This is a genomic window from Litorilinea aerophila, from assembly GCF_006569185.2.
Classification (GTDB): Bacteria; Chloroflexota; Anaerolineae; order Caldilineales; family Caldilineaceae; genus Litorilinea; species Litorilinea aerophila.
The window spans coordinates 1-101,432 of the sequence record NZ_VIGC02000025.1; the positions used below are offsets into that span (position 1 = coordinate 1).

The window sequence follows — 101,432 nt, forward strand, 5'->3', positions numbered from 1 at the left end:
GTCAAGAGCCGTCGGGACAAGAGCTACTTTCGCATCGGTTGGGACTGGATCGAACGTTGTATCAGGCTCGGACAACCCGTCCCTATTCGTTTCACGACTTACTTCCCAAAGTGATGTGTGGCTAGATATCCAGTTATAGGGACGGCCCTTTACCATACTGCAGAAAGGATCTTCGTATGAGGCCTGCGCTGGGATTGCATGAGATTACAGAGGAGAGCTTGCAGTTCGCCAAGCAGATCGGCGTGACCGATATTGTGGCCATCCGTCCCACCGGATTGGTAGCTGCGGATGGCCCATATTATGATTATGCGCGTCTTGTTCAGCTGCGTTCGCAGATCGAAGCTGCTGGGCTGCGCTTGTCTGCCATCCAAAATATTCCCACTGAGTGGTACAACAAGATCGTCTGGAACTTGCCTGGTCGTGATGAGCAAATTGATTATTACTGTCGGACTATTGCCAATGTAGGTCGGGCGGGCATTCCGATTCTTCATTACAATTTTCATGCTCTACGGGTATGGCGAACCAGCCGCCATACCCGAGATCGGGGAGGCGCCCTGGTTACTAGCTATGATCATTCACTCATGACGAATGCCCCGATAATTGGACCACGAGAACTAAGCGAGGATGAACTGTGGGACAACTTTGAATATTTTCTCAGACGAGTTATTCCTGTAGCAGAAGATGTAGGCCTTAAAATGGCCTTACATCCAGATGATCCTCCGGTTAGTCCGATCGGTGGTGCAGCATGTTTGTTTGTCACCATGGAATCGTTCCAGCGTGTACTTGACCTGGTGCCTAGTCCCTCTAACGGGTTGCTTTTTTGTAATGGCTGCTTCGCTGAAATGCTCGGTCAAGGGCTATTTGAAGCCATTAAGCATTTTGGCAAGCAAGGCAAGATCTTCTATGTGCATTTTCGCAATATAGCAGGGAGTCCTACCAATTTCCGTGAAACCTTTATTGACACGGGCGATATAGACATGTTGTCAGCAATGAAAGCCTATTATGAAGTTGGTTTTGACGGTCCTATGATTCCTGACCATTTGCCGGACATTATTGGCGATACACCGTTCCGTCACATTGCTAACGCATATACCATCGGTTATATGAGGGCTTTGATGAAAGCGGTTGGGGTATCGACTGTCTAACCTGAGGGATTGTCTCGAGTTATAGTGTGGCTCGCGTTTTTGAGATTGGTTTTGCCGAAGGAGGTCCCATGGACCAGATCGCGGAAGCGTCGGTTCAGACGACACCACAGCCGGTGCGTAAAGGAGTAGGTGGACGCTGGTTGGGGGCGGCGTTGCTGCTCGTGGTGGCAGGCGTGGCTGCTGTGGCCTTCCGGCTGCTGGGCTGGATGCCAGGGGAGCCGCCTGCCGTCTCCCTCCAGATTCAGGATCCGGCGGCGTTGGCCGAGTCGTTACCCCCGGCGGACACCGTGGCCGACGCCGCCGCCAATCTGGCCGCCACCCTCCGGATACCGCCGGAAGCCATCCTGGTTCAGTTGCAGGAAGGCTGTGCCTGCAGCGTGCAGGAAGGTGGCGAGGGTCCCACCCTGGAGACCCTCTCGGTGGCCGAGGCGACCGAGAGGCTGGGCAGCCGGGGTAAGTTCTGGCTGCGGGTGCAGAATCTCAGTTGTTTCTACATGTCCACCGGGGAGCAGTATCGGGCTTACGTCTGCCAGCTGGTGCCAGAGTAATCGACCTGGTGATCCCCTCATCTTTTCCAGTTGTCTACCGGGAGGGAGGCCTTGTATGAAAGTTGGCGTTTTCGCCGTGGTGTTTAGCCGCCTGCCCTTCGAGCAGGCACTCGACTACATCCGCTCCGTGGGCGTGGAAGCCGTAGAAATTGGCTGCGGCGGATACGTAGGAGACGCCCACTGCAAGCCGGCCGAACTGCTGGCGGACGAAGGGGCCCTGGCGGCCTTCCGGCAGGCTGTTCAGCAGCGGGGGCTCACCATCAGCGCCTTGAGTGTCCACGCCAATCCCCTTCACCCCAATCCCGAAATCGGCGAGGTCCACAAGGCCTATGTGGAGAACGCCATTCGCCTGGCCGCCCGGCTGGAGGTGGACACCGTGGTGACCTTTTCCGGGTGCCCTGGTGGCGGCCCTGGGGATCGGCACCCCAACTGGGTCACCTGCCCCTGGCCACCGGACTTCAGCGAGACGGTCCAATGGCAGTGGGAGGCGGTTATGATCTCCTATTGGCAGGAGGTGGCCCAGATGGCCGCCCGGGAGGGAGTACGCATCGCCATTGAGATGCACCCGGGCTTCTGTGTCTACAACGTGGAGACCGCCCTGGCCCTGCGAGAGACGGTGGGGCCCACCATCGGTGTCAACTTCGATCCCAGCCACCTCTTCTGGCAGGGAGTGGATCCGGGACACGCCATCCGGGCCCTGGGGGAGGCCATTTTTCACTTCCATGCCAAGGATACGCGCATCGACCCCATCAATACCCGGGTCAACGGCGTGCTGGATGTGAAGTCGTATCGGCAATTTGCCCAACGAAGCTGGATCTTCCGGACGGTGGGCTACGGCCACGGCGAGGAGGTGTGGCGGGACATGGTCAGCAATCTGCGCCTGGTGGGCTACGATGGCGCCCTCTCCATCGAACATGAGGATGGGCTCATGTCCGGCCGGGAAGGCTTCGAAAAGGCGGTGCGTTTTCTGCAGGGGCTGGTCATCCGGGAGCAAGCGGGCGAGACGTATTGGGCTTGAGGTCAATGCATGCGCGAGCCTACCTGGGACAGTGCTGGACGTTCACTCCATTGAGCATGATTGAAGATGATGGAAGGACAGTTTATGTGATCGTTACAACATGTGGGTATTTCACGATCTTTTCATCCTGGGTAACCAAAGGACAGTTGAATAGCCGTGCCGTGGCAACGATGATTTGATCGGCTGGGTCACGATGGAATTTCCCTGGTAGCCGGGTTGATTCGATGGCTATAGCCGGTGTTAGAGGAAGTAGACGAATACCTGGATAAGCCAGTGCCTGTTCAAACCATTCGGCCAATGGGCAAGGAAGTTCTAAACGACCATATTCAACCAGTTTGGCAATTTCCCAGCACGAAATGGCATTGACCCCGATAATGTCCCCTTCGTGCGCGGAGATTGCATCCATTTGAGGTTGAGAAAGGTGTGGATCTCCATGCACCCACCAGATCCAAATATGGGTGTCGAGCACGATCATTGTAGGATTTCCCACTCGTTCTCGGCTACACTTTCAAATGGCTTCAGATATCGAATCGGCTTGCCTCGCAAGGGATAGGGACTCTCTCCCGAAGGTTGTTGGGAACGTTCGTGGATAATGACCTCTACTTTCGTCCCTGCCGGAAAGGGAAGCCCCTTGACGACGAGGGTACCCTCTGAGGTGACCGTGGTTTCAAACCGATACTCTTCTCCTTTTCTATTCATTTCACTCTCCCCCTCTATCTTGCTGACGAGCCGAATCAAAACCATTTCGGGACGATTGATTCGCCCAACGCCTCACAGCCGAAGCCGATAGCGGCACTTCTGACGTTCGCCCTGCATGTACATGTCGATATCCGGTGGCAGGTCCACGATTTCCACCAGTTCGGCGCCGACCAGTTCGCATGTGCGCCGGGACGCCCAGTTGTCCGGGTTGCACGTGATCCAGAGCTCCTGCAGGCCGTGGCGACGGGCCAGGGGCAGCAGCAGGCGACAGGCCCGGGCCGCATAGCGATGGCCCCGGTAGGGCGGATATACCTGGTAGCCGATGTGGCCCCCGTACATGCGCAGGTAGTGGGTATCGCCGATGCGCAGTTCGATGTAGCCCATGAGCTGGTAGGAACCGGCCTGGCGCATCTCGAACCGATAGGCCGGCACATGGCCCAAGGAGGCAGAACCGGGGTACCGGTTGGCCAGCAGCAATTTCAGATCCCCATCCTGCAGCGGGCCCGGCTCATAAAACTGGAAAGACGCCACCTTCGCCTCCTGATTGGTTTTCAGCTGGTTTGTTTGCACCTGGTTTGTTTGCACCTGGGACGAATCTTTCTCCCCCGACATACCGCCAACCTCCTGACCCTCCATCGAGTCACCAACCGCCACGATCCAGGATAACATAACCCCCCAGGGGCAGCAATTTTATCTCCAGATCCCAGGCAGCTCCGTCCCCTCACCGCTGCTGAAGCCAGGCCAGCATCTGACGGATCTGGGCCGCGTGGCCGGCGGTGCGGTAACTTTCCGGCACCTGCGCCCACGCCGGCCCCTCGGGGACGGCATCTCCAAAGGGCAGGCCCACCCACCGGATCAGCCCGGCATCGTCCAACCCGTCGGGCGGCGTCCCCCGGGCCAGGACCACGCGACAGGCCTCCTCCAGCCGGTCGAAGTAGGCGATGTTGTCCTGGAGCAGCCGCGGGCCGGCCTCCACCGGCCCATGGCAGTAGAGCACAGTGCGGGCGTTCAGGGCGGCCAGGCGCTCCAGGGAACGGCGCATGTGGGGCAGGTCCGCCACCCGTTCCGCCATGGGGAAGGGCAGCTCGGCTGCGTCCCCGGCCAGCAGGGTCTCTATCTCCGGCAGGTAAATGGAAATATGGTCCGGGGTATGTCCTGGTGTGGCCATCAACTCCAGGGTCAGGTCACCGCCGTCGATGGTCAGCCTCTCGTCAAAGAGGAGGTTGGGCGGCGTCAACTGCACGTCGGCGAAGATGTCGGGCTCCTCCGCCTGCAGCCGCTGGAGCAGCTGCCGGGACTCCACCCCGGTGCAGCGGACCGGGGCTTCTCGCTGGCCGATGATGGGCGTGCCCAGGTCGGCGAAGACCTGGTTGCCCCAGCAGTGGTCATAGTCGGCGTGGGTGTTCACCACCAGCAGGCTGCGGCCCTGGGTCAGGTATGGCCGGGCCAGGGCGAGCAACCGGGCGCCGGTGGCCGGGTTGATCAGGGTGTCCACCACCACCAGGTAGCGGCGGGTGACCACCAGATAGGTATCCACCAGGGCGTCGTTCCGGCAGACGAGGATCCGTGCATCCCAGCCGGCATTGTCCACCAGCTGGACGTGGTTGCTGTGGGGCATGGGGTCTCCTTCGAGCTTCTTCTCGGGGGCTGGCGCGGTGAAGGGCACTTTACGTCACGGCCAGTTCCTGGAGGCGGGGCAGGTACTTCTCCAGGGAGCGGAGGAAGGCACGGGTGACCGGGCTGAGGTGGGCGTGGCGGTTCCACACCAGCTTCAGGGTACGCCAGAGGGGCCTGCCTTCCACGGCCAGGGCAGCCAGCGTCCCGGCTTCCACTTCCCGCCGCACCACGTAGTGGGGCAGAATGGTGATGTCGTCTCCATGGGCCACTGCCCGTTTGATGGACTCCATGTTGTCGAACTCTGCCACCACCTGAACCTGGACGTGGGCCGTCCGCAGGGCCTCCTCCAGCCAGATGCGGGTCTGGCTGTGGCGCTGGCGCATGACAAAACGCTGGCCAGTCAGCTCTTCCATGGCCACGGTGGACCGGCCCCACCAGGGGTGTTCGGGTCCTACGATGACGAACTGCTCCACATCCTCCAACGCCAGCACGCCGATTTCGTCGTTGTCCAATTCCTCCAGCTCCCCTTCAATCAGGCCAATGTCCATTTCCCCCCGGAGCAGCCCTTCCATGATCTGGGGGGTGGTTCGGGTTTGGATGGCCACGGTGAGATTGGGGTAGCGACGGCGAAAAGCCTGGGCCCAATCGGGCAGCAGATACACGCCAATGCCGGGCGTGGCGGCCACGGTCACCTGGCCACCGGACAGGTGACGGATGTCGGCCACCGCATTTTCGGCCTCGGCCACCAGGCGCAGGATCTCCTGGGCGTAGCGGTACAGGGTTTCGCCGGCCGGGGTAAGGGAGACGCCCCGCCGCCCCCGACGAAAGAGGCGCGTGCCCAGGCTGGCTTCCAGATCCTGGATGTGTTGGCTCACCGCGGGCTGGCTCATCAACAGGCGTTCGGCCGCGGCGCTAAAGCTGCCGGTGCGGACCACCAGGGCAAAGATTTCAAGCTTGTAGAGATTTAGCATAAGTCCTCACTTATGCTAAGTATAAGCAAGTCGGCAGCGCTGGACAAGTTCCACTGGGTGTACACTAATCACCATGAACCGTTTGGGAAGCTGTCGCCCCGTCCCGGCGGATGAAGGGGCGGCGACGGATGCGCCGCTGCGAGCGGCGCCTACAACGAGGCGGCATGTCCGGTAGGGGCTTGCCCCGCCCGATGTCGCCAGCCCCGAAGGTGCGGCCGATTCCCGTAGGGGCGGGCCCCCGTGCCCGCCCGCTGTCGCCACACCCGGGCGGGTGAAGGGAGGGCGACGGGTGCGCCGCTGCGAGCGGCGTCTACAACGAGGCAGCATGTCCGGTAGGGGCGTGCCCCGCCCGCTGTCGCCCCGTCCCGGCGGATGAAGGCACAGCGACGAATGCCAACATCAGAACATCAATATCATGATGCCGACAAAAGGAGAACGAGGATGAACTTGTTGAATCGCCTGTTTGGTGTGAGCCAGCGCCAGACCATCAGCCCGACAGAGTATCAGGCCCGCTATGTAGATGCCCAGGTGCCCCATACCCTGGTGGATGTGCGCACCCCAGCTGAATTCCAGGAGGGGTTTATCCCCGGGGCCATCCAGATCAGCCTGCAGGAGTTGCAGCAGAAAATGGCGCGCATTCCCAAGGACCGGCCGGTCATCGTCTACTGTCGCAGCGGCAACCGCAGCGCCTTCGCTGCCAACCTGTTGATGCAGGCCGGGTACGAAGAGGTGTACGACCTGGGCGGCATCGTGGACTGGGCACGCGCGGGCCTGCCGGTGAAGCGGTAGGACACAGCGGCGTATCTGCGGGTGGGTGCGTCATCGGTCAAGCGGAACCGGTCGATGGACACGCGCATCCCCCACGACGCACCACGCCCCGAGCCTGTGTGGAAAATGAAAGGAGATTAGCATGCTACTGCGCTATTTTTACGACGAACGGCTGGCCCAGGCCAGCTACCTGGTGGGCTGTGTGGCCACCGGCGAGGCCCTGGTGGTGGATCCCGCCCGGGAGATCACGCCCTACCTGCGGGCCGCCGAGAAGGAGGGCCTGCGCATCACCCATGTGACCGAAACCCACATCCACGCCGATTTTGTCAGCGGCAGCCGGGAACTGGCCGCAGCCACCGGTGCCACCATCTACTTGAGCGACATGGGCGATGCCAGCTGGAAGTACGGCTATGCCGATGAGCCCAACGTCATCCTGGTGCGGGATGGCGACTCGTGGATGGTGGGCAACGTCCGGGTGGAGGTGCTCCACACGCCTGGCCACACGCCCGAGCATATTTCCTTCATGATCACCGATACCGCCGGCGCCGACCGGCCCATGGGGATCTTCACCGGCGATTTCCTCTTCGTGGGCGATGTGGGCCGTCCCGACCTTCTGGAGGAGGCCGCCGGCCTCAAGGGCACCAAGGAGGCGGGCGCCCGGCAGCAGTTCCAGACGGTGCAGCGCTTCAAAGAGCTGCCCGACTACCTGCAGATCTGGCCGGGCCACGGCGCGGGCAGCGCCTGTGGCAAGGCCCTGGGCGCCGTGCCATCCACCACCCTGGGCTACGAGAAGCTCTTCAACCCCGCCTTTCAATTCCAGGAGGAAGAGGCCTTTGTGACCTGGCTTCTGGAAGGACAGCCGGAGGCGCCCCGCTATTTTGCCCAGATGAAAAAGGTCAACAAAGAGGGGCCTGCCCTGCTGGCCAGCCTCACGTCGCCGACCCGCCTGGACCGGGCCGCGCTGGACCGGGTCCTCGCGGCCGGGGGACAGGTCTTCGACCTGCGCAATCGGGGGGACTTCGCCGCGGCCCACGTGCCCGGCACCATCAACGTGCCCGCCGACAACAACAGCTTCGTCACTTACCTGGGCTGGCTGGTGGACTATACCCGGCCCGTCTACCTGGTGCTGCCATCGGTGGACAGGGCGGCCGAGATCCTGGTTGCGCTGCGTTCCATCGGCATCGACCAGGTGGCCGGCTACGTGGGGCCCGATGCCCTGGCCCATGGCACCCAGGCCCTTCCCGTCATCACCGTGCGCCAGCTGGCCCGACGGCTCTCTGACAGCGGCTCGGAGGAGGACGTCATCATCCTGGACGTGCGGGGTCGGGGCGAATATGCCGAGCGGCACATTGTGGGGGCCTGGCACATTCCCCTGGGGCACCTGCCCCAGCGGCTGGCCGAGTTGCCCCGCAACCGGACCATTGTCACCCAGTGTGCCAGCGGCTACCGTTCTCAGATTGCTGCCAGTCTGTTGACGGCAGCCGGTTTTGACGATGTGATGGCCCTCAACGAGGGGACCGACTGTTGGAGCCGCTACCTGCCCACGGAAACGGGGCAGGCCATGGAGGCCATCAAGGCGAATTGACGTGATGGAACAGTTGGCGATTGATCTTGCATTGGGCTTTGCCATCGGTGTGTCGTTGGGGTTGTTGGGCGGCGGCGGTTCCATCCTGACCGTGCCGGCCCTGGTCTACGTGGTGGGGCAGACGCCCCAGGCCGCGGTGACGGCCTCGCTGATGATTGTGGGCGCCAACAGCGCGCTGGGCGCGATGATGCATCGGGCCCAGGGGACGCTGAACTGGCGGGTTGCAATTGTCTTTGGGGGTGTGGGCATGGCGGCTGCCTACCTCTCGGCAGGCTGGTCCCACTGGGTCTCGCCCACCACCCTGATGATCCTCTTTGCCTTGCTGATGCTGGTCGTGGGGTTGTTCATGATCTTGAAGCCGCAGCCCGCCAACGAGGAGGGCCAGGGGCGGGGCTGGGTCGCGACGATGCTGAGCGGGGCCGTGGTCGGGGTGTTGACCGGCTTTCTGGGCGTGGGTGGGGGCTTCTTGATTGTGCCGGCCCTGGTGATGCTGGTGGGGCTGCCCATTCGTCAGGCCGTGGGCACCTCCCTGGTGGTGATCGCCATGAACAGCCTGGCCGGCTTCCTGGGCCATCTGTCCGGCGCGGCCATTGACCTCCAGGTGGTCACCATCTTCGTCGGCGCCGGCCTGACGGGTGCGCTGGTGGGTGCACGACTGGCCCGGGTCGTGCACCCCGATCACCTGCGCAAGGTCTTCGCCCTGTTCGTCATCGGCCTGGCCCTCTTCCTCCTGGCGGACAACCTGCGGGGGGCCTGAGGCCAGGCTGTGCTGGCCTCCCCTTAGTTCTGCCACCAGGGGACCATGCGGGGGGCCACCACGGCCGGCACCCCAAACATCTTCTCCACTTCGTCCTGGGGGCGTACCTCCAGGGCGTTGATGACCGCGATGACGCCGGGCTGGTTGGAAGCAATTTCTTCAGCCGCCCGGCGAGCTTCTTCACTGTTCACGGTACCGCTCAGGGTGATCACCCGCCGGTCGTTGATGACCTCGATCACCTCGTCGCTGGTGCGGGGATCGCTCTGCAGCGCGGCCACCACCCGGGCCTGGATGGCGGCATCCGTGTCCAGGCGGTTCTCCACGTCGATGACGCCCTGGATGGAGCGACCCAACTGTTCCGCCTCGCGCTTGGCCTGGGCGTCGGCCACCACGCCCCGCAGCCGCAGGATGCCGTCCTCGATGGTGGCGGTGACGTGGCTGAAGTCCGAGACCGCGGCGTTGAAGCGATCCTGGAGCTCGGCCAGGATGTCAGCGGCCGGTCGCTCGGTGTAGCGGGGCAACTGGCGCAGGTCCTCGTTGTCGCCCCGAATGAAGACGCCGCTTTCGTCCACGTATTCGATCCAGTCGACGGGGATGACCACCCGATAGGGTAGTACGCCCCGGCGGACCACCAGGTGGGTGATCTCCCAGGTCTTCTGGTCTACCAGCAGGTGGTGGATCCGCCCCACCATGCCGTCCAGGTTTTTCACCGGCGTGTCCCGGCCAATGGCCTCCAGATCCGAGCGGATCCCCTGGGGTACCCGATGGCGGATCATGGGCACCACAGGATCTGGATGATCGGGGATGCCGTAATAGGTGAGCCAGTGCACCACATGTTCAGAGCGGTAACCCTGCCGGGAGCGCCAGTCGGGCGCAGGGAGCTGGAATTCCACTTCCCGATATTCGGGGTACCGGCTCAACTCGCTGCTTTCGATGGAAAGATAGATTGCGTCCTCTTCGACCTTCTCCACAATGGTGACGGGCAGGACCCGATCCTGCTTTTGCAAAAACCCCTTTTCTACGATCAGGTCGGTCACCCGGTGGGTGTAGGGGTCGACCACCACTTTGCGCAACGTGCCGCAACGGCCATCTCGACAGTGCACCGCTGCCCCGATGGTAAATGAATACTGATGCATGGTGTCCTCCTTTCCATGTCAGGTGCGTGATCTTTTGCCCCGCCTGTTGCTTGGTATCCCTCGCTTCTGCCAAAAACTGAATACTTCCCACTTCCATTCATCGCGCCCTTCCATCAGAAGAAAACAAGCGCGACGCTAGATGATTGCAAGCGGATTGTCAGCAAATGATTAGCGGGGAAGGGTTCCTGGGGAGCGACATGGTATACTGGAGATGATATACTAGAAGGGCCTGGCGGAGTTTCCGGCAGGCCGTCGATGCTGTATGCCCGGATGGGCTGGATGGCCGGCGCAGGAGCGTGCACGGCCAGGAGGGTTTCTACGACGGCCCGTTGCAGGTGTGGTCCACGTGGAGATGGGCCCTTGGCTATACCGAGAAGGGAATGGTATGTTAACACCGTACATTGTGCTTTGTGATGGAAAGTGGTATCTGTTCATCGGCTGCGCCATCGACTCGATCCACGAGACGAAACAGGCCGCGCAGCATGTGAAACAGGAGTGGCTGCGGAAGTATCAGGAAAACTGGGAGACCGCAACCCGTGAACGCCAGAATGCCCGTGCCTTTTCCCACAGCAACGGCAGCGGCCCAGCGCCCAGCCCGGCCGTGGATTCGGTGGACGAATAATCGTCGGGGCAGCCAGCGGGAGCCTGCCGCCATAGAAGCCACAGAGGCTGGTTGTTCTCCATGTCTGCAATCTGGTTGATTTTATTGTCGGTATCATCCAGCGTGGCCGGGCAAACAGCTTTGAAACTGGGGGTCAGTCGGCCCGACGCTGCAGCCGCCAGCAGCAACCTGCTCTCCCTGGTGGCCTACATCCTGACGACGCCCCTGATCTGGCTGGGGCTGTTTCTGTATGGGGTGGGGGCCCTGGCCTGGATCGCAGTCCTGGCCCAGTTGGACCTCAGCCTGGCCTATCCGTTCCTGGCCCTGAACTTTGTCCTGGTGGCGCTGGTCTCCCGGCTTGGCCTGCGGGAGGAGATCCCGCCGGCCCGGTGGATCGGGATCCTCGTCATCTGCGCGGGCATCCTGCTGGTGGCCCACAGCAGCCGCTCCTAGCGCCAGGAGGCGTCCATGCGTCCAGGAATCCGACGGTGCATGATTGAACGGACCTTTGCTTGAAGGGCGTTGGAAAGAGCATGAGTGTTAAAGTTCTTGTGGTGGAAGATGAACCTGCCCTGGTGGACACCCTGGAGTACAACCTCCAGCGCCAGGGCTACCAGGTCTCCGTGGCCACCGATGGGACCCAGGCCCTGCGAGTGGCCCGGGAAACCCAGCCCGACCTGATCCTGCTGGATGTCATGTTGCCGGGGCTGGACGGCTTTGAGGTGTGCCGCATCCTGCGGCAAGAGATGAACGTGCCCATCCTCATGTTGACAGCCCGCACCGAAGAAGTAGACAAGGTGGTGGGCCTGGAGGTGGGCGCAGACGACTACCTCACCAAACCCTTCAGCATGCGGGAGCTCCTGGCCCGCATCAAGGCCCTGTTGCGCCGGGTGCGCCTGGTGCGGGAGGAGATGGCCGGCGCCGAGCGGGAAGAGGGCGGCGAGCCGGTGCAGACGGAGCGTTTCGTCTTTGGCGACCTGGTGATCGACCTGGGACGACACGAAATGTCCTGCGGCGGCCGCACCTTTCACCTCAAACCCAAGGAGTTCGAGCTCCTGGTCTTCCTGGCCCGCAACCGGGGCATCGTCCTCAGCCGGGATCTCATCCTGGAACGGGTTTGGGGCTGGGACTATGACGGCGGCAGCCGCACCGTGGACGTTCACGTCCGCTGGCTGCGGGAGAAGATTGAAGAGGAGCCCTCAAAGCCCAAACGCATCGTCACGGTGCGCGGAATCGGCTACCGCTTTGAGGGCTGAGCGTGCCACTGACGAGGAGAGGACGTGGGACTGTTGAGCCCCCGTGGGCAGGAGGATGCGGAGAGGATGGATATCCGGCATTGGGAACGCTGGCGCCCGGTGCTGGTGGATGGGCTTTTGATCCTGGCCCTGACAGTCGGCCTGGCCTTGTATCTTTCCCTGGCCATCCACAGCCGGGTGCAGGAAGGCCTGGTCGCCCAGGAGATGGCCCGGCTGCAGCGGCTGGCCACCCTGCCCCAGCTGGTGACCGCCTGGCGCGACGGCAGCGATGAACTCCAGACTCTGTTATCCCAGGAAGCTGCCGTCCTGGGCGGGCGCCTGGCCGCGGTGTCCAACGCCGGCCAGCTCCGGGCCGTTTCCCATCCGGCCGCGGGGGATGGCATCCCCTGGGCCAGCCTGCCGGAAGTGCGACAGGCCATCAGCCAGGGGGTGGCCCATGCTCTGCGCCCGGATCCCCTGACCGAGGAGCCGGCGCTGCTGGCTGCTGCGGTGGTGATGGAGAACGGCCGGCCCCTGGGGGTGTTGCACTGGACCCTGCCCCAGGCCGAGCTGGAGGCCGGCATCCCTGCCCTGTGGCGGCCCATCGGCCGGGCCGCCGTGATTGCCCTGGCGCTCCTGGTGGCCCTGCTCACCGGGCGGGCGATCCAGACCTCCCGGCGCATTCGGCGTCTGACCGAGGTGGTGGAGCGAGTGACCCAGGGGGACCTGGATGCCCGCATCCATTCCCTGGGCAGCGGTGAGATCGGCCAGTTGGCTCAGGCCTTCAACCGCATGGCCGACAAATTGCAGAAGCAGATCAAAAAGCGAGGGCGGGAGAAGGACCGGCTCAACACGGTGCTCCACGTCATGACCGACGGTGTGCTCATCCTCAACCGCCATGGCCGGGTTCGTCTCCTCAACCCGGCTGCCGCTCGCCTGCTGCGGGTCGAGCCGGAACGGGCCCTGCGGCGCTCTTTCATCCAGGTGGCCCGGGACCACCGCATCGCCGAGGTCTGGACCCGCTGCCGGGAGAGCGGCCAGGAAGAGGTGGCGACCATGGAGCTGACGCCCACCCAGTTCCTCCGGGTGATCGTGACCCCCTTCCTCAAGGGCAAGGATCGGGGGTACCTGGTCCTGCTCCAGGACTTGACCCAACTCCGCCGCCTCCAGATGGTCCGCCAGGATTTCATCAGCAACATCTCCCACGAACTGCGCACCCCCCTGGCTTCGCTCCAGGCTTTGGTGGAGACCCTCCAGGACGGCGCGCTGGAGGATCCGCCGGCTGCCCGCCGCTTCCTGGGCCGGATGGAAGTAGAGGTGGACGCCCTGACCCAGATGGTGGAAGAGTTGTTGGAGCTGTCCCGCATCGAATCAGGGCAGGTGCCCCTGCGCCTGCGGTCCACGCCCGTCCTTGAAGCCGTGTTGCCCGGGGTGGAGCGGCTGCGTCCCCAGGCGGAGCGGGCCCAGCTGGAGCTGGCCATCCACCTGCCGCCGGATCTGCCCCCCGTGTTGGCGGATGCGGTGCGGGTGCAGCAGGTGATCACCAACCTGGTGCACAACGCCATCAAGTTCACCCCGGCGGGCGGCCGGGTGGAGGTCTCCGCCCAGGCCGGCGAGGGGGAACTCACCGTGATGGTGGCGGACACCGGCATCGGCATCCCGCCCCAGGATCTGCCCCGCATCTTCGAGCGTTTCTACAAGACGGACCGCTCCCGCGCGGCCGGCGGCACCGGGCTGGGGCTGGCCATCGCCAAGCATGTGGTCCAGGCCCACGGGGGGCGCATCTGGGCCGAGTCTGTCCTGGGGGAAGGCAGCCGTTTCTACTTTACCCTGCCCCTGGCTGAATCCATGCCGGACGATTCCGCGCCCCCGACAGACACGGCCCTGGCCCGCTCGACCTCTTCCTGAGCGCCTTTTCCCCCTATCCTGCCTGCCGCGTCATCCCCATCTGTTAACACAATTTTTACATCTCCTTAACCGATTCGTTGTCAAATGTGCTTCGGCCATTAACCGACGCCCTTTACTATGGGGGCGTCTGGCAGTGGATCCTGGAGTGTGGCCCGCCGTTGAGCCCCGTTCAGATGGGGAGCGCAGAGGGTAGCGAATCCCTGCTAGGAACGGACACATTGAAAAACCAGTCATGAACCGTTATCGAAGGAGTTCACAAATGCGAAAATTGGTGGGATTGGCGCTTCTGCTTGGCGTATTGGTGATGGCCGCATGCTCGGCCCCGGCAGCGACACCGTCGGATACCGGCGCAGCATCTGGTGAAGCGGCGGCCAGCGAGGGCGCCGCCCAGGAGAGTGCGCCGGATGCCCAGGGCGACACCATCATCATCGACGGCTCCAGCACCGTGGCGCCCATTTCCGCGGCCGTGGCCGAAGAGTTCCAGCGGGCGAATCCCGGCGTCCGGGTGCCGGTGGGCATCTCCGGGACGGGCGGCGGTTTTAAGAAGTTCTGCGCCGGTGAAACCGACATCTCCGACGCCTCCCGGCCCATCAAGGAGAGCGAAGTCGAACAGTGTGCCCAGAATGGCATCGAGTACATCGAGCTGCCGGTGGCCTTCGACGGCCTAGCCGTGATGGTGAACCCGGCCAACGACTGGGCTGAGTGCCTGACCGTGGACGAGCTGAAGACCATCTGGGAGCCGGCCGCCGAGGATGTCATCACCAACTGGAACCAGGTGCGGGCCGACTTCCCGGATCGCCCCCTCAACCTCTACGGTCCCGGCGTGGACTCGGGTACCTACGATTACTTCACCGAGGCTATCGTGGGGGAGGAAGGGGCCAGCCGGGGAGACTTCCTGCCCAGCGAGGACGACAACGTCCTGGTCCAGGGGGTTGCCGGTGACGAGAATGCCCTGGGCTTCTTCGGCCTGGCCTACTACGAACAGAACCAGGACAAGCTGAAGCTGGTGGCGGTGGATGGCGGCAACGGCTGCGTGTTGCCCAGCGCCGAGACGGTGATCGACGGCACCTACCAGCCCCTGGCCCGGCCCATTTTCATCTACGTCAACCGGGCCCGGGTGGACGAGAAACCCATCCTGAACGACTTCATCACCTTCTACCTGGAAAATGCGGCTGCCCTGTCTGCCGAGGTGGGCTACGTGCCCCTGAGCGACGAGATCTATCAGCTGGCCCAACAGCGCTTTGAAGAGCGCATCACCGGCTCCATCTTCGAGGGGCTGGGCTCCACGGTGGGCGTCTCCCTGACGGATCTGCTGACCCGGGAGAAGGGGGAATAACGGAGGCCGGTATCCCTGGTCGAGGTTTGAACGGCACCCAAGGCACACATCTGCCAACCAATGGGTACGTGGGAGAGGTCGCGAGGGCTCCTCGGCGGCCTCTCCCGGCTGTTTTGTCGGCGGCCCGAAATCTGGGGACCATGGTAGAATTTAGAAACATGCGAAGGAACCAATCCATGGCTATCTCGAAGCTGGAAGAAACATTGCCTGCTGCCCGGCAGCAGGAGGTGCGCCCGCCCTACGGAAGGCGCCGGCGGTGGAACGAGCTGATCATCCAGGCGTTCCTGTTTGTGTGTGCGGCCGTTTCCATCCTGACCACCCTGGGGATCATCCTGGTCCTCCTCCAGGAGACGGTGCTCTTTTTCCGGCAGGTTTCGCCGCTGGAATTTTTCACCGGTACCCGCTGGACGCCCCTCTTCGCCTCCAAGCGCTTCGGCGTCTTGCCCCTGGTCAACGGCACCATCCTGGTGGCGGCGGGGGCCATGGTGGTGGCCCTGCCCCTGGGAGTCCTGGCCGCGATCTACATGAGTGAATATGCTGCCGAGCGAACCCGCCGCATCCTGAAGCCCATCCTGGAGGTGCTGGCCGGCATTCCCACAGTGGTCTACGGCTACTTCGCCCTGACCTTTGTCACGCCGATCTTGAAGACCCTCTTCCCCCAGACCCAGGCCTTCAACGCCGCCAGCGCTTCCCTGGTGATGGGTTTCATGATCCTGCCCATGGTGGCCTCCATTTCCGAGGATGCCCTGTCGGCGGTGCCCCGCTCCCTGCGGGAAGCGGCCTATGGGCTGGGGGCTACCAAGTTCGAGGTAGCCACCCAGGTTGTGGTGCCGGCGGCCCTCTCGGGCATCTCGGCGGCCTTCATCCTGGCCATCTCCCGGGCCATCGGCGAGACCATGATCGTGGCCATTGCCGCGGGCCAGCAGCCCAAGCTGACCCTCAACCCGCTGCAGTCCATCGAGACCATGACCGCCTACATCGTCCAGGTGAGCCTGGGCGACACGCCCCATGGCACCATCGAATATCAGACCATCTTCGCGGTGGGTTCCCTGTTGTTTGTGATGACGTTGGTATTGAACCTGGTGAGCCACTGGATCACCAGGCGCTATCGGGAGGTGTACGAATGATGGAGGCGACCCCCATGGCCGCACCGTCGGCCACGGTTCGACAGCTGGAGGCGCGCCGGCGCCGGGGCCAGCTCTTTGAGAAGCTCTGCCTGGCTGCCGTGCTGGTGGCCATCCTGGTGCTGCTCTCCCTGCTGGTAGACGTGGTGCTGGACGGCTTGCCCTGGCTGCGTCCCCAGCTTTTTACCGAGTTTCCGTCCCGTTTCCCCGAGCGGGCGGGCTTGCGTTCGGCCTTGCAGGGGACCCTGTGGATGATCGGCCTGACGGCGCTCATGTCCTTTCCCATCGGCGTGGGCGCGGCCATCTACCTGGAAGAGTATGCCCGGCGCAACAGCTTCATCACCCAATTCATCGAGATTAACATCGCCAACCTGGCCGGCGTGCCCTCCATCATCTACGGCCTGTTGGGCCTGGGCCTCTTTGTCCGGGGGCTGGAGCTGGGGCGGAGTGTGTTGGCCGGCTCCATGACCATGGCGCTCCTGGTGCTGCCCATCATCATCGTCTCTTCCCGCGAGGCCATCCGGGCGGTGCCTCCGTCCTTGCGCCAGGCGGCCTTTGCCCTGGGCGCGACCCAGTGGCAGGTGGTGCGTCACCATGTGTTGCCCAATGCCATGGGCGGCATCCTGACGGGCACCATCCTGGCCATGTCCCGGGCCATCGGCGAGACGGCCCCCCTGATCACCATCGGTGCCCTGACCTTCATCGCCTTTGACCTGCGGGGTCCCCTGGACATCTTCACGGTGTTGCCCATCCAGATCTTCAACTGGATCTCCCTCCCCCAGCAGGAGTTCCACAATCTGGCAGCGGCAGGGATCCTGGTCTTGCTGGCCGTCCTGTTGACCATGAACGGATTGGCCATCTATTTGCGAAATCGCTTACAGCAGCGCTGGTAGCCAGGTTGGTATAGTGAGTACGACCCTGAAACAAGAGGAAAATGGTATGACCACAAACGTGTTGACCCGACGCCCTGAGATCCACGCCGGGCCCCAGGTGGCCGCGCCTGAGCCCACGGAGACGGCCATCGAGACCCGAGGGTTGAACGTCTACTACGACAAGTTTCATGCAGTGCGGGATGTGAACCTGCGTATCGCCGCGCGCAAGATCACCGCCATGATCGGCCCGTCGGGCTGTGGCAAGAGCACCGTGCTCCGCTGCTTCAACCGCATGAACGATCTCATCCCCACGGCCCGGGTAGAGGGCGAAGTCCTCTTCCACGGCCACAACATCTACGCGCCGGGGGTAGACCCGGTGGAGGTGCGTCGGCGCATCGGCATGGTCTTCCAGAAGCCCAATCCCTTCCCCAAGTCCATTTACGAGAACGTGGCCTGGGGCGCGCGCATCAACGGCTTCCAGGGGGATATGGACGAGCTGGTGGAGGAGTCCCTGCGGGGGGCCGCGCTGTGGGATGAGGTGAAGGACAAGTTGCACCAGAACGCCCTGGGCCTCTCCGGCGGCCAGCAGCAGCGCCTCTGCATTGCCCGGGCCATTGCCGTCAAGCCCGAGATCATCCTGATGGATGAGCCCTGCTCGGCCCTGGATCCCATCGCGACCCTGGCCATCGAAGATTTGATGAAGGAGTTGGTGGCTTCCTACACCATCATCATCGTCACCCACAACATGCAGCAGGCGGCCCGGGTCTCCGATTTCACCGCCTTCTTCATGGTGGACGAGCGGCGCACCGGTCATCTGGCCGAGTATGGCCCGACGGACCAGATTTTCACCCGGCCCAAAAACAAGGCGACGGAAGATTACATCACCGGCCGCTTCGGTTGAGTCCGGCTGTGATGGGCATGCCTGGCCTCGGGGCCTTTGGGATGCTGTTTGTCGTATCTACGCCACCGTGTACTAGGGAGGAGCCGTCATGGCGCGGATGTTTTTTACCCAAGAACTACAAAAATTGCAGGACGAACTGCTGCTCATGGGCAGCCATGTCATCCAGGCCATCCGAGAGGCCGTGGCCGCGCTCCAGCAGGGTGACTTGGAAGCTGCCCGGCGCCTGATCGCCGGGGACCGGGAGATCAACCGCCAGAAGTACCACATCGAGGAGCGCTGCCTGACCCTGATCGCCACCCAGCAGCCCATGGCCCGGGATCTCCGCCTGCTGGCGGCCATTCTGGAAATCTCCACCGAGCTGGAGCGCATGGGGGATTACGCCAAGGGGATCAGCAAGATCGTGCTCTTCCTGAACGGGCGGCCGACGTTGGAGGTTCGGCCGGAATTCCAGGAGATGTGCGAGAAGGTCCTGGAGATGTTGCAGCGGGCCCTGGATGCCTTTGTGGGCCAGGACCTGGAGGCGGCCCAGACCATTCCCCAGGACGACGATGAGGTGGACGCCTGTTACAACCGGCTGAACCGCTGGTTGATCGACACCATCCTGGCCCACCCGGAGCGCATCGATCAGGCCAACTACCTCTCCTGGGCTGCCCATAACCTGGAGCGGGCCGGCGATCGGGTCACCAACATCTGCGAGCGCACCATCTACACCTTGACCGGTGAATTTGTGGAGTTTGACGCGGAAGAGCCTGCCTTCAACGGGCGAAGCTAAAGCCTGGACAGGCCCTCAGGAGGCGTCGCCCTGCAGCGCCTGCAGGGCTTCCACCAGGAGACGATTCTCCTCCGGCCGCTGGGTGGCAATGCGGATGTAGTTGGGCAGGCCAAAGGAGGTGCAGTCCCGTACCAGGATGCGCTGCTGGACCAGCGCCTGTCGCACCTGGGTGGCATCCTCCACCGGCAGCAGGAAGAAATTGGTGCTGGTGGGCAGGGGGGCCATCCCGGCCGCCTGAAGGGCCTGGCGCAGGGCCTCCGTCTCCTGGCGGAGGCGGGCGGTGGTTTCCGCACGCCAGGCCAGGTTGTCCAGGGCCGTTGTGCCGGCGATCTGGGCCAGGGTATTCACGTTCCAGGGCGGCTGGGCCACTTGCATGGCCTGGATCAAATGGGGGCTGCCCACGGCGTAGCCTACCCGCAGCCCGGCCAGGGAGAAATCCTTGGTCATGGAGCGCAGGATGATCCAGTCGCCCTGGTCAATCCACCGGGAGGCCGACCAGGGCGTGGGGGTGAACTCGGCGTAGGCCTCATCCACCACCCAGATGCTCTCGGGCGCGAAGCTGTGGAGCCGCTCCAGCTCGTCGGGGCTCAGGTGATGGCCGGTGGGGTTGTTGGGGTTGCAGAGGAAGATCAGGCGGGGCGTTTGCTCGGCCAGCGCTTCGCCCAACTCGTCCAGGGTGGTGGCGCCCGGCGTGTAGCGGCCATCCTCCCGCCGTTCCCAGCCGGGATGACAGGGCTGGATCACCTGGGCATCCACCAGGGATGCCACATTTTCGTATTCGCCAAAGGTGGGCGAGACAATGGCCACCCGGGCGTCCGGGGCAAAGAGCAGGGCGATGAGCCACATGATGTCCGCCGTGCCGTTGCCGGCCAGGACGGCTTCCTCGGGCACCTGATGCAACCGGGCCACGGCCCGGCGCAGCTCCATGGCCAGCCGGTCGGGATAGCGAGAAATGGTGGTCGGCTTGACAGCCGCCTGCACAGCCTGGACCACCGCGGGCGGGGGGCCGTAGGGGTTGATGTTGGATGAAAAGACATGAACCTCATCTGGACTCAGGCCCAGCGATGCCAGCTCGGCGTAGTCCAGGGTGCCGTGTGCCACGATCTGGGGCATGGGCTCCATCTCCGATAAATTAAGTTAAATAACGACAGACATCCTGCCTGTTGGCCATGTGGCGATGGTTGGCCGTTTGTGGCGTGTGCATCTGCAGATCCGGTGTGATATCGATTCTCTCCGGTTGAATGTGTTCCTACCCCGTCACTCATTCCAGCGCATAACCGCATTATAGCACTTCCGGCCGCTTTTTGCGTTTGACAGGGACCGATGGAGTTTCCTCCCTTCTTCTCCGCTCTTCTCCGCAAAACGGTTGGGGTGAATGGCCGTCCGGCAACAGGCTATGAACCGGATGTTAACAGAGCCATAACATCCCTCTTTCAAACTATTAATTGTGTGGCGTTAGAGTAGCAGTGGAAGTTCAAACAAGCCAGAACTTCGCCACTCTCCTCATACGCCCTGGCAAGTTGGCCACCCTGCATGTGAAGGTTGTGGGGTGGCCAACTTGCCGCCGGGAGAGGAATCTATTTGAGGGAAGCGATGGGGATTTTTTTTCAATTGACGACTATGGGGAGGCGTGATAGAATGGGATACCTCCCACATCCCCAAACCAACTCTGGAGAGTTTATCCATGGTGCGTTCACGGCGGCGGATCACGGCCACCGAGCGGAATGAATACCTGCTTTTCCTGTTGCTGGTCGGGCCGAACCTGCTCCTTTTCGGGGTTTTCACCTACTGGCCCCTCTTCTACAATGGATACCTGAGTTTCGTACGCTGGGACATGCTGGCGCCCATCAAGATCTGGGTGGGCCTGGACAATTACCGCTACCTCTTCACATCGCCCGAGTTTGGCACCATCCTGTGGAACACGGTGGTGTTTACCGTGTCTGCAGTGCTCTTGACCTGTGGCATCGGGCTGCTGATGGCTCTGCTGTTGAATCAGCCTCTGCGGGGGCGGGTTGCGGTCCGCGGCATCGTCTTCAGCCCGGTCATGCTCAGCGGTGCCGCCATCGGCATTGTCTGGATCTACATCTTTGATCCCCGCTACGGCCTCCTGGACTTTTTCATCCGGGGGGTGGGCCTGCGCTCGCCCAACTGGCTGCTGGATACTTCCTGGGCCATGACCGCGGTGATCATCGTCCATGTGTGGAAGACCTTGGGCTATGCCGTGGTCATCTACCTGGCCGGCCTGCAGGCCATTCCCCGAGAGCTCTACGAGGCGGCCCTGGTAGATGGCGCAGGCACCTGGGCGCGCTTCCGCCATGTCACCCTGCCGGGCCTGTCGCCGGTCACCTTTTTCCTGGTGATCACCACCGTGCTGGCTGCCTTCCAGTCCTTCGACATCATCAAGGTGATGACCGACGGCGGTCCGGTGAACGCCACGACCACCCTGATCTATTACCTGTATGAAGAGGGCTTCGTTGGCTTCAATGCCGGCCGGGCCGGCGTGGCCGCGGTGGTCCTGTTCCTGGCCATGTTTGTCTTCACCCTGGTGCAGATGCGCTATAGCGAACGCTCTGTCCACTATGCGTGAGGTCCATGTATAGAGCTCCATCCCATGAAATCATGCATGCTTAAAGTAAGCCATGCATCCAGAAACCGGGGAGGGCACACCTCACTGTCACCATCGTCCTTGTGACCATCGTCCTTGTGACCATCGTCTGGGGTTGCCCGTCGCCGACTCGTCCTATCCGTCCTATCAGAACGAATGACATCGAATCGACCATGGCACAAGTAGATTTCGTGGATGAATTGACCCCTGGTCCGGCAGTCACCCAGGCCCCGGTGCAGACCAGTTGGGTGGGCCATCGCCAGAGCTGGCTAAGCCTCGCCTTGGGCTATCTGGGGCTGGCGGCCTGCGTGGCCTTGATCGGTCTGCCCCTGTACTGGATGGTGATCGGCGCCTTCAAAACCACGGCCGAAGTTTATCGCATGCCGCCCACCTGGCTGCCGGCCACGCCCACCTGGACCAACTTTGTCAAGGCCTGGGAGTCGGCTCCCTTTGGGCGTTACTACATCAACACCCTCATTGTAACCCTCTTCGGCAGCGGCTTCGAGATCTTCTTCGCCATCACCTCGGCCTATGCCTTCGTCTTCCTGCGCTTTCCCAAGCGGGAGTGGCTCTTCCTGCTCCTGCTGGCCGCCCTGATGGTGCCCAACCAGGTGACCATTTTGCCCAACTACCTGACCATTGCCCGTCTGGGCTGGATCAACACCTACCAGGGGATCGTGGTGCCCGGCGCGTCGGTGGCCTATGGCACATTTCTGCTGCGTCAATACTACAAAACGCTTCCCCTGGATATTTTGGACGCAGCCCGGGTAGATGGCGCCGGCCACCTGCGGGTGCTCTGGTCCATCGTGCTTCCCCTGGCCCGGCCGGCCATCATCTCCTTTGGCCTGCTGAGTGTGGTGGCCAAGTGGAATGATTTCCTCTGGCCGTTGATCGTCACCAACACCAAGGACATGCGGGTCCTCTCCATCGGCATCTACTGGCTCATGGTGGAAGAAGGCACCATCGACTGGGGCGTGGTGATGGCGGGCACCCTCTTCGTGGTGTTGCCGGTAGCCCTGATTTTCCTCTATGCCCAGCGATACATCGTGGAAGGGATCGCCGCGGGTGCCGTGAAAGGCTGATTCGGGTTCCCCCTATCGCGCAGGTGCTCCGTCCCCGTCCTATGGTGGGATGGGACCGGCGTGTGATAGTTTGATTCATCAGATGATGACCGTTTGGAATGTTCACACAGATCAGGAGTGACCATGTCTACCTTCCGTATGAACCGGCGACAGCTTTTGAAGAACCTGGCCATCGGCACCGGCGCCGTGGCCCTGGCAGCCTGTGCCCCGGCGGCAGCTCCCGCCGGCAATACCGGCAGCGCAGCCAGCTCGAGCGGGTCGGCAGCCCCGGCCGCGGAGCCCGTCACCATCACCCTCTGGAGTAGCTACTCGGGCAAGAACGGCGAAGCAGAGGCCGCGCTGGTCCAGAAGTTCAACGAAAGCCAGAGTGATGTGGTGGTGGACTACCAGTTCCAGGGCAACTACGAGGAAACGGCCCAGAAGGTGACCGCCGCGCTCCAGGCCCGCACCGCTCCCGACGTCTCCCTGCTGAGCGACGTGTGGTGGTTTAAGTTCTACCTGAACCAGGCCCTGGTCCCCCTGGATGATTTGCTGGCGGCCGCCAACGTGGACGTGAACGACTACCAGGACTCCCTGATCAATGAAGGCGTACGCCAGGGCAAGCACTACTGGATCCCCTTCGCCCGCAGCACCCCCCTCTTCTACTACAACAAGGAGAAGTGGGCCGAGGTAGGCCTGCCGGACCGGGGCCCCGAGACCTGGGACGAGTTCATGGAATGGGCGCCGGAGCTGGTGCGCATGGAGGGCGACGAGATGAAGGTCTCGGCCTTTGCCCACCCGGATGGCGCCAGCTACATCGCCTGGCTCTTCCAGGGCGTGACCTGGCAGTTCGGCGGCAAATACAGTGACCCGGACTTCACCATGCACATGACCGATGAGAACACCATCCGGGCCGGCCAGTTCTACTACGACACGGTGCACACCTGGAAGTGGGCCGTGCCCAGCAAGGACCTGGCCACCGACTTCATCAACGGTCTGACCGCGGCCGCCATGATGTCCACCGGTTCCATGGGCGGTATCAAGGCCAACGCCCAGTTCGAGTTCGGCACCGCCTTCCTGCCCAAGAAGGATTACTTCGGCTGCTGCACTGGCGGCGCCGGCCTCGCCATCCTTTCCACCACACCGCCGGAGAAGCGGGACGCGGCCATGGCCTACATCGCCTTCGCCTCCAGCCCCGAGCAGACGGTCTTCTGGGCCCAGAACACCGGCTACATGCCCGTGCGCAAGAGCGCGCTGGAGAGCGCCGAGATGCAGGCCTACTTCGAGGAGTTCCCCCAATTCAAGACCGCGGTGGAACAGCTGCCCCTGACCCGTCCCCAGGATGCGGCCCGGGTTTGGGTCCCCAACGGCGACCAGATCATCGGCAAGGGGCTGGAACGCATCACCGTCCAGTCCGAGGATGTGGCTACGGTCTTCGGCGAACTGCAGGACACCCTGACCCGAGAGGCGGAGCCCATCGTCACCCAGCTGCGGGCCATTGAAGGCTAGGCAGGATCCACCGCTCATGGCCATCGCGGCATCGAGCCGGAAGACAACCGGGGGCCAGGCTGCCCCCGGTTGGGACCTGCACCTGGCCTACTGGATCTCCCAGGTCGGCAGCCCGCCCATCACCGCCCTGGCCGCGGCCTGCACCCTGGCGCTGGCCACCCGGGCGGCCTGGCAGTGGGCTGCCCTCTACACGGCCGGCGTCGTGGCCTTCCCCCTGCTCTTCATCGTGTGGCTGGTGGCTCGAGGCTCCATCCGGGACATCCACATCCCTGTACGACGCCAGCGGGTGGGCCCCCTGTTGGTTTCCCTGGGCGCCGGGCTGCTCACCTGGCTGGTCATGCGGTTGTACGCGGCTCCCCGCCCCTTTCTGCTGCTGGCCCTCCTGAGCAGCGTCCAGACGGCGTGTGTTCTCTTCATCACCCTGCGCTGGAAGATCAGCATGCACGCGGTCTCCATGGCCGGCCTGGCCAGCCTGGCGCTTCTGCTCTGGGGGGAGGCCGCCACGCCAGCCCTGCTGGGCATCCCGCTGGTTGCCTGGTCCCGGGTTCGGCTGCGTCGCCACACCCTGGCCCAGACCGTGGCCGGCGCGCTGTTAGGGGCATCGGTGACCCTGGCCATCATGACGGCCGGGTGATCCTGCATTCAGCAGGGGCAGGCAGGGGCGTGAAGAGGGGTGGCCGGCGTCTCGTGCAGGCGTGCTTCATTTCGAGGGTCATCAGTTATCAGTGAGGACGGCTCAGGGCGGTTGGCATCCACGTGGGGTATACGTCTGTAAAACGTGCTTGCAAATTTGCCCGGATGCTTGTAAGATAGAATCCCGTCCAAATATTTCTCATTGTTGGAGAAAAGGAGACCGATAGATGTTCTACCGAAAGCAGTTGATGGTGTTGGTTGCTTTAGTCCTGCTTGTTTTCTCCCTCAGCGCGTGTACGGTTGGCGCTGGCGTCCAGGTGCCGGATCGGGATGTCTCCATTAGCCTGGAAGATGCGCTGGAAGCCCAGAACATGGCGGTCACCGGCATGATGATGGGCGGTGTTGAGCTGACCGAGACCCAGTTCAGCAGCCTGCTGACCGAGCTCCTCAAGGCCAACAGCGGCGAGAACAATCCCGTCACCAGCATCAAGGCCTGGTTCGAACCCGACACGATTTACCTCCAGGTGAACCTGAAGGAGGGCGTCCTGCCTGCTGCCTTCGGCACCACCCTGAACCTGGTCGGTTCCGTGGATGTGGTGGACAACCACCTGGCCATCACCGTGCGGGAAGCTTCGGCCGGCCCGTATGCCGTGTCGGGCGCCATGCTGGCCCCGGTCAACGCGCAGCTCAACGCGGCCCTGGCCAACTATCAGCTCCTGATGCCGGTAGACGTCTCCCTGGATACGGGCGTGCTGTCGGTGAGCATGGGCCAGTAAACCGGTCCAACCAATGTCTCAAGCCAGGAGGGGCCTGCATCATGATGCAGGCCCCTCTCCTTTTGGTCGATTGCTGTAACGACCCCGGAGAAGGCTACAGGCGGGCCAGGGCGATGGCCAGCCGGCGGCGGTTCTCCGGCCGAATGAAGTGGCGGAAGTGCCCGGGGAATTCCTGGACCATCCCAGCGATCTCCCCCATCTCCCCCTCAATCCAGGCATCCAGTGGGCCGGACCCATCCTGTCGGGCCTGCCATTTCTGGAGCCGCTTGCATGCCACCACCCGATCGTTCAAGTGGCCCAGGTAGTCCTGTAGACCCTTGAGCTGTCGGATCAGGGCTTCCCCTTCCTCCCCCAACAGATGACGACTGAACTCCAGTCCATAGCGCAGGTACTTGCACTCCACCCGCAGCCCATGGAGTGTTTCGGCAGAGAGCTCCACCCCCTGATCCAGGAGCGCTTCTGCGCTGCGGATCAGGGAAAAGTGGTGCCAGAGGGTGTTGGGAAAGACATGGCGCACTTGGTAGGGATGCAGGGCTTCACCAGGTGCCCGATCCCTTTTGGGTGTGCCGGCGCCAGGAGTGCGGCAGAAGCGGTCCAGCTCCTGGATGAACTGGCGCCACTCCTCCCGGTCCAGAAAGGCCACCAGCGCGGCATGCTCCTGCTGACGCTGCTGGCGCCACGCCCGCCGCAACTGCCGCAGCACCTGGCCATCCATGCCCGGCCAGGATTTACGCCCTCGAGCCAGCCCAGCCAGCCCCACATCCAGGTCCCGCACCCGGCCCAGGGCCCGGCCCGCCTGTTTCATCCGCTTGAGGAAAGGGCGCACCCGTTTCCGCCGCCAGTGGTCGACAAACAGGCGCTGGACTGTGCGGGCCCGGCGAATGGCCACCCGCATGTCGTGGATGTACTCCGGGTCCCTGCCGGAACGGGCGCCGTGTTCGTTGAGCACCAGCTGCATCAGCTGCACGCGCCAGATCAGCCGGCACGCCTCGGCTACGGGCATCTCCGGCTGGATACCGGCCACCGGGCCGGCTGGCGTCGGTTCCAACTGGCTCAGCGCGCGGAGGGCTGTCTCCAGCTTGTTTTCCCGGGCCACTTTGAGGCCCAGGGCCTTGCGTAGCTGGCGCACCAGGGGGCGGAGGGCGTCGGCTTCCGAATCCGCCAGCAACTCCAGCTCAAGCTCGTCAAACTGGTGCCAGGGTTGGGCGCCGGGCTGGGCGTGGGTGGCCCCGGTGGTGGCCTCCGGCGGGTAGACGCTCACCCGGTCCAGGCTCAGCTCGGCCAGCGGACCCGCCTGGCCGTCCAGCTCGGGGACCCCCACCTGGGGCCAGAGGAGGCCCTTGCTCCGCCGCTGCTGCAGCAGGCAGAGCAGGCGCAGGGGCGTTTCCTCGACCCCCAGGCCGCCCAATACCTCCTGGATGGCCGGCGGCCAGGCGGGCGGGGGCAGGGGAGTGTCCGCGGGCAGAGGGACTTCCACCTCCAGGCGTTCCACCACCGCGCCCCGGCGCAAGGGTATGCCCTTGAGGCCGGCCAGGATCTGGCCGTCCACCCGGCGCAGGCGCAGAACATAGCCATGGCGGATCAGGTCGTAGGCATCCGTGTCGAAGTAGCCATCCCAGAGCTCCACTTCCCGCTGCGGTTGAAAGCGGTAGCCGTCCAGCGCCTGGGCGGCTTGTTGGACCTCTTCCGGTGCCATCGACTTGTGGCGTGGGCGAAGTTTGGCTTCAATTTCTCGGGGCATTTGGGACTCGTCTGCACAAAGGATATTCTTTTTTGAACGCAACGGCGCAAAGACGCAGTGTCAGAGTGCTATCTTTGCACTTCTTGGGTGCCACTGGTACGTAGGGTGGGTCTCCGGCCCGCCGGGGGTGGCTGGATCAACAGGGACAGCGGGCGGGCACGGGGGGCCGTCCCTACCGGGCGTGGTGATGGACATCTACCTGGGGCTGTTCGCCCCTTCCCGGGGGCTGAATCGGCAGGCTGATGGAGACCGTGGTGCCCACATCCACCGTGCTGTCGATGTGGATCTGGCCGTGGTGGAGGTCCAGGATCTCTTTCACAATGGAGAGCCCCAGCCCGGTGCCGGGTATGTTCTCCACCGACCGATGGGTGCCCCGGTAGAAGCGATCAAAGATGTGAGGGAGATCCTCCGGCGCGATGCCCAGGCCCGTGTCCTGGATGCGACAGTGCACCAGGCCATGCTCCCGGTCGGCGGCGGTGGTGATGGTCACGCCGCCTGCGGCCGTGTAGTTGAGCGCGTTGACGACCAGGTTGGTCATCATCTGGGAAAGCTGGTTGTAGTCCCCCAGGATCAGGGGCAGGTCTGGCTCCGGGTGGAAGGTCAGCTCCAGGCCGGCCGCTTCTGCCTTGGGGCGGTACATCTCCACCACCTGGCGAATGACGCCGTTGAGGTCGGTGGGCTCCATCTCCCGGGGCTTGTGTTGGGCCATCTCCAGCCGGGAGAGGCTGAGGATGTCATCCACCAGCTGGCTCAGGCGGTCGATGCTCACGCTGAGCATGGCCTCATAGTGGGCTCGCTTTTCGGGCTTGCCCCTGTTCAACAGGGACATGTAGAGTTTCAGGCTGCTGATGGGCGTGCGCAGCTCGTGGGAGACGTCGGAGACGAACTTGGATTTCAGGGCGTCCAGCTCCTGGAGCCGCTCCACCGCCTCGGCCAGCTCCCGGGTGCGCTCCGCCACCCGCTCCTCCAGCGCCGCGGCGTGCCGTTGAATTTCCTCGTACAGTTCCGCCCGATAGAGGGCGTTGGCGGCGATATCGCCGATGGCGACCAGTTGCCGTATCTCCTCGGGCGAAAAGGGGCGCTCCCGGCCGATCCAGAGCGCGCCCATGGCTTTGCCCTGGGCGATGAGGGGAACGCCGGCCAGGGCCTGCACATCTTCCCACATCTGCACCGCCCACGGGCGTGTCTCCGGGGTCAGGTGGTTCAGCACCAGGGGCTGGCCGCTCTCCAGGATTTGCCCGCTGAGGGAATGGTGCATGGGAATGGCCAGGCCGACGGTATCTTTGTGGGTGCCTTCCACATACTCCACCACAAAGGCATTCTGGGCCGGATCTTCCCGGAGGAGGGCTGCATTGGATGCCTCCAGCAGGAGCTGCAACTGCTGCAGGATGATGGGAGCCATCTCGGCCCGGGTGACGGCCTCGCGCAGGGCGGCGGCCACCGCGGCAATGGCCTGTTGTTCCCGTTCGGCCCGCCGGCGAGCCGTCACATCCCGCTGGATCAGCGCGTGATTGATGACCCGCTCCTGGGCGTCGCGGATGGGGAAGATGGAGAGCTCCACCTCGTAGATGGTGCCATCCCGGTGTCGGGCCTGGGCCAGCCCCATCCACTCCACAGCCTGCTGGACCGCAGCCGCCAGGTGACTCCGGCAGCTTGCCTGGGGATAGGGCGCCTCCAGATCCTGGATCGTCTGGCCCTGCACTTCCTCCAGGGTATAGCCGGTCATGCGGGTGAAGGCCCGGTTCACATAGATCAGGTGCCCGGCCTGGTTGAGGATGGCCGCGCCGTCGGCCATCTGTTCCACCACCGCAGCCAGCCCCGCCAGCTTTTCCTCCACCTGCACCCGCTCGGTCAGGTCCCGCACCACGCCCAGCACAGAGACAGGACGGCCCTGGGGATCCAGCTCCGGGGTCAGCCGTGCCTCGAAGTGGCGCGGGCCGTCCGGCGTGGGGTACTCGAAGGTCAGGCGCACCTCCTGGCCTGCCAGCGCCTGGCGGATATGTTCTTCCCACACCGCGACGTGCTCCGGATCCAGGCCCACTTCCGTGCTGGTCCGGCCGATGAAGGCTTCCGGCGGCATACCGGTCACCTGTTCGATGGCCGGGTTGGCATATCGGTAGCGGCATTCCCGGTCGAACCGGATGATGACGTCCGGCGTGTGCTCTACCAGCGCGCGCAGCTCCTGTTCCCGCTGGTGGAGCCGCGCCTCCATCTCTTTCTGGACAGTCACATCCCGGGTGATGGTACCCAACATGGATGCGCCATCGGCGCGGACAGGGAAGGTGATGGACTGGACCACCCGCCGGGTGCCGTCGGGCCGTCGAATGGTCCGTTCTTCAGCCTGGCCCGGGATTTCCTGCCCGGCCCGCAGGGCAGCCAACGCCGTCCGATAGGGATCGCCCTCGCCAGTCGGTTGGCCGTCGGGGGAAAGGAGGGCCTGGATTTCCCAGATGGGACGCCCCACCACGGCTGGCCGGCTCAGGCCGGTGATGGCTTCCTGCCCGCGATTCCACTCCACGATGGCGCCGGTCTCGTCCACCAGCATGATGCCGTCGATGGAGGAGGAGACCAGTTGGCGAAACTTTACTTCGCTGGCCTGGAGCGCCAGCTGTGCCTGGAGGAGGCGAGCCGCCACCTGGATGCGGGCCAGCAGCTCCCGCTGGTTGACCGGCTTGACCAGGTAATCGTCGGCACCTGCCTCCAGCCCGCTGATCCGGTCGTCATCGCTGGTTCTCAGCGCGGAGATCATGATGACATACGGGGAGGCAAAGGCCGCATCCGCCTTCAGCTGGCGACAGATCTCATCCCCTTCCAGGTCGGGAAGAACCCGATCCAGCAGCACGATGGGGGGACGATGGCGGCGGGCCAGCGCCAGGGCCTCCTGGCCGTTGGTGGCTTCCAGCACGGCATAGCCGGCCCGGCGCAGGATGGTACTGTAGAGGCGCAGGAGAGTCAACGTGTCTTCGACGATGAGAACGGTCAATGGGACACTCATCCTTGCTAGTACAGTTCGATGAAAGGTCGCATGGTCAAGGTCGGGTTTGAGCTACGGAGGTGCCATTTGGGCCAGGCGCCGGGCGATGCTTTCCACCAGGCTATTGGGATCGACGGGTTTCTGCACGATTTGGAAACGGCGCGCTCCGGACTTTGGGCCTGCGCCCGCCTGGCTCACCAGGAGGACAGGCACCGAAAAGTCCGGCTGGGCCACTCGTTGCAGCAGGCCCTCCTGGCCCATGGGCGTGGTCGAAAGGTCCGCCACCAGCAGGGCTACCTGGCCGGCCCATTCCTGGAGCAGGGCCAGGGCCTCGTAGCCGGTGGCCGCCGCCAGGATCCGATAATCCTGCGGGTCGATGGCCTCTGCCAGCGCCGTCCGGGTGGGCAGATCGCCAGCCAGGACCAACACTGCCGGCCGCGCGACGTCTGCCGGACCAGGGGTCTCCCCCTCGTCGGGGGGGGCCTCCGGGGCGGGGAAGTAGATGGTGAAGGTGGTGCCCTGGCCGGGCGTGCTCTGGCAGACGATCTGCCCCTCGTGTTGTCGCACAATGCCGTAGACCTGGGAAAGCCCCAGGCCAGAACCCCGCCCGGGCGGCTTGGTGGTGAAAAACGGCTCGAAGATCCGTTCCCGGACATGGGCCGGCATGCCCACACCGGTGTCCCGTACCACCAGACGGACCCAGCGTCCCGGGGGGAGGAGGGGGTCCGGCGGCGGTGTCTCCTCTGTCACCATCAGGGTTGAGAGTCCCAGGTACAGAGTGCCCCCGTGGGGCATGGCCTCCCTGGCGTTGAGGGCCAGGTTAGCCAGCATCTGGCCCAGGCGCTCGTCGTCTCCCAGGACGGTCAGGGGGCCTGGCGGCAGCTCCACCGCCAGGCGGATGGAGTCGGGCAGTTGGGCCCGCAGGCGGGCGGCCTGGTTGGCCAGGAGGGCCGCCAGGTCCACGGGTACCCGTTCGGGGGGCGTCCGCAGGCTGAAATCCAGGACCTGTTGGATCAGGCGGGCGCCCCGGTTGGCGTGGTTGCTGATGGTCTCCAGTTGGGCTCGGAGTTTGGCAGGGAGTCCGGGCGTCCGCAGGGCCCACTGGGCGTGGAGGAGGATGACCGACAGAATATTGTTAAAGTCGTGGGCCATGCCGCCGGCCAGGGTACCCAGGGTCTCCAACCGCTGGGCCTGGCGCAGGGCATCCTCCAGCTGCTTTCGGTCGGTAATGTCCCGGAAGATGGCCACCAGGATACCCTGGCCGGAGGTCGACGTTGGAGAGCGGACCGAATGGCTGCTCACCTGGGGCGGTTCGCTGCCGGGCAGGCTGAAGATGTGGAATTCATACCAGCCGGCCCGCACCGCGTCCTGGTAGAAAAGCTCTATGTGTTCTTCCCGGCCCGGATGCTGCCACACCTCCTGGAAGAGGGCTAACAGGCCGGTGGATGGCGCCTGGGGCAGGATCTCGGTGAGCATCTTGTGGCTGGCCTGGGCGCGGCGCAGGGAGAGGGCCTGTTCCGCGGCCTGGTTCAGATCCAGGAGCAAAAAGTTGGCCCCCTGGTCGACGCCCTGGCAGATGAGGACGCCGTTGGGCATGTGGTCGAAGAGGCTGCGGAAACGGGCTTCGCTCTGTTGGAGCTCCAACGCCAGTTGTTGGCGCTCTTCCAGGGCCTGCCATTCCCGCAGGACACGCTGCACCAGCCGGGGCATCTCCAGCAGGGTCTCCGGGCTCTTCACCACGTAGTCTCGGGCGCCAGCCTTCAAAGCGGCGACGGCGCTGGTCTCGTCCCCCTGGCCGGTCATGATCAGGACGGGACAGGGGGGCAGCCCGGCCTGGGGCGTCAACAGCTCTGTGGCCAGGCCGTCGGGCAGATGGAGATCGGCCACCACCAGGTCCGGCCTGTCCTTCTGGCAGAGGGTTTTGGCCGCGGTCAGGGTATCCACCACAGAGAGACGCGCCCAGGGGTATTCTTTCTGGAAGCCGCGACGGATCAGCTCCTGGTGGGCACGTTCATCCTCGACGATGACGACATGTCTGGGTGGCTCTTCCGGATGTCCTGGCAGTTGTTGCACCGTCGTTGCATCGGTCATGATTATGGCCACGGAAAGTAGTTGACCGAGGACCAGTAGTGGCCCACGGCCTGCAACAGCTCCCGCAGTTGGGCAAATTCCACCGGCTTGACCAGGTAACTGTTGGCGTGGCGGTCGTAGGCCTGGGCCACATCCCGCTCTGCGCTGGAGGTGGTCAGGATGACCACCGGGATCCGGCGCAGTTCGGTGCTCTGTTTGATGTGCTGCAGCACCTCCAGCCCATCCAGGCGGGGCAGACGCAGGTCCAACAGGATGAGATGGGGCCGGGGGCTGTTCGGGTCCTGGCTGTACGGCCCACGCCTGAACAGGTAGTCTAGCGCAGCTTCGCCATTGGTCAAATGCTGCAGATTATAACCGTGGATCTGGGGCTCCAGGCCTCGCCGCAACAATTCAGCGTGGGCCGGATCGTCTTCCACCAGCAAAATCCGGAACGCCTGTTCAGGCTTCTGACGGGTCGGCATGGCCGTCTTCCTCCTTCCAGAGGGGCAACGTGAGTTTGAAGGTTGCCCCCATCCCCTGCCCGGCGGACTCAACCCAGATCTGGCCGCCGTGGACTTCCACAATCCGCTTGACCAGTGCCAGGCCGATGCCTGTCCCCTGGCTTTCCCGATCTAGCTGCTCAAACAATTCGAAAATCCGCTCATGATGGCGAGGATCGATGCCCATGCCGTTGTCCCGCACCCAGAAGAGCGCCTGCTCCCCCTGGATCTCACTGCCGATGTCAATGTGGGGGTGGGGCTGGGTGCCCATGTACTTCACCGCGTTGTCCACCAGGTTCAGGAAGACCTCCTGGAGGCGAGCCCGCTCTCCGGCCACGGTGGGCAGATCGGGCGCCACCTGGACGGTGACACCCCGATCGTCAAGCACCCCGGCCAGCATCTCCAGCACGTCCTGGACCAGTTGGGCCATGGAGACGGGCTGGGGCTGGATCTTTTTGCGGCCAGCCCGGGAAAGCCGCAGCAGCTCCTCCAGCAGCCGTTGCATCCGCTCTGCCGCCTCGCGGATGAAGTGGACGTCCGACGCGATCCCGTCCCGATCTTCGGCGGCCAGATCCCGCTCCAGGAGGCTGAGGAAGCCACGGATGGTGACCAGGGGGCTTTTGAGGTCGTGGGAGACGGTGTAGGTGAAGCGCTCCATTTCCGCGTTCCGGGCTTCCAGCTCCTGGATCAGTTCTTTCATCTGGGCTTCGGCCAGCCGCTCTTCGGTGACATCCAGGGCCATGGTGAGGATGAGCCACTGTCCGTCCATCTGCCGGCCCAGGGAGGCGACCCGAAAGTGCCAGATGCGCTGTTCCCCCTGGCTGGTTCGGATGGCCAGCTCCCGTTCCACCACCCGGTCCAAAGGCGGGGGAGATTGGTAGAGGGTGGCCGCGTCGGCCGCTCCTTCCTGGCCCAGGGCCAGCTCCAGCCAGCGGTCCAGGGTGGGGAGATCGGCCTGGGTGTAGCCGGTGATCTGGCACCAGATGCGGTTGACCTGGACCACCTGGCCGTCGCTGGCGTGGATCATGATGGGGATAGGGGCGTGGAGGACGGCGCGGCGGAATTTTTCTTCGCTGAGCTGGAGGGCCTGCTGCGCCTGGATCTGTTCGGTGATGTTCCGGGCGATGCCGTCCACGGCCTGGAGGTTGCCGTCGGCGTCCAGGATGGGCGCGTGGCGATGTTCTGTCCAGATGAGGTTGCCATCCCGGCCTTGCCAGCGCACCACCAGGCGGGGCGTGGCCAGGCTGCCCGGCTGGAGAAGGCGACGGCGGTCCTCGGGATGGAGGCGCTGCAGGAGAGAATCGGGATCGGCATAGACCGTTTCCGGGGAGATGCCGGCCAGCGCGGCGATGTTGGGGCTGATGTATTCGAAATGGTAGGTGGGTTGCAGGGCCAGGTGATAGATGATGTCGGGCGCGTTGTCCGCCAGACGGCGGAAGCGCTCCTCGCTGGCCTGGAGGGCCCGTTCTGCGTGGTGGCGCTCCAGGTACAGCAGCGCGCCAGTCACCAGGACGAAGAACCACCCCTTGTAGGTTTGCATGGCCGTGAGGGTAGCCGGATCCTGGGTAAGCCAGGAGAGCAGGCGATCGGAGACGCCGATCCAGATGCTGGCTACCAATATGTAGCCCACGGCCACCCGCAGCGGTCCGCTCATGGAAGGAGGGATGATAGGTTTCATGGCTGAATGACCGAAGACCGATTGGCTACCGGGCCAGACATCGGCTGCAGAGATGCACCCACGAGGCAGGTAAAAACGAGATGGACAAAGGCATCCGGCGTCACGTGTTGAACAGCCACCTCGCGTGGAGACAGTAGGCGTACAGCTCTGGCCAACCCCGGCCGAGGAAATGGACAGACTGGTGTCACTTCCTACCCAGTTTAGCACAGGGAGGCAAGCCCAGGCAAAGGGATTACCTGGGCCAGACGGGGCTACTCGTGGGGTTGGCCACCGGCAGGGGGCAGCAGCGCGCGCTCATCAAATGGGGGGTGGCCATTCCGGCAGGCTGTCCGAAATGCTCGAGGGGAGTGTCCAGTCACCTGTTTAAAGAGACGAGAAAAGTAATGGGCATCCCGGTAGCCCAGGAAGTGGCCAATCTCACTCACCTTCATGTCGGTGTTGGCCAACAGCTCGCAGGCACGTTGTATTTTCAGGCGGATAAAATAGTCGATGGGGGCCCGGCCGGTGGCTGCCCGGAAGACCCGGTGGAAGTGGGATGGAGACAGGCCGCTCCACAGCGCCAGGTCCTCCAGCCGCAAGGTCTCTGTGATGTTGGCCTGCATGAATTGGACGGCTTTCTGGACCGGGCGGCCCGAAGGCGCGGGTTCGGGCACGGTGGCCGCCACCAGGATCAGGGTGCTCAAAATCTGGCGCAGCAGTACACTCGCGTGGAGCAGATAGGGGAAGGATAGATCCACATTCAGAAGGGCATGAATCGCCTGGAACGCCTGGACCAGGGAAGATCGGCCATAGTTCGGCAGGTGGATGACGGGACGTTGGGGCGATAGGCCGGCCGCCTCGAGGAACGGGGGCACCTGGGATCCGTCAAAGTGGGCCCAGTGGATGGTCCAGGGGTCGGCATCGTCGGATCCATAGCCGTGGGCCGTCCGGGCGAACACAACGGCCACATCCCCCACCTGGACGCCATGGGCCTGGTCCCCTGAACGGATCCATCCCCGCCCTTCCACACAGTAGAGGAGGATGTACTCGTCGATGGAATGGCGCTCGTAGTGGTGCCCCAGGCCGCGCACAATGTGGCCCACGCTGCCCACGAAGAGGGTGGTGAGCAGCGGGTGTTGCCGGCACTGTTGACGTATGCCGGCGGGGAGATGTCTGGCCTTACGGTTGAGCCGCCAGTCCGTAAATTCAACCCGCGACATGGCCCTACTGACCTGTCCTGGTGGAGATGGGAGGGAGATGTTCCCGGGATGCAACAGCTGAATGGCGAGCCGGGGTTGATAAAATCGTACACCTTTTTGGCGAGATAGTCCATTTTCCCCAAGGCCTCCCCATGCTACACTGAAGCTGTTTTCTCGCCAGCGCCAACTGAATCTATCCCGGGCGATCACGGCCTGTCAGCAAGCTTCACGGCTGCCTGTACCGTTGTCGCCCTTTGCCTGCCGTTTTCTGTTCTTCCAACTTGGGTCGTTTGCGGTTTACCTCTCCATCTTTCATCGTATCGCTCTTCAACCTTTCTCAACCCTGGAGTATCTGTCAGGAGGGCTCAGAGGAACCATGGCTACCGCTTCCACGCCAGAACGCATCTACGACTACGGCACAGCGGCGGAATATCCGCCCGACCTGTATCGCTACGACGGCATCGCCGAGGGGGTGGATGGATTCGACAGCATCCGCGACGAGCACATCGCCCAGTTTCATGAAGAAGGCTACCTGGTGATCCACAACGCCTTTTCTCCCCAGGAGGTACGCGCGGCGTTGGATGGGCTGCTCCACCTGCTTTCGGGCCAGGTGCCCGGTTTCAAAGGGGTGATGTACGAGCGGGTAGCCGCCGAAGTCCCTGTGGAGGAAATGCCGCCGGAGCAGAAGCAGGACTACGTCCGCAAGTTCATGTGGTTCGTCAACTATGAACCGCGGCTGGCCGACCTGGCCCACCATCCCAGGCTGCTGGCCGTGCTGGAGCAGATCATGGGAGAGCCGCCGGTCCTCTTCCAGGACATGGCCCTGCTCAAGCCGCCCCGCTTTGGCCGCGAGAAGCCCTGGCATCAAGATCACGCCTATTTCGAGCTGCCCCTGGAGGCCAAGGTGGTCGGCTGCTGGATTGCCCTGGATGAAGCCACCCCGGAGAACGGCTGCATGATCATCATCCCGGGGACGCACCGCCAGGGGCCGGTGGTTCACTTCAAACGCCGGGACTGGCAGATCTGCGACACCCACGTGAAAAACCAGGGCGCGCTGGCCGTGCCCTTGAGTCCAGGGGGGTGCCTGCTCTTCAGCAGCCTGATTCACCACGGAACGCCCACGAACACCTCGGAGAAGCGCCGCCGGGCCGTCCAGTTCCACTATCGGCCCCAGAGTGCACCCAGGACCAGCGTCGAAGAGCGGCTGGCCATCTTCGGCGAAGAAGGCAAAGACGTGACTTGCTGAGTTCAGGATGGGAGGACACAAGATGCCTGCATACGAACCGCGGAGAAGGCGTACGGTCAGTCGTCGGCAATTTCTGGGGATTTCAGCCTGGGTCACTGCGGGGCTGGCGATCTCGGCGTGTGGAACTGGGGGCACCGGGCCTGTGGAACCCTCGGCTCCATCCGATGCTGGAGCCGAGGCACCCGCTGCCCCTGCTGCCCCGGCCAGCCAGCAGCAGACATCCAGCAAGTATAAAGAGGCGCCTCAACTGGCCGAAAAGGTGAGTCGGGGGGAGCTGCCGCCGGTGGACGAGCGGCTGCCCGTCGAACCGGTGGTGATTGAGCCCGTGGAAAGCATCGGCATGTACGGCGGTACCTGGCGCTCTGGGCTCCTGGGCCTCAGCGATCGGCCTTGGGTTAGCCGCACCATGGCCTATGAGCCCATGCTCCGTTGGGCCCCGGATTTGACCCATGTGGTGCCGAACGTGGCCGCCAGTTGGGAGGTCTCCCCGGATGGCAAAGAGTTCACTTTCCATCTTCGTGAAGGGATGCGATGGTCCGATGGCGCTCCTTTGACAGCCGATGACTTTGTCTTTTGGTACGAGCACGTTTTGCTCAATGACGAGTTGACGCCCGTCAAATTTAGCTGGATGCGCCCGGGAGGTCCATTAGGCCGGGTGGAAAAGGTCGACGACACGACGGTCAAGTTCATCTTCGAACATCCCCACGGTCTCTTCATCACCCAGTTGGGCAACCAGACGCCCTTCGTGCCAGCCCACTACGCACGGCAATGGCATATCGCCTTCGACCGCGAGGCCGTCGAAAAGGCGGTGGAAGAGGAGCAATTGGACAGTTGGGTGGCGCTTTATCAGAACAAGCTGGATTTCCTGATCACGGCCGAATGCCCCACTCAGTTCCCCTGGCAGGTGACGATCCCAATTAGCTCGACGGGGTCAACCAACCAGTTGGTAGCCGAGCGTAACCCCTACTACTGGAAGGTCGATCCCCAGGGACAACAACTGCCCTATATCGACCGCATGGAGTACCCCATCGTAGAGAACGTGGACGTGCTGGTGCTCAAGGCCGTCTCGGGCGAGATCGACATGATGGATCGTCACATTGCCACACCCGGGAACAAGGCCCTGTTTGTCGACAATCAGGAAGCAGGGGGATACGGTTTCTTCACCGTCAAATACGCCTTTGAATCGCCCTGCGTAATTGCGCTGAACCTCAATCACAAGGATCCGGAGTTGAAGCGGATTTTCCAGGAAAAGAACTTCCGGGTCGCCCTATCCCACGCCATCAACCGCCAGGAAATCATTGACGTGATCTACGTGGGTTCCGGTGAACCTCGCCAGCCGGCCCCGCTTGACGAATCCCCCTACTACAATGAGCGGATGGCCAAGCAGTACACGGAGTACGACCCTGATCTGGCCAATCGCCTGCTGGATGAACTGGGCTTGCAGCGGGGGCCCGACGGCATGCGTCTGCGCTTTGATGGCCAGCCCCTCTTCATTAACGTGGAGGTGGCCGCTGCCTTTGAGCCGTGGGGCGAGATCATGGAGATGGTGACCAACTACTGGAAAGCGGTCGGTGTGGATTCAGATGTGAAGGTGATCGATCGTTCCCTGTTCTACGTCCGCAAGGCGGCCTACGACCACGATTGCGGCGTGTGGACCGGTGCCGATGGGATCGCCGTGGTCATGGATCCGCGTTGGTACATGCCTTTCAGCAACGAGTCCATCTTCGGCATCGCCTGGGCTGATTGGTGGCGGAGTGGCGGTACCCAGGGTGAGGAGCCCCCAGAGCCCGCGAAAAAGCAGCAGGCCATCTATGATCAGATTCAGGTGACTGTGGATCCAGATGAACGGGATGCCCTGGTGCGACAGATGCTGGAGATTGGCGCCGAGCAGTTTTGGGCCATCGGTATCACCAAGTATTACGAGGGCTATGGCATTGTGAAGAACAACTTCAAGAATGTGCCACCGGTTCTCTGGCAGTGGCACATTTCGTCCTCGCCGGCCCAGACCCATCCGGAGCAGTATTACATCGAGTCATAGGGTCATAGGATTGGCCGGCACGCGGGCTATTCCCGATAGTGGCACCCCATGCTGCGGCGATTTTGCCAGGCCGCGGTGGCCACTACCAGGGCAGCCCGCACCGCGTTGCGCAGGCCGATGAGCGCGTCGTTGATACGGCTGGTCCGGTAGAACTGCTCGATCTCGATGTCCAGCTGGCGCAGATCCCGCAGGGCCCGGGCCAGCCGGGGCGTGGTGCGCACCAGCCCCACGTAGTTCCACATGATGTGCTTGATCGCGCTCATGTCCTGGCTGATCAGCGCCGGATCGGCCGGCTCGGTGCCGTCATCCCGCCAGGGGGGGATGTCCGCCGGGTCGTGGAGGCGGGATCCGGGTAGCTCGCCCAGAATGTGGCGGGCTGCCCGCTCGCCCCACACCAGCCCCTCCAGCAGGGAGGTGCTGGCCAGCCGGTTGGCGCCGTGAACGCCGGTGCAGGCCACTTCGCCCACGGCATACAGGTGGCGACAGGTGGTCAACCCCCATTCATCCACCCAGATTCCTCCACAGAAGTAGTGGGCCGCGGGCACCACCGGCACCAGGTCCCGGGTGATGTCCACCCCGTACTCCAGACAGCGGGCGTGGATGGTCGGGAAATGGGCCAAAATCTCCTCCCGGGGGATGTAGGAGCGCAAATCTAAGAAGACATTGGGGACGTCGTTCTCCAGCATCTCCCGATGGATGCTGCGGGCCACCACATCCCGCGGGGCCAGATCCTTCCACGCCGGGTCGTACTTCTCCATGAACGGCCGACCCTGGCCATCCACCAGGCGCGCGCCGGCCCCCCGCACCGCTTCCGAGATGAGGAAGCGGGCTGCGTTCTGGCGATAGAAGGCCGTCGGATGGAACTGGACGAACTCCGCATTGATGATGCGCACGCCGGCCCGGTAGGCCATGGCCAGGCCATCGCCCCGCGCACCGGGTGGATTGGTGGTGCGCAGGAAGATCTGGCCCAGCCCACCGCTGGCCAGCACCGTCTTTTTGGCCAGGATGCGCAGGATGCGGCCCTGTTCCTGGTTCAGCACATAGGCGCCCACACAGGAGCGGGGCTCGTAGACGGCCAGGCGGTTGAGGCCATGGTGGGAAGGCGTCAGCAGGTCCACTGCCGTGTGGCCGGTGAGCAAGGTCACGTTGGGGTGGCGATCCACCGCGTGGAGCAGGGCCAGCTCAATGGCCTTGCCTGTGGCGTCGGTGGCGTGGATGATGCGGGGGAGGCTGTGACCGCCCTCCAGGGCCAGAGAGAGCGCTCCGTCCGCCTCCTGGTCAAATTGAACGCCGACCCGCTCCAGCAGGATGCGGCGCACCGCGCCGGCGCCCTCTTGGGCCAGGATCTGGACAGCCCGGGGATTGCAGTGGCCGGCCCCGGCCCGCAGGATGTCCTCAGCCAGCAGGTCGGGCGAGTCCTGGAAGCCCTGGTAGATGATGCCGCCCTGGGCGTAGTAGGTGTTGCTCTCCTCGGGCCGGCGGGCGCGGGTGATGACGGTCACCGGGACGCCGGCATCGGCCAGGGTCAGCGCGGCGGTGCAGCCGGCGATGCCACAGCCGATGATCAGGACGTCGGTCGTCAGGAAGTCGTTCATGGCTTTACCTGGGTTGCGATGGGCTGGCCCCCGGCACCCGCTGGCGATGCTCCGTTTTGGATGCACCGCAGGGGATGCCGGGGGCCCGGGGCAAAGGGCTGGACGCCGGTTGCGCCGGTGGGCTTCTCGGGCCTCAGCCGATGGCGATCATCCGTTCCACCGAGCGGGCAGCCCGCACCCGGATCTCCTCCGGGACGTCCACCTCGTACTGGTTGTAGCGCAGGGCGTCCAGGGTATCTTCCAGGGTGATCTGGTTCATGTGGGGGCAGCGGACACTGCATAGCCGCAGCATTTCCTTGTGGGGATTGGCGGCGACGATGTTGTCACCCATGGCGCACTCGGTCAGCAGCAGGTAGCGGGGCGCGTCGGTCTCCTCCACGTAGCGGATCATGGCCGTGGTGCTGCCGGAAAAGTCTGCCGCGGCCACCACCTCTGGGCTGCACTCAGGATGGGCCAGGATGGTCACATCGGGGAACTGGGCGCGTACGGCCTGGATGTCCTCCACGGTGAACTTCTCGTGCACTTCGCAGCGGCCGTGCCAGCCGATGAAGTCGTAGTGGCCGTTCAGCTCTTCCAGCTCGATGTTGGAGCGGGTGGGGATGATGATCCGCTTCCCCGTCTCCCGGGCTACGTTGCGGGCCAGGTACTCGTCGGGGATGAAGATCACCGTGTCTGCGTCCAGGGATTCCACCACCTTGACCGCGTTGCTAGAGGTGCAGCAGACGTCGCACTCGGCCTTGACTTCGGCGTAGGTGTTGACGTAGGTGACCACCGGCACGCCGGGGAAGCGGGCCTTCAGGTTGCGCACATCTTCAGCGGTGATGCTGGCTGCCAGGGAGCAGCCGGCGTGGTCTGAGGGGATGAGCACTGTCTTTTCCGGGTTGAGGATTTTGGCCGTCTCGGCCATGAATTCTACGCCACAGAAGACAATGATGTCTTTGTCGGTCTGGGCGGCCTGGCGGCTCAGGGCCAGGGAATCGCCCACAAAGTCCGGGATGGAGTGGAACAGGGCCGGCTCCATGTAGTTATGGCCCAGGATGACCGCGTTCTTCTCCTCCTTCAGCCGGTTGATTGCGTAGGCAATCTCGGCCTTGATACGCAACTCCACGTCGGGCACCACGTCCTGCAGCAGCGCCTTCATCTTCTCGTACATTTCTCGTTCATTGGCCGCTTGAATCGCCATGGTTCTCTCCTCTTTCTGAGTGGTGGCGCCTAAGCTGTGGCGCCTAAGTTATGGGGCGTGGCACGGGTTACGCCCCACGCATTACACTCGATAGCGCCCTATTGGCTACCCCTACAACAGAAAACTGATGTCCAGTGCCTCCACCGAGTGGGTCAACTTGCCAACGGAGATATAGTCGACGCCGGTGGCTGCCACGGCCGCCACCGTCTCCAGCGAAACGTTGCCTGAGGCTTCCAGGGGCACGGCACCGTTGACCAGGGCCACGGCTGCCCGCATCTCCTCCAGGGTCATGTTGTCCAGCATGATCTGATCCACCTCCAGGGCCAGGGCCTCCCGCAGCTCGTCCAGATTCTTGACCTCCACTTCGATGGGGCGCTGCCGCGGATCGCCAGCCCGCACCTTTTCCACTGCGGCCCGGATGCCACCCGCTGCCAGGATGTGGTTCTCTTTGATCAGGACCATGTCGTAGAGGCCGATGCGATGGTTTTTGCCGCCCCCCAGGGCCACGGCCCACTTATCCAGCAGGCGCAGACCCGGCGCAGTCTTCCGGGTGTCCAGGATCTGGGCTCGGGTGCCCTGCACCGCGGCCACGTAGCGCCGGGTCAGGGTGGCGATGCCCGACATGCGCTGGAGGAAGTTCAGGGCCACCCGCTCGCCGCTCAACAGGGCCCGGCCGGGGCCATGGACGGTGGCAATGACGGTGCCGGGCTCCACCCCGGCGCCGTCCTCCACCCGAGCGTCAAAGCGGATGCCGGGGTCCAGGGTCTGGAAGGTGCGCCGGGCCACTTCCAGGCCAGCGATTACGCCGGCCGCCTTGGCGATGAACCGGCCTTCATACACCGTGTCCGCCGGGACGGTGCAATCGGTGGTCACGTCGCCGTCGCCGATGTCTTCCTCCAGGGCCCGGCGGATGATGGCCTGCAGGGTTTCCTCCATGGCGGGGCCGTATGCTTCTTTCCAGTCGATCATGGGGTCTGCTTTCTGCTGCGCTTGCGGGGCCAGGAGTTCCTGCCCACGAGTAAATCCCGGCAGAAATTCGCCGATTGTATCCACCAGAGGTCGTGCGCCCAGAGGGCACCCGGAATTTCTGCTGGTGAAAACGTCACAGGCCCGCCGGATTCGCCCGGTGGCCCTTTTTCCCCCTCCTGTTTGGCCCTTGGCAACACCTGGGGGCAACCTGGGAGCACAATGGGGCGCAGTCAGGGCACTTTCACAGGGGGGGTTAATGTATTTTTGACACTAGTCCAATATTCTAGCACCGTTGGGGAGGCCGTCCAATTTGGCGAACCTGTGGGGAACAATTTGGGGAGGGGCGCCGACCCGGGCACACAAAAGAGGCGCCGGGGGAACAATTCCCCCGGCGGCACGACCTCTGGTGGAAACGAGTGGCGAATTTCTGCCGTGGTATTTACGCCAGATTGTACTAGACGTTGATGGGGTCATCAACCCGTTTCGTTTTCTCGGCGGGCTTCTTCGATGAGCCGTTGTTTTAGCTCCCACAGCTCCTGGGTGAGGGAGACGTGGTAGACGTGGGGGTTGACCAGGCGGCGCACGCCGTCATCCAGCCGTTCCACGTCAGCCTGGCGCTGGCGGCGAAGCTCCTCCAGGGGAGGCAGTTCATAGACCTGCTTTCCCCGGTCCAGGATGGTCACCAGCAGGGGTTCCATGGCACTAATCTCCTGGCGCCGCAGGGTACGCCATTTGGTGTGGTCCATGGGATGGCGCAGGAGCAACACGTCGGCCTGGCGGGGGTCTTCATGCTCTAGGCTGAGGAGATCTGCCGTGGCCTTACCCCGCCGGTCGTAGATGCGCCAGATGCGCTTCAGCCCCGGGTTGGGTGTCTTGGCCGGCGACTCGGAAATCTTGATGGCGGAATTCCAGCTATCTCCTTCCCGGACGGCCACCAGCTTGTAGACGCCGCCCAGGGCCGGTTCGCCCCAGGAGGTGATCAGCCGGGTGCCCACGCCGAAGACCAGCCGGCCGATGAGCTGGTCCGGGTCGACGCCATAGCGGGGCGCCTCGGCAGCGATCTGGGTGAGAATCTGCCAGATCACCAGCTCGTCCAGGTCGCTGGAGAGGACGATGGAGGTGTCCGGGAAGCCCGCGTCGTTGAGCATCTTGGCTGCCTGGATGCTCAGGTACGCCAGGTCTCCCGAGTCCAGGCGGATGCCCACGGGCTTGTGGCCCTTGCGCCGAAGTTCCTCGAACACCTGGATGGCGTGGGGAACGCCGCTCTGCAGGGTGTCCACCGTATCCACCAGCAGCAGACAGTCGTCCGGGTAGATCTCCGCGTAGGCCCGAAACGCGGCCAGCTCGCCCAGCCCCTTGGACATGAAGAGCTGGACCATGCTGTGGGCGTGGGTGCCCTTGGGCGGCAACCCCAGGGCGTAGGAGACCCCCACGTTGGAGGTGAAGACCGCGCCGCCGATCAGGGCAGCCCGGGCGCCGGCGTTGGCGCCCCGCTCCTGGGCCCGGCGCAGGCCGAATTCCAGCACCGGGCGGCCCCGGCCTGCCTCCACCATGCGGGAAGCCTTGGTGGCCACCAGGATGGGATAGTTCAGGTGGTTCAGGAGGGGCGTCTCCAGGATCTGGGCCATGGCCAGGGGGCCCCGCACCACGGTCAGGGGCTCGTTGGGGTGGATGACCCGGCCTTCGGGGATGGCCTCCAGGGTGATGTGGCCGAAGTGGCCTTCCCGGCCCAGCCACTCCAGAAAGTCGTCAGCGAAGAGGGGCTGTCCAGCGCTGTTGCGTTGTGCCCGCAGGAACTCAATCTCCTCCTGGCCAAAGCGGGCCTCTTTCATCCAGTCCAGGAGCCAGGCCAGGCCCGCGTTGATGCAGTAGCCCGCCTGGTGGCTGTCATAGTCGGGATACCGGCGGAAAAAATGGTCAAACTGGACCTCGGCCTCGTGCATCCCCATGCGGAAGTAGAGCTGGGCCATGGTCAACTGGTACATGTCCGTCAGCAGGATGCCTTCGGCGAGGCGTGGGTCAGGGCGTTTCATGGGTTACTCTCCTCTTGGCCGCGTGGCTGGTCATCTGTGATCCCTATAATGCTAAACCCGGCAGCGGTCTATCGTCTAATCTGGCCGGGTGCGCGCCACATTTGGGGGCCCATCGTCGTAGGGCATCGTCGTAGGGCGGGCTGGAAGCCCGCCGAACGTGGCGGGTTGAGCACCCGCCCACAAAATGGGGGCGGGTGCCCGGCATCCGTCCGGGGCTGGCGGAATCGGGCGGGCACGGGGGCCCGCCGGACTGGCACTGCCGACGTCACCAGGCCACCCGGGAATCGGGCGGGCACGGGGGCCCGCCCCTACGAAGGAACGTCACCCCTTCGTAGGCGCAGCTTGTAGCTGCGCATCGTCGCCATCCCTTCATCCGTCCGGGCCTGGTGAAACCGTGCGGCCAGAGGCCGCACCTACGGTGCACCGGCGCCTCTTCGCCACGGGTTCATGGTGGGGATTTGGGGGATGTGGCGGTATAATGGGAGCTGTCGATTTGGGATGACGCTGGGGTGGGGCCCAGCGGAATCCGTCAATGGGTCCAAGGAGAGTTCCCATGGCCAAGGAAAATCCGACCTGTCCCGTCTGTGAAAGCCCACTGACCACCGACGCCCTTCGCGCGGGCAAGTGTCAATGTTGTGGCAGCCAGCTACCCAAAGAAATGGTCGAGCAGGCTGGAAAATCGTCTTGAAGCGGGTTATCTTTCTCTTTCTGGACGGCGTGGGCCTGGGGGAGGATGATCCCGCGATCAACCCCCTGGCCGCCGGCACCTACCCCCATCTGGCCGAGCTGTTGGAGGGCCGCCCTCTGACCGCCTCTACCGGCCGTTTCTCTGCCCGTCAGGCCGAGCTGATTCCGGTCGATGCCCGGCTGGGCGTGCCGGGCCGTCCCCAAAGCGCGACCGGCCAGGCGGCCATCCTCACCGGGATCAATGCGCCTGGCCGGCTGGGGGAGCATTTTGGCCCTCGACCGGATGCCCGGGTGCGGGCCATCCTGGATGCGGGAAGCATTTTCCGCCGTCTGCGTCAGGCGGGGCTGGCCGCCTTCTTCTGCAATGCCTATCCCCACGGCTACTTCGAGGCGGTCAACCGGGGCAAGCGGCTGCTGAGCGCGGTGCCCTATGCCGCCACAGTGGGCGGGCTCTCCCTCCAGAATCACGGCGATCTGGTGGCGGGCCGGGCGCTGGCTGCCGATTTCACCAACCAGGGTTGGCGGGAGCACCTGGGCTACACCGATGTCCCGGTCTTTACCCCTGGGGAGGCAGGCCGCCACCTCTGGCAGATCGCCCAGCCCTATCACTTTGTCTTCTTTGAACACTGGCAGACGGATCTGCTGGGCCACCGTCGGCACCTGGAGGAGGCGGTGGCCGATCTGGCGCTGTTTGACGCGTTCCTGGGTGGGTTGATGGAGGCGGCCGACCTGGCCCAGACCCTGATCATCGTGGCCAGCGATCATGGCAATGTGGAGGATTGCAGCCACAGGAACCATACCCGCAACCCCGCCTTGACCCTGCTCCTGGGCGCGTCCCGGGAGCGTTACGCGGCTGCCCTGCAGGATCTGACCGACTTCGTGGCCGTCATCGAGGATTTCCTGGGCGTGCGTCAGTCCGCGGCCCGGTAGCCCCGGAAGGGATGCCGGGCTGGCGGGGCTTCGCCGGGCGCGGGCAGGGTGAACGCGATGCAAGTCCCCTGGCCTGGGCGACTTTCCGCCCAGATTTTGCCGCCGTGATTTTCCACAAACCCCCGGGCAATGGCCAGCCCCATTCCCGCGCCCCCGGTGTGGCGGCTGCGGGATTTTTCACCCCGATAGAATTGATCGAAGATGTGGGGTAGATCCTCCGGGGCGATGCCTGGGCCGGTATCCCGGACCGTCACCTGCACTGCCCCGGAAAGCTTGCGGGCCTGGATGGTGACGGTGCCGCCTGGGGGAGTGTAGCGCAGGCCGTTGTTGACCAGGTTGGCCAGGACACGGCCGATCTGGCGTGCGTCCATCATCACCGGATCCACGCCCTCTTCTGCCGCCCCCTCCAGATGGATTCCCCGCGCGTGGGCCAGCTCCCGAAAACTTTCCAGCGTGTCCGAGATCAGGTCGGTCAAGGAGTGGAGCTGACGATTTTGGGGGAAGCCACCCGCGTCCAGCTGGGCCATGGCAAAGAGGTCATCGATGAGCAGGGCCAGCTCGTGGATGGAGCGCCGGGCCGTGTCCAAATAGCGCGCCCGGGTTTCCGGGTCTTCCACCATGCCGTCGGCCAGCGCTTCCACGATGGCTCGCACCGAGGCCAGGGGGGTGCGCAGGTCGTGGCCCACCCACGCGATCAAGTCCCGGCGCAGGGTCTCCGCTTCCTGCTGTTTGCGGGCGGCCACCTCCAGCTGTGCTGCCATCTTGTTGAAGGAACGGGCCAGGCCGGCCATCTCGTCATGGCCCGGCAGGTGGACCCGGGTGTCCAGATGTCCCTGGGCGATCCGGTTGGCGCCCTGGTGCAGAGCCCGGATGTTGTCGGTGAGGGTGGCAGAGAAGAAATAACCCAGCACCATGGCGATGCCGGCGGCAAAGGTGAGCAACAGCGTGGCCAGGGCGAGGTCATGCCGGTTGATGAACATCAGCCGGGCCGTTACCCATACGTTGAGGAAGGTGAGCACGCTGGAGAGGGCATAGCTGCCAAAGAGGGTCCAGTACAGCCCGGGGGATCGATTGAGCCAGCCCAGCCGATAGACGCCGTAGCCCAGGCCCAGGGAGAGCAGCGCTGTGGCCGACAGGAACCAGGTCATGGCCCAGAACTCTCCCTCCGGCGGCTGCATCAGCCAGTCGAAGATGGCCAGGGTCACCGCCACCACCAGGATGATCCCGGTCAGCAGGCGCAGGGGCAACCCGAGTGACCGGCGCCTGGCTTCAATTTTCATGGACATTTCCCCCATCTGTGGCCCTCCACAATATCGCGCGAGCAACTATTCACCCGGGCCGGACTCCGGATCGAACCGGTATCCCACCCCCCAGACCGTTTGGATGTAACGGGGATTGGCCGGGTCGGGCTCGATCTTTTCCCGGAGCCGCCGCACGTGCACCGTCACCGTGCTGGGATCCAGGTAATCCCGTTCGCCCCACACCCGGTCCAGCAACTGGCTGCGGCTGAAGACCTGTCGCGGGTGGCTGGCCAGAAGCCAGAGGAGGTCAAACTCCCGGGCGGTCAGCTCTACTTCGCCGTGGGGCACGGTGACCAGGCGGCTCCGGGGGTCGATGCGCAGGTTGGGGAAGACCAGGGGGCGGGCCTTCTGAAGGGCGTTCGCCTGTTGGGTCCGGCGCAGCACGGCCCGGACCCGGCTCACCAGCTCCTGGGGGCTGAAGGGTTTGACCACGTAGTCGTCGGCGCCCATTTCCAGGCCCAGGATGCGGTCGCTCTCTTCGCCCCGGGCGGTGAGCATGATGATGGGCGTGTTGCCCTCGGCCCGCAGGCGTCGGGTGATCTCCAGGCCGTCGACCTGGGGCAACATCAGGTCCAGGATCACCAGATCCGGCGGGGAGAGGGTCAGGGCGCGCAGGGCTGTCTGGCCGTCATGGGCAATCTCCACCTGGAAGCCGGCCCGCCGCAGGTAGAGGGTCACCACCTCCACGATGCTTTCTTCGTCATCGACCACCAGAATCTTCGAACTGGACACGCTCTCCATCCTCGAAAACCCGGCCGCCCGGACAGGCGGGCATAAACAGCGGGCATAAATAAACACTGTGTTGCCGTCACTCTCTTTGCAGATGGTTCATCTGCGAAATCTGCGGTTTCTTCCGTAGAGTGTACCCTGTGGATGGGATCCAGGGCAAGGCGGTTTGTCGGTGCGCCATGGTGTCACGGGCTGGTTTCCCGTACCAGGGTCAGGTGAAGTACCAGGGCGCCGCAGGCGGCCAGGGCCGAGACGGCAGCCAGGCCGGCCACGCCGTGGGCCGTGTAGATCCAGGGGCCGCTGGCCGAAGCCAGGGTGGCCCCCACCAGGGAGATGGCCGTGTTCAGGGTCATCACCCGGGCACGGCGGTCCGGCGCCTGCTCACTGAGAAGGGGGAAGCTGCTCACCAGCGCGAACTCAAAAGCGCCCCGGGCGACTGCGATGCCCAGGATGGCGGGGACCAGCCCCACGTTGAGCCACGGCAGGGCCAGATAGCCGAGCAGGGTGCCGCTGGTGCCCAGGATGACGCTACGGCGCTTGCCGATGGCATCGGTGAAAAGGCTGACCGAGACGCTGGCTGTCAGGTCAAAAAAGCCCAACAGCAGGGCTACCGTTCCCAGCTGTGCCGGCCCCAGGCCATATTCCAGGTTCAACCAGGTGCCGTGGGTGATCATCACCTGCAGCGCGCCGTAGTAGGTCAGGGCAGTGGCCAGGATGGCGGCATAGGCGGATCGGGCATTTCCTCCCAGGTCGAAAAAGGCACGTATCCGTTGCCCGATCCCTACCCTGGCGGGGACCGCTGCTCCTCGCCCGCCTCCATGACCATGGCTTCCAGTCGTCTCGGGCAGGGTGGTGAATACCGTCCACATGGCCAGCATGCCCACGCCCAACAGCCAGAAGGGCGCACGCCAGCCCCACTCCTGGATGAGCCAGCCGATGAGCGACAGGCTGACGATGCCGGTAAGGGCCCATGAATACTCTAGCATGCCCATGCCCCGGGCCCGCCGGGCGTAGGGCAGGCGGGCGCTCAAATAGGCCTGCAGGGTGGGGATAAAGCCGGCAATGCCCAGGCCGCTCAACACCATGCCCACCACGGCCATGCTCAGGTGGTAGCTGCCGGCGATGAGGAAGGAACCGGCCGCACCCAGAAGTAATGACAGTCGCAGGACGCGGCGGTAACCCTGGCGATCGGCCAGGACGCCCAGGAATGGCGCACAGAGCCCCATGAGATTGCGCAGACTGACCAGCTGCCCCATGGTGACCACATCCGTCCCCAGGCCGGCTGCGAAGAGGGAAAGGAAAGGGTTGAAAATCTGGCTGTGGGTGTCTACCAGCAGACGAGCCGCAATGCTGGTTCCCATCAGGCGGCCGAAGGAAATCTCCCCCCGCGCCTGTTGTGTCGCCGATTTGGCCATGGCATACCTCAGTATGGACGTTGGAATGGTGATGGGTGACCTTACGGCTGGGGCTGCACCCGGTGTACGGTGGCCCCTGGAGGCGGCACGAAGTCGAAGACCAGGGGATCGATCTCCTGGTTGAAAATGGCCAGGGTGAACTGGATCTGCCGGCCGCTGCTATCCCGCAGGGCAAGGGGATAGCCGAACTCCCGGTCCAGCCAGAGCTCTAAAGGCCCGGGCGGAAAGGCGCCATCGTCGTCGGGGATCACCACTTCCAGGTGCCGCGTGGGCCGCCCGGCGATGGTTTCATCGGCCAGTTCCCGCAGGGCGTATCCCCGCTGTAACACCGCCAACACCTGGTACGGAAGCCGTTCCAGCATGGAGCCGGCGCCGGCTTCGCCCAGGAGGTCGGGCCGGTACTGGGTGCGATCCACCACCGTGGCCATGTCCAGGGCGGGGGTATAGACCCACCCCTCCCGGTCGTTGAGGACGACGATGGTGCCCTGAAAGGCGGGCGGGCCTGCTTCGGTTTCCGTGCGCAGAAATTCCGGCGGCTGTACCCAGATTTCTTGCTCTAATGTGGCGGACTGCAGGGAAATCTGTAGTCGCCCCTGGAGGGTCTGGAGCCGGCCCAACTGTTGTTCCACCTGCCCGGCCAGATCCTGCCGGCCGCCACAGGCAGCCAACAGGAGGAGCCCCAGGGCCAGGAGGGCTTGCCAGAGCCGTTGCGGAAAAGTCCGGCCGGGCCCGCGGCCCTTGTGTTTCATGATCATGGCGCGTCCTGCATGGTGTGTGGGTGGGTTACATCCAGATGCGGGGGACATCGGGGTCGGATTCGTCTTTGGATGTATGTTGGGGTGAAGGCGATTCGGGTCGTCCTCGCCCTCCGGTGGGTGGGGCAGAGCGGTCAGCGGACGATGTGGGGCCCAGCAGGCAGGGCCGCCCCTGGCTGCCCCCCTGGTCTGGCCCCAGGATGCCAGCTTCTTCCAGCTGATCCACCAGCCGGCTGGCCCGGCTATAGCCGATGCGCAGCTTTCGCTGCAGCAGGCTGACCGATCCCCGGCCGGCTTCCCGCACAATCTCCACGGCGTCGTCAAAGAGTTCGTCCCGGGCTTCTGCGGCCCGCAGCTGCTCGATTTCCTGGAAGAGAGGCGGTTGAGCCAAGCCCGTCGTCGTCTGGGCCGGTTGGGTCGGCAGGCCGACGTCGGGCTCGGGTGCCAGCTCGGGAGGCTGGACCGCCATTTGGGGCGTCGGCCGGGGGGCAAGCCCGGCATCCTCCAGGGTCCGTGCGCCCTTCCAGTAGCGCACCACCCGGTTGATCTCCTCGTCGCTGAGCCAGGTGCCCTGGAGCCGTTCCAGGCGGCTGGCATCGGCGCGCATGAAGAGCATGTCCCCCCGCCCCAGGAGCCGTTCGGCACCGGGCATGTCCAGGATGACCCGGCTGTCTATCTGGCTGCTGACAGCAAAGGCGATGCGGGCCGGAAAGTTGGCCTTGATCAGGCCGGTGATCACGTCCACCGAGGGGCGTTGGGTGGCGATGATCAGGTGGATGCCCACGGCCCGGGCCATCTGGGCCAGGCGGCAGATGTGCTTCTCCACCTCCTCCGGCGCGGCCATCATCAGGTCGGCCATTTCATCCACCACCACCACGATGTAGGGCAGGGTTGGCTCCTGGCGCTTGAGCAGATAGCTGTTATAGCGCTCCAGATCCCGCGCGTTGACCTTGCTGAAGAGCTGGTAGCGCCGCTCCATCTCCTTGACGGCCCAGAAGAGGACGCCGGCCGCTTTGTCCACTTCGGTGACGACCGGACTGAGGAGATGGGGGATGCCGTTGTAGACACTCAGCTCCACCATCTTGGGGTCCACCATCAGGAAGCGCAGGGTGTCGGGCGTGTGGGTCAGCAGCAGGCAGGTGATGATGGCGTTGATGCAGACCGATTTGCCCGTGCCCGTGGCGCCGGCGATGAGCAGGTGGGGCATCCGGGCCAGGTCCGCCACGATGGGCTGGCCCTTGACGTCCTCGCCCAGGGCAATGGGGAGCTTCCCCTTTATCTTCATCTGCTCGAAGGCTTCACTCTCCATGAGCTCCTTCAGGCCCACCACATTGCTTTCCTGGTTGGGGACCTCCACGCCCACGTAGTTGGTGCCGGGGATGGGCGCCTCGATGCGGACACTGGACGCGGCCAGGGCCAGGGCCAGGTCGTTGGCCAGGGCGGCGATCTTGCTCACCTTGACTTTGACCCGCTTGACTTCCCCTTTGACAGTGCGCTCGATGTAGCCCGGCTTGATCAGATACTGGGTCACCGAGGGGCCCTTATAGGCTCCCTCGAAGTCCGCCGGTACGCCGAACAGGGCCAGGGTTTCCTGGATCAGGCGGCCCTGGCGTCGGATCAGGTCGTCGCTGTCCACCTGCCGGTCCCAGTCCAGGAGCATCTCCGACAGTTTGGGCAACTGCCACTCCTGGCCACCCACGATGTGTGGCGTGAGGATTTCGGCTTCCCGGCTGGGGGTGACCGGAGGGGCCGGCCGGGGGGCTGGGGCCGCAGGCGCTTCTGCCGGAGGGGGACCTGACCGCCCCTCTGGGCGTACCAGGTTGGCCGGCGCTGGGGCCGGTGGCTGTGGCTCCCAGAAGGGCAGGCGTTCCCGCAGGCGCTTCCACCACGGCACCTGACCGCTGGGGATGGGCAGGGAAGGCTGGATGGGAACCGGGCCACCCAGCCCCGGCCGGGCGTGCCACTGCCCATCCAGCCAGCTCCAGATTCGTTCTGCCAGATCGATCAGGCGCCGGTCGGTGAGGAGGATCAGGCCGGAGACCGCCAGAAAGGAGGTCACCGCCCAGGCCCCCCAGGGGCCCAGGGCCCGGCTCAAGCCGGTGGCCAGCAGGTTGCCCAGCCAGCCGCCGGCAGTGGGTTCCAGCCGGCTCCAGAGGGCGGCGCCGGTGATGTAGGCGAAGAAGAGCAGCGCACAGCCCGCCGGCCGTTGCCAGGGCAGGTCCGGCATGCGCTCAATGGCCCGGATGACCATCCACAGGCCCAGCGCGCCGGTGACCAGGGGCACTCCCCAGACGCCCACCCCCACCAGGATGGTGAGGCTGTCGATCCACCAGCCTGTGAGCTGCCCCCGGCTGCCGGTCAGCAGGCTCAACAGCGTAAAAACTGAAATGAGAACCAGCGACAGGCCAATCACCTCGGCCCGCAGGAGGCTCTCCCGCAGTTGCTGGAGTAAGCTGGGTTGTGGTTTGGATCGACGGGACCGTCTTCGCTTTGCCATAGGGAATTTAAACTGCCTCAAACGAACAAACGTTCAAGGCCAGTATAGCATGCCCGCGGCGCCCCTGCAAGAGATTCAAAGACAGAGCTTCTATGCCAGGTGGCCTGGTAAGCGCGCCAAACGCGCAGCTATACCTCTTCCCATACCATCCGGAGGTGGTATAATTGTGGCAGGTATATTGCACAGATGAAACGTGTACAAGGCAGCTCCTTCCGTCCCCAGTGAGGCGACATCCCCCTAAAACCCATGGGTCAGTCTTTCAGGATTATCAGCGACATTCGAAACATTGAGACCATCGCATCTGGCCGTGGCGTACACATTCGAAAGTATCTGGAACGTTATTACGGCAGGGGGCGTTGGCGGAAGATGAAAGGTGTTGCGACCGTGGAGCTCGCTGATGGAACCTTTTGGGAGGCAGAAATCCACTGGTATGAAGCCCACGGCATTGGTCGCAGAGATTTCAAAATTAAGAGGTTGATCCGATGAGCCAATTTGTGATCTGTATTAACAATCAAGGCAACCAGGCCAGCCTGATCGTGGGTAAGGTGTACCGCCGCCTACCCGATTCCCAGGCGGAAGCCCATCAGATGTTTCGCATCGTGGATGAAGACAAAAGCGAACCCGAAGGATATTTGTATCCGGCGTCCATGTTTGTTCCGGTGGAGCTGCCAGAGGAAGTCCAACGGGTTTTGATGGCAGCGGAGTCGGGAGGGTGATGGCCGTTGGGGGGCGACTGTGCCAGTTTGCCGTAAATACCACGGCAGAAATTCGCCGATAGTTCCCCCATAGATAGGGGCGGCGAATTTCTGCCGGGACTACGACTCATCGGTGCCCCCAACCTGGCCAGGAGGGGGCCTGTCAACGGAAGCCGCCGACAGATGGACGGTTAGACTTCCATGACCAGCGGCAGGACCATGGGGCGCCGGCCCATCTCCCGGTAGGTGAAGTTGGCCAGGGCCTCTTTGATCTTCTCTTCCAAGACCTGCTGGGGCGCCCGTTTTTTGATGACCTTGAGCACCACTTCCTGGGCCCGCTTGATCAGGTCCTCGTTCTCCCGCATGTAGACGAACCCACGGCTGATAATCTCCGGGCCGTAGAGGATCTCCCCATCGTACTCATCCAACGCCAGGATGCAGACAATGAAGCCGTTCTGGCTCAGGTGGCGCCGGTCCCGCAAGACCACGTTGCCCACGTCGCCGATCCCCAGGCCGTCCACAAAGACGTGGCCGGCGGAGAGCCGTTCACCCAGGCGTCCCTGGATCTCCTCGCTGCCGTTGAAGCGGCCGAATTCCACCACCTGCCCGTCCTCCACCACGAAGACGTTGGACTTGGGGAGGCCCACCTGCTGGGCCAGCCGGCCATGGAGGACCAGATGACGATACTCGCCGTGGACCGGGATCATGAACTTGGGCCGGGTCAGCCGCAGCATCCGCTCGTAGTCGTCCCGACCACCGTGGCCACTGACGTGGACGTTCCCCAGCTCGTGGTAGAGGACATCCACGCCCTGGCGGAAGAGGTTGTCCACCGTGCGGTTGAAGAGCTCCTCATTCCCGGGGATGGGCATGGCGCTCAGGACCACCGTATCCCCCTCCCGCAGGGTGATCTGGCGGTGATCGCCCAGGCTCATGCGCACCATGGCGCTGGTGGGCTCGCCCTGGCTGCCGGTGGCCACGATGACCACCTCATGGGCGGGGAGGGACTCCATCTCCGCCGTGGTGAGCAGCTCCTCCTGCTTGATGTCCAGGTAGCCCAGCTGGATGGCGATCTTGACGTTGTTGACCATGGAACGGCCCACCACGCCGACCCGCCGTCCGTGGCGTCGGGCCACGTTGATGATCTGCTGGACCCGGCCCAGGTTGCTGGCGAAGGTGGCCAGCAGGACCCGACCCGGCGCCTGGCTCATGACCCGCTCCAGCATGGTTTCCACCGTGCGCTCGCTGGGGGTGCTCCCCTCCTTCTCCACGTTGGTGCTGTCGGCCAGGAGGAGGGCCACGCCCTCATCGCCCCAGCGCCGCAGCTTGTCTTCTTCGGTGGGCTTGTCGTCCACCGGCGTGGGATCAAAGCGGTAGTCACTGGTGTGGATCACCCGACCGATGGGCGTCTGCACGGAGATGCCCACGCTGTCGGGGAAGCTGTGGCAGACGTGGAAAAATTCCACCGTGAAGGGTCCGGCCTCCACCTTGTCGTCCTCGGTGATGGTGTGAAGCTCTGCATCGGCCAACAGCTTGTGTTCCCGCAGCTTCACCTCCAGCAGGCCCCGGGTGAGGGAGGTGGCGTAGATGGGGGCATCCAGGCCTTGCTCCATCAGGTAGGCCAGGCCACCGATGTGGTCTTCGTGGCCGTGGGTCAGGAAGATGCCCCGCACCCAGTCCAGCCGCTCGTAGACATACTGGGCATCGGGGATGACGATGTCGATACCGTGCATCTCGGTGGTGGGGAACATGAGCCCCGCGTCGATGATGATGATATTTTCGCCGGATTCCAATACCAGCATGTTCTTGCCGATCTCACCAAGGCCGCCCAGGGGGATGACCCGCAGGAGAACGTCGTCCTTGCTGCCTTGTCGAGATTTGTCTCTCTTTGCCATAAATATCTTGCTCCTGTCTATCTATCGGTTGATGGGTTCAACGTTCACAAAAAACAGGGGATTGCGCTGCATCCCCTGTCCATTCCAAAACATGTGATTGCGCCCAAACTGGTGGTTGCGGCACTGCCGGGAGTTACGGGAATTGAGGGGCAGAAGGGGCGATCGACCTGATGCACTCCGTTCAGGTAGCGGTGTGTGCTACTGGGCCGACGTGGCACTCGCGGACTCATCGTTCTCCGTCGGCATCTCTGCAGGATGCCCGGCCTGCCCGGCCGGTTCATAGTCCGGATCCCCCGGATGGGGCACACCGGCCGGCAGGGCTTCCCCTCGCCGGGCCGCGGCGTTGGCCTTGCGGGCCCGCTCTATCAGCGGCGGCAGCTTCTGCATGTCCTTCTCAAACGCCTCCCGCCAGCGGGGGTTGCGCAAAGCAGCCGCCGGGTGAAACATGGCCATGGCCACCCGACCCCGGCCAATGTTGCGCACCTGGCCGTGGATCTTGGTGATGGTGCCATTGGGAAACCAGCGCCGCATGCTGAAACGCCCCAGGGTGACGATGATGCGAGGGTTGATCAGCGCCACCTGTCGTTCCAGGTAATCGGCACACGCCTCCAGCTCATCCGGCTGGGGATCCCGGTTCTCCGGTGGGCGGCACTTCACCACGTTGGTGATGTAGACTTCCTCCCGTCGGATGCCCAAACGGGCCAGAGTTTCGGTCAAAAACTGACCGCTGCGCCCCACGAACGGGCGCCCCTGCCGGTCCTCCTCGTAGCCAGGTCCTTCGCCCACAAACATGACCACAGCACGGTAGTCGCCTTCCCCCGGGACGGCGTGGGTTCGTGTTCTGGCCAGGCGGCAGCGCTGGCAACGCCGCACTTCCGCCTCCAGCGCGTGCATCTGCTCTATCACGTCCTGCTCATCGTCTCGACCGTCTCTCTCGCGGTCGTCTGTATCCCGGCCGTCTGCCGGGGTGTCCAGGGGCTCCTCCTGGCTCGCGCTTTCATCCATGGCGACCGTGTATGGTGCTTTCTGTCTTTCCGCAACTCGCCTGGCAGCTAGTGCCGGCAAAATATATCCATAAGCCGGGCCCCGTCGGCCCAGGTTCGCTTACGCTTTTTTACGCAATCCTGTGCATTATATCACTAAATTTTAGGCCGGTCGAAATTTTTCCACTATCCACGGCCTTTACAGCCGCCACAGCCACAGGAACGCCATGCCCACCACCAGGGTCAGGAGCAGGTTACGGGTGCGCCAGGCGACCACCGCCGCGGCCAGGCCGGCCACCAGCCGGCTGTTGTGCAGGCTCCAGTCCGGCCCGCCGTCCTCCTGGAGAACCAGCCCCGGCGCGATGATGGCCGCCAGCACGGCCGGCGGAATGTAGCGCAACAGGCGCAGCCCGACCGCCGGCAGCGTCACCCTGCCCGCCAGCGCCAGAGGCACGTAGCGGGCGCTGAAGGTCACCAGGGCCATCCCGCCGATCAGCCACCACTCACGACTGCCCATGCCCTACCTCGCTGTCACTGGGTTGTCTATCGGTTGGCTCCGCGCCACCCTCGTCGATGGGCCAGCGGAGTTCCGCCCCGAAGCCCACGACCACGCCGACCAGGGCGGCGGCCATCAGGCCTAGCTGATGGGGGAGCTCCGCCCCCAGGAGGGCCGTGAGCCCGGCTGCTGCCACACAGGCGACCATGGGCCGGTTCCCCAGGGCGGGCACCAGCATGCCGATGAAGGTCAGGGGGAGGGCAAATTCCAACCCCCAGGCTCGGGGATCCAGCCCCAGGGCCGTCCCCGCCTGGCCGGCCCGCATCCCCACGTAGGTCCAGATCTGCCAGTTGACGTACATGGCCAGGGCCGAGCCCAGGAAATACCACTGCTTGTGGGCCCCATTTTGCCGCTGGCGGTAGTGTTCGATGACCACCAGGAAGGTTTCGTCCGTCAGCCAGAAGGCCAGGGGCGCCAGCCAGCGCTGGGGCAGGTGGCGCAGATGCGGTGCCAGGGGCAGGCCATAGAGGGCGTGGCGCAGGTTGACGATCAGGGTGGTCAACACGATGAGGGCCGTGCCCGCGCCCGTGGCCACCAGCCCGGCGGCAATGAACTGGGCCGAGCCAGCGAAGACCAGGGCCGACATGGCCTGGGTGGCCGCCGGCGACAGACCGCTTTGCACCGCCACCGCGCCAAAAACCATGCCAAAGGGCGAGGTCCCCACCAGCAGGGGAAGGGTAGCCCGCACCCCGGCCCCAAAGGCCCTGCCCCGGCTGTCAGCCAGGGCAGAGTCATCGGGATGGGCCAGCTCGGTGGAGGCGGACATGGCTTCAACCCTCCCCGGTTGGGGCTGTGCCATCTGCCAGCACACCTTGAAACACGGCGCACGGGAAGGTAAAGGAGCAGTCCGCCTCCACCCGCAGGGCCTGGCGCACCTCCTCGGGCGCCTGCTGGAGCAGCGCTCGGATGGCTGCCACCTGCAGGGCCGGCGTTTCCATGCGCGCCACCCAAGAGGCAAAGTCCAGTCGCAGCGCCCACGTGAAGGCCGCTTCCCCCTGGAAGCCGGCCCGATCCAGCATCGCCAGCCACTGGCCGACGGTATGATCCCGGACGTGGGAGGGATCCCGCAGCAGCTCCATGGCCTGGACGTGGGTGTCCACGGTGAAATCGTCGAAGGAGACCACATCCGCCAGCAGCAGCCGGCCCGGCCTGGGGCCGGCGCGCAGCACCCGGCGGAATTCCCGCAGGGCCTGCAAGGGATGGGGCCAGTGGTGGGCGCTGTAGCGGGAGGTGACCAGGTCGAAGCTGCCCTCTGGAAAGGGCAGGGCCTCCACATCGCCCAGGCGGAACTCCACGTTGTCAATGCCCCGCTCCCGGGCCAGCCGGCGGCCTTCCGCCAACATCTCCTGGGAGAGATCCACCGCGATGACCTGCCCCACGTGGGGGGCAAAGGCCAGCGCGGTGTGGCCAGGGCCACAGCCGGCATCCAGCACGGTCTCGTCGCCCCGCAGACGGGCCAGCGCCAGCATCTGCTCCAGCTCCACGCCCCCGGCGTGCACCTGGCTGGCCCGATAGTGGGCTGCGGTCTGGCTAAACTGGCGGCGGACCGCCCCCTTGACGTCGGCAGCCTCTTCCTGGCCCGCCGGTTTTTCTGGCATGGTCGTCCCTTTGCCCTCGGTTTCCGTGTCCATGTTGGCACTCCCTTTGGACTTCATCCCGTCCTCTTTATCCTTTATCCCTTCCCAATGCTTTCCGCGGCCGTCCGTTCCGTCTCGAAGACTGGCGTCAGCCAGTGGCGGTAGCGGGGTTCCCGGCCCCGCACGACCCGAAAGTAGAGATCCCGCAGGGCCTTGGTCACCGGCCCCAGCTTTCCGTTGCCCACGGGCCGGTGATCCACGCTGGCGAGGGCGGTGATCTGGGCGCCGGTGCCACACAGGAAAGCCTCATCCGCCACGTAGAGCTCCGTGCGGTCGATCTCCCGCTCTATCACGTCCAGCCCCAGCACTTCCCGGGCCATCTGGATGATGGAGCGGCGGGTGATGCCCTCCAGCACGTTGCTGGAGATGGGCGGGGTGTAGAGCACGCCGTTCCGCACCACGAAGAGGTTGGACGCGCTGCCTTCGGCAAGGTGGCCATCCTGGTTGAGGACCAGGGCTTCGTCGAAGCCGTTGAGCACGGCCTCGCTCTTGGCCAACGCGCTGTTGACATAGCTGCCGATGAGTTTGCCCCGGGCCGGGATGGCCGTGTCGTCCACCCGTCGCCAACTGCTGACGCAGGCCCGGGCCCCTTCTTCTGCCGGGATGTAGCGCCCCATGGGAATGCTGAAGATGGTGACGGCGTCCCGGAGGTCGTGGAGGCGGACGCCGATGGTTTCGTCGGCTTTGTACAGGATGGGGCGGATGTAACAATCCTCCTGCCAGCCCTCCGCCCGTAGCAGCTCCAGGGTAAACGCGGCCAGATCTTCCGGGCTGTAGTCCAGTTGGGCCAGGAGCAGCTTGCCACTCTCCAGGAAGCGGCGATAGTGGTCCAGGATGCGGAAGACGTAGAGCTGCCGTTCGTCGGCATTCCAGTAGCCGCGCAGGCCACCGAAGCAGCCCGTGCCGTAGTTGAAGGTGTGGGTCATTACGCTGATCCGGGCCTCCTCGATGGGTCGGATCGCACCGTTAAAGAAGGCGAAGCGGGTCATGAATGCAGATTCCTTTCCAGTTGGGCCCATAGGGCGGGTTTAGACCAGGGGCAGCCAATCCGACGGGGGCTCGATCACCGACTCCTGGCGGTCCAGCCGCTCCCGGATCAGGTTGGCCAACACTTCCACCCCCTGGGCAATCCATTCAGGGGGCTGAGCGCCAAAGCAGAGACGCAGATGGTAGTCGGGGCTGGGCCTGGTGAGGAAGACCTCGCCTGGGGCAAAGGCCCAGCCCTGCTGCAGGGCGGCCTGTTGGAGATCCGCCAGGGTACTCCGACGGGGTAGGGTCAGCCAGACACAGAAGCCCCCTTGGGGGCGGGTCCACTGGACCGCGGGGGGCATGTGATGCCTCAGGGCCGCCAGCAAGGCATCCCGGCGCTGGCGATACAGGGGCAACACCCGCCGCAGGTGACGTTTCAGCCCGTCCTCGTGGAGAAAACGCGCCAGGGCCCGCTGGAGCAACGGCGGACTGCAGAGATCCATCGCCCGGCGCAGGGAGAGCAGGCGCTCGTGGATCGGCGGCGGCGCCACCACGTAACCCAGGCGCAGGCCCGGCATGAGCAACTTGGAGAAGCCCCCCACGTGGATCACGCTTTCGCTCCGATCCAGGCTCTTCACCGCGGGCGGCGGCGGCCCCTCATAGCTGAGCCGCGCGTAGAGGTCGTCCTCCACCAGCAGGAAGCCGTACTGCTCGGCTAGGGCCAGCAGTTGCGCCCGACGGGCGGGTGTCGCACAGACGCCCGTCGGGTTCTGAAAGGTGGGCACGGTGTAGAAGAAACGGGGGCGCTGCTGGATGGCCAGACGCTCCACGGCCTCTGGGATGGGTCCCTCCTCGTCCAGAGGAACAGCCAGAGGCTGCACGCCGTGGGCCTTCAGGGTGTGCAGGAAGCCCAGATAGGTGGGCTGCTCCACCAGCACCGGCTCGCCGGGCCGGGCCAACGCCTGGGCCACCAGGGCCAGCCCCTGGGTCACGCCGGCCACGATCAACACTTCGTCTGGAGTGACCGCCATCCCCCGGTCCTGTAGAAGACGGGCTACTTCCACCCGGAGCAGGGGATCCCCCTGGGAGGCGCCATAGCGCACCATCTCGAGGGCCTCGCCGCGGCATTCATCCAGGGCCTGCCAGAATTCTTGGGCGGGAAAGAGGCTGGCATCGGGCGCGGCGTCGGCCAGAGAGCGCAACCCGGCAATCTGCCCCAACTGCAGGATGTCGTTGACCACCGCATCCGGCGTCAACTGGCGTCCCAGGCTCTGGGCCGGAGGGCGGGCCTCCACATGCCGGCTGACGAAGGTCCCCCGGCCCACGGTGGCTTCCACCAGACCCGCATTTTGGAGCTCATGGTAGGCCATTTGCACTGTGACCCGGGTGACCCCCAGGGTGCGGGCCAGCTCGCGGACGGTGGGCAGCTGGGTGCCGGCAGGCAATCGCCCCTGGACAATCTGGAGCTTGATCTGTTCTGCCAATTGTTGATAGAGCGCCGGTCCGGCCTGCCGGTCCAGCTTTAGGGAAAGGCCCAGGGCAATCCCTCCTTCCTGCAGATGGGTCTCTTGGGCAGATGGGCTGAAACAATTTGCAATTGTACTGGGACAATGGGGCCTGATCAAGGGACAATGTGTCCAGGGAGAGGAGTCCAATGTTTAGGGGCGAAGCGCGCGGTGTGGCCAGGGGGACGCGGACGCGTCCCCCTGACCCTGCCCCATCACAGGGGGCGTCGGGCCGTGATGGCGCTGCTGGTGAAGCGGCCCACCAGGGCCTCCAACACCGGCCGGGGCAATGGGTGGGTGGCCAGCTCTTCCTGGGGAGCCAGGTCGGCCAGGGTGTAACGATGTTGGACCTGAATCTCGATCTCCTGGAAGCCGGCTGCGTCCAGGAGCTGCCGGTACTGGTCCATGGTCAGCGCGCCGGCGATACAGCCCGCCCAGCTCAGGGCCTGGCGAATCTCCGCCTCGCTGACGGGCAGGTCCGCCAGGTCGCCGTCGATAACGATGTCCGAGATGGCCAGCCGGCCGCCGGGCCGGAGCACCCGAAAGGCCTCGTTCAAGGTCTGGTCCTTGTGGGGCGAGAGGTTGATGACGCAGTTGGAGAGGATCACATCCACGCTGGCGTCCGGCAAGGGGAGATCCTCAATGTCGCCCTTGCGGAATTCCACGTTCTGGATGCCCAGTCTGGCGGCGTTGCGGCGGGCCAGGGCCAGCATCTCGTCGGTCATGTCCACGCCATAGACGAACCCCTGGGGACCTACCCGCTGCGCGGCCAGGAAGACATCCAGGCCTCCGCCCGAGCCCAGGTCTAGGACCACTTCACCGGGCTGCAGGCCGGCCAGCGCGGTGGGATTGCCGCAGCCCAGGGAACTGCTGGCTGCCTCGGGGGGAACCAGGGCCAGCTCTTCCGGCGAGTAGAGGCTGCCGCAGCACTCATCTCCGCAACAGCTCTGTTCGGCCTGCTGGGCCCGGGCGCCGTAGTAGGCTCGGACGTTCTCTTTGATCGATTCGGGCGTGTTGGGCAGGTGATTCATGGTCATTCCTTTCTGTGATAGGTGGTAGACGACAGCGTTATGCTTCATCGGGCAGCAGGGAACCGAGCTGGCAGACCATGGCCTGGGCTGTCTGGGGGCAGGCGCTGACAAACTCCAGGGATGCCTGCACCGCCGGTTCCACCGCGTCCCGAGGGATGGGGGCAAAGCCATGTCGGACGAAATAGTCGACCGCGGTTTCGGTGAGAAGGTAGAGTTGTTGCAAGCCGCGCTGCCGGGCCAGCTCCAGGGTGGCCGCGGTCAGCCGGGCGCCAATCCCCTGATGGCGCCAGGGTGCAGCCACGGCCACCGAGCGCAGCAGGCCGCTCTGCCCGTAGATTTCCAGGGCGGCGCTGCCGACCAGTTCATCTCCGGCCCACGCCGTCAGCCCGGCTGCCACCGCTTCCGGGAAGCCCTCTTGGGGCAGCCCGCTGGCCTGCAACAGCGCCAGCACCGCCGGGACGTGCTCAGGCGTCAGGGGCTGCAGGGCCACCGGTGGCCCGGACGGTTGCCGGTGGTGGGGTGGGGGATGGGCGGGCACGGGGCGTTCAGGCGCTTCTCGCTCCATAGATGGCGTTCCTTTCATTGATAGATAGAAATATATCAATATATTCGACCTCAAAAAACCCGGCCTAGGGCCGGGCTGGTTGGGGCTTCCCAGCTCAGGCGGACACTTCCTCCGGCCGTTGAGCCGGTCCAGCCGCCAAATCGGCCATGAGCCGGTGCAGCTCCGCCAGGATCTCCGGGCGTGTGTGGTAGTAGACCCACACCCCCCGTTGCTCCGCTTCCAGCAGCCCTGCCTGGCGCAGGATCTTCAGGTGGTGGGAGATGGTGGGCTGGGACAGGGAAAAGTGCTGTTCGATGTCGCAGACGCAGACCTGTCCGCCGTAACGGCTGAGCAGATCCACGATCTGCAGCCGCACCGGATGGCTGAGGGCCTTGAAGAGGTTGGCCAGCCGGGTCGCCTCGCCCTCCTCCAGCCGCAACCCCGGCAGCAGATTGCAGCAGGCATCCGGCTGTCGGGTGGTCGGGCTGCTGGCGCTGGGTTTATCCGTGATATGTGTGCTTTCTGCGGTCATCTCGTTCATGGGTCCCAGGATACCCAATAAATTGAAGTTTGTCAATATCTCGATCTTGTGACTTCGCCGCTCGCCACGGGCTGTCCGGGTTCCCCATTCCCGGTGCCCTGTGCTAGAATGGCCCCAGATTGAGCCGGCGGAAAGGTCCAGGATGAATCCCATCACAGTTTCGGCGTTGACCACCCATATCGTGGCCCTGTTTGAGCGGGACGAGCTGTTGCGAGATGTCCAGGTCACCGGGGAGGTGAGCAACTGGAAACGGGCAAACAGCGGCCACATCTACTTCAGCCTGAAGGACCAGGGCGCCAGCATCGCCGCGGTCATGTGGCGGGGCAACGCCATGGCCCACAGCTGGCTCCCCCGGGAAGGGGATCAGATCATCGCCCACGGCTATGTGGGGGTCTACCCGGACCGGGGCGTCTACCAGCTCTACGTGAACCGCATCCGCCCGGCCGGCCGCGGCCAGCTCTATGCCCGCTTCGAGGCTGTGAAGCGCCAGCTGGAGGCCGAGGGGCTCTTCGCCCAGGAGCGCAAGCGTCCTATCCCGCCCTGGCCCTGCCGGCTGGGCGTGGTGACCAGCCCGGACGCCGCCGCGCTCCGGGACATTCTGCGGGTGCTGGCGGCCCGCTGGCCCCTGGTGGATGTGGTGGTCTTTCCCACCCTCGTGCAGGGGGGGGAAGCGCCGGCCCAGATCGAGGCTGCCCTGGCCACGGCCAACCGCTATCACCTGGAGGTGGAGGCCATCGACACCCTCATCCTGGCCCGGGGCGGCGGCAGCATCGAGGATCTCTGGGCCTTCAACGAGCCCCAGGTGGCCTACGCCATCGCCCACAGCCACCTGCCCGTGGTCACGGGCATCGGCCACGAGACGGACTTCACCATCGCGGACTTTGTGGCCGACCTGCGGATGCCCACCCCCTCGGCCGCGGCCGCCGCCGTGGTGCCGGACCGTCAGGAGGTGTGGGCCACCCTGGTCAACCGGCGCCGCCACCTGGATCAGCTGGTCAACCGGGCGTTGGCCCGCTGGCGGGACCAGACCGACCAGGCCAGGCTGCGTCTGCTGCGCCTGCACCCGAGCCGGCAGTTGGACCGGCAGCGGCAGGCTCTGGACGAGCGGGAGCGCCGGCTGCACAACGCCATCTGGAACCGCTTGCGCCAGCTGGCCGAGCGCAACCACGCGGCCTACCAGCGCCTGGAAGCCCTGAGCCCCCGGCGGGTCCTGCAGCGAGGGTATAGCATCGTTCACCGCCAGGACGGTCAGGTGGTCGTCGATCCGGCCATGGTGCCGGTGGGGGAGCTTCTTACGGTGCTGGCCGCCCGGGGCGCCTATCAGGTGCAGCGGGTGGAGAACGCCCCCGAGGCTCCCAACCGTTGAAGTGACCTGCGTTGAGGTGACCTGCCCTTTGCGAGGAGATCGCTCAATTCTGGCGTGCGTAGAGGGTGTACAGGGCCTGCCGGGCCTGTTGATAGTCTGGGGCCAGTTCCAGGGCCTGGCGGTAATGGTCCATGGCTGCCTCCCAGAGGCCCTGCTTCTCGCAGATCTGGCCCAGATGGTAGTGGGTGTAATGGCGGGCTTCGAAGCGCCGGGCCTGGAGGGCCTTCTGGAACCAGGGGATGGCCTCTTCCCAGCGCTCTTGGGCCATGAGGTAGGTGCCCATGTCGTGGTAGGGGTTGCCGAAGTCGGGGTCCAGGGCGATGGCCCGCTGACATTCGGCCATGGCTGCTTCGTAGAGGTAGAGGTTGGCGTAGATGGAGCCCAGGAAGGTGTAGGCCTCTGCCGTGGGGAAATAGGCAATGGAACGGCGATAGGCCGCCATGGCACCGGCCCAATCTCCCTGGGTTTGCAGGCGATAGGCCTGGTTGAAGGTTTCCCTGGCCTGCTGCCAGGCGCGACGTCGATCGTCGGGCAGTTTGTCCGGTGGCTGCAACATGGAGCGTACTATGCCACACTCCCCAGAGGGGTGTCAAAGCTTTGAGGAGTCAAGGATGGCTTGGACGAGGATTTTGGGGCGCCGTGTACACCGGCGCAGCGGTTGGATGGTTGTCGTGTTGGGGGCTGCCCTGCTGTTGAGCGGCTGTGGCTTCCTCTTCGGTGGTGCCGGGCCCGAGCCCACCCCGACCCCTCGGCGGGAGCTGGTTCCCACCTTTACCCCCACGCCGGCAGATGCCGCTCCCGCCCAGGAGCCAGCGGCGCCGGCTGTGGCCCAACAGGAAGCGCCGCCCACGCCGGTCCCCACGGCGACACCCCGGCCGGACGAGCCCACGCCCGAGCCGCCGCCGGCGGTTCCTACCGACACGCCCACCCCCACGCCTGCCCCTGCGCTCCCCAAATTGACCGTGCTCATCGAGGCGGCCAACGTGCGCAACGGGCCGGGTACCAGCTACGGCCTGGTGGGCGCGGTGACCCGGGATCAGCAGTTTGACATCGTGGCCCGCAACCCAGAGGGGACCTGGTGGCAATTCTGCTGTGTCAACGGCCAGCAGGGCTGGATCTTCGGCGATCTGGTTCAGGTGGAGAACGGGGACAACGTCCCCGTGGCGGAGAACATCCCGACGCCGCCGCCTGTCGTCGCGGCTCCACCGCCGCCCACGGATACGCCGGCCCCGGCTGCCGCACCGCCACCTGCGGCCGATCCGTGTGCCAACATCGGTGGGGATGGCTGCAAATTCAAGGTGCGGGAGGGACCCAAGTTCGGCAACAATGGGGGCATGGAGTTGAAGCTCCAGCTCTTCTTCATCCACAGCGGCATCGATGGCGGCCAGCCCCAGGGCAGCTACTTTGTGGTCCTGATCAAGGATGGCGTGAAGTTGCCCATCGGCGACCATGTGCGCAGCATCGCCCTGAACAAGAGCGACGGTCCCCTGGGCCCCTACAACTACGAGTACAAGCTGGGGCTGGACCAGCTCCCCGGCAACACGGTGGCCGGCAACTACGTCATGTACGTGTTGGACGGTAACGGCGAGCGGGACAGCCAGGATTTTGCCTTCTCTGTGCCGGAGGGCCAGGGGGAGATCTGGCTGGTGTGGGACCAGGGGTAGGTTCCACCGGTCATGTAGCGTATCCATGCCACGGCCAGGGGCGAAAGTCTCGGAGCGAAAGGAGCGGCCGGCCATGTCCCACCTGATCACCACCCTGGGGCCCAAGAGCGAAGCGGAGCTGGGCATGATCCTGCCCCATGAGCACATCTTCGTGGACCTGGGACCCATCGAGGAGGCCAACTACCGCCGGGCTCGACCGGAGGAGGTGATCCCGGTCATGGCGCCGGAGATCGAGAAGATCAAGGCCCTGGGCGTCACCGCGCTGGTGGAGTGTACGCCCGAGGGGGTTGGCCGTCGGGCTGACATCGACCTGGCCGTTTCGGAGGCGACTAATTTCCCGGTGGTGGTGCCCACGGGCATTTACCGGGAGCCCTGGGTACCGCCCTGGGCCCAGGCGGCCACCGAAGATGAGCTCTACGAGTGGATGTTGCAGGAACTCACGGAGCAAATCGGGGATACCGGCGTGCAGGCCGCCTGGATCAAGATCAGCGCCGGCGACGACGGCATCACCCCCTGTGAAGCCAAGATCCTGCGGGCTGCTGCCCGGGCCGGCGCAGCCACGGGCGCGGTCATCGGCTCCCACACCATCCGGGGGCGGGTGGTGTGGGAGCAGTTGGATATCCTGGAAGAAGCTGGCTACACCCCCGAGCGCTTCATCTGGATCCATACCCAGGCGGAGCCGGACTTTTCCCGCCACCTGGCCGTGGCTCGCCGGGGCGCCTGGATCGAATATGACGCCATTGGCAGCGAACGGTACAGCGACGAGTATTTCATCCACCACATCCGACAGGTGCTGGAGGCCGGTCTGGGGGATCATCTCCTCTTGAGCCACGACCGGGGCTGGTATGACCCCTCCAAACCTGGCGGCGGCACCCCGAAGCCCTACACCTATCTCAGCCAGGTCCTGTTGCCCAAACTGGAGGCGGCCGGTCTGGATTCGGCCACCCTGCGCCAGTTAACCCACACCAACCCCTTCCGGGCCTTCGCCCGCTGACTCCCTCCTCTCCCCACAATCTAGGTCCGGCCGCCCGGCCCGACAGGAGGGCATCCGTTGCCTTTCCTGTCCCCGACGGGCATGGGTGCCCCGTCGTAGGCGCAGCCCGCAGCTGCGTAGCCGTCGCCGCTCCTTCACCTGCCCGGATCTGGTGCCATCGTGCGGTTAGAAACCGCACCTACGGTAAGGCCCGCCATCCGCGCGGATTGAGTGCCCCGTCGTAGGCGCAGCTCGCAGCTGCGCAGCCATCGCCGCTCCTTCACCTGCCCGGATCTGGTGCCATCGTGCGGTTAGAAACCGCACCTACGACCAAGGCCGCCATCTGCGCGGATGGGGTTCAATAGGAACGGAGGGCGGGTCTCCGGCCCGCCAAGGAGGCCGGATCTGGGGATACCGACGCCCGTGATCTAACCCCAGATTGTTCGTGTAGACCAAAGTGGCCGTAACCATACGGACCTGGCAGCCGTCATGGAAAATGTAGGGCTTACAATCTGTTCAAATTGTGTTGACAATCCGCATCGACTACCCTATAATATGTCAACATCAAAAAGATGAACGGGATTTATGACCGGTAACAGTCAATATAAATTGAAGAACGGGGAGAGGCAGACGGCCCAGCTCCTGATGAACCGCAAGCAACTTCCACACCATCGCCGAAAATCCGGCAGGCATCCTCTGAAACGGCTTCCCCAAGTTCGATGGGGCCCGGTGATCTTCCTGTCCTTGATGGTCTTGCTCGGCAGCATCCAGCGCCACGAGCTGCCCATCTATGCCCAGGGCTCCCCCGATCCACGCTGGACGCGCTTCACCCAACAGTCCGACCGGCTGGCTTCCAACAACGTCTGGTCCATTCTGGTGGATGAAGGGGCCCTATGGTTCGGCACCGACAACGGCGTCAGCCGCTTCGACGGCACCTGGACCACCTACCCCAGCCTGGGTGAGAATGCCCAGACCAATGCCGAGGGACTTCCGGACCTGGGGCACTTTACCCCCAATGGTCTGACCCTGGCGCTGGCCCGGGATCCGGAGAATGGTCATGTCTGGGCGGGGACGGACACGGGCAGCGTGGCCCGCTGGGACGGGGATACATGGCACCTGGTGGCCCAGTTCCGTTCACCCGTCCATGTGTTGGTTGCTTTCGGCGGACGCCTCTGGGTGGGGACCGATCAGGGGCTCTACAGCGTGGCGAATGGGAATGAGGCCACGCCAGCGACCGCCCTGGGCGAGCAGCCCATCTACGCCGCTTTGGCCGCGGACGACGTCCTCTGGCTGGGCGCCCTGGATGGCCTGTGGCAATACCGGCAGGGGGAGTGGCGGCAGATTGCCAGCGACCAGCCCTACTTTTCCGCCGGTGTCTATGCCCTCTGGATCGATAACCTGGGGCGCATCTACGCCGGGACCCCCTTCGGCCTGGTCTGGGGCTGGTCCTTCGGATCCAACTGGCACCTGGTGGAGACCCTGGACGAGCTGAGCAAGCCGGCTCTGGTCCAGGCTCTGGCCGGTGACTTTCAGGGGGATGTGTGGGCCGCCACCGACGGGGCCGGCGCAGTGGTCTATGACCCCCGGCAGGATACCACCCGGGCCTATGGCATCACCGGCGATCCCAACCTGACCACCCGTTTTGTCCGGGATGTGGCCGTGGACCAGGATGGCTCTGTCTGGTTTGCCACGCCGGCTGGCGTCTTCCGCTATCAGAAGCAGATGTGGTTCAACGACGAGCAGGGCAGTTCCCTGGACGATCCGCTGAACTACATCAACGACCTGCTGGTAGCCCGGGACGGCACCCTTTGGATTGCCACCGGCGGGGCGGGGGTGCGCCACAAAGTAGGCGTCACCAGTCGGGACCGGGTCTTCGGCCCGGAGGATGGCGTCCCCAGCAGCGTCCTCACCCTGGCCGAGGATAGCCAGGGGGGCATCTGGATCGGGACCTTCGAAGGGGTGCGCCGTTTTGATGGGGAAGCCTGGCAGGAGCCCATCGCAGCCGAGGCGTTGCCCGCCCCGGTGATCGCCTCCCTCCTGAACGAAGGCGACAGCATGTGGATCGGCACCGTCGCCGGCCTGGTCCACTACGACGTGGTGACCGGGGAATATACCCCAGTATCGGAGCTGGCCGGCCACAGCATCGAGGCCATGGCCCTGGATTCCATGGGGCGCCTCTGGCTGGGCACCCGCGGGGATGGCATCTTCCTGCGTCAATCGAATGGCAGTTGGCGCCAGTTCCTGTATGACCCCAACGACCCGGACAGCCTGCCCGGGAATTTCATCGAAGGCAGCGGCCTGGCCCCGGACCCCAAGGTGGACGGCGGCATGTGGGCCATCGTTTCCCAACAGGGGCTCGTCCACTGGGATGGCCAGCGCTGGAGCCTGGCCGATCCCAGCAACCAGTTGCCCAGCAACCTCCTCTGGACCGTCTACACCGATCCCGTGGATGGTTCCCTGTGGATCGGCAGTGAGGCCGGAGTTTCCCACTTTGACGGCCTGACCTGGGGGACCTTCAACACCCAGGACGGCCTGCTCAGCCCCATCATCTACGCCATCGTGCGCACCGAAGAGGGCGGCTATTGGATGGGTGGGCGGACGGGCCTCTCCTACTACCGGCCCGATCACACCCCCCCGTGGATCCGCATTGGCCTTTTGACCGGCAATTATCAGCGGGCAGCCAACGGCGAGCTCCAGATCACCCTGGGTGACGATCTCATCGTCAACTTTACCGCTGGCGATCTCCAGACCCCGGTGGAAAAGCTGAAGATCCTCTACCGGGAGACAGGCCCCCAGCATTTTTACGACTGGCGGGAGATCGCCGGAGATTTCCTGCAGGTCAACTTCCAGGAGACGGGGGAGCACCTTCTGGAGTTCTGGGCCCGGGACCAATCCTTCAACTACTCGGCCATCGCCACCCAGCGTATCACCGTGATCCCACCTCCCCAGCGGGTGAATGTCCCCCTCCTGGGGCCGGTGGAGCGGGAAATCTTCCAAACCCTGCTGATTTTGGGGGCTGTGGCCCTCTTGGGCGCCGGCTATGTGAGCCTGGAGATCATCCAGAATCGGCGGCGTAGCGCTGAAGCGGTGAGCCGGGGCTACAACCCCTACATCAGCGGCGAGCCCGTGCGCCGGGACGACATGTTCTTCGGCCGGCGGGAGCTGGTCCAGCGCATCGTGGATACCCTGCACAACAACAGCATCATGATCCACGGGGAGCGGCGCATCGGCAAGACGACCCTCCTCTACTACCTGGTCAACGTGTTGCGGGATGTGGACGATCCCGAATATTGGTTCGTGCCCATCTACATCGACCTGGAGGGGACGCCCCAGGAGGAGTTCTTCCACCTGTTGATGGAGGAGATCGCCCACGGGATAGCCGCCCTGCCGGAGGCGGAGGAGGAGCTGATGCCCACCCTGAACGCCCTCCGCTATCTGACCACGCCCGCGTCCGCTTACACCGACCGGGATTTCAACCGGGATCTGCGGGAGGTGATAGAGCTGTTACAGGGCTATGCCCAGCGACACCATCCGGGCAAACAGCTGCGCCTCATCCTGCTGATGGATGAAATGGACGTGATGAGCCGCTACGATCACCTGATCCAGCAGCAGCTACGCCGCATCTTCATGCGGGAGTTCGCGGCCACCGTCGGCGCCGTGGTGGCCGGCATCCAGATCAGCAAGGAGTGGGAACGGGTGGAGAGTCCCTGGTACAACCTCTTCAACGAAATTGCGCTGGAGCCCTTCAGCCGGGAGCAGGCCATCGAGCTGTTGGTGGAGCCGGTGCGCGGCTACTACACCTATGACCCGGCCGCGATTGAGTTCATCCTGGACAAAAGCGAAGGTCGGCCCTTCCGGATCCAGCAATATGGTCTGGAGGCCGTGAACCACATGCTGGCCGCGGGCCGCCGGCGCATCCGGCTGGAGGATGCCGAAGCAGCCCACGAGCATATCCAAAACAACACCAGCCCGCTGCCCCAGCCCCCCGGCAGCGGCCCGGAGACGGCCACGCCCCCGGATACGGGCGCCCAGCCAAACGGCGTGCAGGGGACAGAGGCTCAATCCGACCATGCCAGGAGCTGATCCAATCCTCCAATCCCAGGCTGGAAAGAGCATTGATCATGCGTAATCCATACATTGTGGGCCGTTGGGTGCGTGGCTCCAATCACTATGGACGACAACGCCTCATCCAGTATCTGTTGGAAAGCCACGATACGGCCACCTGGATGGTGGGCACCCGGCGCATGGGCAAGACATCGGTCCTGCGTCAGCTGGAGTTGCTCACCGACCGGCCCGAGAGCGAACTGGTGCCCCTTTTCTGGGATCTCCAGGGCTGTGGGAGCATGGAGGATCTCTCCTACGAGCTCAGCTTCGCCCTGGAAGATGTGGCCGAGCGCTTCGCGGCCCACCAGATCGATGTGGAAACCCTCGCCGGTCAGGACGCTGTCACCATCCTGCGGCGCCTGGCCCGGCAGCTCAACCAGCAGGGCAAGCGTCTCTTCCTGCTGGTGGACGAAGCCGAAGTGTTGCTGGAGATCACCGACCGGGAGCCCCAGGGGTTGGCCCGTCTGCGCAAGGCCTTCATGGAGGGTCGCCAGCGCACCATCATCACCTCCACCAAGCTGCTGGCCCGGCTCAACGACCTCAGCGCCGGCTGGACCACCAGCCCCTTCCTGTTCGGCTTCAGCCTGGTGAACCTCTGGAAGTTGGACGTCAACGCCTCGGTGGCCCTCATCCGGCAGACCCAGTCACCGGAGCCGGTTCAGGTGGACGACCAGACGGTGGAAGACATCCTCACCCACACCAACCGCCATCCCTACCTGATCCAGTACCTCTGCCAGCGGCTCTTCCAGGTATCCGAGGCAGGCCAGGGCTATCTCCGCCCCGTGGAGGACGAGGACCTGATGGCAGACCACATCCTCTCCGGCTTCTTCCAGATCGATTTCCGCTACCTGACCACCATCGAGCGTCGGCTGTTGCTGGCCGTCGCCCAGATGACCGTGGCCCGGGAGACCGATATCCTGGCTGCCCTCAGCGATGAGGCACCGGCTCGGATCAAGATGTTCCTCTACGGGCTGGATAAGTTGGGCTATCTGCGGCAGGTCTACGGCCAGTGGGCCCTGGGCAACGAGTTCCTGGCCCGCTGGGTGCGGGATCATCTGGAGGAGCTTCGCCACCAGCTTGACTCTAACATCGACGAAGCGGCCCACGAGCGCCTGCTCACCATCGGCCATCAGACCGAGCTTGCCTACCTGCAAGGGGAAGTGGTCCGTCTGCAGCAGGAATTGGCCGCCCTGCGCAGCCGGCAGACCCCTCACCTGGACCGGGCCGAGGCCCGATACCTGGCCCAGGAGATCGCCCGGGTCGCGGCCGACCTGGAAGATGCCCGCAGCGAACTGGCCCGCATTCGGCTGGATCGGGGATAGTTGTTATCTCGGCAATTTTAGTTAAGCCCTTGCCCTTCTTGTTTGGGCTTTGTTTCGGCCTTCACGTATAATTTGAAAGGTGCCTTCTCGCCAATTCCTGTCGAGGGGCGCAGCGGCCCTACCGGTTCAGGGCCCGAAATCGAATGCGGATGCAGCCATTGTGGCTTGAAACGTCTGGCTGAGCCTGCCAGGCAGCCGAACGTTTCTGGCCTTCTTTTTTATCCGGTGTCATACCCATGGAGCTGTCGATACCTTTAGTCGACCTGAAAGCCCAGTACCGAACCATCCAGCCGGCCATCGATGAAGCCATCCAGCGGGTGCTGGCGTCGGCCAACTTCATCATGGGCAGCGAGGTGGCCGCCTTCGAGGAGGCCTTTGCCCGCTACTGTGGCGCAACCCACTGCGTAGGCGTCAGCAGCGGCACCGCCGCCCTGGAGCTGACCCTGCGGGCCTACGGCATCGGACCAGGGGATGAGGTGATCACCGTGGCCCACACCTTCATCGCCACCGCCGAGGCCATCAGCGCAGTAGGGGCCCGCCCCGTCTTTGTGGACATCGACCCGGCCACCTACACCCTGGATCCGGACTGCCTGGCCGCAGCCATCACCCCGGCCACCCGGGCCGTCATCCCCGTGCACATCTACGGCCAGCCCGCGGATATGACCCGCATCAACGCCATCGCCCGAGAGCACCATCTGGTGGTCATCGAGGATGCGGCCCAGGCCCACGGGGCCACCTGGGCCGGGACTCCCGCCGGTCACCTGGGACACGCGGCCTGTTTCAGCTTCTATCCCGGCAAAAACCTGGGCGCCTATGGCGATGCTGGCGCCGTGGTCACCGACGATCCAGCCGTGGCCGAGGCGGTGCGCCTGCTCCGCAACCACGGCCGCCATTCCAAGTACATCCACGAGCAGAAAGGCTTTGGCCATCGCCTGGACGCCCTGCAAGCGGCCATCCTGCGGGCCAAGCTGCCCTACCTGGACCGGTGGACCGCCGCCCGGCGTCGCCTGGCGGCCCGCTACACCGCCCTCCTGGCTGACTCGTCCCTGGCGCTGCCGGCGGAAGCCCCCGACGCGGCCTCGGCCTGGCATCTCTACGTGGTGCGGAGCGAGCAGCGGGACGAGTTGCTGGCCTTCCTCAACGCCCACGGCGTCGCCGCGGGCATCCACTACCCGGTGCCCCTCCACCTCCAGCCGGCCTATGCGGACCTGGGTTACGGGCCCGGCGACCTGCCGGTGACCGAGGCGGTAGCCGCCACCTGCCTGAGCCTTCCCCTGTATCCAGAGCTGTGCGACGAGCAGCAGGATCGGGTGGTGGAACTGCTGTACGCCTTCGAGGCGGAACGGGAACAGGGAAACCCAGGATGAACCGAGAAGCGATGGCCCACTCCCACCCCGAGCCCACCGCCACGCTCCACGAACTCCAGGAGCCGCGCAAGGAAGCCCCGACCGAAGCTTCCCCCTACCTGAGCGTGGTCATCCCGGCCCGCAACGAGGAGGGAACCCTGGGCCAGGTGGTGGAGCGCTGCTTCGCCGCTTTCCAGGAGCTGGCCTGCACCGGCGAAGTGCTGGTGGTCAACGACGGCAGCACCGACGGCACAGCCGATGTGTTGGCCGCCCTCCAGGACCGTTTTCCCACCCTGACCGTCTTCACCCATCGCCGCAGCCAGGGCATGACCGCCGCCCTGCGCCACATGTTTGCCGCCAGCCGGGGGGAAATCGTCATCCTGATCCCGGCGGACATGGAGTCGGACCCCCTCCAAGACATCCCCGCCCTGGTGCGCCACCTGGAGGCCCACAACCTGGACGCAGTGGCGGGGTGGCGCCAGGGGCGCAAGGACGGCAAGGTCTTCGCCAGCGCCATCTACAACCTGGTCATGCGCACCATGGCCGGCGTCCCCGTCCACGACGCCAACTGGATCAAGGCCATGCGCCGGGAGGTGATCGACAGCCTGCCGCCCCTGCGCAGCGACTGGCACCGTTTTCTTCTCATGATCGCGGTGCACCAGGGCTTTCGGGTGGGGGAAGTGCAGACATCGTACCGGCCCCGGCCCGCGGGCAGCAGCAAGTTCGGCTGGGAGCGGATTCCCATCAGCTTTCTGGATGTGCTGGTGGTCAAGTTCTTGCTCACCTTCAGCCAGGCGCCCATGCGCTTCTTCGGTGGCCTGGGCCTGGCCGGCATCGCCGTGAGCCTCCTCACCTTCCTCTACCTCACCGGCCTTTACATCTTCGCCGATACCCAGAAGCGCCCCATCTTCATTGCCGCGGGCATCCTGGCCATCATCGGCATCCTGCTTCTGCTGGTGGGCTTCCTGGCGGAGCTCATCGTCAGCCAGGGCGAGCGCATCGCCGAGCTGGAAAAACGCCTCCTCCGCCGCGACCCGGAATAACACCCCCCAATCTTCAATCTTCAATCTTCAATCGTCACCCGCCCACACTCCGCCATCACCGGACCGCGCTCCCCCTGGCCATCCTGCAGACCTACGGTCACCCCATACTCGCCGGGGGGCGTCGCCGGATTCAGGTTGATGTCCAGTTCATCCCGCACGAAGGTGGATTCGGCCGGCCAGGTGCTGGTAGGCCAGAGGCGCAGGGCAGAGCCTTCGTTGGGCAGCCCCTCGCCCCACACCCCTTCCGGCCCCACCACCTGGGCTGTGGCGGTGTAGTCCCCGGCGATGGGCCCCCGGGCCTGCCACCACAGGCGCACATGGACCCAGCCGCTGGGGGGATGCATCTCGTCGTCCCGGGCCCGGAGGACGGGAGTGGTCACTTCACAGGCGGCCAGCATCAGGTTGGGCGCCAGGGCTAGATCGGGATGGCGGGCTGTGGGCGCCAGGGCGGGCAGCTCGGGAAAGTGGCTGCGCAGGGCATAGCCGCTCAGCTTGATCCCCGCCGGATACTGCTCGGTGATACGGGGAAAGTGCTGGTTGAGCCAGCCCTCCACCAGCCGCTGGTCGTCCACCCCGGCCAGGTGGCTTTGGGTCAGCCACAGGGTGGCGGCCCCAAAGTCTACCAGACCTTGCAGCGGCGGCGCGATGACCGTCTCCACGTCGTCGGGTTCCAGCCGTCCGCCCCAGGGGAAAAAGACGGGCAGCTCGTCAAAGTGCATCCGCTGCCGCAGATACCACTCCAGGGCGTCGTGGGTGTAATCCACGTGGGTCACCACCGCAGCGGGCAGGCCAGGGCTGGCGGTCTGGTATTGGAGGATGTAGCGGGCGGCGGCGCGCCAGTTCTCCCGGTAGCGGGCGGGCGTCCACAGGGGAGGCAGGGCCGCCGCCAGGAGCAGCACCGTCGCGGCGAGGACAGGCCATCCCGCGGCTGGCCATCGTCGGGCCAGGATGGCCCCTCCCCGGGCCGCGGCCCACAGGACGAAGGGCGCCAGAAAGATCAGGTAGCGATCCTCGGCGAAGATGGAGCTGCTGCGGCTGAGGAGCACGTTGGCGATCAGGAGGGGGACACCAATCCAGCACAGGAGCCACAGCCGATCACCAGTACCCTGGGCGCGGGGCCAGGCCAGCCCCACGAGCACCAGCCCAGCCAGGAGGATGAGGGCCGCAAGGAGCAGCGGCTGGGGCCACTCCACCCGCCAGACGGTGAAGATCTGCAACAGACGCCGCAGGTTGTGGGCAAAGTCCGCGAACGCGCGGCCTGGCTCTCCTTCGGCCGCGTTGACCAGCCAGGCGTTGCGGGCCAGGGGCAGGAAGAGCAGGCTGGCCAGGCCCAAAGCCCCCACTCCCTCCACCAGCCGCCGGCGGTCCCGACTCTGCCACCCCAGGAGCAGCAGGGTCAGGCCCGCGGCCGGGAGCACAAAGGCGCTGAAGAGATAGGTGTACAGAGCGGCCTCCAGGCAGGCCACAAAGCCCAGCCACCACCAGAGCCGACGCCGGGACGCCTGCCACGCCCGCAGCAGAGAGTAGGCCGCCCAGACGATGGCGGCGGTCGCGGGCTGGAACATGCGCAACTCCTGGCTGTACCAGACCAGCACCGGGCTGAGGGCCACCAGGAGCCCGGCCAGGCGGCCAATCCCCCGGCCGCTGAGACGGCTGGCCAGCAGCAGGATGCCCAGTACCGTGGCCACGCCCAGGAGGCTGCCCAGCGCCCGCAAAGCCCCGTCATCCTGGGCCAGTCCAAAGGGCTCCAGCAGCGTCTGCCAGAAGTGGAGCGCCAGGTAGTAGAGGGGCGGGTGCTTCTCTTCCACCAGCTGGAAGGTCTTCTGCCAGGTGTAGGCAGGATCGGCACCGGCCCAGCGCAGGCTGACCGCCTCGTCGAACCAGATGCTGTGGTAGTCCAGGCGCCAGAAGCGGGTCAGGGCAGCCACGGCCAGCACCAGCAGGTCCGGCCAGGGTGTCTGCCAGAAGCGAAGCCAGGAACGAGGCCAGGAAGATGGATTCATGGTCGATGAACGGTGGGATGGGCGGGTGTCTGGGAGGCGGGTAGCCCGAGCTCGGTCACCCGGGCCCGCAGGAAAAAGCGCCGGTAGGCCCGGACCTCGGCCAGTTGCTCTTCCAGCTCGGCCCGGAGGATGTCGGCTTCCTCTGGGTGTTCTCCGTTGTGATCTGCTCCTTCGGGCACCCGGATGCGGGCCGCGTCCCCCGCCAGCCACTCTTCCAGCTGGATCAGCCCCCGCACCTCCAGCCAGAGCAGGCTGTGACGGATCACGGCCTCGGTGGTGCCCAGCCGGGCGGCCATGCGGCCCACGTCCAGCAGCCGGTCTCGCTCCAGGGCGTATTTGCACATGCCGGCCACGCTGCGCAGCACCCCGGCCACAGAATCGTCCGTGGTGGGGCGGCCACACAGGTAAATGGCCGAGGGCTGGCTCGTCTCCACCAGCCAGCGCAGGAGAGCAGAGGATGGCGGAATGCTCCACAGAACCAGGGGCGCGCCGGGGGAGATGTCCTGGGCGAAGGCCGTGCGGGGGGCATAGGGAACGGCCTGGCCGGGCTCGGGGGTGTGGTGGGCCAGGTGGACCCCCTCCGCGTACCAGTGGGCCTGCTCCGGCCCGGGCAGGTCGGCCAGCTGGACGGGCCTGGACCGCAGGTCGTGGATGGGCACGGCCGCCGGCGTGGCCACGGCGATTTCGGGGACATGGGCCTGGCCGGGCCGGCTGGCCACGTAGCTCAGTTGCAGGCTGCGCTCCCCGCGGAATTCATTGATGCCCAGGGTATAGACCAGGTCCACCGGGCCGGCCGGGAGTTCGCCATCGGCGCCGTGGAACCAGATGACCGGCTGGCGGGTGCCGTCCGGCGCCTGGACCAGCAGCTTGCGATGGCTGCCGTCCCGGCCCAGGCGGCGGTCGTCCACCACCTGCAGTTGCCGGCTGAGCCACTGGGGCATGGGGTTGCCGTTGCCGAAGGGCGCCAGCCGCTGCAGGGCTTCGGCCAGAGGCATGGACAGCTCGCCCAGGGGCACCTCGGCATCGATGACCAGGCCAGGTGGCACATCCGGGCTGCGGTGTGCCTCCACCTGCCGGTCCAGCTCCCGGCGGAAGCGGTCGATGTTTTCCGGGGGCAGGCTGAGGCCCGCTGCGCCCGGGTGGCCGCCGTGACCCAGCAGCAGGTGGCTGCAGGCCGCGATGGCCGCGCCGATGTCCACCCCGGGGACGCTGCGGGCGCTGCCCCGGGCCGGCTGGCCGGGCGGGTTGAGCAGCAGTACCGTGGGCTTTTGGAACTCTTCCACCAGCCGGGAGGCGACGATGCCCACAATGCCGGCGTGCCAGGCGGGATGGGCCAGCACCAGGGCGTTGAAGTCCAGCAGCCAGGGATTGCGTTCGATGATCTCCAGCGCGCTGGCGGTAATCTGGCTGGTGAGCAGGCGGCGCTGCTGGTTGAGCCGCTCCATCTGCGCGGCCAGCTGGCCGGCCCGGATGGGGTCGGTGGTGGTGAGGAGCTCCACGGCCACGGTGGCGTCCTCCAGCCGGCCCACCGCGTTCATCCGAGGCCCCAGTTGGAAGGCGATGGACTCCGCGTCCACCGTGGCGGGGTTGAGCCGGGCCACCTCCATGAGGGCCAGCAGGCCGATGCGCCGGGTGCGGCGGAGCTGTTCCAGGCCCAGCTGGAGCAGGTAGCGGGCGTCGTGGACCTGTTCGGCCACGTCGGCCACGATGCCCAGGGCCACCAGGTCCAGGAAGACCCGTTCCTGGCCGGCCTGCCCGGCCTGCTGGAAGAGGGCCTGGATGAGCTTGAAAGCCACGCCCACGCCGGGCAGGGTGCGCAGGGGGTCATCGGGGGGCTGGAACTTGGGGTTGACGATGGCGTCGGCCCGGCGCACGCTGTCGGCGCCCACCTGCTGGGGGGGCAGCCCAAAGAGGGGATCCTGGCCTGGGGTCAGCGACTGGAGCTCGGGGGGGAGGTCGTGGTGGTCGGTGACGATGACCGTGAGCCCCTGGTCCTTCGCGTAGCCAATGGCGGGACCTTCGGCGATGCCCGTGTCGCAGGTCAGCAGCACGTCCGGCCGAAAGGAGGGATCTGCCAGCTTCTCGGCCAGGACGGCCACCTGGATGCCATGGCCTTCCCGGAAGCGGTTGGGCACGTGGAAGCGCACCCGCTCCGGGCCGGCCAGATGGCGCAGACCGGCCACCAGGGTGGCGGTGCTGGTCTGCCCGTCCACGTCGAAGTCCCCCCAGACCAGGATGCGCTTTCCGGCCGCGATGCTTTCGTGTAGAAGTTCAGCGGCCCGGGCGAGGCCGAGGAGGGCTGTGGGCGGAGCCGGCCTGTAGGCCTCCGGATCCAGGAAGGGACGGGCCTTTTCCGGCGTGTCGAAGCCCCGTTGGGCCAGGAGTTGGGCCACCAGCCGATGGCCGTCCACCAGGGCGAGAAGCTCTGGCGCGGGGTCTACAGGTGGGCGGAGGGTCCAGGGTTGACTCATGGGAACACCGGTACCAGGGGATGGGTCAGAAGGCCAGTTCGGCCACGTCGTCCAGGGTGAACTCCAGGGCGGCGGTCACGTCCACGGCGAAGAAGTCTTCCATATCCTCCACATCGTCCAGGTCACCGGCTGCTGTGCCCCGGTTGCAGCGGCTTCGGTAGACGCAGAACTGGCAGAAACGGCGTCGGTTGGCCTCGGTGTCGGGCACTTTGGGGAAGTCTGCAGGCCGCTGGCCGGCCAGGATCTCGGCCAGCAACTGCTGGAGTCTCCGCTGATTCTCCTGGTGTTGGCTGCCATCATAGCGAAAGCGGATGGGCTGTTCCGGCGCCGCGGTGAACCAGTAGAGCATCTCCACCTGCTCTGGCTGCACAGGCCCCCAGGGCAGGGAGGGGGAGGCCTCTACCAAAACGTAGGGGTAGATGAGGCTCTGCAGGCGTTGCCGGAGGGTGGCCGGCTCTGGGCGGCGCCGGCTGGTCTTCCAGTCCACGATGACCACCCGGCCTTCTGGGTCAGCGGCGATCAGGTCGTATTTGGCGGCCAGCCGGAAGCCCTGTTCAGGGCTGTCGGGGCGCCCTTCCAGGCCAAAGGGCACGGACAGGATTCGCTCTACCTCCTTGTGCGCCTCGGGGAGGTGGGCCGGCCGGTGGGCCCGGTAGGCAGCGAACCAGGCATCCAGCGGGGGGGGCAGGCTGGCGGCCAGAAGCGCCGGGTCCAGGCCGATCTCGACCCGCTCCACCAGGCGATGGAAGGCCGCGCCCAGGCGCATGAGCTGCTCATGGTCCTGGACGGGCGCGGCCTCCACCGCGGGCCAGGGCAGTTGCTCCACATAGGCCAGCCAGAAGCGTCGCGGGCAGTCCTGGTAGGCCTGCAGGCTGGACTGGCTGAAGGCGAAGGTGTCCGGCAGGCGTGGGTATGGATGCTTTGGGTCATTCACAGCGTGCATAGGGCCATGATAGCACACGGTGGCTGGCCGGAGCAATTGCCCGGCCGATGGGAGGACGTCTCACCCGGCCTGGGGCCGGACACCCACGTAGCGGGCTCGGGGCCGGATCAGGCGGTCGCTCTGGTATTGCTCCAGCGCGTGGCCGATCCAGCCTGCCATGCGCCCCAGGGCAAAGAGGGCCAGCGCCCGGCCAGCCGGCAGCTCCAGGGCCTGGGCCAGGGTCGCCAGGGCGAAGTCCAGGTTGGGGTATAGCCCGAAATGGGCCTGCACCGCCTGGATCAGCGCGTTGGCCACCTCCATGGCCGGCCCGTCCGGGCATGCGGCCCGGGTAGCCTCCAGCAGGCAGGCGGCCCGGGGATCGCCGGCCGGGTACAGGGGATGGCCGAAGCCGGGCAGCCGATCCCCCTGCTTCACCCGCCGGGCAATGGCTTCCCGTACATCCTCCCGGGCGTCCCGCAGGAGGGCCTCGCACCGGGCGGTGTCCCCGCCATGTCGAGGTCCCTGGAGGGCAGCCAGGCCCGCGATCACGGTGGCGTAGGGCGTGGCGCCGGTGGAGGCCACGCCCCGGGCTACGAAGGCCGAGGCGTTCAGCTCATGGTCGGCGCAGAGGATCAGGGCCGCGTTCAACAATTGGGCCGCGTCCGGCCGGTCAGGAAGCCAGGCCTGCTGGAGCTGCTGCGCGATGGGGCCCTGGCCGGCCTGGCCCGTCAAAACGCCGGTGGCCAGGGCCAGGAGGCGGGCGCCGGTGCGGGCCACGGCAGTGGGGTTCAGGTCGTGGGCGGCCAGGTCCTCGGCCGCGGCCAGGGGCAGCAGGGCCTGGAGCTGCTCCATGGGCGTCAGCCGGCGGAGCCGGGGGGCCAGCTCCTGGCAGGGCGCCAGCAGCCGGGCCACTGTTTCGTCTTCCGCCTCGAAGATCCCCTCTGTGTGGAAGCGGCCGGTCCAGAGGAGGGCGGCCACCGCCTCGAAGGGGTGGGTGCGGGCGAGCTCCGTGGCCTCGTGACCCCGGTAGTAGAGGCGTCCGTTTTCGATCAGGGTGATGGCCGACTCCAGCACCGGGTCGCCGAAGTGCAGGGCGTCGTCCAGCCCCTGGGCCGGGCGACGGCGGCGCTCCCGCCGCTGCTTCAGGGCCTGGACATCGGCCGCGTGGTAGCGGCGTTTTCGGCCACCTTCGGCCGTAGCCTCGGAGCGGATCAGGCCCCGGCTGACGTAGGCGTAGAGGGTGCCCAGGCTGATGCCGAGCTCCGCGGCGGCTTCCCGGGCGGTGTAGAAGAGTGGGTCGGACATGGGTTTACTGGTGGGGCGCTCTGTCAACTGCCCTGGACACAGGGAACAGCGTCAAAACCGGGTCGAAATATATTGATTGTTAGAATCAAGATTGACAACGTTGACTGGCTGGCCTATCATAGCATAGAAGTGATTCGCCCTCAAACGTAGAAGGATGGAGAGATGTCAACTACCCAAACGGCTCAAACCACCGACGCCTTCAAGCCTGGCCTGGAAGGCGTCATCGCCGCCGAGACCCGCCTGAGCAGCGTAGATGGCCAGAAAGGCGAGCTCATCATCGCTGGCTTTCCCCTGGAAGAGCTGGCCGCCCATGCCACCTTCGAGGAAACGGCCTACCTCCTCTGGTACGATCACCTGCCCACGGCCGCCGAGTTGGAGCGCTTCCGGGCCGAGCTGGCCGGGTATCGGGCGCTGCCCGCCGCCACCCTGACCCTGTTGGAGCAGGTGGCCCAGGTCCGCCGCCCGGCCATGGACGCGCTGCGCATCGCCGCGGGGGCCATGGATCTGGATGCCCGCGACCTGGATGACCATGGGCTGGCTCGCCTGGCCCTGGCCCGTATCCCCACCATCGTGGCGGCCTACTGGCGGCTGCTCCACGGCCAGGCCCCGGTAGAGCCCGATCCGGAACTGGGCCACGCGGCCAACTACCTCTACATGCTGGAGGGTGCCCGCCCCACGCCGGCCAAGGTGCGGGGCCTGGAGACCTATCTCAACACCGTCTCCGACCACGGGCTCAACGCCTCCACCTTCGCCGCCCGGGTGATCATCGCCACCCAGTCGGACCTGGTCTCCGCGCTGGTGGGGGCCATTGGCGCGCTCAAGGGACCTCTCCACGGCGGCGCGCCGGGGCCGGCCCTGGACATGGTCTTCGAGATCGGCGACGTTTCCCGGGCAGAGTCCTACCTGCGGGAGAAGCTGGAGCGGGGCGAACGGCTCATGGGCTTCGGCCACCGGGTCTACAAGGTGCGGGACCCCAGGGCCGAGGTGTTGGCCCGGGCCGCGGAGGTCATGTATCGGGATGGCGGGGACATGGCCCTCTACAACCTGGCTCGGGAGGTGGAGAAGATTGCCGTGGCGCTGCTGGCCGAATACAAGCCGGGGCGCAACCTGCAGACCAATGTGGAGTTCTACACCGCGCTCCTGCTCCACGGCCTGGGCCTGGACACGGACCTCTTCACTCCCACCTTCGCGGTGGGGCGTACCGCCGGCTGGATCGGCCACTGTTTTGAGCAGCGGGCCACGGGCCGCCTGATCCGCCCCGATTCCCGCTACATTGGCGAGCGCAACCGCCGCTGGGTTCCCCTGGAGCAGCGTTAGTCCAGCCCGGCGGAAATAGACCAATGGTGACTCTTCTGCAAAAAGGGCATTTTTGAACGCAAAGGCGCAAAGAAACGCAGGAGAGAGTCACCCGAATCAGCGTTCATCTGGGTGGGTCAGCGTCCTCATTTGACCTTTGTGCAGTAGAGCCAATAGTAGGTCACGCATTCTTGCGTGACGGGGTGCCCGTAGAGACGCACGGCCGTGTATCTCTACGGGCGCCCATGTCCAGCCGGGAGGCCGGACCTACGACGGGAGGTGCCTGGACGATGGCTTGCTCTTTTGGGCCAGCGCCTGATACAGCGCCACCGTCTGCCGCGCGCATTCGTCCCAGCGGAAGCGCGCCGCGTAGAGCGGCCCCTGGGTGCGCATGGCCGCCGCCCGCTCGGGCTCCTGGAGGATCTGGCCCACGGCCGCGGCCAGCGCTGCGTCGTCCGTGGGCGGCACCAGCATCGCCACGTCGCCGGCCACCTCCGGCAGGCTGCTCACCTGGCTGCAAACCACCGGCGCGCCGCAGGCCATGGCCTCCAGCACCGGAAAGCCGAAGCCCTCGTAGAGGCTGGGCATGAGCACGCAGTCCGCGCCGGTGTAGAGGGGCGGCAGATCTGCGCCCGGCACATAGCCGGCGAAGGTGACATCCCCTTCCAACCCCAGCCGTTTCACTTCCTCCTGGATGGGCTCAAAAAGCCAGCCCCGGCCCCCCACCACCAGCAGTCGATGGGGATGGCCGGCCTGTTTCAGGCGCAGGAGCGCGCGCAGGGCCGTGGCATGGTTCTTGCGGGGCTCCAGGGTGCCCACCATGAGCAGGTATGGCCGATCCGGGCTGTAGCGCTGCCGGATCCGCTGGACCTCGGCCGGCGGGGCGGGCCTGAAGGCCGGATCAATGCCCTGGTAAATCAGGTGAATTTTGGCCGGCGGAACCCGGTAGAGCTCCATCAGGTCCCGTTGGGTGTGGCGGCTCACGGCGATGATGGCATCTGCCCGGCGCACGAAGAGGGGCATGCCCACCCGCAGGAAGAGCCGGTTGGTCCAGGTGTGGTGCTGGGGGTAGCGCTCGAAGATGAGGTCGTGGACGGTGAGCACCGTGGGCACGGGCAGGTAGGGCAGGAGATGTTCCGTGGCGTGGTACAGGATCGGCCTGCTGTCCGGGGAGGACCTGGGCAGGATACCGGGGTAGGGGATACCCAGGAGCTGGCTGGCCAACACGCTCAGCCGCCAGGCATACTGGTTCAGGGGCAGGGTACGCCTGGGAGCCTGGGCCAGCTCCTGGGGCAGGTCATGCCCGCTGTGGGCGTTGTAGAAGAAGGTCAGGGCCATCTCCGGGGGCGCCTCGGCCAGCAGATGGCGGGCGAGCTGGCCTGCATAGCGGCTCAGGCCCGCGCCCTGGTGCACCGCAGGTCCCACGTCCAAAATCACCTGCAAGGTCGAGGGGCGGGGGGATGTGACCGGCATGGACAGGCCCCTCATCGCTGCTGGAGGATGGCCTGGATGCGGCTGATGATCATCTCCATGGCCACCCGGTTGTTGCCCCCCTCAGGCACGATGATATCCGCGTAGCGCTTGCTCGGCTCCACAAACTCCAGGTGCATGGGGCGCACGGTGGCCAGGTACTGGCGCACCACCGACTCCAGGGAGCGGCCCCGCTCCTGGATGTCCCGCTGCAGACGGCGGATAAAGCGGATGTCCGGGTCGGTGTCCACGAAGATGCGCATGTCCATCAGTTCCCGCAGGGCCGGCTCCACGAAGACCAGGATCCCTTCCACCAGCACGATGGGGGCGGGCAGCACCCGCTGGGTCTGGCGCAGGCGGGCGTGGGTGGCGAAGTCGTAGATGGGCACCTCCACCGGCTGACCCTGCAAGAGCTGGCGGATGTGCTGGACCAGCAGGGGCGTGTCCAGGCTGTCCGGGTGGTCATAGTTGCAGGCAGCCCGCTCTTCCGGCGGCAGATGGCTGTGATCCCGGTAGTAGCTGTCGTGTTGCAGGTAGGCGATGTGCTGGAGGCCGATGGCCTCCTGGATGCGCCGGCTCACCGTGGTCTTGCCGCTGCCGGTGCCGCCGGCCACGCCGATGACAAAACCCTTGTTGCCCATGGCCTACTCCTGGGAACTGGATGACGCTCCTTTGGCGGCGTGCGCTCCTCTTGCCGCCGCAGCCGGGGCACCCTCTTCCGTGCCGTCGTCATCGTCTTCTGCGTCTGCGTCTGCCTCCTCCTCCGCTTCCTGTTCCTCTTCCTGCCACGCTTCCAGCTCTGCCAGGGTCGCCTGGCGGTCGCTCTGGGCGATCACCAGCGTGTGCTCCTGGGGCCAGGGGGCTACCTGCACCAGGAGCCAGGTGGGGCGTCGCCAGAAGCCAACAGCCCCTGCCAGGGCCAGGAACAGGGCCGGCCACAGCAGCCACACCCCTGGCATCCGCCGGATCTCCACCTGCAGGCCAGGCATGGGCACCCAGCGCAGGCGGGGTCCGTCCGGCCCCAGGCGGATCTCCTGGGCTTCCCGGCCGGAGAGTTCCAGCCGTTCCCGGGGCTCCACCGAGTTGCCGCTGTACACCTCCACCAGGAACTGCTCCGATGGCTCAGGCGCACCCGCGGACGTCTGTGGAGCCCGGCGCACCAGGCGCAGGCCCAGCCCTGCTTCCGGCAGGACCAGGGATTCCTCGCTGCCGGGTCCGGGGAAGAGGAGGCCTACTGTGGCAGCGGGGCGTCCCTGGCCGGGCCGGGCGATGGCCGGGCTGCCGTCAGTCGTGGCCACCAGTACTCCCAGGGGCCCGGGCCGGGCGATTACGTCCACCGGGCCCAGCCGCAGCCGGGTCCGGGCCGTGACGGTGGCGGAAGCCCGGTGTTCGCCCACCCGCGCCTCCAGCACCGGTGCCGGGAGCGCCTGGGACGACGTCTCCTCCACCGGAGGCACCGGGTAGGAGAGTTCCACGTTGCGCAGGGCATAGCGGTAGGTCTCGCCCGGCGCCAGGGTGGGCGGCGCCATCTGCCAGCCCAGGGTCACCACCGACCACATGGCCAGCAGGGCCAGCAGCAGGCCAGCCAGCAGCGCCGGCCGCAGGTAGGCGAAAGGAGCGTCCCGGGTGGCCCAAAAGCGGACCTCCGGCAGCTCTGCCTCTGGCGCTTCTGGGGGCAGGGGGGCCGTCCCTTCGGCCACCTGTTGGAAGCGCTGGCCGAGCCAGGTACGCAACGCTTCAACTGTCTCCTTCGGCGGCAGGGGGAGGGCCTGGCGAAGCCGGTAGAGGGGAATGCCGGCCTGGAGGCTCAACGGTTCGGCCCAGGCAGGGGCGGGCTGGGTCAGCAGTTGTTCGGGATTCCGCCGGATGCGATACAGCAGCAGGGCATAGCCCAGCCAGGTGCCCAGCTGTGCCGCCAGGATCAGCCCCACCAGGGCCAGGAGGAAGCGGAGCAGAGGGCTGTGGAGCACGTTGAACAGCCCCAGCGCACGCAGCAGGCCGCCGACCGCGCCGTAGCTGCTGCTGGTGGTCAACAGCCAGCGGGCTGCCGCCGCCGGCTCATCGTTGAGCTGGCCTGGCATCTGAGGCAGGAGCAGGCCACCCAGAACCAGCAGCAGGGCCAGCCCGCCGGGCACCAGGAGCAGCCAGCGCTGGTTCAGCCACTCCCAGAGGGTGCCGGCCAGGTTGGGGATGGCCCGGCCAGCCCTGGCCTCCGGGCCGGGGAGTTGGATGGATTCTTCGTTACTGGGTTGCGAAACAGCCATCCCGTCACTTTCCTGAAGATGGATGAAGCCAGCGCCGGATCTCCTCGTCCAGGTTGGAGAGGGGCGCATGGCGGACCGTACACGTGGGCAGAGATTCCAGGAACGCCTGGCCGTATTCCTTGCGCCAGATGCGGCTGTCCAGGATGATGACCACGCCCCGGTCGGTGGTGCGCCGGATGAGCCGGCCAAAGCCCTGACGCAGGCGCAGGATGGCGTCGGGCAGGGTGTAATCCCAGAAGGGGTTCTCCATCTCCGCGCTGCGGGCGGCCACCATGGGGTCGCTGGGCACGGCAAAGGGCAGGCGCACGATGAGCAGGCAGCGCAGCTCGTCGCCAGGCAGGTCGATCCCCTCCCAGAAGCTGCGGGTGCCCAGCAGGACGGCCCGCTCCGTCTGGCGAAACTCCCGCAAGAGCCGCTGCCGGCTGCTGACGCCGTGCTGCAGGACGGTGATGCCCGCCCGGTCCAGGGGGCCGCGGATGGCCTCCGCCGTGGCCCGGAGCTGGTTGTAGCTGGTGAAAAGGACCAGGGTTGCGCCGTTGCTGGCCATGGCCGCCTTGATGATGGCCTGCTCCACCGCCTGCTGGTAGTGGACGTGATTCGGCTCCGGCATGTCGCTGGGCAGGAAGAGGAGGGCGTTGCGCTGGTAATCGAAGGGGCTTTCCACCGTGGCGGCTGCCACCTCCCACAGGCCCAGCCGCTCCCGGATGAAGCTGAAACCGCTGCCGGTGCGCAGGGTGGCGCCGGTGAAGATGGCGCTGCGACAGCCCCGGACCAGGGCCTTTTCCAGCACGTCGCTGACGTACAGGGGCGCGGCCACCAGGCTCACCTCCCCCTCCTTTTCGTTGACTTCCAGCCAGGTGACGATGTCGCCTTCCGGGGGGCGGGCGCCTCCCCGGCTGCCCTCCCGCAGGCTCACCCGGGCGCCCGTTGGGCGGGGCTGAAAGATGATCCGGTCCAGCCAGCGGGCCAGCTCGGCCACGGCCGTCGCGATGCCGTGGAGGTCATCCAGGTAGGTGGCGTAGGGTTCGGGCCCCCCGCGGCCGCGGCCCCAGCCGGCCTGCTCCAGGTAGGCTGTGAGCTCGCTGAGCTGGCGGGCCAGGCTGTGCAGGTGGCCGCTGACGTGATCCCACTCGATCTCCACCTGGCTCCACGCCGGCTGGGTGCGGACCCTGCCGTCCAGACGCAGGCGCTGGGCATAGGTGAACTCCTGGCGGATCTCCTCGTGGGCGAGAGCGTAGTTGCGCAGCACCTGGGCGAACTCCTGCAGCCGGGCCTGCAGCGCCTGGACCTGCCCGGCCACGCTGCGTAGCAGGCTGGCCAGCCCGTGGTCCAGGCGCTGGTGGGCGGCCTGGGACAGGTGGGCCATCAGGTCTCCGTTCGGGCCCATGCGGCCCAGTAGGCTGGCCACCGAGGGCCACTCCACCCGGTAGGTGAGCTGCTCCGTGGCCGCGTCTTCCAGGCGGTGGGCTTCGTCCACCACCAGGTGGCTGTAGGGGGGCAGGACTCGCCGCGCGGGGCCGTCCGGGAGCCCCCGGGACGCGGCGATGTCGGCCATGAGCAGGGCGTGGTTGATGACCAGGAGGTGGGCCCGTTCGGCCTGCTGGCGCGCCTCCAGGAAGAAGTCCCGATGGGGGCGGCCGCCTCGGGGGCCGGGCTCCATCTGCCCGTGGCATCGTTCCGGCGTGCAGGTGGCCGGGTCGGAGCATAGGCGGGCCCAGATGGCCCGTTCTCCCGGCGTAGGCAGGAAGAGCTCACTTACATCCCCGCTCTCGGTGGTGGGGAGCCAGACCAGTACCTTGGCCAGGACCCGTAGCTCGAGCGGAGAGAGGCGACGGCCCTGGTACCAGGCCTGCAGCCGGCGGGTGCAGAGGTAGTTGCCCCGCCCCTTGAGCAGGGCGGTGTTCACAGGCGGGTGGCCTTCCAGGCTCAGCAGCCGCTGGAGCAGGGGGATGTCCTTGTCCATGAGCTGGTCCTGGAGCGCGATGGTGTTGGTGGCTACCACCACCCGGCGCTGGTGGGCCAGGCTCCAGAGGGCGGCTGGCACCAGGTAGGCCATGCTCTTGCCGGTGCCCGTGCCGGCTTCTAACAGGAGGTGTTCGCCCCGATTCAGGGCCTCGATCACCTGCAGGGCCATCTGGAGCTGGCCATCCCGGGGTTCGTAGTGGGGGCCCAGGAGTTGGTTCAGGGAGCCGCCGGGGGCAAAGATGGCCTGCACCCGCGCCCGCAGGACCTCCGGATCGGCCACTCCGGAGAGTGTTTCCTGGTCCAGCAACAGGGAGTCGGGCACATCCATCTGTGGCATGGGCCGGGCCCTACGCCCGAGTGGAATTCCCCGGGCCAGGGCCGTCGTGTCCGGTTCCTGCTCCTCCTCATCCAGGCGTTCGGCAAAGAGCTCCAGGGGCGTCCAGTTGCTCTCCTGGCCGCAGGCCAGCAGGGTGGCAGCAACAGCCGGAGGCAGGGCCCAGATCTGTTGGCGCAGGAGGCTGAAAAGGGCGGCGGTGGCTTCTGCATCATCCAGGGCCCGGTGGGCATCGGAGAGGGGGATGGAGAGGGCCTGGCACAGTTCGCCCAGCCCATAGCTGGCCATGCCCGGAAGCAGGATGGAGGCCAGCTCGAAGGTGTCCAGGGTGGGGCGATGGAACTGGATGCCCGCGGCCTGGAGGAAGTCCAGGTCGAAGCTGGCGTTGTGGGCCACCACCCCGGCCACGTCCCGGGTGACGAAGGCCAGCAGCTCTGGCGCCACCGCCTCCACGGGCGGCGCGTGGGCCACGTCCTGATCTCGGATGCCAGTGATCTGCTGGATGCGCAGGGGGATGGCGCGCCCCGGGTTGACGAAGGTGACGAAACGCTCCAGCACCTGGTGGACCATCCTTCCTGCCTGCACGCAGGAGCGAAAGCGCACCGCGCCGATCTCGATGATGGCGTCGCGCCTGGGGTCCAGGCCAGTCGTTTCCAGATCCAGAGCGACGTAGATACGCTCTGCCATAGATTGGGTCTTCTTTCTTCCCTGCATGGATACGAGAATTCCCGGGCCCAAGGAAGCCCAGGGATGGGTGCGCCCATGTTGGGGAACACCGGCCAACAGTCATCCTGGTTTGCGACTGTGAGCTACCCAAACTGTGAGCTACCCAAGTGGTGTGCGCTGCTCAGGATGCCCATTGCCGCCGCCATTATACCAGGGCCCAGGGAGAGATGGCGAATGGCTGGGGATCGTCCGGCCCTCTTCAATTGGCGAACAGCCCATTTTGCGGCACAATGGCGGGTATGCGTGTATCAGTCGTCGTAACCGTCTACAACGAGAGCCGTACCATCGAACGTCTGCTGGATTCCCTGGCCGGCCAGACCCGGCGACCCGACGAGGTTGTCATCTGCGACGGCGGCAGCAGCGACGGCACGCCCGAGCGGATTCGCGCGTATGTGGCCCGGCATCCAGAGCGCCTGCCCGGTTTGCGGCTGTTGGTGGAGCCGGGCGCCAACATCAGCCGGGGCCGGAATCTGGCCATCGCCGCCGCCCAGGGCCCCATCATCGCCGTGACCGACGCGGGCGTCCGGCTGGCGCCAGACTGGCTGGCCCGCTTGATCGAGCCGTGGTGCCGGGCCCGTCCCGGCGAGGAGCCCCTGGCCGTGGCCGGCTTCTTCCTGCCCGATGTGGAGGGTGTCTTCCAGACGGCCATGGCGGCCACGGTGTTGCCCCTGGTGGACGATATCGACCCCCGGCGTTTCCTGCCCAGCAGCCGTTCCGTGGCCTTCACCAAGGAGGCCTGGGCCGCGGCGGGCGGCTATCCGGAATGGCTGGACTACTGCGAGGATCTGGTCTTTGACTTTGCCCTGAATGCCCAGCGCGCGCCCGCGCCCACGGCCTTTGTCTGGGCGCCGGATGCGGTGGCCTATTTCCGCCCGCGGGAAAGCCTGCGCGCCTTCTGGCTCCAGTACTACCGCTACGCCCGGGGCGATGGCAAGGCGGACCTCTGGCGCAAGCGCCATGCCATCCGCTATTTCACCTATGGTGTGGCCGTGCCGGCCCTGGTGGGCCATGGCCTGTGGGGAATGTGGGCCCGCTGGCTGGGATGGGCTGGACTGCTGGCCGGGGTGGCCGTCTACTGCCGCCGCCCCTGGCAGCGCCTGGCCCGGGTGGGGGCCCACCTCTCCCGGGGCCAACGCCTTCAGGCGGCGCTGCTGGTACCCCTCATCCGGCTGGTGGGCGACCTGGCCAAGATGGCCGGGTATCCGGTGGGGTTGTGGTGGCGCTGGCGACACCGCCGCGACCCGTCCGTTCACTGGCGGCGCTTTTCATGAGGCCGGAGCATGCCTTTACTCATTGATGGCCACAACCTGATCGGGGCCGGGGTCTTTGCCGACATCGATCTGGCCGACGAAGACGACGAGGCCAGGCTGGTGGCGCGGCTGCGGGTCTGGAAGAGCCGATATCGGGGCAAGATCACGGTGGTGTTCGACCGGGGCATCCCGGGGGGACGGGACCCCAGGCTGGGCGGCGCCGGGGTGGAGGTCATCTTCGCCGCGCACCCGGCTGAAGCGGACGACCTGATCCGGCGACGCATCCACCGCCGGACGCCCGGCCTGATCCTGGTCAGCAATGACGAGGCCCTCCTGCGGGAGGCCGCGGCCTACGGCGTGGAGACATGGCGGGGGCAGGAGTTCGTGGAGCGGTTTACGCCCAAGAACCCCAAGCTGGAGGCAGAGGCGGAACCCGGCACCGAGCCCGATCTGCAGCTGTCGGAGCAGGAGGTGGCGGAGTGGCTGGCGCTCTTCGGCAAGTCCAAGACCCGGCGGCGGACCGGCAAGCGCCGTCCGAAGTCGGGCGCCGGGTCGGATGCACCCGCCGGCCGGGGCCGCCAGGCCAAAGCCCGGAAGCCCAAGGATGGCTCATCCGGTGGCCGTGCGCCCAAAAAGCGCAAACCCGGGGGCGGCCAATCCAGAGATGCTCAATGACTCTACTGACCAGAGATGATTCAATCAGAAGGTAGCCAGCGATGAGCCAGGAGAGCCCTTCGAGACGTTTTCAGCGCCGGGTGGTGCCGGCCGCCCTGATCGAGGCCACGCCGGACGCCGGCGGCCTGGGCTATTGGATTTTGGCTTCACCCATGCTGGGCTTTTTGGCCTGGGCGTGGGTGGATGTCTTCGCCCACTTCAGTCCGCTGCCCTGGTACTGGGTGGATGCTCTCCTGGCGGTGCCTGTGTTCGTGCTCCTGGTGGTGTTGCCCTTGGGCTATCTGGCCCACCGCCTGGTCACCGGGCTGCCCGGCCTCTTCCAGCACGCCGGCTGGGATGTCCAGCCCCTGGAGCCAGTGGAGCCGGATGAGCTGTACCTGGTGCGCTATCGGTATCAGGCCCGGCATCGGGCCCCGTTCTCCTGGTCCCGCTTATGGCTCCGGGCCGCCCAGGGTTGGGTCTACCTGGAGATCGCCGCCATTCTGGTGGGCGGCGTCCTCATGATTCCCCTCTTTTTCAGCGCCACAGAATTCGGCTTTGGCCGGTGAGCCCTTCCCCTGTGCCCCGGTCCCGCAAGGAGGGGTAACCCGCATCAGGCGGGGTGGGCCGCGCCCGCGGCCAGCTCGGTGGCCAGGCGGCGAACAGCGTCCACGCCGTCCGGGCTGCCGGCGGCCTTGACCAGGGCCGAACCCACGATAACCCCGTCGGCCAGCCGGGCCACGGCCGCGGCCTGCTGACCGTTGGAGATGCCGAAGCCCACGGCCAGGGGCAGGTCGGTGTGTTGGCGCACCCGGCGCACGAAGTCGGCCAGGTCGGGGGGCAGCTCGGCCCGCTCGCCGGTGATGCCGGTGACGCTGACCAGGTAGATGAAGCCAGTGGCGTGTTGAGCCACCAGGCGGATCCGGGCCTCGGTGCTGGTGGGGGCCAGGAGGTAGATGGTGGCCAGCCCGGCGCGGCGGCAGGCGGCTTCCACTTCCTCCGCCTCCTCGGGCGGCAGGTCCGGCACGATCAGACCGTCGATGCCCGCCTGGACGCCATCCTCCACGAAGCGCTCCACTCCGTAGGCGAAGAGGGGATTGAAGTAGGTCATGGCACAGAAGGGTTGGGTGACCCCTGCGGCCCGCAGTTCCCGAACCATGGCCAGGCAATCGGCCACGGTGGTCCCCTGGGTGAGGGCCGTGTAGGTGGCCGTCTGGATGGTGGGGCCGTCGGCCAGGGGGTCGCTGTGGGGAATCCCGATCTCGAAGAGATCGGCGCCGCTCTCGGCCAAGGCCTTCACGATGGCCAGGGTCTGCTCCCGGTTGGGGTAACCCATGGCGTGGTAGGGCATGAAGGCCGCCCGGCCCTCCCGGCGGGTCTTTTCAAACACCGTGCGTATACGTTCAACGCCAGACATGGCAACTCCTTTAATCATTCACTTTAGCTCTTTCATCACCGTTCCCAGATCTTTGTCTCCCCGGCCACTCAGGTTCACCAGGATGATCTGGTCTTTGTCCATCTGGGGGGCCAGCTTGAGGACGTGGCCGATGGCGTGGGCGGACTCCAGGGCGGGGATGATTCCTTCCAGCTCGCAGAGGGCCTTGAAGCCGGCCATGGCCTGCTCATCGGTGCAGTAGGTGTACTCGCTGCGGCCAAGATCCCGCAGCCAGGCATGCTCCGGCCCCACGCTGGCGTAGTCCAGCCCGGCGCTGATGCTGTGGGTGAGCGCGATCTGGCCGTCCTCGTCCTGGAGGACGTAGCTCTTGGTGCCCTGCAGGACGCCCAGACGCCCCAGTTTCGGGTCGGCGAAGCGGGCCGCATGCTGGCCACTCTCGATGCCGAGGCCGCCGGCCTCCACGCCGATGAGCCGTACCTGCTCATATTCCAGGAAGGGGTGGAAGATGCCGATGGCGTTGCTGCCGCCGCCCACACAGGCCACAATGACATCGGGCAGGCGGCCGGGGCCATCCTGGCTATCCAGCATCTGCTGGAGGGCTTCCTGGCCGATGACGCTCTGGAAATCCCGGACCATGGCCGGGTAGGGGTGGGGGCCCAGGGCGCTGCCCAGCAGGTAGTGGGTGGTGCGCACGTTGGTCACCCAATCCCGGATGGCCTCGTTGATGGCGTCCTTGAGGGTGCGGCTGCCGCTGTCCACCCCCCGGACTTCGGTGCCCAGCAGGCGCATGCGGAAGACGTTGGGTTCCTGCCGGGCCATGTCCACGGTGCCCATGTAGACCACACACTCGATGCCCAGGAGCGCGGCCGCGGTGGCGGTGGCCACGCCGTGCTGGCCGGCGCCGGTCTCAGCCACGATGCGGGTCTTGCCCATCTTGCGCTTCATGAGCAGGGCCTGGCCCAGGGCATTGTTGATCTTGTGTGCGCCCGTGTGGGCCAGGTCTTCCCGCTTCAGGTAAATCTGCGCGCCGCCCAGGTGCTCGCTCAGGCGGCGGGCGTAGGTGATGGGCGTGGGGCGTCCCACGTAGGTGCGCTGCAGGTAGGCCAGTTCGGCCAGAAAGTCGGGATCACTGCGGGCCTGGAGGTAGGCTTCCTCCAGCTCTTCCAGTGCGGGCATCAGGGTTTCTGGTACGAATTTGCCGCCATAGGGGCCAAAGTGGCCGCTCTCGTCGGGGACGGCTCGATAGTTCACCCGCTGGGGGTCTTTCGCTCCTTGGGTCATTGGATTGATTCCTTTCTCAATGGCCGAATTTCCACGGCCGAATCCAGGGTCCCTCAACCGTCGGCGCGGCCCAGGGCCGCCAGCACTGCCTGGCGCATCACCGGCACGGGGGGCGCCGTGCCGGTCCACAGCTCGAAGGCGATGGCACCCTGCCAGACCAGCATGCCCAGCCCGCCGATGGCGTGGGCGCCGCCGGCCCGGGCATGGCCCAGCAGCCGGGTCTCCGGCGGGTTGTAGACCAGGTCGTACACGGCCTGGTCGGGGCGGAAGGGCAGCGCCTCGTCCCAGGGCAGGCCCTCCACGTGGGGGGTCATGCCCAGGGTGGTGCAGTTCACAATCAGGTCGGCGTCCTCTGCCGCCTGGGGAAGCTCCGCGGGAAAGGCACCGGCGGCCATGGGGCAGCGGGGGAAGGCCGCCTGCATGGCCGCGACCAGCGCCTGGGCCTTTTCCGGGGTGCGGTTGAGCACGGTGAGGCGGGCGCAGCCTGCCTCGGCCAGGCCGTAGACCACCGCCCGGGCGGAGCCCCCCGCGCCCAGGACCAGTACCCGCCGTCCTCCCGGCTCCACGCCGTGGTCCCGCAGGTCTGCCACGAAGCCCCGGGCGTCGGTGTTGTCGCCCAGCAGGCTGCCGTCTTCCTCCACCCGGATGGTGTTGACCGCGCCGATGGCGGCTGCCGCGTCGGTGAGTCGATCCAGGTGGGGGATGACGGCCTGCTTGTGGGGCACGGTGACGTTGGCCCCCCGCAAGCCCAGGGCCCGCACCCCTCGGACGGCCTCGCCGATGCGTGCCGGCGGCGTCACCGGCACGGGCAGGGGAACGTAGCGCCAGTCCATTCCCAGCGCGGCGAAGGCGGCGTTGTGCATGGGCGGGCTGACGCTGTGGCTGACCGGCCAGCCGATCAGGCCGACGATTTGGGTTTTGCCGGAAATTGAGGACATGCAACAGTTCCTTCTGGTTGGCGCAAGGTGATGGATGGAACTACGGTTTCACCTCCAGCGCGGCGCCCAGGGCCTGGAGGGTGGCCTCGAAGCCGGGGAAGCTGTCGGCGGTGACCTCCGCGCCGTAGACGGTGGTGGGCCCCTGCGCGGCCAGCGCGGCCACGGTCATGGCCATGGCCAGGCGGTGGTCGCCGTGGCTTTCCACGGTGCCACCCATCAGCCGGGTGGGGCCGTCGATGATGAAGCCGTCGGGCGTGGGTTCAATGCGGGCGCCCATCTTGCGCAGCTCGCTCACGGTGGTGGCGATGCGGTCGGTCTCCTTGACCCGCAGTTCGCCTGCATCCTTGACCACGGTGCGGCCGTGGGCCTGGGTGGCCACCACCGCCAGGGTGGGCAGCTCGTCGATCATGGTGACGATCTGCTGGCCGCCGAAGGTGGCCCCCCGGAGCTCGCCGTACTGGACCTCCAGGTCGGCCACTGGCTCGCCCGACTGTTCGCGGGGGTTCTGGAACTCGATGCGGACGCCCATCTCCTGGAGGGCCTCCACGAAGCCGGTGCGGGTGGGGTTCACCCCCACGCCGGTGATGGTGATGCGGCTGTCCGGCACGATACTGGCTGCGGCCAGGAGGAAGGCGGCGGAAGAGATGTCGCCGGGCACCGTCAGCTCCAGGGGCTGGAGGGGGCTGCTCGGCCGTTCGCTGTGGACGGTGTTGCCGTAGACGGCGATGGGCGCGCCCATGGCCTGGAGCATGCGCTCCGTGTGGTCCCGGGCCGGGCCGGGCTGGCGTATCACGGTCAGTCCCTGGGCGTAGAGGCCGGCCAGCAGCAGGCAGCTCTTGACCTGGGCGCTGGCCACGGGCATGTCGTACTCGAAGGCCCGCAGGCGGCCGGGCGCGATGCCCAGGGGCGCGTAGCGGCCATCCTGGCGGCCCATGATGGTGGCGCCCATACGGCGCAGGGGCTGGACGATGCGGTCCATGGGGCGGCGGCGGATCTGGGCGGTGCCGTTCAGGAAGCTGCTGAAGGGCTGGCCGGCCAGGAGGCCGGTGAGCAGGCGGATGGTGGTGCCGGAGTTGCCGCAGTCCAGCACGTCCTCGGGCTCCTGCAGGCCGTCCAGCCCACGGCCGTGGACCACCAGCTCCGTGGGTGCGACCTCGTCGATCTGGACGCCCAGGCCGCGCATCACAGCCACGGTGGAACGGCAGTCGCCGCCGTCCAGAAAGTTGCTGATTTTGCTGACGCCTTCGGCGATGCTGGCGAACATCACCGCCCGATGGCTGATGGATTTATCGCCGGGAACATGGCAGCGGCCGGTCAGTCGATGGCCGCCGTGGATGTGGATTTGAGTCATGGCTCTGCTTCCGCACGTTCGTGCTATCGTTGTGCTATTGTTGTCTCTACTGCACAAGGGTCAAATGAGGACGCTGATCCATGCAGATGAACGCGGATTCGGGTGATTACCCAATCCCCTGATCCCCCGATCCCCTCCCCTGCCAGCGGGCCCGGGCCTGTTGGGAGATGGCCAGCTTGGCCTGGAGGGCCTCTTCGTCGCCGTTGGCCAGCAGGGTGCGCAGCTCGGCCACGTGCTGGCCGAAGCGCTCCAGTTGATCCAGCACCGCCTCCCGGTTGGTCATCAGGATGTCCAGGAACATGCGGGTGTCGCTGGCTGCAACCCGGCTGGTATCCCGGAAGCCGCCGGCAGCCAGCTCCCACACGGCCGGATCCTGGGCGCCGGTGTCGGCCACCGCGTGGACCAGGGCGCTGGCCAGCAGGAAGGGCAGGTGGCTGATGCTGGCCACTAGACGGTCGTGGCGCTCGGCTTCCAGCACCATGGGGCGGGCGCCGACGGCCTCCACCAGCTCCCGGGCCAGGTCCAGGGCCTCCGGGCTGGTGCGGGGCAGGGGCGTCAGGATCCAGGGGGCGCCCCGGTAGAGGCCCGGCTCCGCGGCCTGGAAGCCGGCGGTCTCCTTGCCGGTCATGGGGTGGCCGCCGATGGGCTGGAGCCCCGGTGGGAGCCGATCCATGGCCGCGCAGATGGTCTGTTTGGTGCTGCCCAGGTCCATCACCAGGGTACCCGGCCAGAGGCGGGGGCCCAGCTCTTCCAGCATGTGGACGATGGTGCGCACCGGCGTGGCCAGGATCACGATGTCCGCGCCCAGGATGCCGGTGTAGAGGTCGTTGGTGGCCAGGTCGACGGCGCCGGCGAAGAAGGCGTCCAGGACGGTGTCGGTGCGCCTGGCCACGCCCCGTACTTCCCGGCACAGGGTATGCTGGCTGAGGTCCAGGCAGAGGCTGGCGCCCATGAGGCCCAGCCCCACCACGGTGACACGGCACTCTGCAAGACGTTTTTTCATGGGGTCAAAGTCGTCGCGATGGCGGCTGCCCTGGGGCCGGCGGGGGATGCCGGCCCTGGACCCTGGCGTTAGAGGCCGCGTCCCACAGCCTCGGCCACCGGCCGCAGCTCCTGCATCATTTTGGCGAACCGCTCGGGTGTCAGGCTCTGGGGGCCGTCGCTCCAGGCGTTGGCCGGATCCGGGTGGACCTCCACCATGATGGCGTCGGCGCCGGCGGCCACGGCGGCCTTGGCGATGGGCGTGACCAGGTTCCACTTGCCGGTGCCGTGGGCCGGGTCGGCCACCACGGGCAGGTGGGTGAGTTCCTTGAGCACCGGAATCGCGTTGACGTCGAAGGTGAAGCGGGTGGCGGTTTCGTAGGTGCGGATGCCCCGCTCGCCCACCATCACCTTCATGTTGCCGCCGCTGAGGATGTACTCGGCGCTCATGAGCAGTTCCTGGATGGTGCTGCTCATGCCCCGTTTCAGGAAGACGGGCTTGTTCTGTTGGCCCAGGGCTTTGAGAAGGGCGTAGTTCTGGGTGTTGCGCGCGCCCACCTGCAGGATGTCCGCGTAGTCGGCCACCAGCTCGATGTCTTCGGGGGTCATGACCTCGGTGATGATGGGCAGGCCGGTCTGTTCCCGGGCTTCGGCCAGATAGCGGAGGCCCTCCTCGCCCAGGCCCTGGAAGGAGTAGGGGCTGCTGCGGGGTTTGTAGGCCCCGCCGCGCAGGATGCTGGCGCCGGCCTCCTTGACCGCGTGGGCCGTCTCCAGGATCATCTCCCGGCTTTCCACGCTGCAGGGGCCGGCCATGACCACCACTTTGTGGCCGCCGATCTGGACGCCGTTGACATCGATGACCGTGTTTTGCTGGGTGAAGTCCCGGCTGGCCACCCGGAAGGGCTGCATGACCCGCATGGTCTTTTCCACGCCGTCCATGGCCTCGAAGGCGCTCTGGTGAAGCAGATGCTCGTCCGCGCCGATGATGCCGATGATGGTGCGGGCCTCGCCCCGGCTCAGGTGGACCTTGTAGCCCATCTCCTCCACCCGACGTACCACGGCCTCGATGTGTTTGGGTTCAGCATGTTGCTGCATGACGATGATCATAGATATGGACTCCTCTGGATGCTCTGGTTCCTCGTACCATGCACTCTCGGTGACAGGGTGCCGGCGTTTTCTCTACTTCTGCCAGGCAAGGATTCTGCCAGGCAAGGATGCGTAACCTGCGTCACTACGTCACTATGTCGCTGTTGCGCGTCAGGCACTGTTGACGCCAGACTGTGCTAGGCCACCGCCGTCAGGTCGGCCGGAGTGACGACCCCGTTGTTGGACGGCTGGCCCAGGGTGCGGTCGATGGCAACGGCCACCCGGCGGAGCTGATCCATCAGCCGGGCGAACTCATTCAGGTCCAGGCTCTGGCGGCCATCGCTCATGGCGTTGTCCGGGTCCGGATGCACTTCGATGATCAGGGCATCCGCGCCGGCGGCCACGGCGGCCCGGGCCATGGCGGGCACCAGCTCCCGGTAGCCGGTGCCGTGGGAGGGGTCGGCCACCACGGGCAGGTGGGTGGCTTGTTTGAGCACGGGCACCGCGTTCAGGTCGAAGGTGTTGCGGGTGGCGGTTTCGTAGGTGCGGATGCCCCGTTCACAGAGCAGGACGTTGTTGTTGCCGCTGCTGACGATGTACTCGGCGCACATGAGGAGTTCCTCGATGGTGCCGCTGATGCCCCGCTTGAGCATGACCGGCCGCTTCACCTTCCCCACCGCCTGGAGCAGGCCGTAGTTCTGCATGTTGCGGGCACCGATCTGGAGGATGTCCGCATATTCGGCCACCATGGGGACCGCTTCCACAGTCATGACCTCGGTGATGATGGGCAGGCCGGTCTGCTCTCGGGCTTCGGCCAGGTACTCCAGGCCCTTGAGGCCCAGGCCCTGGAAGGAGTAGGGGCTGGTGCGGGGCTTGAAGGCGCCGCCCCGGAGGACCTTGGCGCCGGCCTCCTTGACTGCGTGGGCCGTCTCCAGGATCTGCTCCCGGCTTTCCACGCTGCAGGGGCCGGCCATGACAATGACCTCGTTGCCGCCGATGCGCACATCGCTGCCGGGCAGCTCGATGATGGTGTCATCGGGGCGGGTGCTGCGGCTGGTCAACTTATACGGCTCCTGGATGCGCACCGTCTCCTTCACGCCGTCCATGGCGTTGAAGGTCTCCCGGCTGATGCGGGTCAGGTCGCCCACCAGGGCCACCACGGTGCGGTGCTGGCCGTAGATGGGGTGGGTCCTGGCGCCCAGGGACTCTGCCTTGCGGATGACGTTTTGAATCTCCGTCTCGGTGGCATTGGGTTTCATTACGACGATCATGGTTGGATTCCTTTCTGTAACTGCTGGCAACTCTGTCGCTTTTCTGGGACGACCGTCTTTCTGAGACGACCGTCGAGAAAAGCGGCGATCTGTCTTCTAACTCCCCTGGAGGAGTGGTTTCTGTCGTAAACTCAAATCTGTAACAACTGGGACTGGGCGGTGACCTCCTCCTCGCCATTTTCCAGGGAGGCGGGCGGATAGCTGCCCAGGAGCTTGACGAAGGCGGCCCGGTTCAGCAAGTGGAGCAGCGCCTCGCCGGCGTTGGGATCCTGCCAGTGGCCTTCGAAGTCCAGGTAGAAGACGTACTGCCAGGGGCGATTGCGCCGGGGGCGGCTTTCCAGCTTGGTCAGGTTGATGTGACGGCGGGCGAACTCGCCCAGGGCCTCGTAGAGGGAGCCGGCGATGTTGGGCACGGCGAAGACCAGGGATGTCTTGGCATTTTCCACCCGGGGGGCATCCCCTTTGCCCACCACAAAGAAACGGGTGTAGTTGTGGCGCAGGTCTTCGATGCCCTCCTGGACGATCTCCAGGTTGTAGTGTTGGGCGGCCAGCTTGCTGGCGATGACGCCCACCCCTTCCACCGGGTTTTCGGCCAGGTCTTTGGCGCTGCCGGCCGTGTCGTACCAGGGCACGGCGATGTAGTTGTGGCGATTCAGGAAATTCTCACACTGGGCCAGGGCCTGGAAGTGGCTGCGCACTTCCCGGATCTTGTGGGCCTGGCCGGGCAGGGTGAGCAGGTTGTGGCGCACCCGCAGGAGAATTTCCCCGTGGACCTTGAGGTCGTGCTCCAGCAGCAGGTCGTAGGATTTGTTGATGCTCCCCGCGGCGGAGTTCTCCACCGGCACGGCGCCGAAGTCAGCCCGCCCTGCCTCTACGGCTTCGAAAATGTGTTCAAAGGCCCGGCAGGGCAAGGTCTCCACCTGGTCGCCGAAATGTTGGCGGACTGCCTCCTCGGAGTAGGCGCCCGGCTCTCCCTGAAACGCGACGATGGTCATAGTCCCTTCACTCCCCAGCTAAATTCACTCGTACAGTCTGACGTAAATACCACGGCAGAAACTCCGGGTGTCCTCTGGACGCACTACATCTGGTGGAACCTGTCGGCGAATTTCTGCCGGGATTTACCCTGCTTCGCCCGTTCTCATCCGCCGGACAGGGCAGGCAAGATGAAGACATGGTCGCCCGCCTGGAGGCGGGTATCCAG

The 101,432-nt window shown here is 65.5% G+C and carries 84 protein-coding genes; 36 read left to right on the plus strand and 48 right to left on the minus strand.

Annotated features, from left to right (window positions below):
• The first annotated feature begins 176 nt into the window (after nt 1-176).
• From FKZ61_RS17235 to FKZ61_RS17245, 3 genes are all read left to right on the plus strand, one after another.
• Nucleotides 177-1,145 (plus strand): mannonate dehydratase, encoded by a 969-nt coding sequence (locus FKZ61_RS17235; protein WP_141611379.1) that lies wholly within the window; start codon nt 177-179, stop codon nt 1,143-1,145.
• Nucleotides 1,146-1,213: 68 nt separating this feature from the next.
• Complete coding sequence (locus FKZ61_RS17240; protein ID WP_141611380.1) at nt 1,214-1,693, plus strand: hypothetical protein; 480 nt, start codon at nt 1,214-1,216, stop codon at nt 1,691-1,693.
• Nucleotides 1,694-1,748: 55 nt separating this feature from the next.
• Nucleotides 1,749-2,711: a sugar phosphate isomerase/epimerase family protein gene (locus FKZ61_RS17245; protein WP_141611381.1), complete on the plus strand. Its 963-nt coding sequence runs from the start codon at nt 1,749-1,751 to the stop codon at nt 2,709-2,711.
• Nucleotides 2,712-2,793: 82 nt separating this feature from the next.
• Here the strand turns inward: FKZ61_RS17245 and FKZ61_RS17250 are convergent, their stop codons facing one another.
• The 4 genes from FKZ61_RS17250 to FKZ61_RS17265 all read right to left on the minus strand — a co-directional run bounded on the left by FKZ61_RS17250 (nt 2,794) and on the right by FKZ61_RS17265 (nt 5,998).
• On the minus strand, nt 2,794-3,186 hold the full coding sequence (locus FKZ61_RS17250; RefSeq protein WP_141611382.1) for a type II toxin-antitoxin system VapC family toxin: 393 nt from the start codon (nt 3,184-3,186) through the stop codon (nt 2,794-2,796).
• A gap of 296 nt (nt 3,187-3,482) precedes the next feature.
• On the minus strand, nt 3,483-3,941 hold the full coding sequence (locus FKZ61_RS17255) for a GNAT family N-acetyltransferase (RefSeq protein ID WP_211358613.1): 459 nt from the start codon (nt 3,939-3,941) through the stop codon (nt 3,483-3,485).
• 190 nt (nt 3,942-4,131) lie between these two features.
• Nucleotides 4,132-5,028: an MBL fold metallo-hydrolase gene (locus tag FKZ61_RS17260; protein ID WP_141611385.1), complete on the minus strand. Its 897-nt coding sequence runs from the start codon at nt 5,026-5,028 to the stop codon at nt 4,132-4,134.
• Nucleotides 5,029-5,077: 49 nt separating this feature from the next.
• Nucleotides 5,078-5,998: a LysR family transcriptional regulator gene (locus FKZ61_RS17265; RefSeq protein ID WP_141611386.1), complete on the minus strand. Its 921-nt coding sequence runs from the start codon at nt 5,996-5,998 to the stop codon at nt 5,078-5,080.
• 441 nt (nt 5,999-6,439) lie between these two features.
• Between FKZ61_RS17265 and FKZ61_RS17270 the strand changes: the two genes are divergently transcribed.
• The 3 genes from FKZ61_RS17270 (at nt 6,440) to FKZ61_RS17280 (ending at nt 9,108) form a co-directional block, all read left to right on the plus strand.
• Nucleotides 6,440-6,787 (plus strand): rhodanese-like domain-containing protein, encoded by a 348-nt coding sequence (locus tag FKZ61_RS17270; protein WP_170199900.1) that lies wholly within the window; start codon nt 6,440-6,442, stop codon nt 6,785-6,787.
• 121 nt (nt 6,788-6,908) lie between these two features.
• Nucleotides 6,909-8,351, plus strand: a complete 1,443-nt coding sequence (locus tag FKZ61_RS17275; protein WP_141611388.1) for an MBL fold metallo-hydrolase — start codon at nt 6,909-6,911, stop codon at nt 8,349-8,351.
• Nucleotides 8,352-8,355: 4 nt separating this feature from the next.
• Nucleotides 8,356-9,108: a sulfite exporter TauE/SafE family protein gene (locus FKZ61_RS17280; protein ID WP_141611389.1), complete on the plus strand. Its 753-nt coding sequence runs from the start codon at nt 8,356-8,358 to the stop codon at nt 9,106-9,108.
• Between the two features lie 23 nt (nt 9,109-9,131).
• Here the strand turns inward: FKZ61_RS17280 and FKZ61_RS17285 are convergent, their stop codons facing one another.
• Nucleotides 9,132-10,244: a BON domain-containing protein gene (locus tag FKZ61_RS17285; protein WP_141611390.1), complete on the minus strand. Its 1,113-nt coding sequence runs from the start codon at nt 10,242-10,244 to the stop codon at nt 9,132-9,134.
• Between the two features lie 385 nt (nt 10,245-10,629).
• Between FKZ61_RS17285 and FKZ61_RS17290 the strand changes: the two genes are divergently transcribed.
• From FKZ61_RS17290 to phoU, 9 genes are all read left to right on the plus strand, one after another.
• Entirely contained in the window at nt 10,630-10,866 is a 237-nt protein-coding gene (locus tag FKZ61_RS17290; RefSeq protein WP_141611391.1) for a hypothetical protein, read from the plus strand.
• Nucleotides 10,867-10,926: 60 nt separating this feature from the next.
• Nucleotides 10,927-11,298 (plus strand): DMT family transporter, encoded by a 372-nt coding sequence (locus FKZ61_RS17295; protein ID WP_141611392.1) that lies wholly within the window; start codon nt 10,927-10,929, stop codon nt 11,296-11,298.
• An 80-nt stretch (nt 11,299-11,378) separates the two neighbouring features.
• Nucleotides 11,379-12,101, plus strand: a complete 723-nt coding sequence (locus FKZ61_RS17300) for a response regulator transcription factor (protein WP_141611393.1) — start codon at nt 11,379-11,381, stop codon at nt 12,099-12,101.
• Between the two features lie 66 nt (nt 12,102-12,167).
• Nucleotides 12,168-13,988, plus strand: coding sequence for an ATP-binding protein (locus FKZ61_RS24065; RefSeq protein WP_170199904.1), 1,821 nt, complete (start codon nt 12,168-12,170; stop codon nt 13,986-13,988).
• Between the two features lie 259 nt (nt 13,989-14,247).
• A complete protein-coding gene (locus tag FKZ61_RS17320; RefSeq protein WP_141611395.1) occupies nt 14,248-15,324 on the plus strand; it encodes a PstS family phosphate ABC transporter substrate-binding protein in 1,077 nt (358 codons plus the stop codon).
• A 176-nt stretch (nt 15,325-15,500) separates the two neighbouring features.
• Nucleotides 15,501-16,451 (plus strand): phosphate ABC transporter permease subunit PstC, encoded by a 951-nt coding sequence (gene pstC, locus FKZ61_RS17325; protein ID WP_141611396.1) that lies wholly within the window; start codon nt 15,501-15,503, stop codon nt 16,449-16,451.
• Nucleotides 16,448-17,341 carry a phosphate ABC transporter permease PstA gene (pstA, locus tag FKZ61_RS17330; RefSeq protein WP_211358614.1) on the plus strand — a complete coding sequence of 298 codons (894 nt, stop codon included), beginning with the start codon at nt 16,448-16,450 and terminating at the stop codon, nt 17,339-17,341. The genes pstC and pstA overlap by 4 nt, the downstream gene beginning before the upstream one ends.
• Nucleotides 17,342-17,387: 46 nt before the next feature.
• On the plus strand, nt 17,388-18,221 hold the full coding sequence (gene pstB, locus FKZ61_RS17335; RefSeq protein ID WP_141611397.1) for a phosphate ABC transporter ATP-binding protein PstB: 834 nt from the start codon (nt 17,388-17,390) through the stop codon (nt 18,219-18,221).
• Nucleotides 18,222-18,309: 88 nt separating this feature from the next.
• The gene (gene phoU, locus FKZ61_RS17340) at nt 18,310-18,993 is read left to right on the plus strand and encodes a phosphate signaling complex protein PhoU (protein ID WP_141611398.1); all 684 of its coding nucleotides are present in this window, start codon (nt 18,310-18,312) and stop codon (nt 18,991-18,993) included.
• Nucleotides 18,994-19,008: 15 nt separating this feature from the next.
• Here the strand turns inward: phoU and FKZ61_RS17345 are convergent, their stop codons facing one another.
• The gene (locus FKZ61_RS17345) at nt 19,009-20,106 is read right to left on the minus strand and encodes a pyridoxal phosphate-dependent aminotransferase (RefSeq protein ID WP_170199906.1); all 1,098 of its coding nucleotides are present in this window, start codon (nt 20,104-20,106) and stop codon (nt 19,009-19,011) included.
• A gap of 571 nt (nt 20,107-20,677) precedes the next feature.
• Between FKZ61_RS17345 and FKZ61_RS17350 the strand changes: the two genes are divergently transcribed.
• From FKZ61_RS17350 to FKZ61_RS17370, 5 genes are all read left to right on the plus strand, one after another.
• Nucleotides 20,678-21,580, plus strand: a complete 903-nt coding sequence (locus tag FKZ61_RS17350; protein WP_141611400.1) for a carbohydrate ABC transporter permease — start codon at nt 20,678-20,680, stop codon at nt 21,578-21,580.
• A gap of 191 nt (nt 21,581-21,771) precedes the next feature.
• The gene (locus tag FKZ61_RS17355) at nt 21,772-22,680 is read left to right on the plus strand and encodes a carbohydrate ABC transporter permease (protein WP_141611401.1); all 909 of its coding nucleotides are present in this window, start codon (nt 21,772-21,774) and stop codon (nt 22,678-22,680) included.
• A 123-nt stretch (nt 22,681-22,803) separates the two neighbouring features.
• Nucleotides 22,804-24,168, plus strand: coding sequence for an ABC transporter substrate-binding protein (locus FKZ61_RS17360; RefSeq protein ID WP_141611402.1), 1,365 nt, complete (start codon nt 22,804-22,806; stop codon nt 24,166-24,168).
• A 16-nt stretch (nt 24,169-24,184) separates the two neighbouring features.
• Nucleotides 24,185-24,802, plus strand: a complete 618-nt coding sequence (locus FKZ61_RS17365) for a phosphatase PAP2 family protein (RefSeq protein WP_141611403.1) — start codon at nt 24,185-24,187, stop codon at nt 24,800-24,802.
• 226 nt (nt 24,803-25,028) lie between these two features.
• Nucleotides 25,029-25,577 (plus strand): hypothetical protein, encoded by a 549-nt coding sequence (locus tag FKZ61_RS17370; protein WP_141611404.1) that lies wholly within the window; start codon nt 25,029-25,031, stop codon nt 25,575-25,577.
• 94 nt (nt 25,578-25,671) lie between these two features.
• On the opposite strand, the gene FKZ61_RS17375 is transcribed toward FKZ61_RS17370, so the two are convergent.
• From FKZ61_RS17375 to FKZ61_RS17400, 6 genes are all read right to left on the minus strand, one after another.
• Nucleotides 25,672-27,318: a CYTH and CHAD domain-containing protein gene (locus FKZ61_RS17375; RefSeq protein WP_141611405.1), complete on the minus strand. Its 1,647-nt coding sequence runs from the start codon at nt 27,316-27,318 to the stop codon at nt 25,672-25,674.
• Between the two features lie 172 nt (nt 27,319-27,490).
• Complete coding sequence (locus FKZ61_RS17380; protein WP_170199908.1) at nt 27,491-30,301, minus strand: PAS domain S-box protein; 2,811 nt, start codon at nt 30,299-30,301, stop codon at nt 27,491-27,493.
• 63 nt (nt 30,302-30,364) lie between these two features.
• The gene (locus tag FKZ61_RS17385; protein WP_141611407.1) at nt 30,365-32,383 is read right to left on the minus strand and encodes an ATP-binding protein; all 2,019 of its coding nucleotides are present in this window, start codon (nt 32,381-32,383) and stop codon (nt 30,365-30,367) included.
• 2 nt (nt 32,384-32,385) lie between these two features.
• Nucleotides 32,386-32,844 carry a response regulator gene (locus FKZ61_RS17390; protein WP_141611408.1) on the minus strand — a complete coding sequence of 153 codons (459 nt, stop codon included), beginning with the start codon at nt 32,842-32,844 and terminating at the stop codon, nt 32,386-32,388.
• Nucleotides 32,822-34,540: a sensor histidine kinase gene (locus FKZ61_RS17395; RefSeq protein WP_141611409.1), complete on the minus strand. Its 1,719-nt coding sequence runs from the start codon at nt 34,538-34,540 to the stop codon at nt 32,822-32,824. The genes FKZ61_RS17390 and FKZ61_RS17395 overlap by 23 nt, the downstream gene beginning before the upstream one ends.
• A 251-nt stretch (nt 34,541-34,791) precedes the next feature.
• Nucleotides 34,792-35,739, minus strand: a complete 948-nt coding sequence (locus FKZ61_RS17400; protein WP_141611410.1) for an AraC family transcriptional regulator — start codon at nt 35,737-35,739, stop codon at nt 34,792-34,794.
• 355 nt (nt 35,740-36,094) lie between these two features.
• On the opposite strand from FKZ61_RS17400, the gene FKZ61_RS17405 reads away from it, so the two are divergent.
• Together FKZ61_RS17405 and FKZ61_RS17410 are read left to right on the plus strand one after the other, a co-directional pair.
• On the plus strand, nt 36,095-36,964 hold the full coding sequence (locus FKZ61_RS17405) for a phytanoyl-CoA dioxygenase family protein (RefSeq protein ID WP_141611411.1): 870 nt from the start codon (nt 36,095-36,097) through the stop codon (nt 36,962-36,964).
• A gap of 142 nt (nt 36,965-37,106) precedes the next feature.
• On the plus strand, nt 37,107-39,002 hold the full coding sequence (locus FKZ61_RS17410; RefSeq protein ID WP_170199910.1) for an ABC transporter substrate-binding protein: 1,896 nt from the start codon (nt 37,107-37,109) through the stop codon (nt 39,000-39,002).
• 26 nt (nt 39,003-39,028) lie between these two features.
• Here the strand turns inward: FKZ61_RS17410 and nadB are convergent, their stop codons facing one another.
• From nadB to FKZ61_RS17430, 4 genes are all read right to left on the minus strand, one after another.
• Nucleotides 39,029-40,597, minus strand: coding sequence for an L-aspartate oxidase (gene nadB, locus FKZ61_RS17415; protein ID WP_141611413.1), 1,569 nt, complete (start codon nt 40,595-40,597; stop codon nt 39,029-39,031).
• A gap of 133 nt (nt 40,598-40,730) precedes the next feature.
• On the minus strand, nt 40,731-41,780 hold the full coding sequence (gene nadA, locus FKZ61_RS17420) for a quinolinate synthase NadA (RefSeq protein ID WP_141611414.1): 1,050 nt from the start codon (nt 41,778-41,780) through the stop codon (nt 40,731-40,733).
• Between the two features lie 111 nt (nt 41,781-41,891).
• A complete protein-coding gene (nadC, locus tag FKZ61_RS17425) occupies nt 41,892-42,749 on the minus strand; it encodes a carboxylating nicotinate-nucleotide diphosphorylase (protein ID WP_141611415.1) in 858 nt (285 codons plus the stop codon).
• 473 nt (nt 42,750-43,222) lie between these two features.
• The gene (locus tag FKZ61_RS17430) at nt 43,223-44,782 is read right to left on the minus strand and encodes a nicotinate phosphoribosyltransferase (protein WP_141611416.1); all 1,560 of its coding nucleotides are present in this window, start codon (nt 44,780-44,782) and stop codon (nt 43,223-43,225) included.
• A 684-nt stretch (nt 44,783-45,466) separates the two neighbouring features.
• On the opposite strand from FKZ61_RS17430, the gene FKZ61_RS17435 reads away from it, so the two are divergent.
• Nucleotides 45,467-46,399, plus strand: a complete 933-nt coding sequence (locus tag FKZ61_RS17435; protein ID WP_170199912.1) for an alkaline phosphatase family protein — start codon at nt 45,467-45,469, stop codon at nt 46,397-46,399.
• On the opposite strand, the gene FKZ61_RS17440 is transcribed toward FKZ61_RS17435, so the two are convergent.
• The 5 genes from FKZ61_RS17440 to FKZ61_RS17460 form a co-directional block, all read right to left on the minus strand.
• Complete coding sequence (locus FKZ61_RS17440) at nt 46,381-47,679, minus strand: sensor histidine kinase (RefSeq protein ID WP_170199914.1); 1,299 nt, start codon at nt 47,677-47,679, stop codon at nt 46,381-46,383. The two genes, FKZ61_RS17435 and FKZ61_RS17440, sit on opposite strands and share 19 nt — an antisense overlap.
• 45 nt (nt 47,680-47,724) lie before the next feature.
• Entirely contained in the window at nt 47,725-48,441 is a 717-nt protein-coding gene (locus tag FKZ61_RS17445; RefSeq protein ID WP_407659949.1) for a response regulator transcription factor, read from the minus strand.
• A 173-nt stretch (nt 48,442-48,614) separates the two neighbouring features.
• Complete coding sequence (locus tag FKZ61_RS17450; protein WP_141611420.1) at nt 48,615-49,844, minus strand: MFS transporter; 1,230 nt, start codon at nt 49,842-49,844, stop codon at nt 48,615-48,617.
• A 41-nt stretch (nt 49,845-49,885) separates the two neighbouring features.
• Entirely contained in the window at nt 49,886-50,593 is a 708-nt protein-coding gene (locus tag FKZ61_RS17455; RefSeq protein ID WP_229964300.1) for a LolA family protein, read from the minus strand.
• A gap of 34 nt (nt 50,594-50,627) precedes the next feature.
• On the minus strand, nt 50,628-53,096 hold the full coding sequence (locus FKZ61_RS17460; RefSeq protein WP_141611422.1) for an FtsK/SpoIIIE family DNA translocase: 2,469 nt from the start codon (nt 53,094-53,096) through the stop codon (nt 50,628-50,630).
• A gap of 246 nt (nt 53,097-53,342) precedes the next feature.
• On the opposite strand from FKZ61_RS17460, the gene FKZ61_RS24500 reads away from it, so the two are divergent.
• Together FKZ61_RS24500 and FKZ61_RS17465 are read left to right on the plus strand one after the other, a co-directional pair.
• Entirely contained in the window at nt 53,343-53,582 is a 240-nt protein-coding gene (locus FKZ61_RS24500; RefSeq protein ID WP_141611423.1) for a hypothetical protein, read from the plus strand.
• Nucleotides 53,579-53,812, plus strand: coding sequence for a hypothetical protein (locus tag FKZ61_RS17465; protein WP_141611424.1), 234 nt, complete (start codon nt 53,579-53,581; stop codon nt 53,810-53,812). The genes FKZ61_RS24500 and FKZ61_RS17465 overlap by 4 nt, the downstream gene beginning before the upstream one ends.
• 170 nt (nt 53,813-53,982) lie before the next feature.
• On the opposite strand, the gene FKZ61_RS17470 is transcribed toward FKZ61_RS17465, so the two are convergent.
• From FKZ61_RS17470 to FKZ61_RS17515, 10 genes are all read right to left on the minus strand, one after another.
• Complete coding sequence (locus FKZ61_RS17470; RefSeq protein ID WP_229964301.1) at nt 53,983-55,683, minus strand: ribonuclease J; 1,701 nt, start codon at nt 55,681-55,683, stop codon at nt 53,983-53,985.
• A 198-nt stretch (nt 55,684-55,881) separates the two neighbouring features.
• Nucleotides 55,882-56,577: a uracil-DNA glycosylase gene (locus FKZ61_RS17475; RefSeq protein WP_141611460.1), complete on the minus strand. Its 696-nt coding sequence runs from the start codon at nt 56,575-56,577 to the stop codon at nt 55,882-55,884.
• 288 nt (nt 56,578-56,865) lie between these two features.
• Nucleotides 56,866-57,183: an AzlD domain-containing protein gene (locus FKZ61_RS17480; protein ID WP_141611425.1), complete on the minus strand. Its 318-nt coding sequence runs from the start codon at nt 57,181-57,183 to the stop codon at nt 56,866-56,868.
• The gene (locus FKZ61_RS17485; RefSeq protein ID WP_141611461.1) at nt 57,170-57,988 is read right to left on the minus strand and encodes an AzlC family ABC transporter permease; all 819 of its coding nucleotides are present in this window, start codon (nt 57,986-57,988) and stop codon (nt 57,170-57,172) included. Before FKZ61_RS17485 ends, FKZ61_RS17480 begins: the two co-directional genes overlap by 14 nt.
• Before the next feature lie 4 nt (nt 57,989-57,992).
• On the minus strand, nt 57,993-58,853 hold the full coding sequence (locus tag FKZ61_RS17490; protein ID WP_211358616.1) for a class I SAM-dependent methyltransferase: 861 nt from the start codon (nt 58,851-58,853) through the stop codon (nt 57,993-57,995).
• Nucleotides 58,854-58,894: 41 nt separating this feature from the next.
• The gene (locus tag FKZ61_RS17495) at nt 58,895-59,848 is read right to left on the minus strand and encodes a branched-chain amino acid transaminase (protein WP_141611426.1); all 954 of its coding nucleotides are present in this window, start codon (nt 59,846-59,848) and stop codon (nt 58,895-58,897) included.
• 39 nt (nt 59,849-59,887) lie between these two features.
• Nucleotides 59,888-61,312: a MocR-like pyridoxine biosynthesis transcription factor PdxR gene (pdxR, locus tag FKZ61_RS17500; RefSeq protein ID WP_211358617.1), complete on the minus strand. Its 1,425-nt coding sequence runs from the start codon at nt 61,310-61,312 to the stop codon at nt 59,888-59,890.
• 236 nt (nt 61,313-61,548) lie between these two features.
• On the minus strand, nt 61,549-62,364 hold the full coding sequence (arsM, locus tag FKZ61_RS17505; protein WP_141611427.1) for an arsenite methyltransferase: 816 nt from the start codon (nt 62,362-62,364) through the stop codon (nt 61,549-61,551).
• Nucleotides 62,365-62,401: 37 nt separating this feature from the next.
• A complete protein-coding gene (arsN2, locus tag FKZ61_RS17510; protein WP_141611428.1) occupies nt 62,402-62,929 on the minus strand; it encodes an arsenic resistance N-acetyltransferase ArsN2 in 528 nt (175 codons plus the stop codon).
• A 94-nt stretch (nt 62,930-63,023) separates the two neighbouring features.
• Nucleotides 63,024-63,449, minus strand: coding sequence for an ArsR/SmtB family transcription factor (locus tag FKZ61_RS17515; protein WP_326838573.1), 426 nt, complete (start codon nt 63,447-63,449; stop codon nt 63,024-63,026).
• A 142-nt stretch (nt 63,450-63,591) separates the two neighbouring features.
• Here FKZ61_RS17515 and xseA point away from each other — a divergent pair, with 142 nt between their 5' ends.
• Nucleotides 63,592-64,815, plus strand: a complete 1,224-nt coding sequence (gene xseA, locus FKZ61_RS17520) for an exodeoxyribonuclease VII large subunit (RefSeq protein WP_141611430.1) — start codon at nt 63,592-63,594, stop codon at nt 64,813-64,815.
• A 43-nt stretch (nt 64,816-64,858) separates the two neighbouring features.
• Here xseA and FKZ61_RS17525 read toward each other — a convergent pair whose 3' ends face one another.
• Complete coding sequence (locus FKZ61_RS17525) at nt 64,859-65,371, minus strand: tetratricopeptide repeat protein (RefSeq protein ID WP_141611431.1); 513 nt, start codon at nt 65,369-65,371, stop codon at nt 64,859-64,861.
• Between the two features lie 106 nt (nt 65,372-65,477).
• On the opposite strand from FKZ61_RS17525, the gene FKZ61_RS24070 reads away from it, so the two are divergent.
• From FKZ61_RS24070 to FKZ61_RS17555, 6 genes are all read left to right on the plus strand, one after another.
• On the plus strand, nt 65,478-66,479 hold the full coding sequence (locus tag FKZ61_RS24070) for an SH3 domain-containing protein (protein ID WP_170199916.1): 1,002 nt from the start codon (nt 65,478-65,480) through the stop codon (nt 66,477-66,479).
• 73 nt (nt 66,480-66,552) lie between these two features.
• Nucleotides 66,553-67,473 (plus strand): phosphotriesterase family protein, encoded by a 921-nt coding sequence (locus FKZ61_RS17535; protein WP_141611433.1) that lies wholly within the window; start codon nt 66,553-66,555, stop codon nt 67,471-67,473.
• Nucleotides 67,474-68,199: 726 nt separating this feature from the next.
• Nucleotides 68,200-71,535, plus strand: coding sequence for a two-component regulator propeller domain-containing protein (locus FKZ61_RS17540; protein WP_229964304.1), 3,336 nt, complete (start codon nt 68,200-68,202; stop codon nt 71,533-71,535).
• 38 nt (nt 71,536-71,573) lie between these two features.
• On the plus strand, nt 71,574-72,878 hold the full coding sequence (locus FKZ61_RS17545; RefSeq protein ID WP_141611435.1) for an AAA family ATPase: 1,305 nt from the start codon (nt 71,574-71,576) through the stop codon (nt 72,876-72,878).
• A gap of 236 nt (nt 72,879-73,114) precedes the next feature.
• Complete coding sequence (locus tag FKZ61_RS17550; protein WP_141611436.1) at nt 73,115-74,245, plus strand: DegT/DnrJ/EryC1/StrS family aminotransferase; 1,131 nt, start codon at nt 73,115-73,117, stop codon at nt 74,243-74,245.
• Entirely contained in the window at nt 74,242-75,267 is a 1,026-nt protein-coding gene (locus FKZ61_RS17555; protein WP_141611437.1) for a glycosyltransferase family 2 protein, read from the plus strand. Before FKZ61_RS17550 ends, FKZ61_RS17555 begins: the two co-directional genes overlap by 4 nt.
• Nucleotides 75,268-75,287: 20 nt before the next feature.
• Here the strand turns inward: FKZ61_RS17555 and FKZ61_RS17560 are convergent, their stop codons facing one another.
• The 4 genes from FKZ61_RS17560 to FKZ61_RS17575 are packed head-to-tail and all read right to left on the minus strand — an operon-like array spanning nt 75,288 to nt 81,968.
• On the minus strand, nt 75,288-77,270 hold the full coding sequence (locus tag FKZ61_RS17560; protein ID WP_141611438.1) for a glycosyltransferase family 39 protein: 1,983 nt from the start codon (nt 77,268-77,270) through the stop codon (nt 75,288-75,290).
• Nucleotides 77,267-79,741: a single-stranded-DNA-specific exonuclease RecJ gene (locus FKZ61_RS17565; RefSeq protein WP_141611439.1), complete on the minus strand. Its 2,475-nt coding sequence runs from the start codon at nt 79,739-79,741 to the stop codon at nt 77,267-77,269. The genes FKZ61_RS17560 and FKZ61_RS17565 overlap by 4 nt, the downstream gene beginning before the upstream one ends.
• A gap of 25 nt (nt 79,742-79,766) precedes the next feature.
• On the minus strand, nt 79,767-80,684 hold the full coding sequence (locus FKZ61_RS17570) for a PD-(D/E)XK nuclease family protein (RefSeq protein WP_141611440.1): 918 nt from the start codon (nt 80,682-80,684) through the stop codon (nt 79,767-79,769).
• Nucleotides 80,685-80,744: 60 nt separating this feature from the next.
• Nucleotides 80,745-81,968: a citrate synthase family protein gene (locus FKZ61_RS17575; protein ID WP_141611441.1), complete on the minus strand. Its 1,224-nt coding sequence runs from the start codon at nt 81,966-81,968 to the stop codon at nt 80,745-80,747.
• Between the two features lie 162 nt (nt 81,969-82,130).
• On the opposite strand from FKZ61_RS17575, the gene FKZ61_RS17580 reads away from it, so the two are divergent.
• Nucleotides 82,131-83,285, plus strand: coding sequence for a citrate synthase/methylcitrate synthase (locus FKZ61_RS17580; RefSeq protein WP_141611442.1), 1,155 nt, complete (start codon nt 82,131-82,133; stop codon nt 83,283-83,285).
• A gap of 246 nt (nt 83,286-83,531) precedes the next feature.
• On the opposite strand, the gene FKZ61_RS17585 is transcribed toward FKZ61_RS17580, so the two are convergent.
• The 4 genes from FKZ61_RS17585 to FKZ61_RS17600 are packed head-to-tail and all read right to left on the minus strand — an operon-like array spanning nt 83,532 to nt 89,984.
• The gene (locus FKZ61_RS17585) at nt 83,532-84,737 is read right to left on the minus strand and encodes a glycosyltransferase family 4 protein (RefSeq protein WP_170199922.1); all 1,206 of its coding nucleotides are present in this window, start codon (nt 84,735-84,737) and stop codon (nt 83,532-83,534) included.
• An 11-nt stretch (nt 84,738-84,748) separates the two neighbouring features.
• Complete coding sequence (udk, locus tag FKZ61_RS17590; RefSeq protein ID WP_141611444.1) at nt 84,749-85,375, minus strand: uridine kinase; 627 nt, start codon at nt 85,373-85,375, stop codon at nt 84,749-84,751.
• A gap of 3 nt (nt 85,376-85,378) precedes the next feature.
• Nucleotides 85,379-86,998, minus strand: a complete 1,620-nt coding sequence (locus FKZ61_RS17595; RefSeq protein WP_141611445.1) for a hypothetical protein — start codon at nt 86,996-86,998, stop codon at nt 85,379-85,381.
• Between the two features lie 4 nt (nt 86,999-87,002).
• Nucleotides 87,003-89,984, minus strand: a complete 2,982-nt coding sequence (locus tag FKZ61_RS17600; RefSeq protein ID WP_170199924.1) for a helicase C-terminal domain-containing protein — start codon at nt 89,982-89,984, stop codon at nt 87,003-87,005.
• Between the two features lie 278 nt (nt 89,985-90,262).
• On the opposite strand from FKZ61_RS17600, the gene FKZ61_RS17605 reads away from it, so the two are divergent.
• From FKZ61_RS17605 to FKZ61_RS17615, 3 genes are read left to right on the plus strand one after another with little or no spacing between them, the layout of a single operon-like run.
• Entirely contained in the window at nt 90,263-91,294 is a 1,032-nt protein-coding gene (locus FKZ61_RS17605) for a glycosyltransferase (RefSeq protein ID WP_141611447.1), read from the plus strand.
• Between the two features lie 9 nt (nt 91,295-91,303).
• Nucleotides 91,304-91,948 carry an NYN domain-containing protein gene (locus tag FKZ61_RS17610; RefSeq protein WP_141611448.1) on the plus strand — a complete coding sequence of 215 codons (645 nt, stop codon included), beginning with the start codon at nt 91,304-91,306 and terminating at the stop codon, nt 91,946-91,948.
• Nucleotides 91,949-91,989: 41 nt separating this feature from the next.
• Nucleotides 91,990-92,496: a hypothetical protein gene (locus FKZ61_RS17615; protein WP_141611449.1), complete on the plus strand. Its 507-nt coding sequence runs from the start codon at nt 91,990-91,992 to the stop codon at nt 92,494-92,496.
• A 44-nt stretch (nt 92,497-92,540) separates the two neighbouring features.
• Here FKZ61_RS17615 and trpA read toward each other — a convergent pair whose 3' ends face one another.
• The 8 genes from trpA to pheA form a co-directional block, all read right to left on the minus strand.
• Nucleotides 92,541-93,344, minus strand: a complete 804-nt coding sequence (trpA, locus tag FKZ61_RS17620) for a tryptophan synthase subunit alpha (protein ID WP_141611450.1) — start codon at nt 93,342-93,344, stop codon at nt 92,541-92,543.
• A gap of 18 nt (nt 93,345-93,362) precedes the next feature.
• The gene (gene trpB, locus FKZ61_RS17625) at nt 93,363-94,604 is read right to left on the minus strand and encodes a tryptophan synthase subunit beta (RefSeq protein ID WP_141611451.1); all 1,242 of its coding nucleotides are present in this window, start codon (nt 94,602-94,604) and stop codon (nt 93,363-93,365) included.
• A 53-nt stretch (nt 94,605-94,657) separates the two neighbouring features.
• Nucleotides 94,658-95,542, minus strand: coding sequence for a shikimate dehydrogenase (locus tag FKZ61_RS17630; RefSeq protein WP_141611452.1), 885 nt, complete (start codon nt 95,540-95,542; stop codon nt 94,658-94,660).
• A gap of 40 nt (nt 95,543-95,582) precedes the next feature.
• Nucleotides 95,583-96,893 (minus strand): 3-phosphoshikimate 1-carboxyvinyltransferase, encoded by a 1,311-nt coding sequence (gene aroA / locus FKZ61_RS17635; RefSeq protein WP_141611453.1) that lies wholly within the window; start codon nt 96,891-96,893, stop codon nt 95,583-95,585.
• A gap of 106 nt (nt 96,894-96,999) precedes the next feature.
• The gene (locus tag FKZ61_RS17640; protein ID WP_141611454.1) at nt 97,000-97,896 is read right to left on the minus strand and encodes a prephenate dehydrogenase; all 897 of its coding nucleotides are present in this window, start codon (nt 97,894-97,896) and stop codon (nt 97,000-97,002) included.
• A 68-nt stretch (nt 97,897-97,964) separates the two neighbouring features.
• Nucleotides 97,965-98,981: a 3-deoxy-7-phosphoheptulonate synthase gene (aroF, locus tag FKZ61_RS17645; RefSeq protein WP_141611455.1), complete on the minus strand. Its 1,017-nt coding sequence runs from the start codon at nt 98,979-98,981 to the stop codon at nt 97,965-97,967.
• A gap of 176 nt (nt 98,982-99,157) precedes the next feature.
• Nucleotides 99,158-100,231: a 3-deoxy-7-phosphoheptulonate synthase gene (aroF, locus tag FKZ61_RS17650; protein WP_141611456.1), complete on the minus strand. Its 1,074-nt coding sequence runs from the start codon at nt 100,229-100,231 to the stop codon at nt 99,158-99,160.
• Nucleotides 100,232-100,362: 131 nt separating this feature from the next.
• A complete protein-coding gene (pheA, locus tag FKZ61_RS17655) occupies nt 100,363-101,226 on the minus strand; it encodes a prephenate dehydratase (protein ID WP_141611457.1) in 864 nt (287 codons plus the stop codon).
• Between the last annotated feature and the right edge of the window lie 206 nt (nt 101,227-101,432).

What these genes read in the sequence shown, in the direction of transcription:
- FKZ61_RS17285 (WP_141611390.1), bottom strand. Translation starts at nt 10,244, where the DNA reads ATGCATCAGTATTCATTTACCATCGGGGCAGCGGTGCACTGTCGAGAT.
- FKZ61_RS17470 (WP_229964301.1), bottom strand. Translation starts at nt 55,683, where the DNA reads ATGGCAAAGAGAGACAAATCTCGACAAGGCAGCAAGGACGACGTTCTC.
- aroF (WP_141611455.1), bottom strand. Translation starts at nt 98,981, where the DNA reads ATGATCATCGTCATGCAGCAACATGCTGAACCCAAACACATCGAGGCC.
- FKZ61_RS17295 (WP_141611392.1), top strand. Translation starts at nt 10,927, where the DNA reads ATGTCTGCAATCTGGTTGATTTTATTGTCGGTATCATCCAGCGTGGCC.
- FKZ61_RS17450 (WP_141611420.1), bottom strand. Translation starts at nt 49,844, where the DNA reads ATGGCCAAATCGGCGACACAACAGGCGCGGGGGGAGATTTCCTTCGGC.
- FKZ61_RS17630 (WP_141611452.1), bottom strand. Translation starts at nt 95,542, where the DNA reads ATGTCCTCAATTTCCGGCAAAACCCAAATCGTCGGCCTGATCGGCTGG.
- FKZ61_RS17250 (WP_141611382.1), bottom strand. Translation starts at nt 3,186, where the DNA reads ATGATCGTGCTCGACACCCATATTTGGATCTGGTGGGTGCATGGAGAT.
- FKZ61_RS17550 (WP_141611436.1), top strand. Translation starts at nt 73,115, where the DNA reads ATGGAGCTGTCGATACCTTTAGTCGACCTGAAAGCCCAGTACCGAACC.
- FKZ61_RS17615 (WP_141611449.1), top strand. Translation starts at nt 91,990, where the DNA reads ATGAGCCAGGAGAGCCCTTCGAGACGTTTTCAGCGCCGGGTGGTGCCG.
- FKZ61_RS17560 (WP_141611438.1), bottom strand. Translation starts at nt 77,270, where the DNA reads ATGAATCCATCTTCCTGGCCTCGTTCCTGGCTTCGCTTCTGGCAGACA.
- FKZ61_RS17375 (WP_141611405.1), bottom strand. Translation starts at nt 27,318, where the DNA reads ATGCCCCGAGAAATTGAAGCCAAACTTCGCCCACGCCACAAGTCGATG.
- FKZ61_RS17535 (WP_141611433.1), top strand. Translation starts at nt 66,553, where the DNA reads ATGTCCCACCTGATCACCACCCTGGGGCCCAAGAGCGAAGCGGAGCTG.
- FKZ61_RS17270 (WP_170199900.1), top strand. Translation starts at nt 6,440, where the DNA reads ATGAACTTGTTGAATCGCCTGTTTGGTGTGAGCCAGCGCCAGACCATC.
- FKZ61_RS17610 (WP_141611448.1), top strand. Translation starts at nt 91,304, where the DNA reads ATGCCTTTACTCATTGATGGCCACAACCTGATCGGGGCCGGGGTCTTT.
- FKZ61_RS17605 (WP_141611447.1), top strand. Translation starts at nt 90,263, where the DNA reads ATGCGTGTATCAGTCGTCGTAACCGTCTACAACGAGAGCCGTACCATC.
- FKZ61_RS17570 (WP_141611440.1), bottom strand. Translation starts at nt 80,684, where the DNA reads ATGCACGCTGTGAATGACCCAAAGCATCCATACCCACGCCTGCCGGAC.
- FKZ61_RS17515 (WP_326838573.1), bottom strand. Translation starts at nt 63,449, where the DNA reads ATGAACGAGATGACCGCAGAAAGCACACATATCACGGATAAACCCAGC.
- FKZ61_RS17465 (WP_141611424.1), top strand. Translation starts at nt 53,579, where the DNA reads ATGAGCCAATTTGTGATCTGTATTAACAATCAAGGCAACCAGGCCAGC.
- FKZ61_RS17445 (WP_407659949.1), bottom strand. Translation starts at nt 48,441, where the DNA reads ATGGAGAGCGTGTCCAGTTCGAAGATTCTGGTGGTCGATGACGAAGAA.
- FKZ61_RS17390 (WP_141611408.1), bottom strand. Translation starts at nt 32,844, where the DNA reads ATGCCGACCCGTCAGAAGCCTGAACAGGCGTTCCGGATTTTGCTGGTG.
- pstA (WP_211358614.1), top strand. Translation starts at nt 16,448, where the DNA reads ATGATGGAGGCGACCCCCATGGCCGCACCGTCGGCCACGGTTCGACAG.
- FKZ61_RS17595 (WP_141611445.1), bottom strand. Translation starts at nt 86,998, where the DNA reads ATGGCTGTTTCGCAACCCAGTAACGAAGAATCCATCCAACTCCCCGGC.
- FKZ61_RS17235 (WP_141611379.1), top strand. Translation starts at nt 177, where the DNA reads ATGAGGCCTGCGCTGGGATTGCATGAGATTACAGAGGAGAGCTTGCAG.
- FKZ61_RS17355 (WP_141611401.1), top strand. Translation starts at nt 21,772, where the DNA reads ATGGCACAAGTAGATTTCGTGGATGAATTGACCCCTGGTCCGGCAGTC.
- pstB (WP_141611397.1), top strand. Translation starts at nt 17,388, where the DNA reads ATGACCACAAACGTGTTGACCCGACGCCCTGAGATCCACGCCGGGCCC.
- FKZ61_RS17395 (WP_141611409.1), bottom strand. Translation starts at nt 34,540, where the DNA reads ATGAAACCTATCATCCCTCCTTCCATGAGCGGACCGCTGCGGGTGGCC.
- phoU (WP_141611398.1), top strand. Translation starts at nt 18,310, where the DNA reads ATGGCGCGGATGTTTTTTACCCAAGAACTACAAAAATTGCAGGACGAA.
- FKZ61_RS17565 (WP_141611439.1), bottom strand. Translation starts at nt 79,741, where the DNA reads ATGAGTCAACCCTGGACCCTCCGCCCACCTGTAGACCCCGCGCCAGAG.
- FKZ61_RS17275 (WP_141611388.1), top strand. Translation starts at nt 6,909, where the DNA reads ATGCTACTGCGCTATTTTTACGACGAACGGCTGGCCCAGGCCAGCTAC.
- FKZ61_RS17400 (WP_141611410.1), bottom strand. Translation starts at nt 35,739, where the DNA reads ATGTCGCGGGTTGAATTTACGGACTGGCGGCTCAACCGTAAGGCCAGA.
- FKZ61_RS17440 (WP_170199914.1), bottom strand. Translation starts at nt 47,679, where the DNA reads ATGAAAATTGAAGCCAGGCGCCGGTCACTCGGGTTGCCCCTGCGCCTG.
- FKZ61_RS17555 (WP_141611437.1), top strand. Translation starts at nt 74,242, where the DNA reads ATGAACCGAGAAGCGATGGCCCACTCCCACCCCGAGCCCACCGCCACG.
- FKZ61_RS17245 (WP_141611381.1), top strand. Translation starts at nt 1,749, where the DNA reads ATGAAAGTTGGCGTTTTCGCCGTGGTGTTTAGCCGCCTGCCCTTCGAG.
- FKZ61_RS17350 (WP_141611400.1), top strand. Translation starts at nt 20,678, where the DNA reads ATGGTGCGTTCACGGCGGCGGATCACGGCCACCGAGCGGAATGAATAC.
- FKZ61_RS17430 (WP_141611416.1), bottom strand. Translation starts at nt 44,782, where the DNA reads ATGAAACGCCCTGACCCACGCCTCGCCGAAGGCATCCTGCTGACGGAC.
- FKZ61_RS17485 (WP_141611461.1), bottom strand. Translation starts at nt 57,988, where the DNA reads ATGTCCGCCTCCACCGAGCTGGCCCATCCCGATGACTCTGCCCTGGCT.
- FKZ61_RS17575 (WP_141611441.1), bottom strand. Translation starts at nt 81,968, where the DNA reads ATGTCCGACCCACTCTTCTACACCGCCCGGGAAGCCGCCGCGGAGCTC.
- FKZ61_RS17580 (WP_141611442.1), top strand. Translation starts at nt 82,131, where the DNA reads ATGTCAACTACCCAAACGGCTCAAACCACCGACGCCTTCAAGCCTGGC.
- FKZ61_RS17545 (WP_141611435.1), top strand. Translation starts at nt 71,574, where the DNA reads ATGCGTAATCCATACATTGTGGGCCGTTGGGTGCGTGGCTCCAATCAC.
- FKZ61_RS17260 (WP_141611385.1), bottom strand. Translation starts at nt 5,028, where the DNA reads ATGCCCCACAGCAACCACGTCCAGCTGGTGGACAATGCCGGCTGGGAT.
- nadB (WP_141611413.1), bottom strand. Translation starts at nt 40,597, where the DNA reads ATGAACGACTTCCTGACGACCGACGTCCTGATCATCGGCTGTGGCATC.
- FKZ61_RS24070 (WP_170199916.1), top strand. Translation starts at nt 65,478, where the DNA reads ATGGTTGTCGTGTTGGGGGCTGCCCTGCTGTTGAGCGGCTGTGGCTTC.
- arsM (WP_141611427.1), bottom strand. Translation starts at nt 62,364, where the DNA reads ATGAATCACCTGCCCAACACGCCCGAATCGATCAAAGAGAACGTCCGA.
- FKZ61_RS17490 (WP_211358616.1), bottom strand. Translation starts at nt 58,853, where the DNA reads ATGGACACGGAAACCGAGGGCAAAGGGACGACCATGCCAGAAAAACCG.
- FKZ61_RS17385 (WP_141611407.1), bottom strand. Translation starts at nt 32,383, where the DNA reads ATGACCGATGCAACGACGGTGCAACAACTGCCAGGACATCCGGAAGAG.
- pstC (WP_141611396.1), top strand. Translation starts at nt 15,501, where the DNA reads ATGGCTATCTCGAAGCTGGAAGAAACATTGCCTGCTGCCCGGCAGCAG.
- FKZ61_RS17495 (WP_141611426.1), bottom strand. Translation starts at nt 59,848, where the DNA reads ATGACCCGCTTCGCCTTCTTTAACGGTGCGATCCGACCCATCGAGGAG.
- aroF (WP_141611456.1), bottom strand. Translation starts at nt 100,231, where the DNA reads ATGATCGTCGTAATGAAACCCAATGCCACCGAGACGGAGATTCAAAAC.
- FKZ61_RS24500 (WP_141611423.1), top strand. Translation starts at nt 53,343, where the DNA reads ATGGGTCAGTCTTTCAGGATTATCAGCGACATTCGAAACATTGAGACC.
- FKZ61_RS17320 (WP_141611395.1), top strand. Translation starts at nt 14,248, where the DNA reads ATGCGAAAATTGGTGGGATTGGCGCTTCTGCTTGGCGTATTGGTGATG.
- FKZ61_RS17240 (WP_141611380.1), top strand. Translation starts at nt 1,214, where the DNA reads ATGGACCAGATCGCGGAAGCGTCGGTTCAGACGACACCACAGCCGGTG.
- FKZ61_RS17480 (WP_141611425.1), bottom strand. Translation starts at nt 57,183, where the DNA reads ATGGGCAGTCGTGAGTGGTGGCTGATCGGCGGGATGGCCCTGGTGACC.
- FKZ61_RS17540 (WP_229964304.1), top strand. Translation starts at nt 68,200, where the DNA reads ATGGTCTTGCTCGGCAGCATCCAGCGCCACGAGCTGCCCATCTATGCC.
- FKZ61_RS17360 (WP_141611402.1), top strand. Translation starts at nt 22,804, where the DNA reads ATGTCTACCTTCCGTATGAACCGGCGACAGCTTTTGAAGAACCTGGCC.
- FKZ61_RS17345 (WP_170199906.1), bottom strand. Translation starts at nt 20,106, where the DNA reads ATGCCCCAGATCGTGGCACACGGCACCCTGGACTACGCCGAGCTGGCA.
- arsN2 (WP_141611428.1), bottom strand. Translation starts at nt 62,929, where the DNA reads ATGGAGCGAGAAGCGCCTGAACGCCCCGTGCCCGCCCATCCCCCACCC.
- FKZ61_RS17265 (WP_141611386.1), bottom strand. Translation starts at nt 5,998, where the DNA reads ATGCTAAATCTCTACAAGCTTGAAATCTTTGCCCTGGTGGTCCGCACC.
- FKZ61_RS17300 (WP_141611393.1), top strand. Translation starts at nt 11,379, where the DNA reads ATGAGTGTTAAAGTTCTTGTGGTGGAAGATGAACCTGCCCTGGTGGAC.
- trpB (WP_141611451.1), bottom strand. Translation starts at nt 94,604, where the DNA reads ATGACCCAAGGAGCGAAAGACCCCCAGCGGGTGAACTATCGAGCCGTC.
- pheA (WP_141611457.1), bottom strand. Translation starts at nt 101,226, where the DNA reads ATGACCATCGTCGCGTTTCAGGGAGAGCCGGGCGCCTACTCCGAGGAG.
- FKZ61_RS17585 (WP_170199922.1), bottom strand. Translation starts at nt 84,737, where the DNA reads ATGCCGGTCACATCCCCCCGCCCCTCGACCTTGCAGGTGATTTTGGAC.
- FKZ61_RS17280 (WP_141611389.1), top strand. Translation starts at nt 8,356, where the DNA reads ATGGAACAGTTGGCGATTGATCTTGCATTGGGCTTTGCCATCGGTGTG.
- FKZ61_RS24065 (WP_170199904.1), top strand. Translation starts at nt 12,168, where the DNA reads ATGGATATCCGGCATTGGGAACGCTGGCGCCCGGTGCTGGTGGATGGG.
- nadC (WP_141611415.1), bottom strand. Translation starts at nt 42,749, where the DNA reads ATGATCGACTGGAAAGAAGCATACGGCCCCGCCATGGAGGAAACCCTG.
- FKZ61_RS17475 (WP_141611460.1), bottom strand. Translation starts at nt 56,577, where the DNA reads ATGCACGCGCTGGAGGCGGAAGTGCGGCGTTGCCAGCGCTGCCGCCTG.
- FKZ61_RS17405 (WP_141611411.1), top strand. Translation starts at nt 36,095, where the DNA reads ATGGCTACCGCTTCCACGCCAGAACGCATCTACGACTACGGCACAGCG.
- FKZ61_RS17600 (WP_170199924.1), bottom strand. Translation starts at nt 89,984, where the DNA reads ATGGCAGAGCGTATCTACGTCGCTCTGGATCTGGAAACGACTGGCCTG.
- trpA (WP_141611450.1), bottom strand. Translation starts at nt 93,344, where the DNA reads ATGTCTGGCGTTGAACGTATACGCACGGTGTTTGAAAAGACCCGCCGG.
- FKZ61_RS17640 (WP_141611454.1), bottom strand. Translation starts at nt 97,896, where the DNA reads ATGAAAAAACGTCTTGCAGAGTGCCGTGTCACCGTGGTGGGGCTGGGC.
- FKZ61_RS17290 (WP_141611391.1), top strand. Translation starts at nt 10,630, where the DNA reads ATGTTAACACCGTACATTGTGCTTTGTGATGGAAAGTGGTATCTGTTC.
- udk (WP_141611444.1), bottom strand. Translation starts at nt 85,375, where the DNA reads ATGGGCAACAAGGGTTTTGTCATCGGCGTGGCCGGCGGCACCGGCAGC.
- FKZ61_RS17365 (WP_141611403.1), top strand. Translation starts at nt 24,185, where the DNA reads ATGGCCATCGCGGCATCGAGCCGGAAGACAACCGGGGGCCAGGCTGCC.
- xseA (WP_141611430.1), top strand. Translation starts at nt 63,592, where the DNA reads ATGAATCCCATCACAGTTTCGGCGTTGACCACCCATATCGTGGCCCTG.
- FKZ61_RS17460 (WP_141611422.1), bottom strand. Translation starts at nt 53,096, where the DNA reads ATGGCAAAGCGAAGACGGTCCCGTCGATCCAAACCACAACCCAGCTTA.
- FKZ61_RS17525 (WP_141611431.1), bottom strand. Translation starts at nt 65,371, where the DNA reads ATGTTGCAGCCACCGGACAAACTGCCCGACGATCGACGTCGCGCCTGG.
- aroA (WP_141611453.1), bottom strand. Translation starts at nt 96,893, where the DNA reads ATGACTCAAATCCACATCCACGGCGGCCATCGACTGACCGGCCGCTGC.
- nadA (WP_141611414.1), bottom strand. Translation starts at nt 41,780, where the DNA reads ATGGCGATTCAAGCGGCCAATGAACGAGAAATGTACGAGAAGATGAAG.
- FKZ61_RS17455 (WP_229964300.1), bottom strand. Translation starts at nt 50,593, where the DNA reads ATGAAACACAAGGGCCGCGGGCCCGGCCGGACTTTTCCGCAACGGCTC.
- FKZ61_RS17370 (WP_141611404.1), top strand. Translation starts at nt 25,029, where the DNA reads ATGTTCTACCGAAAGCAGTTGATGGTGTTGGTTGCTTTAGTCCTGCTT.